Below are 95,590 nucleotides of genomic sequence, written 5' to 3'. Positions count from 1 at the left end.
CGCCGGAGGGCAAGACGATGGGTCATGCGGGGGCGATCGTGTCGGGTTCGGCGGGCACGGCGCAGGCGAAGAAGGAGGCGTTGGAGGCGGCCGGCGTCCGGGTCGGCAAAACCCCCAGCGAAACCGCGCGCCTGGCCCGCGAGCTGTTCTGACCGGCTCGCCCGCCGCAGCCGGGTAGACCGACGCGAGCGGCGCGCCCCCCGCGCCGCAGTCGGGTCGGCCCCGCCACCTGTCGCGGTGGCGGGGCCGACCCGTTCTCCGTCCCCGGGTTCGCGGCCACCGCGCTCTAGCACACGCGCCCTGCGGGCGGGGGTGCGACACGCCCGGCGCAGAGGGGCGCGGATCGGGGCGGGGCTGGCAGCATGGGTCGGGTGAGCGCGCCCGCACGTCCTTCCCCGAACCGCGGCGGCGACCGCCCCCGCCGCGGGTCCTCCGGCACGGGCGGCGGCTCCGGCGGCGCGGGCGGAGGCCTCTTCGCGGTCGAGCAGATCCGCCCCCTCTATATCGCCGGCGGGCTGGCGGCGGCCTCGTCCGCCGCCATCGGGCTCGCCGTGCTGATGACGCTCACCATCGCCGGATGGGTCGCCGCGCCGCATGGCACGTTCGGCGAGGACATCGGCGATGTGCTGGTCACTGCGGTGCAGGCATGGCTGGTCGGTCACCACGTGGGCTTCGCCGTCCCCGGCGGCGACGTGGCGATGCTCCCGCTGGGCCTGGTCGTGCTGCCGGGCCTGCTGCTGTACCGCGCGGGCCGCCGGCTGGCGCGCGCCTGCGAGCTGCCGCGGCTGCGCCACCTGTTCCGGGCGGCCCTGGCCATCGCTGGGCCGTATGCGGCGATCGCGGGCACGCTCGCGCTGATCGGCCAGACCGAGGCGGTCCGCCCCAGCATGGTGCAGGCGCTCATCGCCGGGTTCATGCTCGCCTTCGTCGCAGGCGGCGCGGGCGTGCTGTTCCAACTGCTGCGCGACAAGGGCATCGCCAAGCGCCGCCTGCTGGAGCTGATGCCCGACCGCCCGCGGTCGCTGCTGGTGGGCACGGTCAGCGCCACCGGCGCCCTGCTCGCCACCGGTGCGCTGCTGTTCGTCGTCGGGCTCGCCGCGGGCTTCGGCGATGCGGTCTCCACCACCGGCGATCTGGCGCCCGGCGTGGTCGGCGGCGCGCTGCTGCTGCTCATCCAGTTGCTGTATGTGCCCAACGCCGTCGTGTTCGGGCTGGCCTACGCGGTCGGTCCCGGGTTCGCTGTGGGCGCCGGCACGATCGTCGCGCCCACCGGTGTCTCCGTGGGTGCGCTGCCGGTGTTCCCCATGCTCGCGGCGCTGCCCGACGACGGGCCCGCGCCGGTGCTGTCACTGGCCGCGTTGGCCGTGCCGTTCGCGGCCGGCGGGCTGGGCGGCGTGCTGACTCAACGCAGCGCCCCCGCCGTGGTCAGCGAGTCGGCGCCGCTGTGGGGGTTCGTCTGCGGCGTGACCACGGGGCTGGCGTGCGCCGCCCTGTCGGCGGCGGCGGGCGGGCCTCTGGGCGCCGAGCGGCTGGCGGACGTCGGGCCCTCCGCGTGGCAGGTCGGGCTGATTACGGCGCTGGAGGTCGGGCTTGCGGCGGCCATCACCGCCTGGGTGGCCAACTGGCGCTACTACCGGCGCCACGCCCCCGAGGCAGCGCCTTCCGACGGGACCGAGCCCGCCGCCGCATCCGCGGCCGAACCCGACGGGGAGGACTCGCGCCGCAAGAGCCGGTTCGGCGCGGCCCGCACCGCTGCGCCCCGCCAGGAGCGGGAACAGGACCAAACGGCGGCGCCGCTGCGCCGCGGCGTGCGTAGGGCCCTGTCCGCGCTGCCCCGCCCGCGCCTGCCCCGCCGCCGCGCCGCGGAGGAGGACGACGGCGAGGACTTCTACGGGATCACCTACGAGGCCGGCGGCGGGGACCCCGGCGGCACATCGTCGTCGATCTTGTAGCTATCGCAAACGGAAATCGATCTCCTTCACGACAGCTACAAGATCGGCGGGGTTCGGGGCCTGAGAGTTCAGGTCCCCGCCGGGCGATCAGCCCCCGACCGAGGGCAGTTGCTCCATCGGGACGCCCGTCTTCTCCGAGACCGCCCTGCGGAAGTCCTGGTCGCACTGCTCCTGGGAGCTGTGGGTCAGCGCCCGCGCGGAGCAGGCCGAGTAGGCCTGGTACTGGTCCCAGACCAGCGCGTATCCGATGATCATCAGCCCTGAGAGCGTCACGCCGACCCAGCCCAGGACCATGCTGAGCAGCGCGCCGGGCGCCGCAGCGTTCCTCGCGCGGGCCGCGCGGCGCGCCCGCCGGCCCTGGAAGATGCCCAGCGCGGACAGCACGATGCCGTAAGGCGGCAGGACCAGCCCGGCTGCGGAGAGGAAGAGTCCCCACAGCCCGCCTCGTTCGACGGTGGGTTGCTGCCCGTCGCTGCGCGGCTCGGGCTGGTCATCGGTCACAAAGGCTCCTCGCGGACTGTGCCTGGCGGCGGTCGGTCTCAGACGGGCCGGCGTCGGGCGGCGCCGGTGGGGTGGCGGGCGCGCACCCCGACGGGGTCCCGTGGAGTAGACGCTACCTGGCGAGATAGGCTGACACCGCGGGCGGGGGAGCCGCGCATACGTCGGCTGCCGTCTGCGGAGCGCTGCGCCCGCTCGCTGACGCCCGCACACCCGCAGGCCGGGCGGCCCGCCGCCGTGCGGCGGCTCGGGCAGGCGCACTCCCGCACCGTATCCCCATGAGGAGGAAGCACTCTGTCGGCGCGAGTTGTCGTTCTCATCTCAGGCGCGGGAAGCAACATGGCCGCATTGCTGGAGGCCGCGGCCGCTCCCTCGTACGGCGCCGCGATCGTGGCGGTGGGTGCGGATCGCCGCGGGGCCGAGGGCCTCGGCCGGGCGCGCGAAGCGGGCGTCGACACCTTCACCGTGCCCTTCGCCGACTACGGCGACCGCGGCGAGTGGAACGCGGCGCTCAGCGAGCGGCTGGACGCCTGCCGGCCAGACCTGGTGGTCTCGGCGGGCTTCATGCGCATACTCGGCGCCGAGGTGCTGGAGCGGCACACGGTCGTCAACGTCCACCCCGCGCTGCTGCCTGCGTTCCCCGGCGCCCACGCCGTCCGCGACGCCCTCGCCTACGGCGTCAGGGTCACCGGCGCCACTGTGCACGTCGTCGACTCCGGAGTCGACACCGGTCCGGTGATCGAGCAGGTCGCCGTGCGGGTCGAACCCGGGGACGACGCCGCGTCGCTGCACGAGCGCATCAAGGCGGTCGAGCGGCACATGCTCGTCGACGTCGTCGGCCGCCTGGCGCGCGAAGGCTGGACCGTTTCGGGCCGGCACGTGCGCCTGGGCGGCACCGTCGCGCAGCAGTCACCGTCAACCGACTACGTCGCAGAGGAGAACCGGTGAGCCAGCAGGCCATTCGGCGCGCTTTGATCAGCGTCTACGACAAGACCGGACTGGAAGAGCTGGCCTACGGGCTCGCCGAGGCCGGGGTGGAGATCGTGTCCACCGGCTCCACGGCGGCGCGGCTGGCCGAGGTCGACGTGCCCGTGACAGCGGTCGAGGACGTCACCGGGTTCCCCGAGGTGCTGGACGGCAGGGTCAAGACGCTGCACCCGCGCGTGCACGCCGGGCTGCTGGCCGACCGCGCCAACGCCGCGCACCGCGCGACGCTGGAGGAGCTGGGCATCGGCACCTTCGACCTGCTGGTCTCCAACCTCTACCCGTTCCAGGAGACGGTGTCGGCGGGCGCCTCCCTCGGCGAGTGCATCGAGAAGATCGACATCGGCGGCCCGGCGATGATCCGCGCCGCCGGCAAGAACCACAGCTCCGTTGCGGTGGTCGTCGACCCGTCCCGCTACGACGAGGTCATCGAGGCCGTGCAGGCCGGCGGATTCGACCTGGAGCAGCGCAAGCGGCTGGCCGCGCAGGCGTTCGCGCACACGGCCGCCTACGACGCCGCGGTCTCCAGTTGGTTCGCCACGGCCTACGCGCCCGACGAGGTCGCGGCCGAGACCGGCTGGCCCGACTTCTACGCCTTTGTGGGCTACCGCAGCACCACCCTGCGCTACGGCGAGAACCCGCACCAGCGGGCGGCGCTGTATCGGGGCGAGGGCGCCGGCGGACCGGGGTTGGCGGGCGCAGAGCAGCTGCACGGCAAGGAGATGTCCTACAACAACTACGTCGACGCCGACGCCGCGCTGCGCGCCGCCTACGACTTCGCCGACCCGTGCGCGGCGGTCATCAAGCACGCCAACCCCTGCGGTATCGCGGTGGGCGCCGACATCGCCGAGGCCCACCGCAAGGCGCACGCCTGCGACCCGACCTCGGCGTTCGGCGGGGTCATCGCGACCAACCGGCCGGTGAGCGTGGCGCTGGCCGAGCAGGTGGCCGAGATCTTCACCGAGGTGCTGGTGGCTCCGGAGTACGAGCCCGGCGCGGTGGAGATCCTCACCCGCAAGAAGAACATCCGGCTGCTGGTCGTCACGCCGCCGGACCGGGCCGCCCGTTCCGAGGAGCACCCGATCAGCGGCGGCAGTCTGCGGCAGTTGGCCGACCTGGTCGACGCGCCCGGCGACGACCCCGCCTCCTGGCAGCTGATGGCGGGACCGGCGGCCGACGCGGCGGTGCTGGCCGACCTGGCGTTCGCCTGGCGCGCGGCGCGCGCCGTGAAGTCCAACGCGATCCTGTTGGCGGCCGACCGTGCGACCGTGGGCGTGGGCATGGGCCAGGTCAACCGCGTCGACGCCGCGCGCCTGGCGGTCGAGCGGGCCGGCGACCGGGTGAGCGGCTCGGTGGCGGCCAGCGACGCGTTCTTCCCCTTCCCCGACGGCCTGGAGGTGCTGACGGGAGCGGGCGTGCGGGCGGTCGCCCAGCCGGGCGGCTCCGTGCGCGACGAGGCAGTGGTGGCCGCGGCCGAGGCGGCCGGCATCACGATGTATGCGACCGGGACCCGGCACTTCTACCACTGATCATCGGGCGGGGCGGCGCGAGCCGACGAGCCCGGGGACGTACCCAGGAAGGGACGAGAGGCAGATGAGCGCACAGATTCTCGACGGCAAGGCCACCGCTGCGGCCATCCGGGCGGAGCTGGTGGACCGGGTGGCCGCTCTGCGCGCCAAGGGGGCCGTGCCCGGCCTGGGCACGGTCCTGGTCGGCGACGACCCCGGCAGCCACTCGTATGTCGCCGGCAAGCACCGCGACTGCGCCGAGGTCGGAATCGAGAGCATCCGCCGCGATCTGCCCGCCGAGGCCACCCAGCAGCAGGTCGAAGGCGTGGTCGCCGACCTCAACGCCGACCCCGCCTGCACCGGCTACATCGTGCAGCTGCCGCTGCCGCGCGGGCTGGACGAGAACCGCGTGCTGGGCCAGATCGACCCGGGCAAGGACGCCGACGGCCTCCAGCCGGTCAACCTGGGCAAGCTCGTGCTGATGGAGGGGGCTCCGCTGCCGTGCACCCCGCGCGGCATCGTGGAGCTGCTGAAGCGCTACGGCGTGCCGCTCAAGGGCGCCGAGGTCGTCGTGGTGGGCCGCGGTGTGACCGTGGGCAGGCCGCTGGGGCTGCTGCTGACGCGCCGCAGCGAGAACGCGACGGTGACGCTGTGCCACACCGGAACCCGCGACCTGGCCGAGCACACGCGCCGCGCCGACATCGTCGTCGCCGGTGCGGGCGTTCCCGGGATCATCACCGGCGACATGGTCAAGCCCGGTGCGGCGGTGCTGGACGTGGGGGTCACCCGCACGGAGGAGGGGCTGCGCGGCGACGTGGCCCAGGACGTGCGGGAGGTGGCGGGCTGCGTCTCGCCCAACCCGGGCGGCGTGGGGCCGATGACCCGCGCGATGCTGCTGGTGAACGTGGTGGAGGCCGCCGAGCGCCTGGCGGGTTAGCCGGTCGCAGGCTGTCCATGGGCATGCCGCGCCGCCGGGGCCGGTGGCTCCGGCGGCCCGTTCGAGGGGCCCGTTCGAGGGGCCCGGCGACGGCGGGCCGCAGCGGCGGCCCGTTCGGCGGGCCCCTCGGGATCAGCTGGCCTTGCGTTCGCGGTCGAGGACGGGCATCGGGCGTACCAGGCCCAGTGCGACGACCTCATTGGCCAGACGGGTGCGGCGGTTGGCCCCCTCGGGGACCCGGAACTTCTGGTACAGGCGGAGGAGATGCTGCTTGACGGCAGCTTCTGTCACGACCAGGTCCTCGGCGATCTCGCGGGCGGTCGCGGGGGAGACGAAGGCTTCGTCGGAGAGAGCGGGGCGGCAGAGCGACGTGAGGACGTCGAGCTCCCTCCGGGTGAGTTCGGGTGCGGTTCCCCTACGCACCTCGACATCGGGGTTGAGTTCCTCCCTGGGCAGGCCGCCGATCTTGCAGCGCGCGCTTCCGAAGCTCAGGACATCGCCCTCTTCGAGGACCCTGCGCGCTATTGGACGGCCGTTGACCCGGGTGCCGTTGCGGGAAAGGCCGAGGTCGACCACGTAGACGTAGGGGCCGCGGCGCACCAGCTCGGCGTGCAGTTGCGACACGCTGGGATCGCTGAGGCGGATGTCGGCCCCCTCTCCGCGTCCGACCGTGGTGACCTCGGATTTCAACGGCTGTACGTCCCCGTTCTCCTCGACCCGCATATAGGGCCCGTCCACGGTTGTTCCTCCCAGTGTGGGGCGCGGCCGATGAGGGAGTGCACGGCGGGGCGCGGACGGGTGCCTTGCTGCTTGGCTGTGTCGGCTGGTCGTAGCTGGCTGAGTGGGGTTCATAGGGGGTGGTCCTCGCTCGCCGTGGCACTCATCTCTTCACGGGTTACCCGGGCGCTGTTGGTTCTACGCTCTTACTCGGGAGTTAGACAGCTATCGCGGTAGGTTTACGGCGTTGTCCGGATATCGGGCCGGGAAAAACTCGAAAGAAGAGAGGCCGATTCCGTTGCGCCATGCACGGGGCGGCGGCGGACGTCACTAAACTGTGGGCGTCCTCGGCCGGCGGTGCGGCCGGGCGCGCGGGCGATCGGGCTATAGATGAGCCGGATCCGTGCGAGCCCGCGGCCTCCGGCGCCCACGGCCGGATCGTGCCGGGGCGCCTCCCGGCGCCGGGCGGTCCGGTGAGAAGCGTGCGCTAGCGTGGGGTTGACAGTGAGCCAGAACACGGTGGAGGAAGCGGTAGCTGCCAAATCGCACCAGCCCGACGAGGAGCCCGATCCCGCTCCCGAGGGCCGGGAGTCCGGAGTCGGCGACGAAGCACCCGGCTGGTTGTCGCAGGTGCCGTATTTCCTGGTGCTGTCCACCATGTCCGCAGGGATCGTGATCGTCGCCGCCGCCCACTTCAAGAGGGGCCCCGCGCTGATCGCCGGCGCCCTGATGATGGCCGCGGTGTTCCGCACCCTGCTTCCTCCGGAGAAGCTCGGGATGCTCGCAGTCCGCAGCCGGTGGGTCGACATCATCACCCTGACCGGGCTGGCGGTGCTGTTGATCGTGCTCGCCTGGGTAGCCCCTCAGCTGTCCCAGTAGGCGTCTATTAAGCTTGATATCGAGATACCGCATACGTTCGATCGCCTTGGCCGCCGCCCGCTGACCACCCGGTGGGGTCGTCTCCCGCCCGGATACCGGCCACGGGGCGGCCGGCGGCCTTGCGGCGAGCTCATGAGGCGTGTCGCGGACACACCGGTCCTCCCCGCGGGCGAGCGCGGCCTGGCGCCGCCCCCGCCGCGGCGCGACCGGTGTGCCCGGCGCGGCCTCCAGCCACATGACGGCTAGCCGAAACGAAGGGACAGCCACCCCATGGCCAAGATCAAGGTCGCCAACCCGGTAGTGGAGCTCGACGGCGACGAGATGACCCGCATCATCTGGTCCTTCATCAAGGACCGGCTCATCCTGCCGTACCTGGACATCGACCTGAAGTACTACGACCTGGGCATCGAGGAGCGCGACCGCACCGACGACCAGGTCACCGTCGACGCCGCCAACGCCATCAAGGAGCACGGTGTCGGCGTCAAGTGCGCCACGATCACCCCCGATGAGGACCGCGTCGAGGAGTTCGGCCTCAAGAGGATGTGGCGCTCGCCCAACGGCACGATCCGCAACATCCTCGGCGGCGTCGTCTTCCGCGAGCCCATCGTCTGCGAGAACGTGCCGCGGCTGGTGCCCAGCTGGACCAAGCCGATCATCATCGGCCGCCACGCCCACGGCGACCAGTACAAGGCCAGCGACTTCAAGGTGCCCGGCCCTGGCACGGTCACCATCAGCTACACCCCCGAGGACGGCGGCGAGCCCATCGAGCTCGAGGTCGCGAAGTTCCCCGAGGGCGGCGGCGTGGCGATGGGCATGTACAACTACCGCAAGTCCATCGAGGACTTCGCGCGCGCCAGCTTCAACTACGGGCTGGACCGCGGCTACCCGGTCTACATGTCCACCAAGAACACGATCCTCAAGTCCTACGACGGCATGTTCAAGGACGTGTTCGCCGAGATCTTCGAGAACGAGTTCAAGGACCGCTTCGAGGCCGCCGGCCTGACCTACGAGCACCGGCTGATCGACGATATGGTCGCCGCCGCGCTGAAGTGGGAGGGCGGCTACGTCTGGGCCTGCAAGAACTACGACGGCGACGTGCAGTCCGACACGGTCGCGCAGGGATTCGGTTCGCTGGGCCTGATGACCTCGGTGCTGCGCACCGCCGACGGCCGCACCGTGGAGGCCGAGGCCGCCCACGGCACGGTGACCCGGCACTTCCGCCAGCACCAGGAGGGCAAGCCCACCTCCACCAACCCCATCGCCTCCATCTTCGCCTGGACCCGTGGCCTGGAGCACCGCGGCAAGCTCGACAACACCCCCGCGGTCGTGGAGTTCGCCAACACCCTGGAGCAGGTCGTTGTCTCCACGGTCGAGAGCGGGCAGATGACTAAGGACCTCGCGCTGCTGATCGGCGGCGACCAGGGCTTCCTCACCACAGAGGAGTTCCTCGCCGTGCTCGACGAGAACCTGCAGAAGCGCCTGGCCTGAGTCCCGCTCGGGACCGGCCGCGAGGCCGTCCCGCCCGCCGGGCGGCGGGCGGGACGGCCTTCGTGCGCGCGCCCCCGCCCGGCGGCGCGCGGCGGCGTGATGCGGGAAGGGCCGGGCGGACCGGTCGGCGCGGGCCCGCGATGCGGGTTGGCGAACGGCGGCAGTGGCTCAGGGCTAGCGTTCGGACACCTTCGGTCATCGATACCGGTAATGCGGTATATGCCACTCCGCCGCGATTCGCATGTTTCGCGAATATTGCCCTATCTTAGAGTTGTCTGCTCACGGGATGAATCCGCGGGCAGCCCCCGAAACCATTCGAGGCCGACGTGCCGGCCGTGCGCCCGCTGGGGGGTAGGCGCGCGCGGTGCGGAACGTCAGGGAAAGGGCCCGTCGCCAGGCGACGGGCCCTTTTCTCTGCCTTCCCGCGGCTCCGAGGCGCCTCCTGCGGGGTTTCGGCAGCGCGGGGCGGAACCCGGGCCCCGCCGGTCGCGCGGGGCCCGCAGACTATTCCTGCATGGCGCTCTCCGGAATGGGCTCGCCGGCCTGCATAGCCTCGAACATCTCCGCCGAGCGCGCCTCGTCCCACAGCACGACTGACCCGGCCCCCGCGATCGTGGGCGTCGAGCCGACCGGCACCGCCGTGGTCGCGGGCTTCTCGCGCATGGCCAGCGCCATGCTCGCCAGGTCGATCAGGTGGTCGTCCTCGTCGACGAGGAAGGTGTCGGTGCCCTCGGTCACCAGCGGCACCGACCGGAACGGGTTGAGCAGGGTGCCGGGCGAGGTCGCCTGGGAGACCAGGGCGCTGAAGAACTCCCGCTGGCGCTGGATGCGGTCCAGGTCGGCGCGCGGGGTCGCGCGCGTGCGCACGTAGCCCAGAGCGGTCTTGCCGTCCATCGTCTGGCAGCCGGCCTCGATGTCGAGGTCGGCCTTGGGGTCCTGCATGGCCTCTTCGGGGCACATCTCGACCCCGCCCACGGCGTCGACGATCCCCACGAACCCGGAGAACCCGATCTCGACGTAGTGGTCGATGCGGACGCCGCTGGCCTGCTCGAAGGTCTGCACGAGCCGGGTCGGCCCGCCGCCGAGCGCCTCGGCGAAGGCGGCGTTGATCTTGTTCTCGCCGACACCGGGGATGTTCACGTAGGAGTCGCGCGGCACGCTGACGATGCTCGGCTTACCGGTCTCGGGCACGTAGAGGACCATGATCGTGTCGGTGCGCTTGCCGGCCGCGTCGCCGGTGCCGAACTGCTGCCGCTGCTCGTCGGTGAGGCCGTCGCGGCTGTCGGAGCCCACGATCATGTAGGTCTCACCCGGCTGGTCCTCCAGTTGGCCCTCGAAGCCGAGCGCCTCCACGCGCTGCAGCCGGGAGTCGGCCCAGAAGTAGAACACCGTCGGCAGCACGAGCAGGACCACCAGCAGCATCACCAGGATCGTGCGGCGGCGCCTGCGGCGCTGCTCGCGCCTGCGCCGGGCGCCGCCCGAGCCGTCGTAGCCGCGTCCGCGGCCGGAGCCGCCCGGGGGGCGGCGCGGCGGCTCGTCGCCGATCGGCGGCATCCGCCGCGTCGGTCCGCTGCGTCCGGCCGAGTGCTGCTCGGAACCGCGCGGGCGATAGAGCTTCTCGATCTCGTCGGCACCGCCGTCGGGACTGCGGCGGAACACGCCCGTTCGGTCGGCGTCGCCCCGCCCTCGCCCGTGTCGCCCGTCAACCATGACTCTGGTCGCCCATCTGTGAGTGCACCGTTCGAGGTTGGTCTGTCCCCTTGATGACTTGGGACTCGCCACAGCCTAGCCAGGTTCGGTCCGTGACCGTCCTCGTTCCTTCCGCCGCGGCGTGTGCGCCGGTGCGCCGCCCCCCGCCTCCGCGCCCTGCCGGTGCGCCTGCGGGTCCGCCCGCGGCAGAAGAGCGGGCCTGAAGCGGCGGCCCCGCGGCGTAGCCCTCCCAACGATCCGCCCAGCGGGTTAAGGAGGAGGTCAAGGTGCTCACGCGGCTGGGCCGCCGGAGGCGGCCGGAGCGCCGGCGGGCTCGCGCGGCGGGGCGGAGGCCGGGTGCCGCCTTCCGCCCCGCGGACCCTCGGGGCCGCTCAGCGGAGACGGCGGGCTCCCGGCGACGGGAGGGCCGCGCGCAGGGCCGGAGCCCGGAAGCCGTTCTCGGCGAAGGCGTCGGCGACGGCCTTGCCGACCCGGTCCAGGCGGTCCTCGGGCACCAGGGCGATGGCGCTGCCGCCGAAGCCGCCGCCGGTCATCCGGGCGCCGCGGGCGCCGGCCGCGACGGCGGTCTCCACCGCGAGGTCCAGTTCGGGGGTGGAGATCGCGAACTGGTCGCGCATGGAGATGTGCGAGGCGTTGAAGACCGCGCCCAGGTCGCCCAGGGCGCCTGCGCGCATCAGGCCTACCGCCGCGTTGACCCGGTGGATCTCGGTGACGACGTGGCGCACCCTGTCCTTCAGGACGGGATCGTCGAGCCGCGCCAGAGCCGAATCCACGTCCTCGACGTCGCGCAGCGCGTCGACGCCCAGCTCCCGTGCCGCGCGCGTGCACTGCTCGTAGCGGGCCGCGTAGCCGCCGGTGGTGTCGCTGAGCTTGTGCTCGACCCGGGTGTCGACGATCAGCAGCCGCAGCCCGGCCTTCTCCAGGTCGAAGGGGACCGCCCCGGCCGCGCCGGTGCGGCAGTCCAGGTTGAGGGCGTAGCCCTCGGTGCAGCGCAGCGAAGCGCTCTGGTCCAGGATGCCGGTGGGCGCGCCGACGTAGCCGTTCTCGGCGCGGCGGGCGATGACGGCCATCGCCGGCCGGTCCCCGGCCAGATCTGCGAGCCCGTGCGCGTCGGCGAGTGCGAGCAGCACCGCGCACTCCAGCGCGGCGGAGGAGGACAGCGATGCGCCGACCGGAAGGTCGGAGTCGACCAGGATGCGCGCACCGGCATCGGCGGGCAGATGGCCGGCCTCGCGGGCGGCCCAGAACACGCCGGCGACGTAGGAGCCCCATCCGCCGAGGGGGGCCTCGGGGTCGAGATCGGCGGTGGCGAAGCGGACGTCCTCGTCGGGCCGCTGGGCGCTGCGCACCTCGGCTGTGCCGTCGCCAGTGGGCGCCAGCGCCAGGGTGACCCCCCAGGGCAGCGCGATCGGCAGCACCAGGCCGTCGTTGTAGTCGGTGTGCTCGCCCATCAGGTTGACGCGGCCGGGCGCGCGCCAGACGCCGACGGGCTCGCGGCCGTAGGCCTCGGTGAACGCTGCGGCGACCTCGCCGGTGTCGACGAGGCGCTCGACGTCCCCGCGAGTAGTCGCCGCCTGGGCCGGCCCGCCGCCGGATGCCTGCGACCGGGGCTGTGGGGAGGCCGCCGCGGGCGGGGCCGGGGTCTCGGCCGCGTCCGGCCGGGGGGTGTCTGCGCGCCGGAACGGCGCGAGAAGGCGGTCCAACACGCTTGCTTCTCCTCGCTGGCTGCGCGGGCGCCGCGCCCGGCCGCGTCCGCTGCGTTGATCTGACGGCTCGGCGCCGCCGGGGCGCCGCCGTGCCGGCTCAGCCGGCCGCGGTCTCGGCGGCCCGGGTGCTGGTGTGGAAGTCCCAGGCGTCGGCGACGATGCGGCGCAGCTCGGGCCGCTGCGGGGTCCAGCCCAGGTCGCGCTGCGCGCTCCGGCTGGACGCGACCAGGACGGCCGGGTCGCCGGGGCGGCGATCGGCGGCGACAGCCGGGATCGGGTGCCCGGTGACCTCGCGGCAGACGTCGATGACCTGGCGCACGGTGAAGCCGGTGCCGTTGCCCAGGTTGAAGACGCGGTGCTCGCCCGGCCGGCAGGAGCCGAGCGCGAGCAGGTGGGCCTCGGCGAGGTCGGCGACGTGGATGTAGTCCCGCACGCAGGTGCCGTCGTCGGTGGGATAGTCCTCGCCGTAGACGGAGACGGACTCGCGCAGGCCCAGCGCCACCTGCAGCACGATCGGGATCAGGTGGGTCTCTGGGGTGTGCCGCTCGCCCAAGCCCGCGTAGGCGCCGGCCACGTTGAAGTAGCGCAGGCTCACCGCGCCGATTCCGTGCAGGCGCGCGAACTCGGTCAGGGCGGTGTCGATGGCGGCCTTGGTGGCGCCGTAGGGGTTGCCGGGGCGCACCGCGGCGTCCTCGGGGATCGGCGAGGACTCGGGCTCGCCGTAGACGGCGGCGGTGGAGGAGAAGACGATCCGTCCGGTGCCGTGGACGCGCATGGCGTCCAGCAGGGCCAGCGTGCAGCCGACGTTGCCGTCCCAGTAGCGCTCGGGGTGGGACACCGACTCGGGCACCACCGAGCGCGCGGCGAAGTGCAGGACGGCCTCGATGTCGTCGTCGGCCAGGACCTCGGCGGCGCGTTCGCGGATGCCTCCCTCGACGAAGCGGCAGCCCTCGGGCACGGATTCGCGGTGGCCGGTGGAGAGGTCGTCGAGGACCGACACCTCGTGTCCGGCCTCGATCAGCTGCGCGGCGACGACGCTGCCGATGTAGCCGGCGCCTCCGGTGACCAGGACTCTCAAGGCTGCTCCTTAGCTCTCGGTGGGACGCGCCGCCGCCGTCGCGGGCAGCGCTGCGCGGATGCGCTCGGCGGCGTCCTCGGGGGCGACGTCGTTGATCCACGCCGCCATGCCCGACTCGGACCCCGCGAGGTACTTCAGTTTCCCAGGGGCACGGCGCAGCGTGAACAACTGCAGATGCAGCGCGAACTCGGCGTCGGGGGTGCCATCGGCGCCGACAGGCGCCTGGTGCCAGGCCGAGATGTAGGGCGTGGGCGGGTCGGTGCCCTCGTCGGGCGGGGGGAACAGGCCGTCGAAGGCGCGCAACAGGTGGAGGTAGAGGTGGGCGAGCTCCTCGCGCTGGTCCTCGTCCAGCTGGGCGAGAGTGGGGACGCGCCGCAGGGGGAACACCCGGACCTCGTAGGGCCAGCGGGCCGCTGCGGGCACGAACGCGGTCCAGTGCTCGCCGCCGGCGACGACGCGGGTGCCCGCGCTGCGCTCGCCGGCCACCACGGTGTCGAAAAGGTTGGCGCCGGTGGACTCGCGGTGCTTGCGGGCGGCCTCGCCCATCGCCCGGATGCGCGGGGGCACGAACGGGTAGCCGTAGATCTGGCCGTGGGGGTGCTGAAGGGTCACCCCGATCTCGATCCCGCGGTTCTCGAACGGGTAGACGTGGGCGACGTCGGGGCGGGCGCCGAGCGCCTCGGTCCGGTCGGCCCAGGCCTCGATGACGGTGCGCGCGCGCTCGGGTGAGAGGTCGCCGAAGGACGCCGAGTGATCGGAGGTGAAGCACACGACCTCGCAGCGGCCGGCTCCGGGGCGGACCGAAAGCGCCGGGTCGCCGGCTGCGGCTGCCGGTACGTCGGGCGCCGGCGCCAGGGAGGGGAAGCGGTTCTCGAAGACGACGACGTCGTAATCGTCCGCCGGGATCTCGCTGAGCCGCTCGCCCTGCGTGGGGTCGAGGGGGCACTCGTCGGGCGGCGGCAGGAACGTGCGGTTCTGCCGGTGCGCCGCCAGGGCCACCCACTCGTCGAGCAGCGGGTCGTAGCGCAGCTGGGAGCCGGTCGAGAACGGCGGTAGCGGCCTGCGGTCGGCGACGGCGGCCCGCCCGGTGTCGGGGGACTCGTCGTAGTAGATGATCTCGCGCCCGTCCGCGAGGCGGCCAGTCGATCGAAAAACCTGTCGAGTTCGCACAAGATCAGTCTAGATGATGCGCAGGTCGACGTCGGTGGACCGGTAATGACTTGTTTTGATCGGTTTGGTTTCGGAGTGCCGTGGATGCGGTCACCCTCCGTCGTCCCGTCGGCGGCGAGGGGCGCCCGGGCCCCCGGGCCCCCGGGTGTGCCGCCTTCGCCGCCGGGCAGGAGGTTGGCTACGGTCGGCGTGGCGCGGGCCGATGCGGCGCCCGATCCGGCGGGCCCGGCCGGGCCCGGGTAGGGCCGAAGCGGCAGCGCAGGAGAGGGGGCGGTGCCGATGGCCGCGACGGCGGCGCTGAAGGACCGGGTGCGGCGCTACCGCAACCGCGCCATGGAGGCCTACTGGTCGGTGCGCCGGCGCCACCCCTCCGTGGACCACGCCGTGCGCGCCTACGACCGCTACTCGGGGAGCGAGGGCAACCGGCTGGCGGCATCGGTCACCTTCTACGCCTTCCTTTCGTTCTTCCCGCTGCTGGCGCTCGCCTTCGCCGCAGTGGGCTATGCGGCCGCCGTCGAGCCCGACGCCCGCGACTACCTCGACCAGGCGCTGCGCGAGGCGCTGCCCGGACTTGCCGAAGGGCTGCCGGTGGACCGGATCGCCGAGGCCCGCACCGGCGCGGGCGTCATCGGCCTGCTCGGCCTGCTGTACTCCGGTGTGGGCGCGGTGGACGCGGTGCGCGCGGCCCTGCGCCGGGTGTGGCTGAACGACGTCGGCGACGGACCCAACTTCGCCGTCGCCAAGCTGACCGACGTCGCGGTGATGGCGGTGCTGGGGGTGTGCCTGCTCGGCTCGGTCGCGCTGACCAGCGTCGCCCAGGCGGCAACCCACTGGCTGCTGGAGTTCGTCCGATTGCAGGACTCGCTGGTGGCGGTGGGCACCACCCGCGTGCTGGGGCCGGCGATCGCGGTGGCCGTCGACACGTTCATCTTCCTGATGGTGTTCTCCCGCCTGTCGGGAACGCGGCGCCCCGTGCGGCTGCTGTGGCAGGGGGCACTGCTGGCCGCCGTCGGTTTCGAGATCCTCAAGGCCGTCGCCGCACTTCTGATCAGCGGCACACTGAGCAACCCGATCTACGCGTCCTTCGCCGTGATGGTGGGACTGCTGCTGTGGATCAACCTGGTCATGCGGATGCTGCTGCTGTGCGCCTCCTGGACGGCGACCTGGCTGCCGGTCCCGCCGCCCTACGAGGGGGCGGTCCCTTCGGGACTGCCGATCGGGCTGACCGGCGACGAGCCCGCCCGCACTGCCGTGCGCCAGGACCTGGGGCCGTCGGCGGCCACGCTGCCGGCGCGCCCCACGCCCGCGCAGATGGCGCGCTCGCACAGGCGGGACCGCCTCAGGCGCATCAGCGCGGCGCTACGCCGCCTCGCCCTGCCCGCGGTACTCGCAGCGGGGGTCGCGGGAGTGATCGCCTGGCTGCGGCGCCGCCGCGACTGAGTGACGAGAGGCGGCGAGCGGGCGCCTCCCGCGGCTTCCGGTGATCGGGAGCAACCAATGATCGGCAGGACTTTCGCGACATTTCGTTCTGGAATGCCCGTTTCAGTTTACAATTCGCAAAGCTAATCTGTTATCGAGGTCACGTATCGGTTACTTCGGGGTACTCTTATCCGTTGTTGTGTAGCGTGATCTTGGAGCGCGGAGAACGGCGCGCCCGACGTCGCGGCCTGTGAGTCCGCGCGGTCGGCGCCCCGATCGCCGTATGCGCGCGCTGCGCGAGCGGCCGCCGCGACCGGTCGGCGGGGCGGACGCCCCGACCGCAACCGGCCGGGCCGCGCGCGCACCGGTCCCACCTGCTCCGACCCAGCGCAGTGCCGCCCATCGCCGGTGCGCGCCGCTCATCCGAACGCCACGCCGCCCGAACCGCCGATGAACGGAACCCCGAATGACACGCATTGCCGAAGCGGGCGACACCTCGCCTAGGGTGCGGTCAGCGTCGGTGCCCGAGCCGGCCGGACGACTGTGCGGAGGTTGACCGTGGCCATCGAATTCAACGACTCCCAGCGCGCCACTCTCGGTGTGGAGTGGGAACTCCAGCTCGTCGACGCGCACACCCGCCACCTTCGCCAAGAGGCCCAGCAGGTCCTCGGCGCGCTTCCCGACCTCAGCGAGACACCGGACAGCCCGCTGCGCCACGAGCTGATGCAGTGCACCATCGAAGTCGTCACCGGCGTCTGCGAGACCGTCGAGGAGGCCCGATTCGACCTGGCGGGCAGCATCGAGCGGCTCGGCTCGGTGCTGGAGACGCGCGACGCCGCGCTCATGTGCGCCGGCACCCACCCGCTGGACGACTGGCGCGACCAGACGCTCTCGCCGGTCCAGCGCTACGGCGAGCTCATCGACGAGATGCAGTGGCTCGCCCGCCGGATCCTGACCTTCGGCGTGCACGTCCACGTGGGGGTGCGCTCCCGCGAGAAGGCCGTCCCGATCGTCAACGCGCTGGCCAACTACCTTCCGCACTTCCTGGCGCTGACGGCCTCCAGCCCGTTCTGGAGCGGTCACGACACCGGGCTCGCCTCCAGCCGGTCGATCATCTTCGGCGCGCTGCCCACCGCGGGGCCGCCGCCGCGCCTCGACGACTGGACGGCGTTCGAGGAATATATGGAAACCCTGCTCCGCGCGGGGACCATATCCAGTATCAAGGAAGTCTGGTGGGACGTCCGCCCGCATCCCGATTTCGGCACGATCGAGATCCGGATGTTCGACGGGATTCCCACACTGCGCGAGGTCGGCATGGCCGCCGCGTTGTCCCAGAGCCTCGTCCGGCTGTTCGATCAGCAGCTCGACCGCGGCTACGGGCTTCCCAGTCCGCCCACATGGGTGGTCAACGACAACAAGTGGCGGGCCACCCGCTACGGCCTGGACGCCCGGATCATCACCGACGACCGAGGGCGGACGGCGCCGCTGCGCGACGACCTGTACGAGCTCCTGCGCGATCTCGAACCGGTCGCGGCGCGGCTGGGGTGCGCCGACGACCTCGACGTGGTCTCGGAGATCCTCGACAAGGGCGCGTCCTACGAGCGTCAACGTGCCGTCATCGACCAGGGCGGCACCCTGAACGACGTCGTGGACTCACTGGTGGCGGAGTTTCGCGCCGACGTCTTCCCGACGGCGGCTCCCTCCGCGAACGCGCCGAGCTCGGCCACCGGACAGGCGGCGGGCGGCGGCACCGGCACCGATTATGTGACGAAGAACAGGGGGCCATCCCATGCAGGGGCGTGACCTGCGGGAGCAACTGAACGCATTCCTGGCTCGCCACGAGCGCGAGTTCATCGAGTTCCGGCGCGATCTGCACATGCATCCCGAACTCGCCTTCGCCGAGCACCGCACGACACAGCGGCTCGCCGAGCGGCTGCGCGGCATCGGGCTCACACCCGAGCCCCTCCCGCACACGACCGGGCTCGTCTGCGACATCGGCGCCGGCGACGGCCCCACCGTCGCGCTGCGCGCCGACATCGACGCGCTCCCCCTCACTGACGAGAAGGACGTGCCCTACCGCTCGACGGTTCCCGGCGCGGCCCACGCCTGCGGCCACGACGTGCACACCACCGTCCTGATGGCGGCAGGGCTGTTCCTGGCTCAGCAGGCCCGGGCCGGTGCGCTGCCGGGGCGGGTGCGGCTGCTGTTCCAGCCCGCCGAGGAGCTGCCCGGCGGTGCCCGCGAGGTGATCGAGGCGGGCGGTATCGACGGCGTCGACCGCATCTTCGCGCTGCACTGCGACCCGCGGCTGCTCACCGGCCAGGTCGGGCTGCGCACCGGTGCGATCACCGCCGCCTGCGACCAGGTGATGGTGCGGCTCTCGGGCCCCGGCGGGCACACGGCGCGGCCGCACCTGACCTCCGACTTGGTCTATGCGCTGGGCAAGGTCGTCACCGAGCTGCCCGCCGCCCTCTCGCGCCGGGTCGACCCGCGGGCCGGGTTCAGCCTCGTGTGGGGCCGCGTCAGCGCGGGGTCGGCGCCCAACGCCATCCCCGACGACGGCGTGGTCGAGGGGACCGTGCGCTGCCTGGACGACGACGCCTGGCACAGCGCGCCCGAGCTCATCCGCGAACTGGTCGACTCGGTGGTCGCCGGCTACGGCGCCCGCGCCGAGGTGGACTACCGCCGCGGCGTGCCGCCCACGGTCAACGAGTCCAGCAGCGTGCGGATGCTGCAGGACGCCTGCACCCAGGCACTGGGACCCGAGGCCGTAGCCGATACGCCCCAGAGCCTGGGAGGTGAGGACTTCGCCTGGTACCTGGAGCACGTTCCGGGTGCGCTCGCCCGCCTGGGCACGCACTCCCCGCAGTCCGGCTCGCCGATGGCCGACCTGCACCGCGGCACATTCGACGTGGACGAGCGCGCCATCGGCGTGGGCGTGCAGCTGATGTCGGCCACCGCACTGACGTCGCTGTGGGAGTGCGCCCGCGCCGCCGGCGGCGACCCGGTGCAGGACGCGGCCCTGGCCTGACGCGCGCCCGGCGCGCGGGATCTCCGCGGGCCCTGCCGGCCGCGCTGACCGGCCGCGCGGCGGCGGGGCGTCCGGGCAGGCCGCGACGGGTGGCATCCTGAATCCATGAGCCACCCGTTGACCCTGGACGACATCCGGCGCGCCCCCAAGGTGCTGCTGCACGACCACCTCGACGGCGGACTGCGCCCGGAGACCGTCGTCGAGCTGGCTGAGGCCGCCGGCTACACCGGACTGCCCGCATCCGACGCTGCCGAGCTCGGGGCGTGGTTCCGCGACGCCTCGGACTCCGGCGCACTGGAGCGGTACCTTGAGACGTTCTCGCACACCGTCGCGGTGATGCAGACCCGCGAGGCCCTGGAGCGGGTCGCGGCCGAGTGCGCCGAGGACCTGGCCGCCGACGGCGTCGTCTACGCCGAGGTCCGCTACGCGCCCGAGCTGCACCTGGAGCAGGACCTGACGCTGGACGAGGTCGTCGAGGCCGTGCTGGAGGGATTCCGCAAGGGACAGGAGCGCGCCGCCGCCGCGGGGCGGCCCATCATCGTGGGTACCCTGCTCACGGCGATGCGCCATGCCGCACGGTCCCTGGAGATCGCCGAGCTCGCCGTGCGCTACCGCGACGTGGGCGTGGTCGGCTTCGACATCGCCGGCGCCGAGGCCGGGCACCCGCCGACCCGCCACCTGGACGCCTTCGAGTACATGCGCCGGGAGAACGCCCACTTCACCATCCACGCCGGCGAGGCGTTCGGCCTGCCGTCGATCTGGGAGGCGCTGCAGTGGTGCGGCGCCGACCGGCTGGGCCACGGGGTCCGCATCGTCGACGACGTACAGCGCCCGGACGCCGACGGCGGGGTCGCCATGGGCCGCCTGGCCCAGTACGTCCGCGACCAGCGCGTTCCGCTGGAGATGTGCCCCAGCTCCAACGTCCAGACGGGCGCGGCCCCCTCCATCGCCGAGCACCCGATCGGCCTGCTGCGCGACCTGCGGTTCCGGGTGACGGTCAACACCGACAACCGGCTGCAGAGCGGCACGACCCTGTCGGAGGAGTTCGCCAAACTCTCCGCCGCGTTCGGCTACGGCTGGGACGACCTGCAGTGGTTCACCGTCAATGCGATGAAGTCCGCGTTCCTGCCGTTCGACGAGCGCCTGTCGCTGATCAACGGGCGGATCAAACCCGGCTTCGCCCAGCTGAAGTGGGCCACCGGATGAAGCCGCTGATCTCGCCCGGGGGGCGCGTGCTGGGCTGGGGGTGGGTCGCCGCGGTCGCGCTGCTGCTGTTCGACCTCGCGCTGCGCGGAAGCGGCGCCTCCAGCCTGGTGGCCGGGGCGGTGCTGCTGATCACCGTCGGCGTCGCCTACGTGCTGTGGCTGCGGCCGCGGGTGGTGCCCACCGCCGAGGGCGTGCGGCTGGTCAATCCGCTGCGCGACACCTTCGTGCCCTGGTCGGAGTTCACCTGGGCCGACGTGACCGACGTGCTTCGGGTGCACGCCGGCGAGCGGGTCTTCCGCTCCTGGCCGCTGCGGGAGAACCGGCGCGCCAACGTGCGCGAGAACCTGCGCCGGGCCGGCGACGGGCCGGCGCCGCTCCTGGACACCGGCGCCGACGCCGACCCGCGCTCGATGCGCCCCGTCGACCTGGCGGCGCGGCGGCTGCGCGAGGAGGCCGAGCGCCGCAAGGCCGATCCGGCGAACCGGGTCGCGGCCGCTGCCGACCCTGCAGAGGGCGCCGGGCCGTCGGATCCCGCGGCCCCTGCTGAGGACGCCGCGCCGCACGGGCCGGTCACCGTATGGGCACCCGATGCCCTGGGGGCGCTCGGAGCCCCGGTCTTCCTGCTGGTCGTGGTCCTGCTCCTGGTATAAGCGGCAAGTGGGCCCGCCCGCCGCGTCCGGCCCGGGCACGGCGGCACCGTGGCTTGACCACGCCCCCAAATCCTGGTTAGGTAAGGCATGCCTAATGGTTGGGCGGTGCGGTGGACTACGCGGATCCGCGCCTTCCCACGCCCTGGGCGGCATGGGTCAACCGAATAGGGAAGCGCCGCCGGCACGGATCGCCACCCGTGTCGCTGCGCGGACGGCCGGCCGCGTGGCCGGGCGCCGCGTACCGGCGGCGCGACGCAGCACCGAAGGATGCGGCAAGGGCTCGCCACGGGGTCTGCGGGGACCTCGCCCGCGCCGCAGGACATGTGTGCGCCCGGCGGTCCGCGCGGACGGCCGCCGGGCGCACCGCGTCCGCACGTGCGGGGCGTTCGTGTGAGCGATCGCGCATGCGTTCGCACCGCAGCGCGGGGCGGGTGCTCCGCGCGGGCGCTGCACGCCGCGCGCACGCGGCAGGCGAGCCCGCGGCGCCGGGCCGAAGCGCCTCTCGTGCGCCTGCGGCGGCGTCAGGCCTGCGAGATCGTCTCGTGCAGGAGCTCGCCCAGGCGCTGCGTGCGCCGCTGGATGACCTCCAGCGCCCTGAGCGAGTCGAACGGCTCGAAGACCGCGCCGATGGCGTCGTTGCTGACCACCGACAGCCCGAGCACCTCCGCGCCCATCTCCACGGCCGCGATGGTCTCCAGCGCGAACGAGCGCCCCACCAGGTCGGCGCCAGCCACCCGCAGCATCGCCAGCTCGGCCGGGGTCTGGAACTGCGGACCCAGCAGCGATGCGTAGACGCCTTCGGTCAGCGACGGGGCCACCTCGCGGGCCAGGGTGCGCAGCCGCGGGCTGTAGGCCTCGGTCAGGTCCACGAAGTCCGGACCCGCCAGCGGCGAGGTCGAGGTCAGGTTGATGTGGTCGCGCACGACGATCGGTTGGCCCACCGAGAAGTCGGCGCGCAGCGACCCGGCCGCGCCCGTGAGGACCACGATCGACGCGCCGGCCGCGATGCCCGTGCGGACCGCGTGGACGATCCGCATCGGGTCGTGCTCCTCGTAGAGGTGGGTGCGTCCGCTGAACACCGCGACGCGCTTCTCACCCGCCCATGCGCTGCGCACGGTCGAGCCGTGGCCCGCCGCGGTGGGCGCGACGAACCCCGGCAGATCGGTCACGTCCAGCTCGACGTCGGCGATGCCGAGCGTGTCGGCCGCGCCAGCCCATCCCGAGCCGAGGATGACCACCGCGTCGAAGGAGTCGGCACCGGTGCGGGACTTGAGTTCGTTCGCCGCCTCGACGGCCCGTTCCTTGGCCTGGGCGGTCCCGGTCGTTAGGCGCACTTGCGTGGATTCGCTCACATCTCCGGAGAGTACCCCTGTGTAGTCGACCAGTTTCGGAACGCAACGCAGCGTGTTCCAGATCGCCCGGAACCGGCGCGACCCGCTTGGGCCGCAACCGGGTGATCGCGGGTCCGCGGGGCCCCAAACCGCGTTGATCTTGTAGCTATCGTGAAGGAAAGCGATTTCCATTTGCGATAGCTACAAGATCAACGGTGATTTGAGCTAAGAGCGGGAGGGGGCGCAGGGCCGCGAGCGCAGCTCCTCCGGATAGAACGGGGGAGCCCCCGCCTTCTCGGCGGCGTCGGCGAGCATCGAAAGGTACAGCGCCGACGGCAGCCCGCCCTCGTAGTCGTCGAGCACATGGGTCCAGGCGGCGGCCTCGCCTTCGAGCAGGGTGCTCGCCCGCACCCGCACGCGCGTATAGATGCCGAACCCGGCGCCCGCGCAGGCGTCGACGTGGGCTTCGTCGCATTCGGGGACGTCGTAGAGGGCGACGAAGACGCTCGCCCCGCTCTGCTCGGCGATCGTGGCCAGTGCGCCGCCCCACGGCCCGGACGCGCCCCCGAAGGTCAGCCGCCAGCCGTCCAGCCAGCCGGTGGTCCACAGGGGTGAGCGCCGAGCCCGCACCGCCATCTGATCGGGATCGAGGTTGCAGCCGTAAGCGGCGTAGAGAGCCACGGCGCCATCGTAAGCACGCCCGCTCGCCCCCGTTGCGAATTCCGCCGCCCGGCATGGCGGACAATGGGTAGACGGCAGAGCAGAGACGTTCCGGGCGGCGGCCCACGAGGCAGCGGCGCTTCGACGCGCGCGCCGGCCCAAGGGAGTGAAGCAGACGTGACCAAGGTCGTGATCATCGGTGGCGGCCCGGGGGGCTATGAGGCGGCGCTAGTCGCCGTCCAACTCGGTGCGGACGTGACGATCGTGGACCGCGACGGGATCGGCGGAGCCTGCGTTCTGACCGACTGCGTCCCCTCCAAGACCCTGATCGCGACGTCGGTGCGCTCCACCTATGTCCGGGAGGCCGCGAGGCTGGGGATCGACGTCGCCGAGAGTGACGGCCGGCCCGGGGTGTCGGTGGACCTCGCGACCGTCGACGCCCGTGTGAAGCGCCTGGCCCAGGCGCAGTCCGACGACACCGCCGCGCGCGTGGTCAAGGAGGGCGTCGAGGTGATCCCGGGCGAGGCGCGCCTGGTCGATCCCAAGATCGTCGCCGTGGGCGACCGGCGGATCCGGGCCGACGTGGTCCTGGTGGCTACCGGGGCCCACCCGCGCGAGCTGCCCTCGGCCAAGCCCGACGGCGAGCGCATCCTCACCTGGCGCCACCTCTACGACCTGGACCGGCTGCCGGAGAAGCTGATCGTGGTGGGTTCGGGCGTCACCGGCGCCGAGTTCGCCAACGCCTACCAGGGGCTGGGCTCGGAGGTCACGCTGGTCTCCTCGCGCGAACGCGTGATGCCCACCCAGGACGCCGACGCCGCCGAGGTGTTGGAGGGCGTGTTCCGCCGCCTGGGCATGACCGTGCTGAGCAAGACCCGCGCCGAGTCGGTCGCCAACACCGGCGACGGCGTGCTGGTGACCCTGTCCGACGGCCGCACCGTCGAGGGCAGCCACTGCCTCATGACGGTGGGCATGATCCCCAACACGGCGGACCTCGGGCTTGAGGAGGTCGGCGTCCGGCTGGACGACGGCGGGTTCGTCCAGGTCGACCGGGTCTCGCGCACCTCCACGTCCGGGGTCTACGCCGCCGGCGACTGCACCGGCGTGAACATGCTGGCGTCGGTCGCGGCGATGCAGGGCCGCATCGCGATGTGGCACGCGCTGGGCGAGGCCGTGTCGCCGCTGAAGCTGTCCACCGTGGCCTCGACCGTTTTCACCCACCCCGAACTGGCCTCGGTGGGCGCCACCGAGGGCGACGTACGCAGCGGACGGATCGACGCGCGCGTGGTCAACCTGCCGCTGGACACCAACCCGCGCGCGAAGATGACCAACAGCAAGGACGGGTTCGTCAAGCTGATCTGCCGCCAGCACACGGGGATCGTCATGGGCGGCGTCATCGTCGGTCCGCGCGCCAGCGAGCTGATCCTGGCGGTGTCGGTGGCCGTTCAGCAGCGGCTCACCGTCGACGACCTCGCGCACACCTTCGCGGTCTATCCGTCGCTTTCGGGCAGCGTCACCGAGGCGGCGCGCTCGCTGATGCAGGCCTCCCCCGAGTAGCTCGTCCCCGGCCCGCGGGTACGCTGCCCGATCTGCGTGCGTCCGCGCCCGCGCCCGCGTCTGCGCGGGCGCACTGGCCGCCGTGCCCGACCGGCCGCGATGAACGCGGACCAGGCGGACCGGGCAGGCCGCCCGGACACGGAAACGGCCCCGGCACGCAGCCGGGGCCGTCGTCATGTGAAGGACGCGAGCGCGCTCGCCGGGAGCCTAGAAGTCGAAGCCCCCGAAGTCGCCTCCGCCGAATCCGCCGAAGTCGCCGCCTCCGCCGAAGTCGCCTCCACCCATGTCGCCGCCGCCCATGTCACCCATGCCGGCGCCCATCATGCCTCCGCCCATCATCGACCCCATCATGGAGCCCATCATCATGCCGGTGAACATGCCCATCATCATGTCCATGCCGAAGTAGCCGCCCGCGTAGGGGGCGTAGGCGGGGCCGGCGTCGTAGTAGGGACGGCGGCGGCCGTCGACCTCGACCAGGCGGACGTCGGGGTCGTGCCCGGAGAGCACGGCCTGCGCACATGCGGGGCAGGCCGGGACGGACCGGTTGGTGCCGCCCGGGGGAGCCCACAGGACGTCCTGCTCCGACGGCCCGTGCTGCGGGTTGAAGAAGCAGGGCTGGCGCCGCTCGGGCACCGGCTCGCCGCTCATCCGGGCGCGGGTCGCGACCATGTAGTAGCGGCCGTCCTCAAGCGCGTTGGTGACCTGCTGCACCTGGTCGGGCTCGCGGATGGTGTCGAGCGTGGCCTTGGCGCGGTCGTAGGAGTCCATCGCGCGGCTGTAGTCGGTGCGCGTGTCCTCGTCGACCTTGGAGACGTCGATCTCCAGGCGGGCGATGTCCTCGCCCAGCCGCACGACGTCCTCGTTGGCCATCTGCTTGATCTCGGCCAGCTGCTTGGCCTTCTGCTCGTCGCGGCGCTTCTTGCCGCGGTAGAGGAAGAACCCGCCGCCGGCCACTGCCAGCACCAGCAGGCCCAGCAGCATGGCCCCGAAGACGCCGGAGGCGGCGTCGGCGGACTGCTGGTCCTCGACGGCGTCGGGAACGGCGACCAGAGTGTCGATCTGGCCCTGGTTCTGCGAAAGCAGCTCCTCCTCCAGCGCCTGGTTGTCAGAGGCGCTCAGCTCGGTGGAGTCGACCACCAGCTCCTGTGAGCCGGCCAGCACCGCATAGGTGCCGTCGCCGACCTCCGACTGGATCCCGTCGAGGTAGTTGCCGACGCTCGCCTCGGAGTTCAGCGTGCCCGAAGAGAGGACCACGTAGTACGTGGGGTTCGCCGCGGAGTCGGCGGCGTCGGCCAGCGTGTCCCGTTCGGCCTGGGGCAGCTGGTCGGTCGTGATGTCGGGGTCGATAAAGACGTTGTCGTTCCGCAGCGCATCGACGACCTCGCCGGACGCCGGAACGGTGTCGGCGCTGGCCGGGGCCATCGCCATAGCGGACAACCCTGCTGCGAGCAGGGCGGGTACTACCAAGCGGCGCAACATGATCGTTCCTCTCGCCTCCCTCACTCACTCAAGACGAACAGGGCGGCTGGAAGGTTCCCGCCGGAGCGGCGTGCCGTCTCCAAGACTACGGGCGACCCGCCGCAGCGGCGGGCCGCCCGTACGGTGCGTCTCGGCGGTCCGGTCAGGTGGCGGTGCCCGACCCGCCGACCGGCGCGGCCGGGCGCTCGGCGCCGGTGCCCCCCGGTTCGTCGCCGGCGCCGTCCGCGGCGCCCTCGCGTGCCCCGCCGCCGTCGGCGCTCTCGCCGCCGCCGTCGCCCGCCTCCTCGACGGTGTCGGGGGCGACGAAGCCGCCGAGGCCGCGCGGGGAGTGGAAGCGGGCCACGTCCATCATCCGCTCGCGCTTGGCGACCAGCGCTGGGACGAACGCCTGGCCGGCCACGTTCACCGCGGTGCGGCCCATGTCGAGGATCGGGTCGACCGCCAGCAGCAGGCCGACGCCCTCCAGTGGCAGGCCCACCGTCGACAGCGTGAGAGTGAGCATGACCGTCGCGCCTGTGGTGCCGGCGGTCGCCGCCGAGCCGATCACCGACACGAACACGATGAGCAGGTAGTCGGTCAGGTTCAGCGGGACGCCGTAGAACTGCGAGACGAAGATCGCGGCGATCGCCGGATAGATCGCGGCGCAGCCGTCCATCTTGGTGGTCGCGCCGAAGGGGACGGCGAAGGCCGCGTAGTGTCGCGGCACGCCGAAGTTGGCCTCGGCCACGCGCTCGGTCACCGGCATCGTGCCCATCGAGGAGCGCGAGACGAACCCGAGCTGCACCGCCGGCCACACCCCGGTGAGGAACTTCAGCGGCGAGAGGCCGTGCACGCGCGCGAGCACGGGGTAGACGACCAGCAGCACCAGCGCGAGGCCGACGTAGATCGCCAGCGCGAACCGCCCGAGGGCGCCCACGGTGGTCCAGCCGTAGCTGTAGACCGCGTTGCCCAGCAGGCCGACGGTGCCCAGCGGGGCGAGCCGGATGACCCACCACAGCACCTTCAGCACGACGCTCAGCGCCGAGCGGGTGAAGGCCAGGAACGGTTCTGCGGCCGAACCCACGCGCACCGCTGCGACTCCGAGCGCGATCGCGATGACGATGAGCTGCAGTGCGTTGAAGTCGAGGCTGGTGGTCAGCGCGCCGGCCTCCTCGGAGGTGCCGGCCGTCAGCCCGAGGAAGTTGGCGGGAACCAGGCTCTCCAGGAACGCCAGCCAGGAGCCCTGGGAGCCGGTGTCGGGCGCCTGCGCGGTCCCGGCGTCGACGCCGCTGTTCACGCCGGGCTGGAAGAGCAGCCCCAGTCCGATGCCGATGGCCACCGCGATCAGTGCGGTGGCGGCGAACCACAGCAGGGTCTGTCCGGCGAGCCGCGCGGCGTTGGTGGTGTTGCGCAGGTTGGCGATGGACGAGACGACCGCCAGCAGGATCAGCGGGGGCACGATCGTGGTCAGCAGCGTGACGAACGTGGAGCCGATGGTGTCGAGGGTCAGCGCGAGCCAGTTGGGATCCTCGGCGGTGCCGCCCAGTTGGCGGGCGACCACGCCCAGGGCGACGCCGACGACCAGCGCGGCGAGGACTTGGACGGCGAAGGGTATGCGCCTGAGTGCGGATAGCACGGTGTGACTCCTGGTCGGGACGTGACGGGGCGCCCGGCTGATGGCGGGGGCGCCGCGGGGAGATGAGCGCGGCCGGTCGGCCCGCGCTCCGGGAACGGGGCTCGGAGCGTCAGGCGAGGCGACATGCCTGGGAGGCGACGCGGCACAGGTCGATGTGCCGTCGCACGGTCAGGCCCCAAAGGTTGGTCACGAACGAGCACAATGGCGGCCACCGCTCGGTTATTCCCGACCTGACGCGGATTGTCACGTGGATCACACGGCGGGTGCCGACGCGTTGCGGGTCCGCCATGTCGAGTGTGTCCTAGTTCACACCCGAATGGGGCGGCCGCGGAGGCGCCGGCTGCGTCGCAGGTTCCGAACGCGCCGCGACGGGCGGCGCACCGAGCGGACACCGGCCGCCCGTCGGCGGCCGGACCTGGGAACCGGAGTCCGAATGAGGAGAAGCAGGAACCTGAAGCGCGCGGCGGCCGCCGGGCTGGCGCTCGCCGGAGCGATGACCGCCACGGTGGCCACGGCCGTCCCCGCCTCGGCCGCGGCCTACAACGGCGTGTGCGGGTCGGGCCACGTGGTGGTCAACTCCGACAACGTCGGCAGCAAGGGAACCGTGTACCTCACCTACAACAGCAACACCGGTAAGAACTGCGTCGTCACCATCCGCAACAACCCCGGTGCGCGGCTGGACATGAACGCCTACATCGGCCCCTCGGACAGCCCGTACGGCGAGCAGATCGTCGACAGCGGCGACTACACCACCTACGCGGGTCCGGTGAAGTGGGACCTCGCCGGCCGGTGCGTGGACTGGGGCGGCTACATCGACGGAGCCAGCGGCGGCAAGAAGGGAACCAACTGCGGCTAAGGCAAGCGGCGGCCCGACCCGGGCCGCCGCGGGGCCGCGGGTCCGGCCGCCGGCCGAGCCGCGGCCCCGCGCCGTGCGGAAGGCGCCCGGCCGCGGCGGGCGCCCCGCCGCTTCAGGCGTCCTTGATCTCGCAGACCACGCCGCCGCTGCTCAGCCCGTCGCCCGCCGCGACCGACAGGCCGGTGACCACACCCGACTTGTGCGCGGTGAGCGGCTGCTCCATCTTCATCGCCTCGATCACGACCACCGGATCGCCCTCGGCCACGGCCTGGCCGTCCTCGGCGACCACCTTGACCACGGTGCCCTGCATGGGCGACACGAGGGAGTCGCCGCCCGCCGCGGCCGCCGTGCCCCCGGTGCTGCCGCCGCGCCGCGCCGCGCGCCCGCCGCGCATGCGGCCGCCGGAACCGCCGCCGGAGTCGGCGGCGGCGCCCAGGCCGGCCGGCAGCACGACCTCGATGCGCTTGCCGCCGACCTCGACGGTGACCGGCTCGCGCTCGGCGGGTTCGGCCGACTCGGGCGAGCCCGCATACGGCTCGACGGTGTTGTCGAACTCGGTCTCGATCCAGCGGGTGTGCACCGTGAACGGTGTCCGGGGGTCGGCCGGCGCGAAGGCGGGATCCGCGACGACGGCCAGGTGGAACGGGATGACCGTGGGCATCCCTCCGACCTGGAACTCGGCGAGCGCTCGGCGGGAGCGTTCGAGCGCCTCGGTGCGGGTGGCTCCGGTGACGACCAGCTTGGCGACCATCGAGTCGAAGGCCTGGGGGACGGTGAACCCGGCCTCGCAACCGGTGTCGACCCGCACGCCCGGTCCGCCCGGCAGGTTCAGCGCGGTGATGGTGCCCGGTGCGGGCATGAAGTTGCGCCCGGCGTCTTCGGCGTTGATGCGGAACTCGAAGGAGTGCCCGCGCAGCGCGGGGTCGGCGTAGCCCAGCTCGCCGCCGTCGGCGATGCGCAGCATCTCGCGGACCAGGTCGAGGCCGGCCACCTCCTCGCTCACCGGGTGCTCGACCTGTAGCCGGGTGTTGACCTCCAGGAAGGAGACGGTGCCGTCGGCGCCGACCAGGAACTCGCAGGTGCCCGCGCCGACGTAGCCGGCCTCGGACAGGATCGCCTTGGACGAGGAGTAGAGCAGCCGCTCCTGATCGGCGCTGAGGAAGGGCGCCGGGGCCTCCTCCACAAGCTTCTGGTGGCGGCGCTGCAGCGAGCAGTCGCGGGTGGAGACGACCACCACGTTGCCGTGCGCGTCGGCCAGGCACTGGGTCTCGACGTGGCGGGGGCGGTCCAGGTAGCGCTCGACGAAGCACTCGCCGCGGCCGAAGGCCGAGGTGGCCTCGCGCACCGCCGAGTCGAAGGCCTCGGGGACCTCCTCCAGAGTCCGGGCGACCTTGAGGCCGCGCCCGCCGCCGCCGAAGGCCGCCTTGACCGCGATGGGCAGTCCGTGCTCCTCGGCGAAGGCCACGGCCTCCTCGGGCCCGGCGACGGGGTCGGAGGTTCCGGGGGCCAGGGGAGCGCCGACCTTCTGCGCGATGTGGCGGGCGGCGACCTTGTCGCCCAGCGCCTCGATGGCCGCGGGCGGCGGTCCGATCCAGGTGAGTCCGGCGTCGATGACGGCCTGGGCGAAGCCGGCGTTCTCGGCGAGGAAGCCGTAGCCGGGGTGGACGGCGTCGGCGCCGGTGCGCCGGGCGACGCCGAGGATCCGGTCGATGTCGAGGTAGGTGTCGGCCGGGGTCCGGCCGCCCAGGGAGTGGGCTTCGTCGGCGACCTTGGTGTGCAGGGCGTCGAGATCGGGTTCGGCGTAGACGGCGACACTGGCGATGCCGGCGTCGCGGCAGGCGCGCGCGACGCGGACCGCGATCTCGCCCCGGTTGGCGATCAGAACTTTGCGCACGGTGGAGTCCTCCTGGTCCGGCGTCTGCGAGGCCGCCGGATTGTCACAAGTCTAGGAAGGTGCGGGCTTGCGCGGGATCGCCGCGGCCCGCCTGTGGACGAGCCTGTCAGCGCGGGCCGTAGGCGGCCCGCCAGGCGCCCGGTCCCGGCGCGGGCGAGCGCCCCGGCAGGCGCGAGCGGTCCCGCCAGCCGGACGGCGGCGGCCCGGCGGGCCCGCCGTCCCCCGCCCGGGCTGCGCGTGCGCGCGCGGTCAGCACCGCGACCAGCGCCGCCGCCTCCTCGGGGGTGGGGTCGCCGCGCACCACGCGCAGCAACGGTGCGGACCGTCCGGACGGTACCGGCGCGTCGGTCGTCATGGCCTTCCGTCTCCCTTCTCCGCCCGTCGGCGGAGGCGTTTGTGCGACGTGGCCCCCGCCGCCCGGTCCGCCGGTGCCGCCCGGCGCCGTCGGGCGCCTCACAGCGGGATGTTCCCGTGCTTCTTGGGGGGCAGCTGCTCACGCTTGTTCTCCAGCGACCGCAGGGCCTTGGCCACCGACGTGCGGGTCTCCGAGGGCAGGACGACGCCGTCGACGTAGCCCCGCTCCGCGGCGGAGTAGGGGTTGAGCAGAGTGTCCTCGTAGTCCTGGATCAGCCGTGCGCGCTCGGCCTCGACGTCCTCCGCCGCGGCCAGCGCCCGCCGGTGCAGGATGTTGACCGCGCCCTGGGCGCCCATGACCGCGATCTGGGCGGTGGGCCAGGCCAGATTGACGTCGGCGCCCAGGTGCTTGGAGCCCATGACGTCGTAGGCGCCGCCGAAGGCCTTGCGGGTGATGACCGTGACCAGGGGGACCGTGGCCTCGGCGTAGGCGTAGATGAGCTTGGCGCCGTGTCGGATGATGCCGTTCCACTCCTGGTCGGTGCCGGGCAGGAAGCCCGGGACGTCCACGAAGGTCAGCACCGGGACGTTGAACGCGTCGCACGTGCGCACGAACCGCGCCGCCTTCTCCGAGGCGTCGATGTCCAGGCAGCCGGCCAGGCTCATCGGCTGGTTGGCGACCACGCCCACCGGCCGGCCCTCGACGCGTCCGTAGCCCACCACGATGTTGGTGGCGAACTGGGCGTGCACCTCCAGGAAGGCGCCGTCGTCGAGGACGTGCTCGATCACCCGGTGCATGTCGTAGGGCTGGTTGGCGGAGTCGGGCACGAAGGAGTCGAGCTCCCGGTCGGCCTCGGTGACCTCGGCCTCGCCCGGGGCCTCGGCCAGAGGCGGGTCCTCCAGGTTGTTGGCGGGCAGGTGGGAGAGCAGGTCGCGGACGTAGTCCAGCGCGTCCTGCTCGTCGGAGGCCATGTGGTGGGCCACGCCGGACCTGGCGTTGTGCGAGCGCGCGCCGCCCAGTTCCTCCATTGTCACGTCCTCGCCGGTGACCGTCTTGATGACGTCGGGGCCGGTGATGAACATCTGCGAGGTCTGGTCGACCATCACGACGAAGTCGGTCAGCGCCGGCGAGTACACGTGCCCGCCTGCGGCCGCGCCCATGACCAGTGAGATCTGCGGGATGACGCCGGACGCCCGGGTGTTGCGCTTGAAGATCTCGGCGTAGAGCCCGAGCGCGACCACGCCCTCCTGGATGCGCGCGCCGCCGCCTTCGTTGATGCCGACGACGGGGCAGCCGGTCTTCAGCGCGTGGTCGAGGACCTTGACGATCTTCTCGCCGTAGACCTCGCCCAGTGAGCCGCCGAAGACGGTGACGTCCTGGCTGAACACCGCGACGGGGCGGCCCTCGACGGTGCCGTGGCCGGTGACGACGCCGTCGCCGTAGGGGCGGTTGGCGTCGAGTCCGAAGTTGGTGGAGCGGTGCCGTGCCAGGGCGTCGAACTCGACGAACGACCCGGGGTCGAGCAGCGCGTCGATGCGCTCGCGCGCCGTCATCTTCCCCTTGGCGTGCTGCTTTTCGACGGCTCGTTCGGAGCCGGCGTGCACGGCATCGTAGCGGCGGCGCTGGAGGTCGGCGAGCTTGCCCGCGGTGGTGCGGATGTCGATCTCGGCCGCGGGCAGCGGTTCTGGGGCTTCGGTGGCCATAACGACTCACGATAACTCCGCCGCTGGAGCGTACGGCGACGTCCCCGCGGTTACCGCCGGGTAGGTGGCGTTGCGCACGGCATGATCGGGGACCAACCTGGGAAGGGAGCCGTACCGCGGCGGCGACCGGCCCGAACGCGGCGCTTCGCGCTCCGGCGGCGGGCGGCGGCGCGCGGTCGGCGGCCCCGGTCCGCCGGCGCCGGGCCCGCCGGAGCCGTGTCTCTCGGGGCTGTGTCCGGCGCCGACGCGCACCGTCCCCGCGGCGACGGTCCCCGTTCGGCAATGGTTCAGACCAATCTGGGTAAGGTCGTCCACATGACAGCGGTAAGCGCGGAACGCGACAGTGCTCGCCAGGAGATGCCCGACCAGTTGCGGGGGGACGTCCGACTACTGGGCGAGATGCTCGGCACGGTCATGGCCGAAAGCGGCGGGGAGGACCTGCTCGCCGACGTCGAGCGGCTGCGCCGCGCCGTCATCGGCGCGCGCGACGGCTCGGTCGGCGGAGCGGAGATCACCGACCTGGTGGACTCCTGGCCGCTGGAGCGCGCCAAGCAGGTGGCCCGCGCCTTCACCGTCTACTTCCACCTCGCCAACCTCGCCGAGGAGCACCAGCGCATCCGCGCGCTGCGCGAGCGCGACGACGCCGACAACCCGCCGCGGGAGTCGCTGGCCGCGGCCGTGCGCGCCGTCCGCGAAAGCGCCGGCGAGGACGGCCTGCGCGAGCTGCTCGACAACATGGAGTTCCACCCCGTGCTGACGGCCCACCCCACCGAGGCACGGCGCCGGGCGGTCTCCACCACGATTCTGCGCGTCAGCGGCCAGCTGCAGCGGCTGCACGACGCGCACCCCGGCAGCACGGCCGAGGCCGAGGCGAAGCGGCGCCTGCTGGAGGAGGTCGACCTGCTCTGGCGGACCTCCCAGCTGCGCTACACCAAGCTCGACCCGCTCGACGAGGTGCGCACCGCCCTGGCCGCGTTCGACGAGACCATCTTCCAGGTGGTGCCTGAGATCTACCGCTCGCTGGACGCGGCGGTCGACCCCGCGGGCACCGGCCGCGAGCCCGCCCGCGCCCGCCCGTTCGTGCGCTACGGCAGCTGGATCGGCGGTGACCGCGACGGCAACCCGTTCGTCACCCACGACGTCACGCGCGAGGCCATCTCCATCCAGGCCGACCACGTGCTGCGCGCCCTGGAGAACGCGTGCGGACGCATCGCCCGCACCATGACCGCCTACAGCAACCTCACCCCCGCCAGTCCCGAACTGCGCGACGCGCTGGCGGCGGCCGAGGCCGGCTACCCGCGAATCATGGCCGAGATCACCAAGCGCTCGCCCAACGAGCCGCACCGCCAGGCGCTGCTGTTCGCCACCGAGCGCCTGCGCGCCACCCGCGAACGCGACGCCGACCTCTCCTACCGCGGGCCCGAGGAGTTCCTGGCCGAACTGCGCCGCGTGCAGGGCTCGCTGACCGCCGCCGGTGCGCTCCGCCAGGCCAACGGCGAGCTGCAGCACCTCGTCTGGCAGGCCGAGACGTTCGGCTTCCACCTCGCCGAGCTGGAGATCCGCCAGCACAGCGAGGTGCACGCCCAGGCGCTGCGGGAACTGCGGGACGGCGAGCAGCTCTCGGAGCGCACCCAGGAGGTGCTGGCCACCCTGCGCGTGGTGGGCTGGATCCAGGAGCGCTTCGGCGCGGACGCCTGCCGGCGCTACGTCGTCAGCTTCACGCGCTCCGCCGAGGACATCGCCGCCGTCTACGAGCTGGCCGAGTACGCGCTGCCCAGCGGGCAGACCCCCGTACTCGACGTCGTCCCGCTGTTCGAGACCGGTGCCGACCTGGAGGCCTCGCCGCGCGTGCTCGACGGCATGCTGGCGCTGCCGCAGATGCGCGCCCGCCTGGAGCAGACCGGCCGCCGCATGGAGGTGATGCTGGGCTACAGCGACTCCGCCAAGGACGTCGGCCCGGTGAGCGCGACCCTGCGGCTCTACGACGCCCAGGCGCAGCTGACCTCGTGGGCCGAGCGCAACGACGTGCGGCTGACCATGTTCCACGGCCGCGGGGGATCGCTGGGGCGCGGCGGAGGCCCGGCGAGCCGGGCGCTGCTGGCGCAGGCGCCGGGGTCGGTGGCCGGCCGGTTCAAGGTCACCGAGCAGGGCGAGGTGATCTTCGCCCGCTACGGGCAGCGCGCCATCGCCCACCGCCACATCGAGCAGGTCGGCCACGCCGTGCTGATGGCCAGCACCGAGGACGTGCAGGAGCGCGCCCGCACCGCCGCGGCGAAGTACCGCAAGCTCGCCGACGAGATCGCCCGGGCCGCGCACGACGCCTACCGCTCGCTCATCGACACCGAGGGCTTCGCGGAGTGGTTCTCCCGCGTCAGCCCGCTGGAGGAGCTGGGCGAGCTGCGGCTCGGCTCGCGCCCCGCGCGGCGCAGTGCCGCGCGGGGTCTGGACGACCTGCGTGCGATCCCGTGGGTGTTCGCCTGGACCCAGACCCGGGTCAACCTCCCCGGCTGGTTCGGCCTGGGCACCGGCCTGGCGGCCGCCCCCGACCTGGCCGAGCTGCAGGCGGCCTACAGCGAGTGGCCGCTGTTCTCGTCCCTGCTGGACAACGCCGAGATGAGCCTGGCCAAGACCGACCGCACCATCGCATCGCGCTACCTGGAGCTGGGAGGCCGGCCGGAGCTGGCCGAGCTGGTGCTCGGCGAGTACGACCGCACCCGCGACCTCGTGCTCAAGGTGACCGGGCACGCGAGGCTGCTGGAGAACCGCAGCGTGCTCTCCCGTGCGGTGGACCTGCGCAACCCCTATGTGGACGCGCTGTCCCACCTGCAGCTGCGAGCGCTGTCGGCGCTGCGCGGCGACGAGGCCGAGTCGCTGTCGGAGGAGGACCACCGCCACCTGGAGCGGCTGCTGCTGCTCACGGTCAACGGCGTCGCGGCGGGCCTGCAGAACACCGGCTGAGCATGCTGTCCGACCCCGGCCCTGATCCCCCGCACCACCGTCGGTCTTGCCGCCATCGCAGATGGAGGTCGATCTCCTTCATGATGGCTGCACGATCGGCGGGGCCCGGTCCCTGCGCCGTGTGCGGGCAGGAGGGCGGGGCGGTTGAATGGAGCCCATGAGCACACCGGCCGGATCGGAGCCCGACGAGCCGCGCGGCGCCGAGGCGCACCGCCCTTCGCTGCGCGCCTCCGAGCTCGGCCGGGCGCTGGTCCGCCCCGGCGGGCTGTGGCGCTCGGTCGACGTCCTGGCAGAGGCCCCCTCCACCAACAGCGAGCTGCTGGAGCGCGCCCGGCGCGGTGAGCCCGAAGGCGCGGTGCTGGCCGCCGACCACCAGACGGCCGGGCGCGGGAGGCTCGGCCGCGGGTTCGCCACCCCGCCGCGCGCCGCGCTGACCCTGTCGGTGCTGGTGCGCCCCGCCGTTCCGGCGACCGGGCTGGGCTGGCTGCCGCTGCTGATGGGCGTGGCCGCGGTCCGGGCGCTGCGCTCCGGTCCCGGCGTCCCCGCGGTGCTCAAGTGGCCCAACGACGTCCTCGCCGACGGCAGCGGGCTCAAGCTCGCGGGCATCCTGTCCGAGGCGGTGTTCCCGGACTCCCGTCCCGGCGGGGGCGCGGCGGAGCCGGACAACGGAGCGGGCGTCGTCATCGGCATCGGGATCAACGTCTCCCAGCGCCCCGACGAGCTGCCCGTCGAGACCGCCGCCTCGCTGGCCCTGTGCGGCGCGCCCGGCGCCGACCGCCAGGAGCTGGCGGCGGCGCTGCTGGAGGGGTTCGCCGCGCGCTACACCGCATGGGCGGCGGCCGGCGGGGACGCCGCGGCCGCGGGACTGGCGGAGGAGTACCGCGCATCCTGCAGCACCCTGGGCCGCCGCGTGCGCGCCCACCTGCCGGGCGGGGGCGAGCTGCTGGGCGAGGCCGCGGGCGTCGACGCCGGCGGTCGGCTGGAGGTCCGCGACGCCGCCGGGCAAAGGCACGCGCTCAGCGCCGGCGACATCGTGCACCTGCGCCCCGAGGACGGGTAGCGGACGTGCCGCGGACCTGCAGCGGTGCCGTTCCACGGACCTGCGCCGGCCGCGCGGCGGCGGTCGGGCTGTGCGAGGATCGGAGCGGCGCGCCGCTCCGCGGTCCGGGGCGCGAAGGCGGCACCTGTGCGCGATCGCGCAGGACCTGGAGCTTTCTTGACGCGCACCCGCCGCACGTACTAAACCGACAGTGACACCCGGGTGACCGCGCCTTCCACCCGGCCGCCGCCCTCCATCCGCAGCACCGCCATCACCGGCCTCCAACACGAGAGTCTTCCATGTCGCCGCGTCCCGACCCCACGGAGATCGAAGCCGTCCTGCTCGGTGGCGAGGCGCGCTACACGCGCGCTCAGGCCGTCGAGCTCGCCGGCGCCTCCGGGGACTTCTCCAAGCGCGTGTGGCGGGCGCTGGGCTTTGCCGCGCGCGGCGAGGACGCGGTCGCCTTCACCGACGGTGACGTCGAGGCGCTGCGCATCACCTCCGAGCTCATGAAGAGCGGCATCCTCGACGAGGACGCCTCCATCCGCCTGGCGCGCGCGATGGGCCAGACCATGGCTCGGCTGGCCGAGTGGCAGACCAGCATCCTCTCCACGCTCTCCCACGCGCCCGCGAAGGGCACCGACGAGGAGCCGCACGGCCCGCTGGCGGGCTTCGCGCAGGAACTGATGCCCGACATCGAGAGCCTGCTGCTCTACATCTGGCGCCGCCAGCTCGCCGCGTCGGTGGCGCGGCGGATCGCGTTCCTGCGCAGCAGCGAGGACGCCGCCCCCACCTACTTCCCGCTCGCCGTGGGCTTCGCCGACCTGGTGTCGTTCACGACGCTGAGCCGCGAGCTGGACGAGGTCGAGCTGGCCGAGGTGGTCGAGGGCTTCGAGTCCACCGCGACCGACATCGTCGCCTCGGGCGGCGGTCGCGTGGTCAAGACGCTGGGCGACGAGATCCTCTACGTCGCCAACACCGCTGGTCAGGCCGCCGAGATCGCGCTTCAGCTGGCCGACGGCGTCAAGACGCACATCGAGGTGCCCGACGTGCGGGTGGGGCTCGCCTACGGTCCGGTGCTGGCCCTGCTGGGCGACGTCTTCGGCACGACGGTCAACCGCTCCTCGCGGCTGACCTCCTTCGCCCGGCCGGGCACCGTCCTGATCGACGACGCGCTGGCCGACCTGCTGCGCGACGACTCCTCGCTGCAGGTGGTCGCCGTGCGCCCACGCCACGCCCACGGCCTGGGCCAGCTGCAGCCCTACGCCCTGCGCCGCAGCTTCGAGCCCGCCGGCCCGGCGGCCGGCTGACCCCGCCGCCACCCGCTGCCGTCCCCGGGCTCCGTACCCCCGTCGATCTTGTAGCCATCCTCACTGGAAATCGTTTTCCCTCACGATAGCTACAGATCAACGGGGCAGGGCCTAGCGCCGGCGGAGGCCGTCGAGGGCGGCGGCCACAATGCGCTCGGCGAAGTCACCGGTCAGACCGCCGCTGCGCAGCATCCAGCGGTTCATCAGCGGACCCCAGATCAGGTCGACGGCCACGTCGAGGTCGAGGTCCGCGGGAAGCTCTCCGATCCGCTGCGCGCTGCGCAGCCGATCCTTCTTCAGTGCCCGCATCGGCTCGTCCAACCGCTCGGAGTAGAGCCGCGCCAGTTCGGGGTCGTGGGTGATCTCGGTGTTCAGCGCCCGCATCGGTGCGTCGTAGCGGGGGTCGTTCAGTTCGTCGACCGTCGCCCGCAGCACCGCGACGAGGTCGGCCTCCAGATCGCCGGAGTCGGGCAGTGCGGGTGAGCCGCCGGAGTCCTCGGCCAGCAGCAGGAACGCGTCGAAGAGCACGGCTCCCTTCGACGGCCACCAGCGGTAGATGGTCTGCTTGCCGACTCCCGCGCGGGCCGCGATGCCTTCGATGCTGAGCCTGCCGTAGCCGACCTCGCCGGCCAGGTCGAAGGCGGCCCGCAGGATGGCGCGGCGCGAGGTGTCGCTGCGCCGCGCGGCGTTGGGGGACTCTCCGGTTCCGGGCTTCACGGCGGGAGAATACCACAACATGAGACGAGACGGTCCGTCTTGACATTGATGCGGGCGCCCTCCATTGTGGGCATGCGAGGCGATACGGTTCGTCTCGTTAAACGGGAGGTTGATACCCATGGCCGAATCCGAGAACAGCGCAGGACGCGTCTGGTTCATCACCGGGGCGAGCAGGGGTCTGGGCAGAGCCTTCGCCGAAGCGGCCCTGGAGGCCGGCGACCGCGTGGCCGCCGCGGCTCGCGACACAGCGGCCCTGGAGCGGCTCTCCGCACGCTTCGAGGGGCGGGTGCTCCCACTGACCTTGGACGTGACCGACCGGGCAGCGGTGTTCGCGGCCGTGGAGGCGGCCGCGGACCGGTTCGGCCGCCTGGACATCGTCGTCAACAACGCCGGAACGCTGTCCCTGGGCATGATCGAGGAGTTCTCCGAGGCCGAGGCGCGCCATCAGATGGAGACGAACTTCTTCGGCGCCCTTTGGGTGAGCCAGGCCGCCGTGCGGCGGCTGCGTACCCAGGGGTCCGGCCACATCGTGCAGGTCTCCAGCATCGGCGCCGTCGCCGGACACACGTCGTCGGGGATGTACAGCGCGAGCAAGTTCGCCCTGGAGGGCATGAGCGAGGCACTGGCGATGGAGGCCGCGCCCTTCGGCGTGCGGGTCAGCATCGTCCAGCCCGGCGGGTACTGGACGGAGCTGTATACGCGCATGCGCACGGCCGAACCGCTGGAGGCCTACGCCCCGCTTCGAGAGGAACTGGAACGGCAGTGGTCGCAGGGTGAGCCTGTCGACAGCGAACCCGGCCTCGCCGCCGAGGCCCTGCTCGCGCTCGTCGGCAGCGACGACCCGCCCCTGCGGCTGCTGCTCGGCGGCATGGTCTACGACCTGGCCTTCGACGTCTCCCGCACGCGCATGAACACCTGGGCGCAGTGGGAGGAGGTGAGCCGGGCCGCCGAGCGCCCGGTACCCGCACCCGCGGAGTGAGCGCCCGGCCGCCGGGGACACCCGCCCCCTGCGGTCGAGCGGGCGGTGCGGCAGCGGCTCTGCGGCGACGCCCGCGCCGCCGCTTCAGTCCTGGTCGCCGCGCAGGTAGGACGCCGCGTCGCGGGCCCGTTCCAGCAGGTCCACCGGGTCGCCGCCGGCCACGTTCACGTGCCCGATCTTGCGGCCGCGACGCACCTCCTTGCCGTAGAAGTGCACCTTGACCTCGGGATCCTTGGCCATGACGTGGATGTAGCGGCCGTAGACGCGGGGGTCGTCGCCGCCCAGGACGTTCGCCATGACCGTGTAGGGCGCCGTCGTGCGCGGGGATCCCAGCGGGAGGTCCAGCACCGCGCGCAGGTGCTGCTCGAACTGGGAGGTGCGGGCCCCGTCCATGGTCCAGTGTCCGGAGTTGTGGGGGCGCATCGCCAGCTCGTTGACGACCACGCCGTTCGCGGTCTCGAACAGCTCCACCGCCAGAACGCCGACCACGTCCAGCGCGTGTGCGAGGTCGATCGCCAACTGCTGAGCGGCGGTGGCCTTGTCGTCGTCCAGCCCGGGCGCCGGAGCGATCACCTCGTGGCAGATGCCGTCGCGCTGGACGGTCTCGACCACCGGGTAGACGGCGAGCTGGCCGTAGGGCGACCTGGCCACCTGCACCGCCAACTCGCGGCGGAAGGCGACCTTCTCCTCGGCGAGCAGCCGCACGCCGTTCTGCTCTGCGCGCTCCAGCACTTCGGCCGCCTGCGCGCGGTCGCCGGCGACCCACACGCCCTTGCCGTCGTAGCCGCCGCGCGCGGCCTTGAGGACGACCGGCCACCCGGCCTCGGCTGCGAACGTCTCGACCTGGTCGATCGCCGTCACAGCGCGCCAGCGGGGGCTGGGCACGTCCAGCTCGGCGGCGCGGGTGCGCATGCGCAGCTTGTCCTGGGCGTGCTGGAGGGCCGAGCGGCCCGGCCGCACGACGGCACCGCCGTCCTCCAGTTCGCGCAGGACCGGCTCGGGCACGTGCTCGTGGTCGAAGGTGACCACATCGCAGGACTTGGCGAAGTCCAGCAGGTCGGCTAGTCCGCGGTCGTCGCCGAGGTGCACGTCGCCGCAGACCAGCGCCGCGCTGTCCGCGGGCGAGCCGGCCAGGACGCGGAAGTCCACGCCCAGGGCGATCCCCGCCTGATGGGTCATGCGGGCCAACTGCCCGCCGCCGACCATCCCCACGCTGGGGACGGGTCGATGTCGCTCGCTCACTGTTCCTCAACTCGTCGACGACTTCTACGCTGGTAGTCCGTGAAGGGCGGGGAGTAGGCTGGCAACGCCTCCAGCGGCGCCCTACGGAATTCTAGTGACCACCTGGGCAAAGGAGCGGATCCCCCTGTGCGATCGGTGATCAGGCCCCCGGTCTGGCTGCCGCGGATCGTCCGCGAGCTGGCCAAGTTCGGCACGGTCGGCGGCGTCGCCTACGTGGTCCAGCTGGCCTCGACCAACGCGTTCTGGCTCCTGCTGGATGCTCCTCCGCTGGCCGGCCAGGCGCTGGGCGTGCTGATCGCCACAGTGGTGGCCTTTCTGGGCAACCGGTTCTGGACCTTCGGCCACCGGGCGCGCACCGGCCTGGCGCGCGAGTACGCGCTGTTCTTCGTGTTCAACGCGGTGGGCCTGGGCATCCAGCTGGCGTGCCTGGCGATCTCGGTCTACGGGCTGGGCCTCGACGGTCCGCTCGCGCAGAACATCGCCGGAAACGTGGTCGGCGTGGGAATGGGCTCGCTCTTCCGGTTCTGGACCTACCGCCGGTGGGTCTTCCCGGCGCATGCGGAGTCAGGGCCGCAGCCGGCCGGGAACGCCGACGCCGAAAGCCCCGGGACCGCCGCGTCGGCGCGCGAGGTCGAGCCCTCCTGAGCACCGGCCGCCGGCCCGCCGAACAAGTAAATTCCCGGACCGCGGGAGACAAAGAATTCTTGGTTCCCGTGAAAAATGTTGCGCGATGTCCTCTATGAGGCTGGTGTGTTTCGGCCGACCCGGGTCCTTCCGGCGCGCATGATAGGGAAATACGTGCCATCGCTTTACGATCGGCCCTATGACCTGCGTTTTGCTGGCCGAGGACGATACGTCGATCTCCGAGCCCCTCGCGCGCGCACTCCGCCGCGAAGGTTACTCCGTCGACGTGACCGTCAACGGCAATGAGACCCTCGACCGCGCCCGCGTCGGCGACATCGATCTGATGGTCCTCGACCTCGGCCTGCCCGAAATGGACGGGTTGGAGGTGGCCCGCCGCCTGCGCGCAGAGGGCCATGGCATACCGATTCTCATCCTCACCGCGCGTGCCGACGAGGTCGACACCGTGGTGGGCCTCGACGCGGGCGCCGACGACTACGTCACCAAGCCGTTCCGCCTGGCCGAGCTGCTCGCCCGCGTGCGCGCCCTGCTGCGCAGGGGCGGCGCGGAGGTGCCCGTGGTCCACGGCGTCCGCATCGACAACGACTCCCGCCGGTCCTGGATCGGCGACCGCGAGCTGCAGTTGACCACCAAGGAGTTCGACCTGCTGCGGGTACTGGTGCGCGACGCCGGCAAGGTCGTCACCCGGGAGCAGATCATGCGCGAGGTCTGGGACACCAACTGGTGGGGCTCCACGAAGACCCTGGACATGCATATATCGTGGCTGCGTCGGAAGCTCGGGGACGACGCGAACCAGCCGTCCTACATCACCACCGTGCGGGGTGTCGGCTTCCGCTTTGAACGCGACTAGGCCCGGTCCGATCAGTCCCGCTTCCGGGGCCCCGATGTGGACCCGGAGCCGCGCGTATCGGGCAGCGGGGGTGTGAATGCGCAGGCGGATGCTGTTCTCCACGCTAGTGGTGACCGTGATCGCGGTCCTGCTGCTGGGGCTGCCGCTGGGAGCGCTGACCTACAGCACCATCTACAGCCAGGCCGAGCGCCAAGCCGCGCAGGAGGCCCAGGTCATCTTGGCCGAGGTCGAAGGCGAGCTCGACGACCAGGGCAGGATCGACGTCGACCGCCTGACCGAGGTGCACCCCAGGCGCCACATCGAGGTCCGGCTGAGGGGCGGCCGGGTCTACACCGCCGGCGGCTGGGAGATCGACCCGCGTGCGCCCGACGCCCCGCCGAGCGTGCGCGCCACCGCCTCCTCCGACAGTGGAGTCTCCGTCACCGTCTGGCGTGACACCGACCGCGCGCGCGAAGGCATCGTCAACGCCTGGCTGGGGATCGCGTCGCTGTCACTGCTGGCCATCGGGGTCGCGGTGGGGCTGGCGATGCTCCAGGCGCGCCGGCTCACGCTGCCGCTGGTGGACCTGGCCGCCACTGCAGAGCGGCTGGGTTCGGGCATCGTGACCCCCTGGGGGCACCGCTACGGGATCTCCGAGGCCGATCGTGTCGCCGAGGTCCTCGACCGCAGCGCCGAGCGCATCGCCGGACTCATCGCCACCGAGCGCCACTTCGCCACCGACGCCTCCCACCAGCTGCGCACCCCGCTGACCGCGCTTTCGATGCGGCTGGAGGAGATCATCGCCCAAGCCGACAGCGCCGACACCGTCCGCGAGGAGGGCGAAGCGGCGCTGGCCCAGACCGAGCGGCTGGTCGACACCGTGGAGAACCTGCTCGGCCGGGCGCGCAAGAGCCAGCAGCCTGAGACGGAGGCGATCGACCTCGACGCCGCCCTGGCGCAGTTCGTCTCGGAGTGGGGCCCCATCCTGCGCAAGGAGGGCCGCGACGTCGTCCGCTCCGGCGAGCGCGGCCTCTCGGCCCGGTTCCCCGCCACCGACCTCACCCAGATCATGTCCTGCCTCGTGGACAACGCCCGCCGACACGGCGGCGGCGAGGTGACCGTACGCACCGTCGACGGCGGGGGCTCGGTACGGGTAGAGGTCAGCGACGAGGGGCCGGGTGTTCCCGAGGACATCGCAGGGCGGATCTTCGAGCGGGAGGTCAGCGGCGGCCACGGCACGGGTCTCGGTCTCGCTCTGGCCCGCCACATCGCCGAGGCGGAGGGCGCCCGGATCGAGTTGATCCAGACGACGCCCACCACCTTCGCGCTGTTCCTGCCTCCGGCGCCGGGCGGATCCTCCAACGCGAACCAGAGCCCCGTGTGAGGACGTGCGCGAACGGCTCCTAGAAGCCGCGGTCGATCCACTCCTGCAGGTGCGGGGCCTCGGCGCCGATCGTGGTGGAGTCGCCGTGGCCGGTGAGCACCCGCGTCTGCGGATCGAGCGCCAGCAGGTGGGTGCGGATCGAACCGACGATCGTCGGGAAGTCGGAGAACGACCGGCCGGTCGCGCCCGGGCCTCCCTGGAAGAGGGTGTCGCCGGTGAAGACGGCGCCGATCGCCGGCGCGTGCAGGCACACCGCGCCGGGGCTGTGGCCGGGCGTGTGCAGCACCTCCAGGTCGACGTCGCCGGCGCGGAGCCACTCGCCGTGCAGCAGAGGGGCGTCCGGTTCGCGGTCCGGGTAGACCATCGCCCACAGCTCGGCGTCGTCGGGGTGCACCAGGATCGGCGCGTCGGCCAGGTCGGCGAGCTCGGCGGCGGCGTTGATGTGGTCGTTGTGGGCGTGGGTGCACACTACGGCCATCAGCTCGCGGTCGCCTAGCGCGCGGGCGATCGCCTCGGCGTCGTGCGCCGCGTCGACCACGATGGCCGTGCTCTCGTTGCCGACGATCCACACGTTGTTGTCGACCTCCCACTCGCCTCCGTCGAGGCGGAAGGTCCCCGAGGTGACGAGTCGCTCAACGGAGTTCGGCGGTGTCTGCGACATGGCGGTGGCCTCCGGCCGGCGTCGTCGGATGGTTCTGTGCAGGCTCGCTCGCCGCTCGGCGGACGGGGGCGCGCCGCCGGCGAAGATCCACAGTACCGGCGCCCGGCACCCGCGGTACAGGCCCCGCTCCGCGGGGTTCCGGCGAGCCGGTGTGCGCCCGGCGCCGGACGGCGTCCGCGCTCAGCCGCGCGGAGGGCCGACCGGGGACCCGCCGGCCGCCCCGACGTCCGGCGCCGTGCCGCCCCTGCCCCGTCGGCGCAGCACGTTCCTGCGCACGCGGGCGATGACGAACCAGGCGCACAGGGCGGCGACGGCCACCAGCACCGCGTTGCTGAGCAGGCCGCTCCAGCGCGCGAGAACCGGTGCGATGGCGGGCCCGAATGCGAAGCCCACCCCGATCCAGATGCCGTTCCACACGCCGCTGCCGATGCAGGTATAGGCGCTGAAGCGCAGGAAGCCCATCCGCTCGATCCCGGCGGGGACGGAGACCAGGCTGCGCACCAGCGGTACGCAGCGGCCGACGAGGACGGCGATGCCGCCCCAGCGTGCGAAGAAGCGCTCGGCCTTCTCGAAGTCCTCGAGGTCGAACAGCGGCAGCCGGGCGACCAGCCGGCGGGTGCGGCCGCGTCCCAGCAGCGCGCCCGCGAAGTAGAGGATCCAGGCGCCCACCAGAGCGCCCGCGGTGGCCGACAGGACCGCCAGCCAGATGTTCATCCGCCCGTCGTAGGCGAGGAACCCCGCGCCCGGCAGTACCGCCTCGCTGGGCACCGGCGGGAAGACCGTCTCGATGAGCAGCGCGAGCCCGACCCCGATCTCGCCGATCTCGGTCATCAGCCCCAGCACCCAGCCGATGAAGCCCTCGTACTCGGCTCCGGGCGCAGGCGGCGCCGCGGCGAACGGCAGCGCGGCGGGAGGGGGCGTCGGCATCGACTGCATGCGGGGTCAGCTCCGTCGCAGGAGGCGGGATATCCGGCGGTACTCGCACGGCCGGGCGGAACGGCCGGGCGGAACGGCCGGGCGGGGCCGCCGCCCACTGTCGTGCGAAGTATGCCGCATCGCGGGACCGGCGCGGACCGCCGCCGCCTCGCGGCCGGTGGCCGTAGGATCACTCACGTCGTGCGGCACCGCGAGAGCCGCCGACCGGCCCGTGAGCCGCGCGGCCGTGCCGCCGATCCGTGAAGGAGTGCACAAGTGACCGAGGACGCCCCCGCCGTCGGCATCGTGATGGGCAGCGACTCCGACTGGCCGGTCATGGAGGAGGCGGCCAAAGCGCTCGACGTGTTCGGCATCTCCTACGAGGCCGACGTCGTCTCCGCCCACCGCATGCCGTACGAGATGATCTCCTACGGGAGCGAGGCCGCCGAGCGCGGCCTCAAGGCGCTCATCGCCGGTGCCGGCGGCTCCGCCCACCTGCCCGGCATGCTGGCGGCGGTCACCCCGCTGCCCGTGATCGGCGTTCCCGTGCCGCTGCGCCACCTCGACGGGATGGACTCACTGCTGTCGATCGTGCAGATGCCGGCAGGTGTGCCCGTGGCGACCGTGGCCGTGGGCGCCGCGCGCAACGCGGGGCTGCTGGCGGTGCGCATGCTCGCCGCGCACGATCCGGACCTGCGCGAACGCATGGTCGGGTTCCAAGAGGAGCTGCGCACCCAGGCCAAGGAGAAGGGCGAGCGGCTGCGCCGTCAGACCTCCGGCGGCGCCGCCACCGGGTTCGGCTCCGCGGACTGACGCGCGCCCACCGGGGTGGAGCGACGGGCGGCGGCGGGGCACCGCCGCCGCGGAACGGACCGCGCCCGCGCTCCCGGCGGCCCTGCGCCGGCGGCGTCGCCTGTCAGGCGTCGCCCCAGCGTGCCCACACGTCGGCCGGAACGCGCTCGACGATCTCGGTGAGGGCCTCGATCTTCGACTCGGGGTCGCGCGGCCCGCCGCCGTCGCTGGTGCAGATGAGCACGTCGCGGTCCAGCACCAGGTCGGTGAGCCCGTACCTGCGCAGGTCCTCGCGCAGCGACTCCGACAGCAGCTCGACCGCGAACGCGGAGTCGCGGCTCTCGGCGTAGACGTCCTCGTCGCCTTCGGCGCCGTGGACCCCGCGGATGTAGACGTAGGGCACCGGGACCGGCAGTGCGACGGCGCACACCTCGATGCGCTGCCACGGGGCGCCGGCGGCGCCGTGGTGGACGTAGTCGAAGATCCGGAACGGCCGCCCGCGGCGGCGGCCGGTGATCTCGTGGCGCACCCGCCCCAACGGGCCCGGCGGCAGCGCAGTGCGCGGCCAGCCCTGGATGGCGGCCTGGTGGCCCTCGGCGTAGGACCAGCCGTGGGTGTCGGCGAACGCGCGCCGCTCCTCGGCGCGCGCGGCGTCGACGGGCGGCGGGGCCTCGGAGCGCGCAGCGGAGCGGTCGCCGACGAGCGAGCGCAGGAAGCGCGGGCGTGCCATGTTGGGCTCCCTACCCTAGGGCCGTCGGACGAATCTGCGTCGGTCCGGGCGGTCGGCGGACGGACGGCGCACGCGTGCCCCCGGGTGCGCGGAGGGTGCGCGGCACCGCCGGCCCCACGGGCTCATCCCAGCAGCCTCGGCCACTCGATGGCCGGGCAGCGGTCCATGACCATGGTGCGCCCGGCCGCCCGCACCCGCTCGGCGGCGCCGCTGTCGACCACGCCCAGCTGGAACCACACGGTGGAGATGTCGGGCCGCGCCAGGGCCTCGTCTGCGATGCCCCCGGCGTCATCCGAACGGCGGAAGACGTCGGCCACGTCGACCTCGAAAGGGATGTCGGCGAGGGAGGCGTAGCCCCGCTCGCCGTGAACGGTGGCCGCACCGGGATGCACGGGAACGACCCGCTTGCCGCGCTCCAGCAGGAAGCGGGCGACGCTGTAGGCGGGGCGCTGCGGGTTGTCGCCCAGCCCGACGACGGCCCAGACCCGGGCCTCTTCGAGAACCCGGCGGATCGCGTCCTCGTCGGTGACTGCACTCATGCTCATGCACCCCATGATGCCTTGCCCGCGCTGCACCCTCCGAGCGGCCCGGGCCCCCGGTCCCCGGGGCCCGAACCCCGTTGATCTTGTAGCTATCGTGAAGGAAAACGATTTCCGTTTGCGATAGCTACAAGATCAACGGTGATATCCCGTCAGGGCCGTCCCAGCGCCCGATAGGTCCAGCCGCGGGCCCGCCAGTGCTGCGGGTCCAGCGCGTTGCGGCCGTCGACGATCCGCGGCTCCGCCACCACCTTGGCCAACTCTTCGGGATCGGCGTCGCGGAACTCCGCCCACTCGGTCAGCAGCAGCACCACTTCGGCGTCGCGTACGGCCTCCAGCATGCTGTGCGCGTAGCGCAGGGCGGGGAACTCCTGCTTGGCGCGGTCCAGCGCCTCGGGGTCGTAGACCGTCACGACCCCGCCGAGCTCGGCGATCGCGGAGGCCACGTGCAGTGCGGGCGAGTCGCGGATGTCGTCGGAATTGGGTTTGAACGCCGCGCCCAGCACGCCGACCGTGCGCCCGTCGAAGCTGCCGCCGATGAGTCCGCGGGCGATGTCGACGGTGCGCGCCCGGCGCCGCTGGTTGATCGCGTCCACCTCGCGCAGGAAGGACAGCGCCGGCTCCACGCCCAGTTCGTCGGCGCGGGCCATGAAGGCGCGGATGTCCTTGGGCAGGCAGCCCCCGCCGAAGCCCAGCCCCGGCCCGAGGAACTTGCCGCCGATGCGGTCGTCGTGCGACAGCGCCTCCGCGAGCTTGATGACGTCGGCGCCCGCGGCCTCCGACACCTCGGCCATGGCGTTGATGAAGGAGATCTTGGTCGCCAGGAACGCGTTGGCCGACACCTTCACCAGCTCGGCCGTCGGCAGATCGGTGACCATGAACGGGATGCCCTGGTCGATCTGCGGCGCGCACAGCTCGCGCATCGCCGCCTCGACGACAGGGGAGTCGGTGCCGATGACGATGCGGTTGGGACGCAGCGTGTCCTCGACGCCGAACCCCTCCCGCAGGAACTCCGGGCTCCAGCCCAGGTGCACCTCGGCCCCGGCGGGTATGCGGGCGGCGATGCGCGCGGCCAGCCGGGAGGAGGTGCCCACCGGGACCGTCGACTTGCCGATGATGACCGCCGACCCGGTCAGCCGGGAGGCGAGGGAGTCGACGGCGGCTTCGACGGCGGAGAGGTCGGCCGCGTTGGAGTCGGACCGCTGCGGGGTGCCCACGCACAGGAAGTGGATGTCGGCGAAGGCCGTGGCCTCGTCGTAGTCCGCGGTGAACCGCAGCCGCCCGTTCTCGATGTTGCGCAGGAGGACCTCTTCGAGGCCCGGCTCGTAGAACGGAACCCGGCCCGCCGAGAGGCTGTCGATCTTGGCTTGGTCGACGTCGACGCCCAGCACCTCGTACCCGAGCTCGGCCATGCAGGCGGCATGTGTGGCACCCAGGTACCCGGTGCCGATGACGGAGATCCTGCTGCGCGATTCTGCGACCAATGGTCCGTCCTTCCAAGCTGAGCTGGCGTCGCGGCCTTCGACGCCGACGCGGCTGCCGCCCGCGGCCTTGGCATGCTACCGCCGGGTCGGGAGAGGGTCGGCGCCGGAGCCGACGCGCGCCCGGCCGCCCGGCGTGCCGGGCCGGGCGGCCGCCCGGGGAACGCTCGGGCTTCCCGGATGTGTTGTGGGTGCGCGGGCGCCGCTGCGATGCGCGCGCATCTGCCAAGAGATGTTTCCGGGTTGGTGCCCGGAGCAACGTCGGCCGGCCCGCGGGCTTGCGGACCGCTCGTGCCGACGCCCGGCCGGTGGACCCGCTACCGCCCCGGATCCGATGATGCGGCGGCAGAGTGGCGCAGCTCGGGCGGCCGCTCGACCACAAGATTATCCGTGGGCGAAGACGGTGCCGCCCGCGGCGGACGGCGCCCGCGCGGCGCTGAGGTCCGCCGGGCGGCTCACGGGCCGGTGCCGCGGTCCTCCCAGCGCCGCGGGCGAGGCTCGTTCCAGCCCGTGGCACCCGGTTGGGGCGCCTGCGGGTCCCGCGGGTCGGACACGTGGTAGCGTGGGGGCATGCCGTCGGCGTCCCAGGACATGGTCTGCGTGCTCTCGGCCCCCGTCGGCGGTGTGTCGCCCGATCCGGCGGGCTCGGCGGAGGAGTAGCCGGCGTAGCGGTCCTCGTAGCCGCCGTAGTCGTCGTCGTAGTCCTCGTCCTCACGCACCCGGCGCCGCCAGCGGGAGGGCGGCAGCGCCGAGACGACCAGCATGGCACCGGCCAGGACGAACATCGGGCCCCACGGGAACCACGGCCGGGAACCGGCGCCCTCTACGGTCACAACGTCCTCCAGCGCCGGGACCGGCTGCGGCAGCCCTGCCGTCTCGACCACGCCGGCGGCGACGAGCGCCAGCCCGGGGAGCAGCGCCGCCAGCGGCGACAGCCGCGAGCCGGTGACCAGGCCCAGCAGCAGGCCCACCACGGCCAGTACGCCGACGGGCGCCGCCCAGGAGGGCACCCCCGGCACGGCGGCCAGGTCGTAGTCGACGCCCGCGCCGGCGGTCCAGTGCGGAGCCCAGGCGAGTCCGGCCGCGAGGACGGGGGCGACCAGGACAGCGGCGAACAGCCCGAGGGTGTGGCGCAGGCCGTTGGACATGGACGGGCTCCCTCATTGCGGACGCGCGCGGACATCTCACGCTAACCGCGGGAGCCGCCGCATGCCAGAGGTGTCCCGGGCTCCGGAAACGTCCGCGCCGACGCGCGGCGGGACCGCCCGCGGCGGATCAGCGGCGCTCGTCGCGCTGGAACTCCAGTGTGTCGCTCTGCGGCTCCGGAGCCTTCGCGCGCCAGCGCGGCCGGCCGATGTTGCGGCGCCGCATCGGCGTGGTGGTCTTGTCCGGGTCGCCCTGCTCAGGCATACCGGTCGCGGGCGGCGCGGCGGGGCCCGCGGGCGGCGCGGGCTCGGCCGGGCGCTCGGGTAGGTACTCGGCGCGGGGACCGGGCGCGCTGTCGGCGGGGTCGGCCTGTTGCGGCGCGGCAGGCCCGGCCTCCGCGGCACGGCGGGAGCGCCACCGCGACGGAGCGAGCGAGGAGATGAACAGCAGGGTGCCCAGCGGCAGCGCCAGCAGCAGCACGTCGCCCAGCGGGTGTAGGACCGAGTCGTCGGTGATCCAGCCCGGCAGCGCCGAATCCACCGTTCCCGGCGCCAGCACGGGCCACAGCGCGTAGCTCAGCACCAGGCCGCCGCAGCAGAAGGCGGCCAGCGGCGAGACGCGGGCGCCCGCGAGAAAGCCGCACGCGACCCCGACCGCCATCAGCACGCCCACGGCGGTCATAGTCAGCGGCGCGTCGAATCCGCCGTCCTCGGCCACCGTCGCGGAGACCCGCTGCGCGGACCAGGCGAGCCCGCTCCACAGGGCCGGAGCGAGTGCCACACCGGCCAGCAGGCCGATCAGATGGCGCAGCATCGTGCCTCCAGTGCAGATCGCCGTATACCCCGGCGGAGCCGGGCCCTCCACCGTAGCCCGCCGTGCCTGTAGATCACCCGCCACCGCCCCGAGTGGAGGCGCTGCGCGCCGCGGGACAGCCGCCGTCGACCCGCCGTCGACCCGCCACCGCGGCGGGGGGACGGCGGGGGTCAGCCCTCGCAGACCTTGTCGCGGGCGGTCGACGGGGCGCCGCCGTCGGCCTGCGGCGCCGTACCCGAAGAGGCGGGCTCCGTCGCCTCGGGCGCGTCGACCTCCCGGTAGTTGAAGCCCACGACGACCTCGATCCGGTCGCCGAGCCCGGGGTCCTCCTCCAGCGAGGATCCCGGCACCGCCTCGGCGACCGCTTCGGCTTGGGCTCTGTTGTCCGGTGCGTGCCGCAGCACGGTCTCGGGCACCTCGGAGTCGGACCAGTTGCGCGCGGGCGAGGCCACCCGGAACCCGGCGTCGCTGAACGCCCGGCTGACCTCGGCGCCCAGCCCCGGGATGCCGGTGCCGTTGAAGACTTGGAGGCTGACGTCGGCGGGGCGGGGCTCGTCGCCCTTCCGGTCCCCTCCCGAGGCCGGCCCCGAATCCCCGGACTCCCCGCCGCCGAGCGGCTTGTCGGCGTTGATGCGGGCGAACATCGTCGCGGCGGCCTGCTGATCCCACGTCACCGCCACGTCGCCGTGCGGCGTCCAGAAGTCCGTCCGCTCCACGGGAACCGTGGTGAGCGTGACGTCGTCCAGGCGGACGCTGCGCAGCTGCCCCGCGAGCTCGTTGATGGCGGCGGTGTCCAGGCCCTCGTCGACGGCGACCGAGCTCAGTGCGGTGTCGATGAAGTCGCCGAAGCGCTGCGGGTCGGAGAGGGTGTCGGTGCTCAGCGCCGTCTCCAGCATGGCCGAGATGACCTGCTGCTGCCGGTCGATCCGGTCGAGGTCGCCGCCCGCCGTGTGCCGGGTGCGGGCGAACGCGAGCGCCTCGGTGCCGTCGACCTCGTGCGTGCCCGCCGACATCTCCAGGTGGGCCTTGGGGTCCTCGATCGGCTGCGGCAGGCACACCTCGATGCCCCCGAGAGCGTCGACCATGTCGACGAACCCGGTGAAGTTCACCTCGACGTAGTGGTCGATGCGCACGTGGGTCGCCGACTCGACCGTCTCCACGGCCAGTGCCGGACCGCCCAGGGAGTAGGCCGCGTTGATCTTGTTCTCGCCGTGGCCCGGGACGTCCACCCAGGAGTCGCGCGGAATGCCTACGACGGTGATGTGCTCGCGCTCCGCGTCGAGGTGGACCAGCATCATCGTGTCCGAGCGGCGCCCCTCCGCGCGGCCCACGCCCAGCTCGTTCTTCTCGGAGCGGTCCATGCCGTCGCGCGTGTCGGAGCCGATCACCAGGAAGTTGAGTGCTCCCGTGGCGCCGACGTGGGGGCGGTCGCCGTCGGCCAGCCCGCTGAAGACGTCGAAGCGGTTCAGCTGGCCCGACACCCACCCCGTCAGCGACCACGCCGTCCCCGACGCGAGCAGGACCACCACCGACATGGTCCCGGCGACCAGGAGCGCGATGCGCTTGCGGCGCACACGGCCGCTGGGCGGGGTGAACCCGCGCCGTGGCTCGGGGGGAGTCGGCGCGGAGCGCATGCGGCGGAATTCGCCGCCGCGATCGGCTCGGTTCCCGCTGTGCCGGTCGTCGCCCGCGCGGTTGCTCACAGCACCCTCCGTCCGCTCACCGCTCCGCGGTCCTGCGCGGGCGGACCGGGGCCGGCGGCGCGGCAGGCGGCGGGTCCGGGGCGGCGTGCCCCTCGGCCTGCGCCGTCCCCACCTACCGCGAAGGAGACGCTGCGCATCGCGTGTCCATCGGTTCCGCGCGTGTCCACCGGCCCTCACTTCGCGTCTCTAGGTTGTCACCGAATCCACCGATCGGTCGCCCGATGTCAGCTCTCGGCGTGTTGCCCCCTTCCTGCCGAGCGGACGGCTCCGACGCGTCGGTCTCGCCCGGTTTCGACGCATCCGGCCGTCGCCCGGTTCAGACGCTGCGCGCACCGGGCACGACACTCGGGAGTAGGCGGCGAGAACGGGATCGCCGTGAACGGGCGCGGCCGGAGAGTGCAGTACCGTATCGACTGCGAAGCCGCGAACCGGCCTCGTTCCCAGTACAGCCCGACCGTTGGAATCGCCCGTGACCTGGCCGGCCGTATCCGTCGTCATGCCCGTGCTCAACGAGGAGCGCCACCTGGCGTCCGCAGTTCGCCACGTCCTCACACAGGACTACCCGGGCGAGCTGGAGGTCGTGCTCGCTGTGGGCCCCTCCGCCGACCGCACCCGCGAGGTCGCCGACGGCATCGCGGCCGCGGACGAGCGGGTGAAGGTCGTGGACAACCCCACAGGCCAGACGCCCACGGGGCTCAACGCCGCGATCAAGGCGTCCTCGCACGGCATCGTCGCCCGCATCGACGGGCACTCGATGATGCCGGCCGACTACCTCGCCGTCGCGGTCCGCACCATCGAGGAGACGGGGGCCGACAACGTCGGCGGCATCATGGCCGCCGAAGGCGAGACCCCGTGGGAGAAGGCGGTCGCGGCCGCCATGACCTCGAAGGTGGGCGTCGGCAACGCCCGCTTCCACACCGGCGGCGAAGGCGGTCCGGCCGACACCGTCTACCTGGGCGTCTTCCGCCGTTCGGCACTGGCGCGCGTGGGCGGCTACGACGAGGCGTTCCTGCGCGCGCAGGACTGGGAGATGAACCACCGCATCCGCACCAGCGGCGGGACCGTCTGGTTCGAGCCGCGGATGCGGGTGTCCTACCGCCCGCGCCCGAGCGTGCGCGCCCTCGCCAAGCAGTACTTCAACTACGGCCGCTGGCGGCGCGTGGTCGCCCGCCAGCACAAGGGCACGATCAACCTCAGGTACCTCGCACCGCCGGTCGCGCTCTGCGGAATCGCGGTCGGGCTGGTGGGCGGCGTCGTGTTCTGGCCCGCCTTGCTCCTCCCCGGCGGCTACGCGGCCGCGATCCTCGCCGCCTCGGTTCCGCTCGGCAGCGGACTGCCAGGGCGGTGCCGCCTGAGCATTCCGCTCGCGCTGGCCACCATGCACATGGCCTGGGGCGCGGGATTCATCACCAGCCCGCGACGCCTCGGCGCCGACTCCCGCGTGGCCCGCGCCGGCCGCGAGCAGCACGCCTAGTAGATCGCCGATCGACGTAGCGGACAGCGCCGCCGATCTTGTAGCTATCGTGAAGGAAAACGATTTCCATTTGCGATGGCTACAAGATCAACGGGGTTCGGCCGCTGAGGGGCGGCGCGCGCGTCAGTTCGAGTTCAGCGCCGCGACCACGCCGGGGACGTCGTCGACGACCACTGCGTCCACTCCCGCCGCGGTGAAGCGGGCCGCGTCGACGGGGTCGGGGCACCAGGCGACGACCTCCAGCCCGGCGCGGTGGGCGACGTCGGCGGTATAGGCGACGCTCCGGCGCCCCGGACGTTCGGGATCTCCGGTGAGGCCGAAGGAGCGGGCGTCGATCGCCACCAGTTCGCAGCCCATGCCCGCGGCGCCGGCGACCGCCTGGTCCAGGGGGTTGCGCACGAACGGCATCCACGCCAGCGGGATGTCCGGCGCCCCCGAGCGGACCTCCATCAGCACGGCGGGGTCGAATGAGCAGACGAACACGCGCTCGCGGCCCGCCGCGGCGCGGCGGCGCTCGGCCTCGCGGCGCACCGCGGGCAGCAGCAGCGCTGCGGTGCGCCGCTCGGCCGGGTCGACCGCGTCCTCCATCACCGTCTTGACGTCGACGTCCACCCCTGCCGCGTCGGGGACGGCCGCGAACGCCTCGTCCAGGGTCAGCAGCCCGTGCTGGCGGCACGCGTCCGCGGAGAGGTCCACGATCGGCCGGCCGTCGGCGAGGGCGGCGTCGTGGTGGACGACCAGCACGTCGTCGGCGGTGCGCCGCACGTCGATCTCGATCCACTGGGCCCCGGCACCGACCGCCGCCAGGTAGGACTCCGCGGAGTTCTCCCGGTAGCCCGAGTCGGAGCCGCGTCCGAAGCCCCGGTGGCCGACGACCTCGGGCGCGCTGAACACGCTCACCTGCGGGACTCCTGCCGCCGGCCGCGGCCGCCCCCGGCCGCGTCCGCGCCGGTGCCGCCGCCCCCGGCTGGGCCGTGCCCGCGCAAGCGCAGCAGGGTCTCGGCGATCTCGACGTCGCCGGGGTTGGTGACCTTGATGTTGGCCTCGTCGCCCGCGATGATGCGGACCTCCTCATCGGGCAGGTAGCGCAGCACGACGCCGCAGTCGTCGGTGGCGACCAGCGCGGGGTCGGCCAGCGCCCTCCGGTAGGCGCGGCGCACCACCCCGAGGCGGAACCCCTGCGGAGTCTGCATCCGCCGCAGCGAGGTGCGCGGCGGGACGTCGCGCAGCACCTCGGCGCCTCCCGTGCCGGCGGAGACCTCTACCACGGTGTCGCCGGACGGGACGGCGACCCCCACGGCGCCCGCGCTCGCCAGAGCGCTCACGCACGCGCCGACGACCTCCGGTGTCACCAGCGGCCGGGCGGCGTCGTGCAGCAGCACCAGGTCGTCGTCGCCGCGGTGCTCCAGCGCGCCCAGGGCCGCCACCGACGTCTCGGTCCGGCTCGCGCCGCCCGGCAGGACGGCCGAGACGCCGTCCAGGCGCGCGGCGATCTCCTCGGCCTCGGCCAGGTGCTCGGGCACCATCAGCACGATGACGTCGTCGACCTCGGGCGCGGCGCAGAACGCGGCCGCGGCGTGCTCCAGCACCGGGCGCCCCGCCAGCGGCAGGAGCTGCTTCGGGCGCCCCCCGCCCATGCGCGCGCCGACGCCGCCGGCCAGCACGGCCGCCGTCACGTGGGGGCGCGCACCCGCTGGCGCGCGCGCGGGCGAGGCGGGGTCCACCTGCATCGTCGTCCTCTCTGCCGCGGCCGTCGGCACCGGCTCTGGGCGGGGCTGCGCTGCCTCCCGGCGCCGCAGCCGAGATTAGCCCACCCGCGACCGCGCGAGCGGTGCGCGCCGCGAGGAGGGGCCGCGCCCGCCCCCGGTAGGCTAAAACCCCAGCCGCGCCGCCGAATCGGAGCGGTGCCGCCGGGCGCGCGAAGCGTCCCCCGGCCGCGGGCTGCGGCGGGGGAGCGGGGGAGCGGCGGCGCCAAGCGGCTCCGCCTGTGGCGGCGGGAACGGGCAGGAGGTGCGGTGGCGTCACGCGCGCTCGCCGTCTGGCGGAACCGGCGGGTCGTGGGCCTGTTGGTACGACGCGACCTGAAGGTCAGGTACCAGAACTCGATCCTCGGCTACGCGTGGTCGATGCTGGAGCCCCTGGCGATGGCCGGTGTGTACTTCTTCGTCTTCGGCCTCGTCTTCGACACCGACCGCGGCGTGCCCGGCGGCGGCGACGCGCCGGGCGGCTACCCGCTCTTCCTGATATCGGGGCTGCTTCCGTGGCTGTGGTTCGCCCAGTCGCTCGGCCAGGCGCCTGCCGCGCTCATCAGCCACAGCAAGCTCATCACCACGATGCGCATGCCGCGCGAGATCTTTCCGGTGCAAGCGGTCGCGGCCAAGTTCGTCGACTACCTGCTCACCTGGCCGGTGCTGCTGGTGTTCGTGCTCGCCCTGGGCGGGCGCACCAGCGCCGAGGGCCTGCTGGTGTGGCTGCCGCTGGCCATCGCCGTGCAGCTGGTCCTCTCGCTGGGCATGACACTGCTGCTCGCGACGGTGAACGTGCTCGTGCGCGACGTCGAGCGGTTCGTGCGGATCCTCAACCGGGTGCTGTTCTACGGCTCGGCGATCATCATCCCCTCGGCCCTGGTCCTGGAGTCCGACCGCTTCCCCGCCTGGTTCGTCGCGCTGTTCCAGTTCAACCCGCTGCTGGGCATCTTCAAGATGCACCATGCGGTCTGGTATCCGGCCGACGCACCCGGGCCCCTGGTCCTCTCCACGAGCATCGGCGGAGCGGTCCTCGTCCTGGCCGTCGGGTACGCCACCTTCCGGCGTCTGGAGACGTCGGTGCTGAAGGAGCTGTGATGGGGGAGACGGGACAGACCGTCATCGAGGCCGAGGGTCTGGGCATCCGGTTCTCCGCGAACCGCGGGCGCCGACGCAGCCTGCGCGAGGTGCTGGTCGGCGCCCGGCGCGGCCCCGGGCCCCGCAGCGCTTTCTGGCCGGTGCGCGGCGCCTCCTTCCGCATCCGCCGGGGCGAGTGCGTGGGCATCGTCGGCCGGAACGGGACCGGCAAGTCCACGCTGCTCAAGCTGATCGCCGGCGTCCTCATCCCCGACGAGGGGAGTGTGGAGGTCCACGGCCGGGTGGCGCCGCTGCTGGAGCTGCGGGCCGGGTTCAACGGCCGGCTCACCGGACGGGAGAACATCCATCTCGTCGGCTCGCTGCACGGGATGGGCCCGGGGGACATCCAGGCGCGCTTCGACGAGATCGTGGACTTCGCCGACCTGCGGGGCGGCTCCGTCGACACGCCGGTGCGGCACTACTCCAGCGGCATGAAAGTCCGGCTGGGGTTCGCGCTCGTCACCCGGCTGGACCACCCGATCCTGCTGGTCGACGAGGTGCTCGCCGTCGGCGACGAGGAGTTCCGGGCGAAGTGCTACGCGGCGATCGACGGGATGCTGGCCCAGGGCCGGACGATGGTGCTGGTCTCGCACAGCGAGGCCGACCTGCGCCGCTTCTGCTCCCGCGGCCTCTACCTGAAGGACGGCGGGCTCGCCCTGGACGACGGCATCGACGCCGTGCTGGGCGCCTACCAGGCGGACCGGTGCGCCGACCCGGCCGAGCACGGCGACGCGGAAAAGGGGACCGGGGGCGGCGACCGAGCGGCCTGACCGCCCCCTCCGGCGACGCGCCTGCCGCCCCGCCGGATGGCCCAGCGGCTGCCCGGCGCGATCGGGTGCCTTCCGTGCTCGGCCGGGTCGGCGATCCGGTGCCCGCGGTGTGCCGGTGGTTGCCACGCGTACCCCTTCGGGTACACGGTGAACGCGAGGCCGCGTGGGAGGGGCACTGCCGTGTCAGATGTCGATGCGCGCGCCGGACGCGGAGGCGGCGGGCGCACCGGTCCGCCGGGTCGGAGGGGGCGCGCGGTGCGGGTGAGCCCGTCCGCCATGACGCGGATCGGGCTGGTGCTGGCCGTGACCGCCGGTGTGTGGTTCACCGAGGGCGGAGTGCGCGGCGCCGTGGCCGGGTCCCTGCTGCTGGGCGCGGTGGTGCTCACCGATGTCCTGGCCGGACGGGTGCGCGCCGCGCGCCGCGACCGGCTGGACGTATGGCTGGCGCTGGTCCTGGGCCGACTGCGCGAGTACGCGGTCTACGCCGGACTGGCGATTGGCGGAACGGCCGCCGGAGTCGCCGACGCGTGGGCCTGGGCCGCGGGCGCGCTCATCGCCGTCGCGCTGCGCGACTCCGTTGCCGCCGCGCGGCGGGCCGACGCCGGCGAGCCCGAGTGGACCCCCGAGTCGGGCCTGCCCAGGCCCATCGAGGCGGTCGATCCCAGTCGGGACCTGGAGGACGCTTCGCCCGGGGACACCTCGCTGACCGCCGAGCTTCTGGGGCGTGAGGCGCCCGCCGCCCACGGCACCGACGGCACCGGCGAACCGGACGCCGCGCCCGGCGACGTCGGCGACGGCGGGACCGCTTCCGAGGCCCCCGCGGCGACCGGCGGCGGCGCGGCGCTCTTCGGCATCCGCACCGTGCCCAAGGGCGCACCCTGGCCGGGGTGGGCCGAGGTCCGCTCCGAAGCCCTCGGGGAAGGCGCCCCGGGCTCCGCCGCACCCCCCGGAGCCGCCGAAGGCACGCCGGGCACCGGGGGCGCCGACGAGCGCGACCCGGCCGCCGGCGGCGCCGGCGCGCCCCGCCGCGGTAGCGGGCCGCCCCGCGCGCTCCTCGCCCGGCTCGCCGCCTTCCCGCAAGCCGCACGCTTTGCAGCGGTGGCCCTTACGATAACGATTTGGGACGCACGGGTGACGTTCATCGCACTGATCGCGGGCTGTGCTCTCGCAGCCGCCGCCGATCTCGCCCGCCGCCCGGACGACGACGTCGGGAGGTGACCGTGGGCGTTCCCGCTTCCCCGCCCGGAACCGGCGTCGACCTGCGGTTCCTCCGCGACGACGGCCACCTGAGCACCGCAATGGGCCGGATCGTCGCAGGCGCCCTGCCGCCGCTGCCGCCCACCCTCGCCGGGGCGCTGGTGGCCGGAGTCCTGATGGCGACGGGACTCGACCACCTGGCAGGCATTACCCTGTTCGCACCGGTCGCCGCGCTGCTGCTCTCCGGAGTCGCCTCGGGGCACCCGCACGACGGACGGTTCGACCGGCTGGTCCCGCCCCTCCTGCGCGCGACGGAGTACCTTTGTCTCCTCGCGCTCGGCTACGGGTCCGGCGTAGGCGGCCCGCTGGTGTTCGTACTCTTGGCTGCGGTCGCGCTGCACCACACAGACGCCGTGCACCGCACGCGCACCGGCCTGCGTCCGCCGGCCCGGGTCATGCGGGCGATGCTCGGATGGGACGGGCGGATGCTGGTTCTGGCGGCCGGAGGGGCACTGGGTTGGCTGCCGTTCGCCTACGGTGTGCTGACGGGTTACCTCGCGGTACTGCTCGTGTGGGAGGCCACGACGAGCTGGCTGGCGGCCCCGATCGCGGAAGCGGAGGCTCCGCGCAACGAATCGGGAGGCGTGGACGCCTCCACGACGTAAGGAGGAACACGCCTACATGCTCGGTATGGTTCTTGCCGCAGGAGCCGGGCGCCGACTGCGCCCCTACACCGACACCCTGCCCAAGGCGCTGGTGCCGGTCGATGGTGAGACCACCATCATGGACATCTCGCTGCGCAACCTCGCCGCCGCGGGGCTGAGCGACGTCGTCGTCGTCGTGGGGTACCGCGCCGAGGCTGTCGAGCAGCGCAAGGAGGAGATGGAGCGCCGGCACGGGGTGCGGCTCACTCTGGCCTACAACGACAAGGCCGAGGAGTGGAACAACGCCTACTCCCTGTGGACCGCGCGCGAGTACTTCTCCGAAGGCGTCCTCCTCGTCAACGGCGACACCGTTCACCCGGTGAGCGTGGAAGAGACGCTACTGGCCGCACGCGGACCGGAGCTGCTCCTCGCGGTGGACAGCGCCAAAACACTGGCCGACGAGGAGATGAAGGTGACTCTGGACGAGTCCGGTCATCTCCGCCGCATCACCAAGCTCATGGACCCGGCCGAGGCCGCCGGCGAGTACATCGGCGCGACCCTCATCGAGGGGTCGCTTTCGGACCGGCTTGCCGACGCGCTGCAGGCAACCTGGGAGCGCGACCCCCAGCTGTACTACGAGGACGGCTTCCAGGAGCTGGTCGACCGCGGCGGCAAGGTCGCCGTCGCGCCGATCGGCCAGGTCGACTGGGTCGAGGTCGACGACCACGACGACCTGAACCGCGCTCGGGAGATCGCATGCCGCTACTAGCCCGCATGGTCAACGCGCCGCTGGCGATCGACGTGCGCCAGGGCGCCATCGCGTCGCTGGGCACGTTGCTGGCCGACCGCCGCATCGCCAACGAGGGCCGCATCGCCGTGGCCGTCGGACCGGGCCAGGGCTCCCAGATCGCCGGCGAGCTGGACCTGCCGCACTGCGAGGTCTTCAAGGTCGAGGGCGGCAGCGTCGACGTGGCCACCGAACTGGGCAAGAAGCTGCGTTCGGGCGCCTACGAGGCGGTCGCCGGGATCGGCGGCGGCAAGACGATCGACGTCACCAAGTTCGCCGCCTCCATGGCCGGCATCCCCATGGTCGCCGTGGCCACCAACCTGTCCCATGACGGAATCGCCTCGCCGGTCAGCTCCCTGGAGCACGAGAGCGGCAAGGGCTCCTACGGCGTCACGATGCCGGTCGCGGTCGTGGTCGACGTCGACTACGTGCGAGCCGCGCCTCAGCGCCTGGTGCGCTCCGGGATCGGCGACGTCGTCAGCAACCTGTCGGCGATCGCCGACTGGGAGCTGGCGGGCCGCGAGCAGGGCGAGCCCGTCGACGGCATGGCCGTGACCTTCGCCCGCACCGCCGCCGAGGCCATCGTCAACAGGCGCGACACCGTCGACTCGCAGGACTTCTTGACCGCACTGGCCGAGGCGCTGGTGCTGTCCGGCATGGCGATGTCGGTCGCGGGCTCCAGCCGCCCCGCCAGCGGCGCCTGCCACGAGGTGCTGCACGCCATCGACCAGCTCTACCCGGGCACCAGTAACCACGGCGAGCTGGCCGGAATAGGCGCCCTCTACGCCTACTTCCTGCGCAGCCGGTACCAGGGGTTCGGCGAGGAGCGGATGAAGGACATCCGGGCCTGCCTCGAACGCCACGGCCTGCCCGCCCTGCCCGGCGACGTCGGCCTGGACGAGGAGCAGTTCGCGCGCGCGGTGGCCCACGCCCCCGCCACCCGGCCGGGACGGTACACGGTCCTGGAGCACCTGGCCCTTACGGACGACGACATCAGGCGGAGCGTTGCGGAATATGTCCAAGCCATCGATCGATGAGGTGCGTTCGGGCGGCCAGCCTGAGGGGATCAAGGAGCGGCTGAACGAGGAGCACTGGGCGGGTCGGCTCTACATGCGCGACCTGTCGCCCTATTTCAGCGTCGTCTTCATCCGCCTGGGCGTTCCCCCCAACCCCATCACGTACCTGATGATGGCCACCGGGGTGCTCGGCGGCGTCGTCCTGGCGCTGGGCGGGTTCTGGTCGGCGCTGGCGGCGGTCGTGCTGATCCAGCTCTACCTGCTGCTGGACTGCTCCGACGGCGAGGTCGCCCGCTACACGGGCCGCACGAGCGTCGCGGGGATCTTCCTGGACCGCATCGGCCACTACCTCGCCGAGGTCGCCCTGCTCATCGGCCTCGGTGTCCGCGCCCAGGGCGGGCTCGACGCCGGCGGCTGGGTGATCGGCGGCATGGCGGCCGCCCTCGGCGCCGCCCTGATCAAGGCCGAGACCGACAACGTGGTCGTGGCGCGGGCGAAGGCCGGGCTTTCGGAGAAGGTCTCCGACGAGGCGCTCCAGCCCCGCTCGCCGCGGCTGGGCATGGCCCGCAAGGCGGCGGCCGCGCTGCGTTTCCACCGCGTCATCCAGGCCGTCGAGCTCTCGCTTCTGGCGCTCGGCACGGCAGTGATCGACCTGGTGCGCGGCGACCTGATGGCTACCCGGGTGCTGGTGGTCGTCTGCGTGGCGGTGGCCGCTCTGCAGACGCTGCTGCACATGGTCAGCGTGCTGGCGTCGCGGCGGCTGGAGTAGCTCCGCCCGCCGCCTCCGCAGCCCGGAGGGGACGACGGCCCTCGCGGTGTCCTCCCTTCGGGCGCTCCGCGGAAGGGGCGCCCGGCGTTCGGGGCCTTTCGGTCCCTGCCGACGCACGCGGCGGGGCCGCGGGTCCGGCCGGGGCCGATTCTCCACCGATCGCCCGCGTGCCGCGTGCCATATGCGGGCGCGCCGTCGGCCGTGACCCTTATCCTCTTGTTAGCCGTTTCATGCAACGGTCATTCAGTGTCAACCACGCGTCCAGGTTCACGAACGGTTCCCATGCCCAGTCCAGGTCTGCCGAGCGGCCCTGACCCGGCCGCCGCCGAGTCTGCGGCCCCGCCCGCCTCCGCGTCGCAGCACGCCGCCGACGGCGATGCCGCGCTGTCCCGTACCGTTGACGGATCGGATCCGGCGGGGCACGGAGGGGAGCAGCGGTTGAAGATCTCCTGCGTCATCCTGACGATGGGGACCCGGCCTGCCGAACTGCGCCGCGCGGTCACCAGCGTGCTGGAGCAGGAAGGCGCGGATCTGGAGCTGATCGTGGTCAGCAACGGCTCCGAGCTGCCCGCGCTGCCCGAGGACGTCAAGACCGTGCGGCTTTCCGAGAACATCGGGATCCCCGAGGGCCGCAACCACGGGGTCAAGGCCGCTGACGGCGACATCGTGCTCTTCCTCGACGACGACGGCTGGTACCGCTCGCGCGACCTCGCGCGCCATGTGAGCCGCCGGTTCGCGGCCGACCCCGGCCTGGGCATCGTCACCTTCCGCATCGTCGACCCGGACGGCGGTCCCGACCAGCGCCGCTACGTGCCGCGCCTGCGCGCCGGCGACCCGCTGCGCTCCAGCCGCGTCACCACGTTCCTGGGCGGGGCCGCGGCCGTCCGGCGCGCCGCCTTCGACGCCGCAGGCGGTCTGCCCGGCGGTTTCTTCTACGCACACGAGGAGAGCGACCTGGCCTGGCGCGTCCTCGACGCCGGCTACCACATCGAGTACGACGCCGAGGCGGTCATGTACCACCCCTCGACCCACCCCAGTCGGCACGAGGACTTCTACCGGCTCAACGCGCGCAACCGGGTCTGGCTTGTGCGTCGGAACCTGCCCTGGCCGCTGGCGCTGTCGCACCTGGGCGTGTGGATCGGCATCACGGTGCTGCGAGTGCGGTCGCTACCGGAATTGCGGGCCTGGTTCCGCGGGTTCGGCGAGGGCTGGCGCGCCGACTGCGGTCGGCGCAGGCCGATGCGATGGTCGACGGCTTGGCGCATGACCCTGGCCGGACGTCCGCCGGTCATCTGAGGGCCACCGGGGCCGATCGGCGGGGGAGCCGCGGAGCGGCCGGGAGCCTTCAGCGGCCACCGGGCGGTGTCACAGCGGCATCCGCCTGGCGGTCCGTGACCTTGCCGGCTCCGGTTCGGGGACGCTCGTCGGCGCGGGCGGTGCCGCGGGCGCGCTCCCCGGGGGCTCGGCGCGCCCGGGTGCGCTGCGGCCCTGCCGCGGAAGCCGGGGCGGTGCGTCGGCCCACTCCTCAAGCTGCCGGACGAACGGCTCGGCCTGCTCCGGCCAGTGGAACGAGGAGCGGGCGACCGCGTGCCCGGTGGCCGCCAGGCGTTCGCGCAGCGCCTGATCGGAGCGCAGCCCCAGCACCGCATCGACCGCCGCGGCCGGGTCGCCGAACGGCACGATCGCGCCGCATTCGCCCTCGGGGCGGCCGGTGACCAGCGAGACCGCCGCAGGGTTGGGCGTGCTGACGACCGGCAGGCCGTGGGCCATGTACTCGACCACCTTGGTCGGCAGCGAGCTTCGGTAGTTCGGGGTGTCCTGCAGCAGGCAGACACCGGCCAGCGCGCCGGAGACCATGCGCAGGGCCTGGTCGTTGGGTACGAAGCCGTACCACTCCACGGCCTCTTCGCGCTGGGCGTCGCGCAGCAGCGGCCGGATGCCCGGGTCGGCGGCGCCGATGACCTCCACCCGCACACCGTGCGGGCGCAGCATCCGGCCCATCTCGATGAGCTCGTGGGCGCCGCGAGCGGCGGAGAGGTGGCCGAGGTAGACGACCCGGTCGGTGCCGGGTCTGCGTTCGGGCCGATCGGGGACGTAGGTGGTGTTGGGCACGACCGGGTGCGGCAGGGCGAAGCGGTCCCGGTAGCCCTCCTCGGCCAGCAGCAGGTGCATCCGCTGCTCGGCGCGGCGCTCGAAGCCCCGCACCACCGGACCCAGCGGGCGCCGCAGCGGCCGGGGCAGCCACGGTTTGGTCAGCAGCGCCGCCGCCGCGTCCTCGTGGACGTCCCACACGGTGGCGGGGCGGTTGCGCGGCAGCGCCAGGAGCAGTTCAGGGTCGTGGAAGAGCAGGACGTCGGCCTGCGGGGCGTGGTGGGTCAGGGCGGCGCGCGCCGCCCGAAGCGACGCCAGGCGGCGCTTCCCGGTCGCGCGCGGTACGTCGACCGGCGTCAGCTCCCGCCACGGTGTGACGCCGCGGTCGGCGAAGGGTGCGATGTAGGTGACCCGGTGCCCGGCATCGAGCAGGGCGCGGATCTGGCGGTGCAGGATGCGCGCGTCCTCGGGATGGTGCACCACGGTGGCCACGAGTGCGTGCATGTGCGAGATCACCACTTCCGAACGCCGTTTCCTGGGCGCTTCCCCCGTTGGAGCTCTGCCGCTCCGTATCCGACGTTACGGAGACGGGGAAACAGCAGGTGAAAACCGGGGTTACGCCAGGAGGTTGAGCGGATGAAGGCCTGGCGGCGACCCTCCCGTCCGCTACTGCGCTCCGCGGGTACAGGGCGAGCGCCGCGGGGAACCGGAGCCGCGCGCGTATCTATAGGACCACCGCGCCTTCGCGCGCGATGGGCGCGGTGGTGTGGCCGTCCTCGTGCACCGCGCCGGCGGGCAGCCGCCGCAGCACGCCGCGGGTGTCGAGGAGCAGCCGTGCGTGCTCGGTGAGCAGTTTGGGCGTGTAGGCGCTGTGGTCGGTGAGCAGGATCGTCAGGTCGGCCTCGGCCATGGCCTGCTCCAGGTCGGTCGCGCGCGGGAGCGTGTGCCCGTTGAGGCTCCACTCCTCGACGTGCGGGTCGTGGTAGGTGAGCGTGGCGCCCTTCTCGGCGAGCTTGCGCGCGACCGGGCGGGCCGGCGACTCGCGCTGGTCGGCGATGTCGGGCTTGTAGGTGACGCCCAGGAGCAGCACCCGCGAGCGCGACAGCGCCAGACCGGAGTCGTTGAGCAGCTCCAGGGCGCGCTGCAGCACGTAGCTCGGCATGCGGGCGTTGATCTCCTGGGCGAGCTCGACGAACCGGAACGGGTAGCCCAGGGTCTTGACCTTGTAGGAGAGGTAGTTCGGGTCGATCGGGATGCAGTGCCCGCCTACGCCGGGGCCGGGGTAGAACGCCTGGAACCCGAACGGCTTGGTCGCGGCGCAGGCGATGGAGTCCCACAGGTCCACGCCCAGCTCCTGGCAGAAGATGGCCATCTCGTTCACGAGGGCGATGTTGACGTGGCGGTAGGTGTTCTCCAGCAGCTTGGCCATCTCGGCCTCACGCGTGCCGCGCGCCTGGACCACGGTGTCGACGAAGCGGCGGTACAGCGCGGCCGCGGCCTCGCCGCAGCGCTCGGTCATCCCCCCGACGACCTTGGGTGTGTTGGCCACGCCGAAGGTGGCGTTGCCCGGGTCGATGCGCTCGGGCGAGAACGCCAGGTGGAAGTCGGAACCGGCGACCAGGCCGGACTCCTCCAGCAGCGGCCGGAGGACCTCCTCGGTCGTGCCCGGGTAGGTCGTGGACTCCAGGACCACCAGGGTCCCGGGTGCGAGGTGCGCCGCGATGGCGCGTCCGGCGGCGGCGACGGCGCCGAGGTCGGGGCCGCCCTCCTCGGACAGGGGTGTGGGAACGCAGATGACGACGCTGCGGGTGTCGGCGATCACCGACGCGTCGGTGGTGGCGGTGAATCCGCCCTCGACCATCTCGGCGATGTCGGCCGAGTCGAGGTCGTCGACGTGCGAGCGGCCGGCGTTGAGGCCGGCGGCCACGGCCGGGCTGGCTTCGAGCCCGGTCACGGTGAGCCCGGCCCGCGTGGCCTGGTGGGCCAGCGGCAGGCCGACGTAGCCCAAGCCGATGACGACCAGATCCGATGTTGGGGTTGCGACGTCCACGGGGGTCACCCTCGCCTTCGTTCTTTTATTGGGGAATCCCGAGGTGCCGTGCACGGCCATTCCGGTGACGAGGACGCTCGAGTACGGCTGCGCGTTGACTCGATCGGTGAGGTGGCCTATTTCGGTCAGTCTTCGCCGATTTCCCCTGCGGCTTCCCGAATTGGTGTAGGGCGCGCATCGGTTGTCCGGCTCCGTACCTGTTCAGCTACCCATCCGCACTGACGTGCACCTCTCCTGGCACCGACTTTAGAGCAGCGCCACCGGAGCGCCCCGTCGAAACTCCTACATGTTCGGAGGATTTAACCCGCAGGCCACCCTGGATTTCTGGGTTTGCCGTTGAATCGGCAAAATGCCGGTGAACTGGGAGAACGTCGCCTCTCCAGTGGTCTGCGTCGTTCGCGCAGCGGCGCCCGCGCGCACGCCGGTGCTCGGCGCGGCGCGGCGCGGAGCGCGGGCGCCGGGCCCGCGGCACCGGTATCCGGGGTCAGTCCCGAAGCGACGCGTAGGCCTCGATGTAGCGGTGCGCGGCGGCCTTCCAGGTGCGGTCGCGGCCCACGCGCTCGCGCGCGGCGCGGCCGTAGCCGGCGCGCGTCGCGGGGTCGGCCGCAAGCTTCTCCAGGCAGTCGGCGAGCTCGGCCGGGTCCTGCGGCGGGACCAGCTCGCCGGTCGCGCCCGGCTCGACGATCTCGCGCAGTGCCTGCAGGTCGGAGGCCACCACCGGAAGGCCGCCGGCCATCGCCTCGACCGGTTTCAGCGGCGTCACCAGGCGGCCGACGCGCTCGTCGCGCCGCGGCACCGCGAACACGTCCAGAGCCGCGTGGTGGCGGCGGACCTCGTCGGCCGGCACCCGTCCGGGGAAGCGGGCCGCCGCGCCCAGACCCGCGGCCGCGGCGCGTTCACGAAGCGCGCCCAGCTCCGGGCCGTCGCCCACGATCAGCGCGTGGGCGGCCACACCGCGGCGGCGCAGCTCGGCCACTGCGTCGATCAGCGTGTCGAGCCCCTCGTAGCTGTAGCAGCTGGTGGTCGTGCCCACCACGAACCCGTCCTCGCCCGCGCCCAGTTCGCGGCGGAGGGCGGCGCCGTCGGGCAGCGGTTCCAGGAACGCCTCGTCGACGGCGTTGGGCACCACGATCACCTTCGCCGGATCGACGCCGCGCCCGGTGATCTCGGTCCGCATGGTCTCGCCCAGCGTCACGACCAGGTCGGCCTCCTGCATGCAGGCGGTCTCGCGGGCGCGCTCGGCGGTGTAGAACGCGTCCTCGGTGCTGCGCGAGGTGTCGCGCGAGAGCCAGGACTCCTCCAGGAACCCGCGAACCTCGTAGACCACCGGCAGTGAGAGGCGCCGACCCAGCTCCAGGGCGAGCCGGGCGTTGCCGTGGTTGCTGGCCGCGTGCAGCACGCCCGGTCGCAGCCGCCGCACCAGGGGCAGCGCCAGCCGCAGCCCCGCGCGCAACTCGGCGGTCCGGTCGGCGGGCGCCAGCCAGGGCAGCAGCCGGTGGTAGCGCACGCCGTCGAGGTCCACCCGGCGGCGCGTGTCGGCGATGCCCTTGGTCAGCGGGTAGCCCGCCCGCGTGGCCACGTGGGGTTCGAGCCCGGCGGCGAGCTGGCCTCGGGCGATGCGGTGGGTCCGCTGGGTGTATCCGGCGTTCGTGTGCGGCAGAGCGTTCGTGACCAGGTGCAGGACCCGCCGGGAATCGTCGGATTCCTGATCGTTCACTGTGTCGTGGTGTGGCGTTCCCCGCCTCGGCGCTACGGTGAGGTCGTGCCACCGGCCCGAGGGCTCTGCGGGGACGGCGCGGCCCGTCGTCAGCGCCAGCCGGTGCGCCAGCCCGGCGCGGATCCGGTCCTCGGGAAGCATCGCGATGAGCTCCTCGGCGACGCCGGGCTGCTCGACCGCCAACGCGAACGCGGTGAGACGGGCGATGCGACGGTTGGAGGCTCCATGGGTGGCGCTGCGCAGGGCGTCGAGCGACTCCGCTCGGCTTCCGGCGTCCCACAGGGCGTAGGCGCGGGGGAGCGCTCCGGCGCGGCCCAGAGCGGCGCGCGCCGGCCTCCGTGCGCGTCCGGGCAGCAGCCGCAGCCCGAGCAGCGGCAGCCGAGCTGGTTCGGTCCTCAAGTGTCGCCAGGTCAGGCTCGCGGTGAAGGTGGCCGCTTTCAGGAAATTGCGCACGGTGGGGTATCCAACCATGTCGAAGTGATCCTCCGGTGACACCTGAGCGTCCAACTGTCGCGGGTCGGGGGATCGGAAACGAAGGGAACACGATGTCGTCAGCACCGGCCGCCCGTTCCAGCAGCGACCGAGCCGACCGAGCCGGAGCCGATGGCGGGGCGGCTCCCGGGCGCGCGGGCGAGTCCGCACTCGCGTCCCCGTCCTACGACGGAGGATCCAGCGCCGCCGAGATCGTGCACATCGTCGGCGCGCGGCCGAACTTCGTCAAGGCGGCTCCGGTCGTGTCGGCGCTGGCGGCGCGGGGCCTGCGCCAGTCGGTGGTGCACACCGGCCAGCACTACGACGACCGCATGTCGGCGGTCTTCTTCCGCGAGCTCGGACTGCCCCGCCCCGACGTCGACCTCGGCGTGGGCTCGGGCACGCACGCCCAGCAGACCGCGGCGCTGATGACCGGCCTGGAGGAAGAGTTCACCTCCCGTTCACCGGGCCTGGTCGTCGTCTACGGCGACGTCAACTCCACGCTGGCCGCCGGACTCGTCGCGGCCAAGCTGCACATCCCCGTCGCCCATGTCGAGGCCGGGCTGCGCTCGTTCGACTGGTCGATGCCCGAGGAGGTCAACCGCCGCGTCACCGACCAGTTGGCCGACTTGTGCTTCGCCACCAGCCCCGAGGCGGTCGGCCACCTCGCCGCCGAGGGCGTGGCCGTCGACCGGATCCACCTGGTCGGCAACCCCATGATCGACACGCTGCTGGGCAGCCTCGACCGGTTCGACACCCAGGCCTTGCGCGAGCGCCTGGACCTGCCCGCGTCCTACGTCGCCGCCACCCTCCACCGCCCCGCCAACGTCGACGACCCCGAGGTCGTCGCGCGCCTGGTGGCCCGCCTGCACGAGGTCGCCGACCAGATCGACGTCGTCATGCCCGTGCACCCGCGCGGCCGCGCGGCACTGACTGCCGCCGGCCTGGACGGCCACCCGCGCATGCACCTGCTGGAGCCGCTGGGCTACGTCGACTTCGTCACCCTGGTGCGCGCCTCCGCCGCTGTGGTCACGGACTCCGGCGGTGTCCAGGAGGAGACCACCATCCTGCGCGTGCCGTGCCTGACCCTGCGGCCCAACACCGAGCGGCCGATCACCATCACCCACGGCAGCAACCGACTGGTCACCGACTCCGAGCTTCCCGGCCTGGTCTCCAAGATCCTGGCCGGCGAAGGGCTCGGCACGGCGGCGGTCGCCGACGTTCCGCCGCTGTGGGACGGCCGCGCCGGTGAGCGCATTGCGGCGATCCTGGCCGACTGGGCCGCCGCCCCCGCGGCGCGTGCGGACCGCGGTGCGTGAGGCCGTGCTCGATGCTCGACCGGATCCGCAACCTCCCAAGGCAGGAAGTGTCCCGTGAAACGGCGTGAACTGAGCCATACCGAACAGCTGCGCCAAGCCCTCTCCGAGCGTGAGGCCCAGCTCCAGGAGGCCAAGGCGCGGCTGGCGGCGCTGGAAGGCTCCACATCGCTGCAGGTGGGCCGCGCCCTGACCGCGGCGGCCAAACGGCCCGCGCGCGGACTGGTCCGGCTGCCGCGCGACCTCTTCCGGCTCTGGCGCAAGGCGGGCCGCACCGGCCCGGCCACCGGCCGCGGGCGCAAGGCCCAGCCGGTTCGGTCCTTCGACGCCGAGCGCGAGGAGGCCCGGCTGCTCTCCGGCCGCGTGGGCGTGCGCGACAGCCGGCTGGTCGTGGCGGGCGCCCTGTCGCCCGAGGTGCGCGCGGCGCTGGAGCCCTACGTCCTGGTCGTTCCGCTGCGGCCGCAGGACGCCCAGGCGGCGTTCGAGTCCGTCGACGTCGACATCGTGTGCGTATCGGCCTCGGCCACCGCGCCCGGCTCGCTGTGGGCCCACGTCGGCGACCCCGCTGTCGGCGACCGCACGCGGGTGCTGAACTGGGTGGTCGAGTCCGCCGAGGCGCGCGGCGTGCCCACCGTGCTCATCGCCGATGCGCCCGCACCGCCCGGACTGGCGGCACTGGGGTTCGACCACGTGCACCGCGGCGACACCGGCGTCCCCCTGCACCGCTTCAACCCCGTCGCCGCCGAACCGGAGCGCGCCCCCGACCCCGCCTACGCGCCTTCGCCCGCCCCGGCGGGCGCAGTGGCCGACCGGCTCGTCGCGCGGTTGGCCGAGGACGGACTGCGCCGCCTGTCCGGAGGCTGGCAGGAGCTGCCCGACGGGCTGCGCGCGTCCTCCGGCGTCGTCGTCGACGACTCCTCGCTGGCCGACCGGGCCCTGGTGTGCGGGACCCGCGCCCTGCTGCTGGGCGGCGTCCGGCGCGGCGACGCCCAGGGCGGCGATCGCGACTCCGCGGTGCGCAAGGTCGCCGCCGACGCCGCCGCCCTGCGCTCCACCGCCGCGGCCGACGAGCTCGACCGGCTGCGGGAGGCCGGTCCCCTCACCTCCGAAGAGCTGCGTCTGGTACTGCGCTCGGTGTTCCTCACCGACGCCACCCCGGTCCGCCTCGCCGAGATATTCGGCCATCTGGGGTTCGCGCCCGGATCGGGCAGCCCCGCGCTGCCGCTGCACGACCGCAAGGCCGCGCTGCTGGCCATGCCCGGCGACGACGCCGACAGCCTCGCCCTGGCCGGCGACGTACTGAGCCAGTCCCACGCCCCCGCCGAGGTCGTCGTGCCCGCGAGCGTGGCGCACCTGGCCGGGATCGAGCGGATGCGCACGCACGGCGTTCCGCTGCGCGAGGCCGAGGGCGAGGTCCCCGACGGCGCACCCCAGCCCGAGGACTGGGCGCGCCTGGCCCGGGCGGCCTCGGTGCCGTGGGCGGTCCTGTGGAGCGCCCCGCGCGGCGATCACTACCTCGCCGACCTGCTCTGCGCAGCCGAGTGCTCCGGCGCCGACGCCGTCGGTCCGGCGGTGCCCTCCTGGCGGGCGGCGCAGCAGTCGCCCGGGGACTCGGCGGACGCGGTCGGCCATGCGGCGGCCGAGCAGGAGTATGTTTTCGTCAGCGCGATCGTGCCGGAACTCGCTCGCCGGGAGCTCGTCGGCCGCGCGCTGCAGCCGGGTGTCTGGAACAGGCACGGCGCACGGCTGCTCGCCCTCGCGCCGCTGAGCGGCACCGAGGCGGGCGCCGCCGACCGCGCCCGCACCACGCCCAGCGCCGGCTGATGCCGGCCCGCCATCCGTCCCCCAAGCACACCGCCGTCAGCGCAATCCGAACATGTCGGCCGCCGACCCGGCTCCGGGCGGGCCGAGCAGGCCGGGACGGCGCCCGCACGGGCGCGGCCCGGAGTATCGGAACGAAGGGAAGCACGTGACCAACCATCCTCGCGAACGCGAGCGAGCGAGCGGAGTCGGCGACGCTCAGGGGCCCCGGGCCGACCGCACCGGCGGCGCGGCGAGCGAGCGGCCGAGGAGGCTGCGGGCGCTCGTCTACGGCGACGTCGACCTCAACATCATCGACGGTTCGGCGATCTGGGCGCAGTCGATGACCCAGGGCCTGGCCGCGGCCGGGTGCGAGGCCACGCTGCTGCTCAAGGCGCCGGTGACCACCGACCGGCTGGTGGCGCCGCTGTCGGGCGCGCCCGGGGTGACCGTGCGGCGGACCCACGAGGAAGGGCTGGCGCCTGAGGCGGGGCAGCGCGGTCTGACACCCGAGCAGGCCGTCGAGCTGATAGCGCGCCTGGACTCCGAGGACCGCTTCGACCTCGTCGTGGTGCGCGGCCGTCGGCTGGCGATCGCCGCGTCGCAGAGCGAGCAGCTCGCCGGCAGGCTGTGGACCTACCTGACCGACGTGCCCCAGACCGTCGCCGAGATGAACGCCACCGCGGTCTCGGAGATCTCCGACGTCGCCGTCGCGTCGCGGTTCCTGCTCTGCCAGACCGAGGAGCTGCGCGGCTTCCTGGAGTCCGCGGTGCCCGCCGCCTGCGGCAAGAGCGTGCTCTTCCCGCCGGTGGTGGTCACCCCCGACGACGCGGTGGGCGACGGCGCGCCGCACAGCACGCTCAAGCTCGTCTACACCGGCAAGTTCGCGCCGCGCTGGAACACCCTGGAGATGGCGCAGCTGCCGGCGGCCCTTGCCGAGCGCGGCGTGCCCGCCGAGCTGCACATGATCGGCGACAAGGTGCACCGCGACTCCGCGGAGTGGGCGCGCGACATGAGCAGGGCGCTGGAGAGCACCGAGGGCCTGGTCTGGCACGGCGGGAAGCCCCGCGCCGACGCGCTGCGGCTCTCGGCGCAGTGCGACGTCGGCCTGTCCTGGCGCGATCCCGAGATGGACGCCAGCCTGGAGCTGTCCACCAAGGTCCTCGAGCTGGGGGCGCTGGGGCTGCCGGTCGTGGTCAACCGCACCCCCATGCACGAGCGGCTACTGGGCGCCGACTACCCGCTCTATGCGGGCGAGACCATCGACTCGGTGGCCGACACGCTGACCCTGGCGGCCGAGGCCGACATCTACCGCGAGGCCGCCGAGCGCTGCCGCGCGGCCGCCGCCGACTTCACCCTGGAGCGCGCCGCCGAGCGGCTGAGCGGCTACCTGGAGCTCGCGTGCCCGCCGGCGCCCTTCGGCACGTCGCCGGAGCGTCCGCTCAAGGTGGTCATCGCCGGCCACGATCTGAAGTTCTTCACCCGGCTGGCCGACTACCTGACGTCGCTTCCCGGGCTGGACGTGCGCATCGACGAGTGGGAGTCGCTGCGCAACCACGACCAGTACCGCAGCCGGGAGCTGGCGGCCTGGGCCGACGTGGTCATCTGCGAGTGGTGCGGCCCCAACGCGCTCTTCTACTCCGAGCACAAGCGCACCGACCAGCGACTGGTCGTCCGCCTGCACCGCTTCGAGCTCTACGCGGAGTGGCCCCGCAAGATCGACATCGACAAGGTCGACGCCGTGGTCTGCGTCAGCCCGTACTACGCCTCGCTGACCCGCGAGCTGGCCGACTGGCCGGCCGACAAGGTGGTCGTTCTGCCCAACTGGGTCGACGTCGACCAGCTCGACCGGCCCAAACTGCCCGGCGCGGAGTTCACACTCGGCATGGTCGGCATCGCGCCCAGCCGCAAGCGGCTCGACCGCGGTGTGGAGGTTCTCGGCGAGCTCCGCCGGCGCGATCCCCGCTTCACGCTCGCAGTCAAGACCAAGCAGCCGTGGGACTACTGGTGGGTGTGGAACCGCCCGGAGGAGCGCGAGTACTACGAGCGCACCTACCGCACCGTCCAGCGCGACCCGCTTCTGGCCGAGGGCGTGGTGTTCGATCCGTTCGGCCCCGATGTGGCCACCTGGCTGCGCCGCGTCGGGTTCATGCTCTCCACCAGCGACGACGAGAGCTTCCACCTGGCGCCTGCCGAGTGCGCGGCCTCCGGCGGCATCCCCGCGGTGCTGACCTGGCCGGGCGCCGACACCATTTATTCCGGGCGCTGGCTGCACGACAGCCCCGCGGAGATGGCGGAGGCCATCCACGCCGTCGTCTCCGAGGACCGCTTCGACGCCGCGCGCAGCGCCGCCAAGGCCGAGATCACCGAGAACTACGCGCTGCGGCGGGTGTGCGACATGTGGACCGACCTGATCGTCCACGGCAAGGTGCCGGCGAGCCGGGACGCGGCGAGGGTCGTCACAGCCTGAGTGCGCCCCGTGCGCCCCGTGCGGCCCGGCGGGACGGACGCCGGGCCGCACGGGTGCGCGCGGCAGGGAACCGGGAACGGCGGCGGGGCCGGAGTCGAGGAAGGTTCTCCGACTCCGGCCCCGCCGCCGTTGTCACGCCCGGGCGCGCCCGGGCCCCGTTGCGCCTATCCGCACTTCTGCTTGGCCTCTGCGGCGGTGGTGCCGTCGACCCCGCCGGGCCCGGACGAGGAGCTGCCCGCGTTACTGGTGAAGCCCTCCCAGTCCTGGGCGAGCACGAGCTGGACCGTGTCGCCGAGGTTGGGGCTCTCCGCCACGGTGGCGTTGACCGCCTCGTCGGCGAGGGCCTGGGCATGCGCCTTCTTGCCGGGACCGTAGTAGATCGTGGTCTGGGCGGGGATCTCCAGCGGGTTCCCGGTGTTGGCCACCTGGAAGCCCTCGGTGGTCAGCCACTGGCCCACCTGGTCGGCCAGGCCCGGTGTGCCCTTTCCGTTGAGCACCTCCACCGAGATCTCGGAGGGTGCGACCTTCTCCTTCTTGTCACCGCCGCCGCTTCCGCCGCCCTCGCCCCCGCCGTCCTTGCCGCTTCCGCCGTCGTCGCCGCTGATGCTCTCGTCCTTGGCGATGGTCTCGAAGAGCTGGGAGGCCTTGGGCTCGCTCAGGGCCAGGCGGTTCTCGTCGTCGGGGGCCTGGCCGTTGGGGGCGGTGACGAAGTTGATGTTGCCGAGGTCGACCTCACGCATCGCGACGGCAAGGTCGCTCATCACGTCCAGGGTGAGCTCGTCGTCGGTGGTCATGGTCTCGGTCACCGAGCCGAGGAACGAGGTCAGGTTGCTCGGGCTGCTCAGTACCTTGCCGCCCATGACCTGGTTGAGCATCGCACCGAGGAACTCCTGCTGGCGCTTGATGCGGTCGGTGTCTGTGCCGTCGCCCTGGGCGTAGCGCGAGCGCATGTACCCCAGGGCCTCCTCGCCCTCGAGAACCTGCTCGCCCGCTTCCAGGTGGAGCTTGGCCTTGTCGTCGTCGATCGGTTCGGGAATGCACATCCGCACCCCGCCGACGGAGTTGACGATGCCCTTGAAGCCGGTGAAGTCGACACTCACGAAGTGGTCGATGTGGATGCCGGTGATGTGCTCAACGGCCTTCCACTGGCACTGGATGCCGCCGAGGGACATCGGGGTGTTGATCATTGCGCGCTGGGCCGACATGCCGGGCTTGTCGCCGTTGGGTTCGCACGCCGGCAGGTCGACCAGCAGGTCCCGCGGCAGGTTGACCAGAGTCGCGCGCCCCTTGTTGGGGGAGATGTGGGCGATGATCAGCGAGTCGGGACGCTCGCCCTCGGCCTCGCCGTACTTCGCGTTCTCACCGGTGCGGACGTCCGAACCGATGACCATGATGTTCAGCGCTCCCTCGACCCGGCTGGGCCGGTCGCCGAACGCGTCGGTGTCGATGTTCTGCTGGTCGATATTGCCATAGATGTCGTAGTAGGCGGCATAGGCGGTGAGGCTGGTCCCGATCACCGCAGCAGTCGTCAGGACCGCGAGCCAGCCGCCGATGGAGAGGCTCTTCCGTGCCGCGCGCCCCTTCGCGGAGCCTCGGGACGAGCGTTTTCCGGGCATATCGCACCAAGTGTGGGGAGGGGTCAGGTCAGGTCAGCGGTTTGAGGGATCCGGCGAGAGCGGGGGTGCCGGGCCGAGCGCCGGCTGTCGCCGTGACACGTTCCATGTCCAACCGCGGTTGCAGATTAGCCGAATCGCCGGCGGGGAGCACGACGAGCGGTACCGCACCCGCGATCGGGCCGAGGAGCAGCGGCAGCCGCGATCCCAGCGCAGTGAGGGAGTCCCGGCCGGAGGTGATGATGGCCACGCGGTCGGTGGAAGCCAGGCCCCACGCGGCCGACCGCAGCCGCGCGGACGCGGCCAGTTCGGCCCCCGAGGAGGCCCCGGCGGCGACCTCCGCCCCCAGCAGGTCGGTGCCGCCGGCGGCGTCGCCGGGCACCTCGAACGCCGGTGCGGCGGGGTCGATCGCGGCGGCCGCGAACCGGTCGCCGTAGCCGCGCACCTCGACGCCGTAGTCGGCGGCGGCCGGCGGGCACTCCGCGAGCGGCGCGCCGAGCGGGTGCAGCGACGTGCCGACCACCTCGCGCGCCCCCGTGTCGAGCGCGGCCGGAAGCCGGTCGGGATCGGCCACCGCTATCTCGCAGTCGGGCACCGTTCCCGGTGCCCCCGCCACGGCCGTCGTGCCGGTCGAGAAGCAGGCCAGCAGCCACACCAGGCTCTGCCAGTGCAGCGGAAGCGCCAGCCCGACGCGGTCGCCCGGTTCGGCGCCGAGCCCGTCGACGAGCATGTTCGCCGTCTTGGCCACCCAGTTGTCGAACGTGGCGTAGGACAGCTCGACCCGGCCCCCGGTCGCCTCGTCGTAGACGGTGGCGAAGGGGCGGGCGGGGTCCGCCGCGACAGCGGACCGCCACAGGTCCAGGGGGGTTTCCGAGGCCACGGGCCGTCCTCGTTTCTCGGGTGCGACGGTCTCGCCGGAGGGCGGGCGGCCGTCGCCCCGCCGCCCGCAGGATGCCCGCGGGCGCACGCGAGCGCGCGGCGCCGGACCACATGTTACTCACGGGGAAACACCCGTCGCACCGACAGGGCACACAGGCCGAGGCCACCCGGGTCCGCGGCGGAGCGCGGCGGGCGGTCCACGGCACGGCCCACCTGCCGGAGCTGAGAAGGTGCCCTCATGGGATCGACCTCCGCGCGCGTGTTCGCCCGCGTAACAGCGGCACCGGCCGTCGTCCTGTCGGCGTGGCTCCTCGTCGCGTTCCCGCTTCTCGTGGCCGGGGTACTCTCTCCGGTCACCGGTGCGCTGCTGGGCATCCCGGCGGTGGCGGCGGGCCTGCTCGGGGTGTTCCGGCTCGTGCCCGAGCTGCCTGCGGGCGTGGGGCGCGGACCGGCGGGCCTGCCGTGGTGGCCGTTCGTGCTGACGGCGGGGATCGCGGCCGCCTTCGCCGCGGTGCAGCTGGGCTACCACTCCGAGATCCTGGTGATCCGGCGCGACCCCGCCTCCTACGCGCAGTTCACCCACTGGATCGCCGAGCACGGGGCGCTGCCGATCCCGCAGCGGCAGGACCTGGTCGCCGGAGGCGACCACGCGCTGGTCTACGGCAGCCTGGCCTACTACGAGGTGGGCGACGTCGTGTGGCCGCAGTTCCTCGCGGGCGCGCCGCTGGTCTACACGGTGGGCCACTGGCTGGGCGGAATCCCCGGGATGCTGCTGGCACCGCCGCTGATCGGCGGGCTGGGCGTGCTGACGTTCGGCGGGCTCGCCGCGCGGCTCGTCGGCCCCCGCTGGGCACCCTCCGCGGCTCTGGTGCTGGCGGTGTGCCAGACCCAGCAGTGGGTCAGCCGGTCCACCTACAGCGAGCCGGTCGCCCAGGTGCTGCTGCTGGGCGCGCTCGTACTGGCCCACGACGCGTTGACACGCCGCGTCGGGCCGCGCGTCTGGACCCGCTGGCACACCCTGGCTGCGGCCGCAGGGGTGGTGTTCGGGCTGGGCCTGGTGGTGCGCATCACCGCGCTGCGCGACCTGCTGCCGCTGGTGGCCTTCGCGGGCCTGCTGCTGGTGGCCCGGCGCGGCCAGGCCCTGCCGCTGCTGGGCGGCCTGGCGGTGGGTGTCGGCTACGGCGCCGTGGCCGGATACGGGCTCTCCCGCCCCTACCTGGACCATCTGTCGGCCTCACTCGTGCCGCTGCTGTGGATCAGCGGCGCCGTGGTGGTCGGCGTCGCGGCCGCGGTGGCGCTGCTGTGGCGGCGGGGGCTCCCGCGCGGCGACCGGCCGCAGTGGGTGCCCGCGGCGGCCGCCGTGGCCGTGGTCGCGGTGATGGCGGCCCTGGCGCTGCGCCCGCTGTTCTACACCGACCTCGGGCACGGCGACGAGGCCACCGCCTCCTACATCGGCCAGGTCCAGGAGGCCGAGGGCCTGCCCTTCGCCCCCGATCGCACCTACTACGAGATGAGCCTGTACTGGGTGGGCTGGTACGTGGGGCTGAGTACGGTGCTGCTGGCCGTCTTCGGCGCGGCGCTGGTCGTGCGGCGGGTCATGCAGCACCGGGCGCCGCAGTGGGTGCTGCCGGCGATGGTGCTGTCGTGGACCGTTGTCACCACGCTGCTGCGCCCGGCCATCACCCCCGACCACCCGTGGGCGAGCAGGCGGCTGATCGTGCTGGTGCTGCCGGCGTTCATCCTCTTCGCCGTGTGGTTCGTCGCCTGGCTGACGCACCGGCTCTACACCGAGCCCGGTGTGGACCGGACATGGGTGCGCCGCTCGACGGCCGCGGCGGCGGCAGCAGTCGGCGTCGCCGTGATGCTGGTGCCCACAGCTCTCACCGCTGCGGGGGTGATGACCTACCGATCCGATGTGGGAAGCGTCGCGGCCGTGCGCAAGCTGTGCCGCGCCATACCCGCCGATGCCAGCGTGGTCATGGTCGACGGCGTCTACGGGGGCCACATGCAGCTCGTGCGCGGCATGTGCGGGGTGCCCACGGCCGGACTGTCCTCGGCCCAGCCCCAGCGCGACGTCGCGCGTATCATCGCCGGGATCGAGAAGCGCGGCCGCACACCTGTACTCGCGGCGTCGAAGCCGCGCGCGATCCTGCCCTACGTGGAGCCGGACACACCCCTGCGCCACCCGTTCGCCCTCCACGCGGAGCAGGATCTCAGCACCCTGATGGAACCGCCCGCGGGTTCGTGGGTCTTCGACGACGACGTGTGGATCGCCGTCGTGGGCTGACCGGGCCGCCCCGGCCGCGGAGCTATCCTGATTCCCACCGTGAGCGAGATGTCGTTGAACGAAGAACCGGGCGCGCCCGAGCCGGAGCCCCACGTCACGATCGTGCTGCCCTGCTTCAACGAGCAGGAGCACGTCGTCAAGGAGGTCGAGCGCGTCTGCGCCGCGATGGACGCCTCCCGCCACTCCTATGAGCTGCTGGCGGTCGACGACGCCTCAACCGACGACACGCTCGCACTGCTGCGCGAGGCCGAACCGCTGTTCCCGCGCCTGCGGGTGCTCGCCTTCGGGCACAACGGGGGCGCGGGCACCGTGCGGCGCATCGGCACCCAGCGCGCGCGGGGGCGGATCGTCGTGTGGACCGACGCCGACATGACCTACCCGAACGAGCGCATCCCCGAGCTCGTAGACCTGCTCGCCGCCAACCCCGACATCGACCAGGTGGTCGGCGCGCGTACGCAGGAGTCGGGAACGCACCGCCTCCTGCGCGTCCCCATGAAGTGGCTGATCCGCAAACTCGCCGAACGGCTGACCAACACCCGCATCCCCGACCTCAACTCCGGGCTGCGCGCGTTCCGCCGCGAGGTGTCGCTGCCCTACCTGCGCCTGCTGCCGCCCGGGTTCTCCTGTGTGACGACGATCACTCTCGCGTTCCTGTCCAACCAGCACCTCGTGCACTACGTCCCGATCGACTACGCCAAGCGCTCGGGCACCTCCAAGTTCCACTTCGTCCGCGACGCCTACCGCTACCTGCTGCAGGTGCTGCGGATGGTCATGTACTTCAACCCGCTCAAGGTGCTGATGCCGCTGGCGCTGTGGCTGCTGGGCATCGGCTCCGCCAAGTTCGTCTTCGACCAGGTCCGCGATCCGCTCTACATCCCCAATAACACCATCATGCTGCTGACCAGCGGCCTGATCGTGGCGGCGATGGCGCTGCTGGCCGACCTGATCGTGCGCTCGCGCGACGGGGTCTGAGCCGGCCGTGCGGATCAGCCTGGTCGGGCCCGCCCACCCCTACAAGGGCGGCGGCGCGCGGCACACCACCGAGCTGGCCCACCGGCTGGCCGCGCGCGGGCACGAGGTCGTCGTCGAGTCCTGGCGGGCCCAGTACCCCGCGCTGCTCTACCCGGGCCGCCAGACCGTCTCCGCGCCCGAGGGCGAACCGTTCGGCGCCACCCGGCGCGAGCTCGCCTGGAACCGGCCGCTGGGCTGGTGGCGGGCGGGCCGCCGCATGGGCGCCCGATCCGACCTGGTCGTCGTCACCGTGCTGATCCCCGCGCAGGCCGTGCCGTACCTGGGGATCCTCGCCGGGATCGGTACCCGGGCACAGACCCTGGCACTGTGCCACAACGTGCTGCCGCACGAGCGCCGCAGGGGCGACACCGCACTGATGCGTACGCTGCTGCGCCGTGTCGGCGCGGTCCTGGCGCACTCGCCCGAGCAGGCGTGCCTGGCCCGCGGCCTGGCCGCGCCGAACGCCGACGTGCGCTGGGCGCCGCTGCCGCCGCACCTGCCCGGAGCGCCGGGCGACCGCTCGGCGGCCGCGCTCAGCGGTCTGCGGCGCAATCTGCTGTTCTTCGGCATCGTGCGGCACTACAAGGGGGTCGATGTGCTGCTGCGCGCGTTCGCCCGCGGTGCGCCGGCCGACGTCGGCCTCACGGTCGCCGGGGAATTCTGGGGCGGCTCGCGGCGGCTGCAGGACCTTGCGGCCGATCTGGGCGTCGCCGACCGCGTCGACTTCCGCGAGGGCTACGTTCCGGCCGATGAGCTGCCCGGTCTGTTCGCCGGCGCCGACGCGCTGGTGCTGCCCTACCGCTCGGCCACGGCCACCCAGAACGTCTACCTGGCCCACGAGCACGGCCTGCCGGTGATCGCCACCCGCGCTGGCGCTCTGCCGGACCAGGTCGCCGACGGGGTCGACGGGCTGCTCTGCGAGCCCGGCGACGCCGAGGACCTCGCCGAAGCGCTGCGCCGGTTCTACGCCCCCGGGACCGCCGAGAGCCTGCGCGCCGCCGTGCGCCCGGCCGACGCGGGACCGCACTGGGACGTCTACGTCGAGGAGCTCCTGGCCTGAGGGCCGGGCCCGCCGGACCGGGAGCGGCGGGCCCTCACCGCAAACGGCGGCATGTGGGAGGCTGCAGGCCCACCGGTCGCTCATCTAGGGTGTGGGCCATGACGTTCGACGGGTTCGAGACATTGGCCATCCACGCAGGCCAGGAGGCCGACACCGAGACCGGCGCGGTCGTGGTCCCCATCTACCAGACGAGCACCTATGCCCAGGACGGCGTCGGCGGGCTGCGCGGCGGCTACGAGTACTCCCGCACCGCCAACCCCACGCGCGGTGCGCTGGAGGAGTGCCTGGCGGCGCTGGAGTCGGGCATCCGCGGGCTGGCCTTCGCCTCGGGGATGGCGGCGGAGGACACTCTGCTGCGCACCGTGGCCAAGCCCGGCGACCACGTGATCATCCCCTCCGACGCCTATGGCGGCACGTTCCGGCTGTTCTCCAAGGTGCTGGAGCGCTGGGGCGTGGAGTGGGAGGCGGTGCCCCAGTCCGACACCGAGGCGGTCCGGCGCGCGGTGCGGCCCGAGACCGTGGCGATCTGGGCGGAGACCCCCACCAACCCGCTGCTGACCATCAGCGACGTCGAGGCGCTCGCCGGGGTGGCCCACGAGGGCGGCGCTCTGCTCGTCGTGGACAACACCTTCGCCTCGCCCTACCTCCAGCGGCCGCTCACGCTGGGCGCCGACGTGGTCGTGCACTCCACCACCAAGTACCTGGGAGGCCACTCCGACGTGGTGGGCGGCGCACTCGTGGTCTCCGACCCCGAGCTCGGCCACCGGCTGGCCTTCCACCAGAACACGATGGGCGCGGTCGCCGGCCCCTTCGACGCGTGGCTGACGCTGCGCGGCGCCAAGACGCTGGGAGTGCGGATGGACCGGCACTGCGCCAACGCCGAGCGCGTCGTCGAGTCGCTGCGCAACCACGCGGCGGTCAGCGAGGTCTACTACCCGGGTCTGCCCGAGCACCCCGGGCACAAGACCGCTGAGCGGCAGATGCGCGCCTTCGGCGGGATGGTCTCCTTCCGTGTGCGAGGGGGCGAGGAGGCGGCGCTGAAGGTCTGCGAGCGCGCGCGGGTGTTCACGCTGGGGGAGTCCCTGGGCGGCGTGGAGTCGCTGATCGAGCACCCGGGCCGGATGACCCACGCCTCCGCGGCCGGTTCGCCCCTGGAGGTCCCCGCCGACCTGGTGCGCCTGTCCGTCGGCATCGAGTCGGCCGACGACCTGGTGGCCGACCTGGCCAGCGCGCTGGAGCACTAGGGCCTGCTGCCGTCATAGATCGCGGCCTCAGCACCGTTGATCTTGTAGCTATCGTGAAGGAAAACGATTTCCAGTGACGATAGCTACAAGATCGACGGAAGTTCGGGGGCGCGCGGGCGGTGTGCGCACCGCCGCCCGCCCGCCCCGCGGCGGAGCGCCGCGGAGTCTAGCCCGCCACGACAGCGGAGTAGGCGGCCAGCCTGGCGTCGAATCCGTCGCCGTAGTCGCGGAAGGACCGGTACCGCGGGCGCTCGGAGACGCCGGCGCCGCGTCCGGCCAGCACGCCGCGCACTGCGGCGGCGACCTCGCCGGGGTCGGGCAGCAGGCCGCCCGGCAGGTACCGCGTGTCCTGCAGCGGGGCCCAGCCCTCGTCGTCCATCGGACCGTAGCGCCAGCCGCTCTCCTCGTCCCAGACGAAGCGCAGCCGGCCGCCGTCGCACCCGCGCACGATCACGGTGGCGTCCCGGGGGTCCATCGGATCGTTCCAATGGTCGAGCACCGCGACTCCTCCTGCCGCCAGCCGCAGGGCGACGGCGTCGACATAGGGCTCGGGAAGCCTGACCCACGGGGGGGAGTACGGGGTTGGGAGAGGGCCGTTGTCGATCACGGCGCGGTCCTGCCTATCTAGGTGGATTTGTGCGGAACAACGGATATCCGGATACCGGTGCGCGAGCCCCGGTGGAGCCGGGGTGCTCCCGTGTCGCTTGCGGTGTGCGGCGCGGTCGCCCGATCGGGTCTCGCTGGTGGAAAGCTACGGGTTCGGCGAGGTCTGCGAGTGGATTGCCGCCGGGCGTGTCGCGCCCGTCGGGCCCCTCGGCCGGGCGGTGCGGTGCGGCGCCGGGTGCGGTGCCGTCACCACCGAGAACACGCGACCGCGCGCCCGGGATGGCCGGGCACGCGATCCGCCCGCCTCCCGGCGGACTTCGCTCTTCGGGTATCACGGTAGGTCAGACCAGGGCGCTCTCCCGGCCGAAGGCGGAGCCGTCCTCTTTTCCATCTCCGCCTTCGGCCTCGCTCCCGGTGTCCTCGTCCGGTACCGAGCCGTCGCGCACGAACCGCAGACCGGAGAAGGTGCGGCCGGCACCCGAGAAGGCCCGGTCGGCACCGCGGCCGTTGCGCAGGGCGCGGTAGTGGCCTCGATCGCTGCGCTTGATCCCGATGGTCGCGGCGACCAGCATTCCGAGCAGGACGCTGAAGAACGCGACCAGGATCAGCACGATCATCCCGATTATCAGGGGCATCATGTTTCCCCTCCTCTCGTCGCGCGCGGGCGCCCGTCCAGCGTCCGCGCTCCGGGCGGGTGGCCCGGGAGAGGAATGAACCCAATCCAGCGGACTGACCGATCAATCTGGTTCAGACGTCTTTGTCTCCTGTTCGGCTTCATTAGATTCATTCCTACAACTACAACCATGCGCCGCCATGGATGATGAGTCAAGGCTTCTGGGTAGAATCATTAGAACCAATTGGTGAACCTCGGGAGAGGCGATGGAGCCCCGGCATATCGAGATCGCTCAAGACCTCATGGAGGAGATCGACCAGGGGCGCTATGCTCCGGGCGACTCCATCCCCACCGAGGACCAGCTCATCGACACCTACCGCACGTCGCGCAACACGGTGCGGCGCGCGCTCCAGGAGCTGTCCAACCGCGGGCGCATCAACACCAAGCAGGGCAGTGGAAGCACGGTGCGGGAGTACCGCCCCACCATCCACCTCGCCTCGCCGTTCGAGGGCCAGTCCGACGACGAGCGCTACGACAACTACGTCGCGCGCGTTCGCCGCGAGCAGGGCGTCGAACCGCGCGAGGAGCTGATGGTCGGTCGCGAGGCGGCCACCGGCGTCCTCGCCCGCCTGCTCCACCTCGACCCCTCGGAGGAGCGGGGCTTCGTCGTGATCCGCCGCTGCGACCGCTTCGTCGGCCCGCGGCTGTGGGAGCGCCAGGAGTCCTACTACCCCGACCACATCGCCGAGGGCACCGACCTGGACCGCCCCGCCAACATCCCCGAGGGCACCAAGAAGCTGCTGGCCGAGCTCGGGTATCCGCAGACCGGCTCCTGGGACGTCGTCGGCGCCAAGATGCCCTCGCTCAAGGAGTCCGCCCGGTTCGCACTGGGGCCCGGCGTCCCGCTGCTGGTCCACGAGCGGGTCGCCTACTCCGACACAACACCGATTCGGTTCACCCGCACCTTCCTGCCGGCCGACCGGCACCAGCTGCTCTACGCCGAGGGCGCGATCGCGCCCGAGCTGCTGCAGATGGCCACCGACGTGAACGTCTACGACCGCTGACCCCGCCTGCCGCCGTCCTGACCTACGCCTCCTGCCGCCTCCACGCGCTTCTCGACCTCTCGGCGCTTTCCGAGGAATTCCCACTTCAGAAAGGGTGAGGAACGACAATCGACCGCTAACCGCACAATCGGCGGTGAGTCGACCCGCTCAGCGGTGGCCGCATCCGGCCCCCGGCACGCCGGGCGCCACAGGCGGCGCCGGTAAGGGAATAGTGCGGGCAAGGGTCGGTCATGCCTCGGCGTAAAAGGGTATAGCTCTAGGCGATTGCTGCCCATTTGCGAGAGGTGTACCGGTGAACGAGGAATCCCCCGGCTTCCACTATCCGGCCAGTCGGGAGCGGGTACGCGACGCTTCCGGCGACCACGACGCGTTCGACCAGTTCGTCGTGGACTCCGGCCGGCGGCCGAGCAAGGAACTCCAGGTCGAGCGCACGGACCAGCCTCCTCCGTCCGTCGCTTCCCGGTTGGGGACATCCGCAGCACTCGTCAGGCGCGCCGTACGGGCCGTCGACGGGCGCACCGTCGCACTGGAGACCTCCTACTACCCGCTCGACCTGGCGGCCGGAACCGAGTTGGAGGGCCCCGAGGACATCGCCGCGGGCACGATCCGCGTGCTGGCCGCCTACGGCCACGCGCAGACCGGGTACCGCGACGAGGTCGCCGCGCACTCCGCCTCCGTTGACGAGGCGGAGGACCTGGGCGTGGCGGCCGGCACCCCGTCCCTGCGCACCCTGCGCACCGTGTGGTCCCGGGAGCGGGTGCTGCGGGTGACCGAGACGGTGACTCCGATGGGCGCCGACATGGTGCTGCACTTCGAGACCGGCGCGCCCGCACCCGCCTCCGCCGGGGGTTGAGCGGCGCCCGCCGGTGCGCCACCGGCCGTCCGCTGCCGCCCGCCGCTCCCGCGCCCCTCGTCAGCCCGCGCGGCGCCGGCGCGAGAGGAAGTCGCGGACGACGTAGCCGCCCAGCCGGTCGGCGTCCGGCCGGACGACGCGGCCGCCGTTGCGGCGGGCGACCTCGTCCACGAAGCGCTCCAGCCGCGGGTCGTCGGCCAGCAGGAACACGTTCAGGCTCGCCCCCCTGCGGGTCATGCGATCGACCTCGGCCAGGGTGGCCGCGGTGGTCTCGGGCGAAGGCGGCCAGGCGAACGCCGCCGAACCGTCGCGCTGCAGGTGCGCGGTGGGCTCGCCGTCGGTCACCACGAGCACGATCGGCTCGAAGTCGGAGTGGCGGTCGAGGTGCCGGCCGGCGAGCAGCAGTGCGTGCTGGAGGTTGGTGCCCTGGACGGGCTCCCAGGAGAGCTCGGCCAACCCGCTGGGCGGGAGTTCGCGCGCGTAGTCGCTGAACCCGATCACCTGCACCGCGTCCTGCGGGAACCGGGTGGTCACCAGTGAGTGCAGCGCCATGGCGGTCTGCTTCGCGCCGCCCCACAGGTCGCGCAGCGCCATCGAGTAGGACAGGTCGACCAGCAGGCAGACCGCGGCGGCGTCGCGGCGCTCGGTCTCGGCGACCTCGAAGTCGTCGGGATGCATCCGCACCGGGCCGCCGGGGCGGGAGCCGCCGCGGGCGATCGCGTTGCGCAGGGTGCGCACGACGTCCAGCGGCTCGTCGTCGCCGAACTCCCACGGCCGCGTGGCGCCGGTGGCCTCGCCCGAGTGCCCGGCGGCGTCGTCGGCGTGCCCGCCGGGGCGCGCCGCCTCGGAGTCGGCGAACACCTCGCGCAGCGCGGTCTCGCCGAGGCGGCGCACGGCCTTGGGCGTCAGCCGCAGCCGGTTGCGCGAGCCCTCGACATAGCCCTGCTCGCGCAGTTCGCGCTCCACCGCCCGGAGCCGGTCGAGGTCGTCGACCGCCCGGCGGCCCAGCGCGCGCCGCACCGCCTCCTCGTCGACGTCGTCCAGCCCGGCGCCGGCGTAACCCTGGTTGAGCGCGGTGTCCAGCTCGGCGAGGTCGGCGAGCTCCTGCACGGCGGTGGTGGCGTCGCCCATCCCCAGGCCCTGCTCGCCCTCCATCCGCTCGCCGCCGCTCCAGTCGAGGTCGGGGCGGCGGGAGCGCAGCGCACCCGAGAGGCGCTCCAGGGCCCGGCTCATGCCTGACTGCGCTTCGGCGTCGTCCATCAGCCCCTGCAGCTCGGCCCGCTGCTCGGGGGTCAGCGACGCCATCATGCGCTGAGCGGCGGCGGCGCGGCGCGCCAGGGAGTCGACGAGCTCCTCCAGGTTCTGCGGCGCGGGCTCCTCGGGGAACATGTCGCCGTAGGAGTCCATGAAGCGGTCGAAGTCGGCCTGGGTGTGCTCGCCGCGGTCGTCGGCCTCCAGCATGTCGTTGAGCGCGTCGACCATCTCGCGCACCCGCTGCATGTCCTCGGGCCCGCTGTCGGCCAGGGCGTCCTTCATCCCCTGGAAGCGGGTGTCGAGCACCTCGCGGCGCAGCAGGTCGCGCAGTTCCTCGAAGCTCTGCGCGGCGGCCTGGGAACGCCAGCGGTAGTCCGACAGCCGCCGCACCGCCGCCGCGGTGTCCTGGGGCAGCGAGTCCAGCTCGGCTTCACGCAGCCGCGCGTCGTCGGACGGGTCGGGAAACAGCGCGGCGCGCTCCTGGCCGAGCGCGCGGTCCAGTAGCGCGCGGGCCTCTTCCAGGGTGCCGTCGAGCCTGCCGCGCGAGCGGACCTGCTCGCGGCGCCGGCGCACGTCGCGCAGCATGTCGTCCAGCCCGCGGACATCCTGGGTGCCCCGCCGCAGCAGGTCGCGCAGCGCCCGCATCGGGTCGGCGCCGCCCATGATGCCGCGGCCCATCTCGTCGACCGCGGCCCGCACGTCGTAGGGCGGGGCGAGAGGGTCGGGTCCGTCGTCGTATTCGCCGTAGCGGAAGCGGTTCACCTGGGGTCTCCCCTCCGGCGGCAGGTCGGGCGGTTCAGGTCCGGTAGACGGTGCGGTCGCGGACCGCGTCCTTGGACAGCCGCCGGTTCAGGTACAGCCCTTCCAGCGCGAACTCCACGGCGGCGGCCGCGAACCCCGGGGTCTCGCCGGTCCCCTCATCGGGAGAGAGGCGGGCGATGAGGTCGGCGAGCCCGGGCAGCGTGCCCACGCCGCGCAGCAGTTCGGCCCCGCTGACCAGCTCACCGGACTCGACGGTGCCGCCGTCGGCGAACAGGTCGGTGAGTGCGGCCAGGTCGGCGCCGCCCAGCGTGCGGCGGAAGGACTCGGCGGTGGCCCGCCGCAGGAGGTGCGCCAGCACCTCGCTCTCGCGCCCCTCCTCGCCGACCTCGAACTCGACCTTGCCCTGCAGCGTCTCGACGATCGGCGGAAGGTCGCAGACCCGCGCCACCGGGAGTTCCTCGCCGGTCAGGGCGCCGCGGCGGCGCGCGGAGGCGGCCACGGTCTCGATGCCGGCGATCGCGAAGCGCGCCGAGACGCCGGAGCGGTCGTCCACGGACGAGGAGTCGCGGACCAGGCGGGTGAACCGGGAGACGATCTCGACCAGGTGGTCGGGCACCACGACGCCCGGCGCGAGGTCGGCTTCCTGGCGCACCAGGGAAGTCTCCTCCTCCAGGCCGAGCGGGTAGTGGGTGCGCACCTCCGCGCCGAAGCGGTCCTTGAGCGGCGTGATGATGCGGCCCCGGTTGGTGTAGTCCTCCGGGTTGGCGCTGGCCACCAGCAGCACGTCCAGCGGAAGGCGCAGCGCGTATCCGCGGATCTGGATGTCGCGCTCCTCCAGCACGTTCAGCAGCGCCACCTGGATGCGTGCGGCGAGGTCCGGCAGCTCGTTCAGGCTGAACACGCCGCGGTTGGAGCGCGGGACGAGCCCGTAGTGCACGGTCTCGGGGTCGCCGAGGCTGCGGCCCTCGGCCAGCTTGATCGGATCGATGTCGCCGATCAGGTCGCCCACGGCGGTGTCGGGCGTGGCGAGCTTCTCGCCGTAGCGGTCGCCGCGGTGCCACCACGCCACGGGCAGCTCCTCGCCCTCCTCGGCTGCCAGCGCGCGGCAGCGCGTGCAGACCGGGGCGTAGGGGTGGTCGTTGACGGGGCACCCCTCGACGACGGGCGTCCACTCGTCCAGCAGCGTCGATATGGTGCGGATCAGCCGGGTCTTGCCCTGGCCGCGCTCGCCCAGGAGGACGAGGTCGTGGCCGGCCAGCAGGGCGCGCTCAACCCGGGGGAGCACGGTCTCGTCGAATCCGACGATTCCGGGGAAGCGCTGCTCGCCCGCGCGCATGCGCGCGATCAGGTTGTCGCGCACCTCGTGCTTGACCGGGCGGTGCACGTGTCCGGTGGCGCGCAGGGCGCCGAGCGTCGCAGGCAGGCGGGGTGGAGCGTCTCCACCCTGGGAGGCGGCGGACAGGTGGTCGGGGGCGGTGTGGCCGTTGGTCGAGGCAGACACGGGGTCGAGTCTATGCACCGGCGCCGATTCCGCCAGTGCGCGTGCATCCCGCGGTCGCGGGAATCGGCGGACGCCTCCGGTGGATTCCTGCGAATGTCGAGGAAAGTCGGGGAAGCCGTCGAATCCGCCCGGCGCCGGAGGGGTTTGATCGCGTGCGGCTGGGAGTATGGTCCGGTTGGAGGAGTCGGGTCGATGAGCGGGGTGGCGATCGATGACCAGGTTCGGTGACGCGTTGGCGACGGGCGCCGACCTTGTGAGCGCCGCCGAGCGGGCGGTGCTGGAGGCGACGCGCGCACTCGACGCCCCGGCCGACCTGATCTGCTTCTTCGTCAGCGGCGCCGACCCCGAGGAGGTCACGCTGGCGGGCACGCGCGTGATGGCGCTTGCCGGCGACGCGGTCACGCTCGGATGCAGCGCCACGGGCGTGGTCGGTGGCGGACGCGGAGTCGAGGAGCAGGGCGCGGTGAGCGTGTGGGCCGCCCACCTGCCCGCCGTGACGCTGAGCCCCTTTCGGCTCGACGTGATCCCCGAGGGCGACCATCTGGCCGTGGTGGGCATGCACGAGCCCGATTCCGACGACCGCGCCGCACTGCTGCTGGTCAACCCCTACGAGTTCCCGGCGCAGTCGTTCGTCGAGCGCTCCACCGACGCCCTGGGCGGGTTGCCGCTGGTCGGCGGGCTCGCCGACGGCATGCGCGGACAGGAGTCGGTGCGGCTGTTCGCCGGCGGCGAGGTCGTCGACGCGGGGGCGATCGGCCTGATGCTGGGTGGCGCCGGTGTCGCGGGCACGATGGTCAGCCAGGGGTGCCGGCCGATCGGCCGGGCCATGGCCGTCACCAAGTCCGAGGGCAACCTCATTCTGGAGCTGGCCGGCGACTCCGCCTACGAACGCCTGGAGGGCCTGGTCAACTCGCTGCCTGAGGAGGAGCAGGAGTTGGCCGCCAACGGCCTGCACATCGGCATCGCCATGGACGAGTACGCCGACAGCCACGAGCGCGGCGACTTCCTGGTGCGCTCGGTCGTGGGCGCCGATCCGGAGTCGGGCTCGCTGACCATCGGGGACATGATCGAGGTCGGCCAGACCGTGCGCTTCCAGGTCCGCGACTACGACAGCGCGGCCTCCGACCTGGTGGAGCGCCTCCAGGCCTTCAACGACGAACTCGAAGGGCGGGCCTCCGCGGCGCTGCTGTTCTCGTGCAACAGCCGCGGCGCGTCGATGTTCCCGACCTCCGACCACGACGTGCGGCTGGTGCAGCAGAACCTGGGGATCGAGAGCGTGGGCGGCTTCTTCGCGGCGGGCGAGATCGGCCCGGTCGCCGGGCGCAACCACGTGCACAGCCTCACGGCCTGCGTGCTGGCGTTCGAGAGCTGACCCCGCCGGTCCCGGCCGCGGACCGCGGCGGTCGCGAATCCCGGCGCATCAGCCGCGCACCACCACCGTTCCGGCGGCGCGGTCGTGCAGCGTCCGCGCCGACTCGGAGTCGGCGAGGGCCGACAGGCAGTCGATCAGCGTGAACAGCCCACCCAGGCACGGGACGGCCTGCGGCAGGCCGAAGATCGCGGCGCGGCCGGCGGACTGGCCCTGGCGCAGCGGGCCGCCGTCGCGGCGGACGACGCGGATGCCCAGCGCGGCCTTACCCAGCGTGCGCCCGTGCGCGGCGTTGCACAGCCAGTCGTGCAGGAACATCACCGGCCCGGTGCCGAAGAAGAACAGCATGGCCCATGCGTCGAAGTACCGGTCGGCCAGCTCCCCGCCGCGCAGCGAGGCCTCGGCGAGGAACGAGACCAGGATGAAGAAGAGGACCACCGCCATGCCGATGACCGTGTAGTCGATCACGCGGGCGGAGAGCCGTCGGCCGAACGAGGCCGCGGGGCGGGTGCCGCTGTGCGGCGGCATGTCGCGGTAGGGCGCCGGCCCGGGTGCGCCGGGCGGGGCGCCGTGCCAGTACGGAGAAGGGGTCACGCGGGATATGGTGCCACCGCTCGAACGGCCCGGCGACCGGAAGGCGTCCCGGCCGCCCGCCGGCCGCCCGCCGGGCGGCCCTGCGTGCGCGCTCCGCGGCCCCGTCCGCCGGTCGCCGGCGGTCCCAGGTCTCGGGGGCGCCAGCAACCCGCTCGCGGGGCGGTCGGGAACCCGGCGGGCGCGTTCACCGGAGAGCAGCCGAGGCGCCGTGAACTCGGACGGCGGTATCGGACGGAATCAATCGGTCCGAACCGCACGTCTGAAAACGGTCCCAAACGCGGAAGGGGCGGCCCTCGGGCCGCCCCTTCCGCGCGTTCCGCCTGCTGATCGCGCCGTTAGGACGACTCCGCGCCGTAAGGGACGGCGTCGATGATCTCCACCGAGGCGCTTCGTCCGTTCGGCAGCGTGTAGCTGACCGTCTTGCCGATCTTCTTGCCGTTGATGGCGCTGCCCAGCGGCGACTTCGGGGAGTAGACGTCGATCGGCGCGCCGCTTTCCTCCCGGGAGGCGAGGAGGAAGGTGACCTCTTCGTCATCGCCTTCGAACTTGATGGTGACGGTCATACCGGGGCCGACCGTGCCCGCCTTCTGCGGTGCCCCGCCCACCCGCGCATTGCGCAGGATGTTCTGAATCTGGGCGATGCGGGCCTCGATCTTGCCCTGCTCCTCCTTGGCGGCGTGGTAGCCGCCGTTCTCGCGGAGGTCACCCTCTTCGCGGGCGGCTTCGATCTTGTCGGCGATCTCGATGCGACCAGTGCCCGTAAGGTGCTCCAGCTCCGCGTTGAGCCGGTCATACGCCTCCTGAGTCAGCCAGGTGACGTTGTCATCGCGGGTCTCGGTCACGGGAACTCCCTTGGTGCTAACTAGTGACTGCGGCCGTAGCGGCCGTAGCTGAACTTACGAGATTATCACCGCGCCATTCGGACAACGGGGCGATAAACGCTGGTCCGCGCGGTGCGAGTGGAGGACGGGACGGTGTCGGGACGCGGCCGTGTCCCGACGTCGAGTAGCAGGGGCGGAACTACCTTGTGGAACTCTGTTCCCTGCACGAGCCCACTTCTACCGCCGAAGCCTCACGAATCGTCTCGACGGTCGCAGTGACGTCGCGGATCCCCGACTCGACGTCCACGCTCTTCTGGCCGACCACGACGTGCTGCGCGTCACGCGCGGTGATCACGCATTCGGCGGGGGCGTCGCTGTTGACCTGGAAGCTCACGCTCGCCTCGTCCGCCGACTCGACCTTCCAGGCCACCACCTGGACGGATACGCCGCTACCGGAGCCGCCGTAGCTCATCAGCGCGTATCCCCACCCGATCGTGAAGACCGCGGCGGCCAGCACCCCGACCACGAAGAAGACCGGGGTGTTGCCCAGGCGGCGCCGCGTCCAGGACGCGGCGGACTCGGTGGCGCCGGTCGCGGTGCCGGCGGGGCGGTCGGGCATGCGGGAATCTCCGAACGTGGGATCTACGTTGTCTAAGATAGCCCCGATCCGGGTCGCCCCTGTTCCACCCCTGCCCCGCATGTCCGCGAGGCCGGAGGCGCGGGTCGAACCCGCGGGGCGGAAGCCTTTCCCGCCCGTCCATTCGTCTCACGCGACTACCCAAGGGGACCGTTCCGTTGTCCGAGCGTTTGCGGCTGATGGCCGTTCATGCCCATCCCGATGACGAGTCCAGCAAAGGCGCGGCCACCATGGTCCGCTATGTGCACGAGGGCGCCGACGTGCTCGTCGTCACCATGACCGGCGGTGAGGCCGGATCCATCCTCAATCCCGCGATGGACCGCCCGGAGATCCGCGACGACATCGCCGAGGTCCGGCGCAAGGAGATGGCCGAAGCCCGCGAGATCCTCGGCGTCCACCAGGAGTTCGCCGGGTTCGTCGACTCCGGCCTGCCCGAGGGCGACCCCCTGCCCCCGCTGCCCGACGGGTGCTTCGCCCTCCAGTCGCTGGAGGCCGCATCCGAGCCGCTCGTCCGCTCCATCCGCTCCTTCCGCCCCCACGTCGTGCTGACCTACGACGAGAAGGGCGGCTATCCCCACCCCGACCACATCATGACCCACAAGGTCTCGGTCGAGGCGTTCGACGCCGCGGGCGACCCTGAGCGCTACCCCGGCACCGGGGAGCCCTGGCAGCCGCTCAAGCTCTACTACCACGTGTCCTTCCCCCGCGGCCGCTTCGAGCGCGTGGCGGCGCTGCTGCATGAGCGCGGCCTGGAGAACCCCTTCGCCGAGTGGCTCGAGCGCATGAAGGAGCGCAACTTCCCCGAGTGGGAGATCACCACGCAGGTGCGCTGCGACGAGTTCTTCGAGACCCGCGACCGCGCGCTCATCGCGCACGCCACCCAGATCGACCCGGACGGCTTCTGGTTCGCGGTGCCCATGGACGTGCAGCGTGAGTCCTGGCCGTACGAGGACTACCACCTCGCCCGGTCGCTGGTCGACACCGATGTCCCGGAGAACGACCTCTTCGCGGGCGTCCGCGAGTCGGTGAGAGCATGAGGGGCATGAACGCCCTGGCAACACTGGCCTCCGACGGGCCCGCCGCCGACACCGTCACGCCCGGCGTACTCGGGTTCATCGCCGTGGCGGCCATCGGCGTCGCCCTCTTCTTCCTGATGAAGTCGATGCGCAACCGACTGGCCGCGATCCAGGTCGAGCGCGGCGAGCCGGCCTCCGCCGAGGACTCCGCCGGTGCCGGCACCGCCGAGACGGCGGGGCCCGAGGCCGACCCCGGCACCGCCGGCTCGACGGACGCGGCGTCCCCGTCGTCCTGAGCTCCTCCGCCGCCCGGCCCGGCCGGGCGGCGCAGGGCCGCGGCACGCGCGGCTCTCGGGGATCGACCGCGTCGGCGGGGCGCGGACGCCGCCCCGCGCCCGGCCCGCCGCGCCGTGCGCGGTCCGACCGGAGCGAGGTGGCATCCGCGGCGGCCGCGCGGGCAGAGTGGGGGTATGCCGAACCGTCTCGCCGAAGCGACCAGCCCCTACCTGCTCCAGCACGCCGGCAACCCGGTCGACTGGCACCCCTGGGGTGAGGAGGCGTTCGCCGAGGCCCGGCGCCGCGAGGTGCCGGTACTGCTGTCAGTGGGCTACTCCGCCTGCCACTGGTGCCACGTCATGGCACACGAGTCCTTCGAGGACCCGACCACCGCGCAGATGATGAACACCGGGTTCGTCAACATCAAGGTCGACCGCGAGGAGCGCCCCGACGTCGACGCCGTCCACATGGAGGCCACCCAGGCCATGACCGGCCAGGGCGGCTGGCCCATGACCGTGTTCCTCACTCCCGAGGGCGCCCCCTTCTACTGCGGCACCTACTTTCCCCGCGAGCAGTTCCAGCGGCTGCTGACGGGGGTCCAGCGCGCCTGGTCCGAGGAGCGCGACGGTGTCGTGGAGCAGGGCCGGCGCGTCGTCGACGCGCTGAGCGGGAGCCGCTCTTTCGGCCGCGGCAACGCCCCCGGCCCCGACGTGCTCGACGAAGCGGTCGACGCGCTCTCCCGCGAGTACGACGACGCCAACGGCGGCTTCGGGGGCGCGCCCAAGTTCCCGCCGTCCATGCTGCTGTCCTTCCTGCTGGCCCAGCACGCGCGCACCGGCGCCGAACGCGGCCGCATGATGGCCGAGCACACCGCCGAGGCGATGGCCCGCGGCGGCGTCTACGACCAACTCGGCGGCGGGTTCGCCCGCTACTCCGTCGACTCCCGCTGGGTCGTTCCGCACTTCGAGAAGATGCTCTACGACAACGCGCTGCTGGTGCGCGCCTACACCCGGCTGTGGCGTGCCAGCGGCGACCCGCTGGCCAAGCGGGTGGCGCTGGAGACCGCTGACTGGATGGTCGCCGACCTGCGGACCGACGAGGGCGGCTTCGCCTCGGCCCTGGACGCCGACACCGAGGGCGAGGAGGGGCGCTACTACGTGTGGACGCCCGGCGAGCTGCACAGCGCTCTGGGTGAGGACGACGGCGCTTGGGCGGCCGATCTGTTCGGCGTGACGCATGAGGGCACCTTCGAGCACGGCTACTCGGTGCTGCGCCTGCCCGAGGACCCCGCCGACTCCGCACGCTACGAGCGGGTGCGCGCCTCGCTGCTGAGTGCGCGCGCGAAACGGGTCCGGCCGGACCGCGACGACAAGGTGGTGGCCGCCTGGAACGGGTTGGCCGTCGCGGGCCTGGCCGAGGCCGGCGCCCTGTTCGACCGGCCCGACCTGGTCGAGCGCGCCCGTGAGACCGCCGACCTGATCACCCGGGTGCACGTCAGCGGCGACCGCTTGGCGCGCACGTCCCGCGACGGCCGGGCGGGCACGAGCGCGGGCGTGCTGGAGGACTACGCCGACGTCGCCGAAGGGCTGCTGGCGCTGCACGCCGTAACCGGTGAGCCGGAGCGGGTGGAGCTGGCCGGCCGTCTGCTCGGCACGGTCCTGGACCGCTTCGGCGACGGCGAGGGCGGCTTCTTCGACACGGCCGACGACAGCGAGGCGCTGTTCAACCGACCGCAGGACCCCACCGACGCCTCCACGCCCTCCGGACGGTTCGCCGCCGCGGGAGCACTGCTGTGGTACGCGGGGCTGACCGGGTCGGCGCGCCACCGCCAGGCCGCCGACGAGGCGCTCGCGGTCGCGGTCCCCCTGGCCGGCAAGGCGCCGCGCGCGGCGGGCTGGGGGCTCGCGGTCGCCGAGACCCTGCTGTCGGGTCCGCTGGAGATCGCCGTCGTGGGACCCGAGGACGACCCCGCGACCGCGGAGCTGCACCGCACCGCCTTGCTGGAGGCGCCCTTCGGCACGGCGGTCACCCGGGGCCGGCCCGGCGGCGCGTCCGCGGTCCCGCTGCTGGAGGACCGCGGGCTGGTCGACGGCGAGCCGGCGGCCTACGTCTGCCAGGGCTTCAGCTGCCGGCTTCCGGTCACCTCGGCCGAGGGGCTGCGCGAGCAGATCGCGCAGACGCGCGCCTGAGACGCCGGTTGCGCGCCGCGGATGCGGGCTCACCGGATCGGCACATCACCGTCGATCTTGTAGCCATCGCAAATGGAAATCGATTTCCATCACGATAGCTACAAGATCTATTGGTTCATCATGGGGAGTGCCCGCGGCGGTTTCGACGGGAACCACCGCGGGCCGGGGCGGCGGAGTGACTCATACAAGATCTGTCCGCGTGACATCGCGTTGACCTGTCCACC

At 72.9% G+C, this 95,590-nt stretch carries 81 protein-coding genes and 1 pseudogene; 44 read left to right on the top strand and 38 right to left on the bottom strand.

The annotated features are described in order from the left end of the window. A pseudogene (locus RM446_RS21055) lies at positions 1–152 on the top strand (succinate--CoA ligase subunit alpha); the annotation flags it as partial. A 210-nt stretch (positions 153–362) separates the two neighbouring features. Then, positions 363–1,952, top strand: coding sequence for a cell division protein PerM (locus tag RM446_RS21050; protein ID WP_449657180.1), 1,590 nt, complete (start codon positions 363–365; stop codon positions 1,950–1,952). 87 nt (positions 1,953–2,039) lie between these two features. On the opposite strand, the gene RM446_RS21045 is transcribed toward RM446_RS21050, so the two are convergent. Beyond that, complete coding sequence (locus RM446_RS21045; RefSeq protein WP_311547108.1) at positions 2,040–2,453, bottom strand: DUF4190 domain-containing protein; 414 nt, start codon at positions 2,451–2,453, stop codon at positions 2,040–2,042. A 291-nt stretch (positions 2,454–2,744) separates the two neighbouring features. On the opposite strand from RM446_RS21045, the gene purN reads away from it, so the two are divergent. The 3 genes from purN (at position 2,745) to RM446_RS21030 (ending at position 5,879) form a co-directional block, all read left to right on the top strand. Beyond that, positions 2,745–3,398, top strand: a complete 654-nt coding sequence (gene purN / locus RM446_RS21040) for a phosphoribosylglycinamide formyltransferase (RefSeq protein WP_311547118.1) — start codon at positions 2,745–2,747, stop codon at positions 3,396–3,398. Continuing rightward, entirely contained in the window at positions 3,395–4,963 is a 1,569-nt protein-coding gene (gene purH / locus RM446_RS21035; protein ID WP_311547107.1) for a bifunctional phosphoribosylaminoimidazolecarboxamide formyltransferase/IMP cyclohydrolase, read from the top strand. Before purN ends, purH begins: the two co-directional genes overlap by 4 nt. 64 nt (positions 4,964–5,027) lie before the next feature. After that, positions 5,028–5,879: a bifunctional methylenetetrahydrofolate dehydrogenase/methenyltetrahydrofolate cyclohydrolase gene (locus RM446_RS21030; protein ID WP_311547106.1), complete on the top strand. Its 852-nt coding sequence runs from the start codon at positions 5,028–5,030 to the stop codon at positions 5,877–5,879. A gap of 132 nt (positions 5,880–6,011) precedes the next feature. Here the strand turns inward: RM446_RS21030 and RM446_RS21025 are convergent, their stop codons facing one another. Beyond that, positions 6,012–6,617 carry an FHA domain-containing protein gene (locus tag RM446_RS21025; protein WP_311547105.1) on the bottom strand — a complete coding sequence of 202 codons (606 nt, stop codon included), beginning with the start codon at positions 6,615–6,617 and terminating at the stop codon, positions 6,012–6,014. Between the two features lie 483 nt (positions 6,618–7,100). On the opposite strand from RM446_RS21025, the gene RM446_RS21020 reads away from it, so the two are divergent. Continuing rightward, complete coding sequence (locus RM446_RS21020) at positions 7,101–7,475, top strand: DUF3017 domain-containing protein (protein ID WP_311547104.1); 375 nt, start codon at positions 7,101–7,103, stop codon at positions 7,473–7,475. A gap of 270 nt (positions 7,476–7,745) precedes the next feature. Further along, on the top strand, positions 7,746–8,963 hold the full coding sequence (locus RM446_RS21015; RefSeq protein WP_311547103.1) for an NADP-dependent isocitrate dehydrogenase: 1,218 nt from the start codon (positions 7,746–7,748) through the stop codon (positions 8,961–8,963). A 504-nt stretch (positions 8,964–9,467) separates the two neighbouring features. On the opposite strand, the gene RM446_RS21010 is transcribed toward RM446_RS21015, so the two are convergent. The 4 genes from RM446_RS21010 to galT all read right to left on the bottom strand — a co-directional run bounded on the left by RM446_RS21010 (position 9,468) and on the right by galT (position 14,627). Then, entirely contained in the window at positions 9,468–10,673 is a 1,206-nt protein-coding gene (locus RM446_RS21010; protein WP_311547102.1) for an LCP family protein, read from the bottom strand. A gap of 371 nt (positions 10,674–11,044) precedes the next feature. Beyond that, positions 11,045–12,379: a galactokinase gene (gene galK / locus RM446_RS21005; RefSeq protein WP_311547101.1), complete on the bottom strand. Its 1,335-nt coding sequence runs from the start codon at positions 12,377–12,379 to the stop codon at positions 11,045–11,047. 97 nt (positions 12,380–12,476) lie between these two features. After that, entirely contained in the window at positions 12,477–13,457 is a 981-nt protein-coding gene (gene galE / locus RM446_RS21000; protein ID WP_311547100.1) for a UDP-glucose 4-epimerase GalE, read from the bottom strand. 9 nt (positions 13,458–13,466) lie between these two features. Next, on the bottom strand, positions 13,467–14,627 hold the full coding sequence (gene galT / locus RM446_RS20995) for a galactose-1-phosphate uridylyltransferase (RefSeq protein WP_311547099.1): 1,161 nt from the start codon (positions 14,625–14,627) through the stop codon (positions 13,467–13,469). Between the two features lie 279 nt (positions 14,628–14,906). Here galT and RM446_RS20990 point away from each other — a divergent pair, with 279 nt between their 5' ends. From RM446_RS20990 to RM446_RS20970, 5 genes are all read left to right on the top strand, one after another. Next, positions 14,907–16,067 carry a YihY/virulence factor BrkB family protein gene (locus RM446_RS20990; protein WP_311547117.1) on the top strand — a complete coding sequence of 387 codons (1,161 nt, stop codon included), beginning with the start codon at positions 14,907–14,909 and terminating at the stop codon, positions 16,065–16,067. Between the two features lie 537 nt (positions 16,068–16,604). Continuing rightward, positions 16,605–17,849: a glutamate--cysteine ligase gene (locus tag RM446_RS20985; RefSeq protein ID WP_311547098.1), complete on the top strand. Its 1,245-nt coding sequence runs from the start codon at positions 16,605–16,607 to the stop codon at positions 17,847–17,849. After that, positions 17,836–19,077, top strand: coding sequence for a M20 family metallopeptidase (locus tag RM446_RS20980; protein ID WP_311547097.1), 1,242 nt, complete (start codon positions 17,836–17,838; stop codon positions 19,075–19,077). The genes RM446_RS20985 and RM446_RS20980 overlap by 14 nt, the downstream gene beginning before the upstream one ends. A 105-nt stretch (positions 19,078–19,182) precedes the next feature. After that, positions 19,183–20,283 (top strand): adenosine deaminase, encoded by a 1,101-nt coding sequence (locus tag RM446_RS20975; RefSeq protein WP_311547096.1) that lies wholly within the window; start codon positions 19,183–19,185, stop codon positions 20,281–20,283. Then, positions 20,280–20,933 (top strand): PH domain-containing protein, encoded by a 654-nt coding sequence (locus tag RM446_RS20970; RefSeq protein ID WP_311547095.1) that lies wholly within the window; start codon positions 20,280–20,282, stop codon positions 20,931–20,933. Before RM446_RS20975 ends, RM446_RS20970 begins: the two co-directional genes overlap by 4 nt. A gap of 521 nt (positions 20,934–21,454) precedes the next feature. Here the strand turns inward: RM446_RS20970 and RM446_RS20965 are convergent. Together RM446_RS20965 and RM446_RS20960 are read right to left on the bottom strand one after the other, a co-directional pair. After that, a complete protein-coding gene (locus tag RM446_RS20965; protein ID WP_311547094.1) occupies positions 21,455–22,285 on the bottom strand; it encodes a purine-nucleoside phosphorylase in 831 nt (276 codons plus the stop codon). A 204-nt stretch (positions 22,286–22,489) separates the two neighbouring features. Further along, a complete protein-coding gene (locus RM446_RS20960; protein WP_311547093.1) occupies positions 22,490–22,945 on the bottom strand; it encodes a gamma-glutamylcyclotransferase in 456 nt (151 codons plus the stop codon). A 156-nt stretch (positions 22,946–23,101) separates the two neighbouring features. Here RM446_RS20960 and RM446_RS20955 point away from each other — a divergent pair, with 156 nt between their 5' ends. Continuing rightward, on the top strand, positions 23,102–24,481 hold the full coding sequence (locus RM446_RS20955; protein WP_311547092.1) for an NAD(P)H-quinone dehydrogenase: 1,380 nt from the start codon (positions 23,102–23,104) through the stop codon (positions 24,479–24,481). Between the two features lie 207 nt (positions 24,482–24,688). Here RM446_RS20955 and RM446_RS20950 read toward each other — a convergent pair whose 3' ends face one another. The 3 genes from RM446_RS20950 to RM446_RS24865 form a co-directional block, all read right to left on the bottom strand. Then, positions 24,689–25,909 carry a chemotaxis protein CheA gene (locus RM446_RS20950; protein ID WP_311547091.1) on the bottom strand — a complete coding sequence of 407 codons (1,221 nt, stop codon included), beginning with the start codon at positions 25,907–25,909 and terminating at the stop codon, positions 24,689–24,691. A 193-nt stretch (positions 25,910–26,102) separates the two neighbouring features. Continuing rightward, on the bottom strand, positions 26,103–27,575 hold the full coding sequence (locus RM446_RS20945) for a dicarboxylate/amino acid:cation symporter (RefSeq protein ID WP_311547090.1): 1,473 nt from the start codon (positions 27,573–27,575) through the stop codon (positions 26,103–26,105). Positions 27,576–27,684: 109 nt separating this feature from the next. Then, positions 27,685–27,864, bottom strand: coding sequence for a putative leader peptide (locus RM446_RS24865; RefSeq protein ID WP_398695610.1), 180 nt, complete (start codon positions 27,862–27,864; stop codon positions 27,685–27,687). Between the two features lie 144 nt (positions 27,865–28,008). Here RM446_RS24865 and RM446_RS20940 point away from each other — a divergent pair, with 144 nt between their 5' ends. Continuing rightward, positions 28,009–28,431 carry a spore-associated protein A gene (locus RM446_RS20940; protein WP_311547089.1) on the top strand — a complete coding sequence of 141 codons (423 nt, stop codon included), beginning with the start codon at positions 28,009–28,011 and terminating at the stop codon, positions 28,429–28,431. 112 nt (positions 28,432–28,543) lie between these two features. Here RM446_RS20940 and RM446_RS20935 read toward each other — a convergent pair whose 3' ends face one another. From RM446_RS20935 to RM446_RS20925, 3 genes are all read right to left on the bottom strand, one after another. Next, positions 28,544–30,325, bottom strand: a complete 1,782-nt coding sequence (locus RM446_RS20935; RefSeq protein WP_311547088.1) for an acetyl/propionyl/methylcrotonyl-CoA carboxylase subunit alpha — start codon at positions 30,323–30,325, stop codon at positions 28,544–28,546. Positions 30,326–30,431: 106 nt separating this feature from the next. Next, positions 30,432–30,680, bottom strand: coding sequence for an acyl-CoA carboxylase epsilon subunit (locus RM446_RS20930; RefSeq protein ID WP_311547087.1), 249 nt, complete (start codon positions 30,678–30,680; stop codon positions 30,432–30,434). Positions 30,681–30,778: 98 nt separating this feature from the next. Continuing rightward, the gene (locus tag RM446_RS20925) at positions 30,779–32,383 is read right to left on the bottom strand and encodes an acyl-CoA carboxylase subunit beta (RefSeq protein WP_311547086.1); all 1,605 of its coding nucleotides are present in this window, start codon (positions 32,381–32,383) and stop codon (positions 30,779–30,781) included. A gap of 357 nt (positions 32,384–32,740) precedes the next feature. Between RM446_RS20925 and RM446_RS20920 the strand changes: the two genes are divergently transcribed. From RM446_RS20920 to RM446_RS20910, 3 genes are all read left to right on the top strand, one after another. Further along, positions 32,741–35,341: a phosphoenolpyruvate carboxylase gene (locus tag RM446_RS20920; RefSeq protein WP_311547116.1), complete on the top strand. Its 2,601-nt coding sequence runs from the start codon at positions 32,741–32,743 to the stop codon at positions 35,339–35,341. Positions 35,342–35,498: 157 nt separating this feature from the next. Continuing rightward, the gene (locus RM446_RS20915; protein ID WP_311547085.1) at positions 35,499–36,401 is read left to right on the top strand and encodes a biotin--[acetyl-CoA-carboxylase] ligase; all 903 of its coding nucleotides are present in this window, start codon (positions 35,499–35,501) and stop codon (positions 36,399–36,401) included. Between the two features lie 278 nt (positions 36,402–36,679). Then, positions 36,680–37,690 (top strand): adenylate/guanylate cyclase domain-containing protein, encoded by a 1,011-nt coding sequence (locus tag RM446_RS20910; RefSeq protein WP_311547084.1) that lies wholly within the window; start codon positions 36,680–36,682, stop codon positions 37,688–37,690. 111 nt (positions 37,691–37,801) lie between these two features. Here RM446_RS20910 and RM446_RS20905 read toward each other — a convergent pair whose 3' ends face one another. Beyond that, the gene (locus RM446_RS20905) at positions 37,802–38,407 is read right to left on the bottom strand and encodes a TetR/AcrR family transcriptional regulator (protein WP_311547083.1); all 606 of its coding nucleotides are present in this window, start codon (positions 38,405–38,407) and stop codon (positions 37,802–37,804) included. 118 nt (positions 38,408–38,525) lie between these two features. On the opposite strand from RM446_RS20905, the gene RM446_RS20900 reads away from it, so the two are divergent. Then, complete coding sequence (locus RM446_RS20900; protein ID WP_311547082.1) at positions 38,526–39,386, top strand: SDR family NAD(P)-dependent oxidoreductase; 861 nt, start codon at positions 38,526–38,528, stop codon at positions 39,384–39,386. Positions 39,387–39,470: 84 nt separating this feature from the next. Here RM446_RS20900 and RM446_RS20895 read toward each other — a convergent pair whose 3' ends face one another. Continuing rightward, positions 39,471–40,628, bottom strand: coding sequence for a 5-(carboxyamino)imidazole ribonucleotide synthase (locus RM446_RS20895; protein WP_311547081.1), 1,158 nt, complete (start codon positions 40,626–40,628; stop codon positions 39,471–39,473). Between the two features lie 126 nt (positions 40,629–40,754). Here RM446_RS20895 and RM446_RS20890 point away from each other — a divergent pair, with 126 nt between their 5' ends. The 3 genes from RM446_RS20890 to RM446_RS20880 all read left to right on the top strand — a co-directional run bounded on the left by RM446_RS20890 (position 40,755) and on the right by RM446_RS20880 (position 43,483). Next, positions 40,755–41,273, top strand: a complete 519-nt coding sequence (locus RM446_RS20890) for a GtrA family protein (protein ID WP_311547080.1) — start codon at positions 40,755–40,757, stop codon at positions 41,271–41,273. Positions 41,274–41,451: 178 nt separating this feature from the next. Next, positions 41,452–42,120 carry a response regulator transcription factor gene (locus RM446_RS20885; protein WP_311547079.1) on the top strand — a complete coding sequence of 223 codons (669 nt, stop codon included), beginning with the start codon at positions 41,452–41,454 and terminating at the stop codon, positions 42,118–42,120. A gap of 76 nt (positions 42,121–42,196) precedes the next feature. Next, positions 42,197–43,483 carry an ATP-binding protein gene (locus tag RM446_RS20880; protein WP_311547078.1) on the top strand — a complete coding sequence of 429 codons (1,287 nt, stop codon included), beginning with the start codon at positions 42,197–42,199 and terminating at the stop codon, positions 43,481–43,483. Between the two features lie 19 nt (positions 43,484–43,502). On the opposite strand, the gene RM446_RS20875 is transcribed toward RM446_RS20880, so the two are convergent. Both RM446_RS20875 and RM446_RS20870 read right to left on the bottom strand, forming a co-directional pair. Next, positions 43,503–44,144, bottom strand: coding sequence for an MBL fold metallo-hydrolase (locus RM446_RS20875; protein WP_311547077.1), 642 nt, complete (start codon positions 44,142–44,144; stop codon positions 43,503–43,505). Positions 44,145–44,324: 180 nt separating this feature from the next. Continuing rightward, entirely contained in the window at positions 44,325–45,080 is a 756-nt protein-coding gene (locus RM446_RS20870; protein WP_311547076.1) for a DedA family protein, read from the bottom strand. Between the two features lie 255 nt (positions 45,081–45,335). Here RM446_RS20870 and purE point away from each other — a divergent pair, with 255 nt between their 5' ends. Then, a complete protein-coding gene (purE, locus tag RM446_RS20865; protein ID WP_311547075.1) occupies positions 45,336–45,872 on the top strand; it encodes a 5-(carboxyamino)imidazole ribonucleotide mutase in 537 nt (178 codons plus the stop codon). Positions 45,873–45,975: 103 nt separating this feature from the next. Here the strand turns inward: purE and RM446_RS20860 are convergent, their stop codons facing one another. From RM446_RS20860 to RM446_RS20835, 6 genes are all read right to left on the bottom strand, one after another. After that, entirely contained in the window at positions 45,976–46,581 is a 606-nt protein-coding gene (locus tag RM446_RS20860) for a type III secretion system chaperone family protein (protein ID WP_311547074.1), read from the bottom strand. 122 nt (positions 46,582–46,703) lie between these two features. Then, positions 46,704–47,120, bottom strand: coding sequence for a CoA-binding protein (locus RM446_RS20855; RefSeq protein ID WP_311547115.1), 417 nt, complete (start codon positions 47,118–47,120; stop codon positions 46,704–46,706). A 152-nt stretch (positions 47,121–47,272) separates the two neighbouring features. Next, on the bottom strand, positions 47,273–48,604 hold the full coding sequence (locus tag RM446_RS20850) for a UDP-glucose dehydrogenase family protein (protein WP_311547073.1): 1,332 nt from the start codon (positions 48,602–48,604) through the stop codon (positions 47,273–47,275). 452 nt (positions 48,605–49,056) lie between these two features. Beyond that, a complete protein-coding gene (locus RM446_RS20845; RefSeq protein ID WP_311547072.1) occupies positions 49,057–49,749 on the bottom strand; it encodes a hypothetical protein in 693 nt (230 codons plus the stop codon). 127 nt (positions 49,750–49,876) lie between these two features. Then, entirely contained in the window at positions 49,877–50,560 is a 684-nt protein-coding gene (locus RM446_RS20840) for a hypothetical protein (protein ID WP_311547071.1), read from the bottom strand. Positions 50,561–50,730: 170 nt separating this feature from the next. Next, positions 50,731–52,194, bottom strand: a complete 1,464-nt coding sequence (locus tag RM446_RS20835) for an LCP family protein (protein WP_311547114.1) — start codon at positions 52,192–52,194, stop codon at positions 50,731–50,733. 538 nt (positions 52,195–52,732) lie between these two features. Between RM446_RS20835 and RM446_RS20830 the strand changes: the two genes are divergently transcribed. Then, positions 52,733–53,737: a glycosyltransferase family 2 protein gene (locus RM446_RS20830; RefSeq protein ID WP_311547070.1), complete on the top strand. Its 1,005-nt coding sequence runs from the start codon at positions 52,733–52,735 to the stop codon at positions 53,735–53,737. Positions 53,738–53,860: 123 nt separating this feature from the next. Here the strand turns inward: RM446_RS20830 and RM446_RS20825 are convergent, their stop codons facing one another. Both RM446_RS20825 and RM446_RS20820 read right to left on the bottom strand, forming a co-directional pair. Then, positions 53,861–54,637: a glycerophosphodiester phosphodiesterase gene (locus tag RM446_RS20825; protein WP_311547068.1), complete on the bottom strand. Its 777-nt coding sequence runs from the start codon at positions 54,635–54,637 to the stop codon at positions 53,861–53,863. Continuing rightward, complete coding sequence (locus RM446_RS20820; protein ID WP_311547066.1) at positions 54,634–55,467, bottom strand: IspD/TarI family cytidylyltransferase; 834 nt, start codon at positions 55,465–55,467, stop codon at positions 54,634–54,636. The genes RM446_RS20825 and RM446_RS20820 overlap by 4 nt, the downstream gene beginning before the upstream one ends. 285 nt (positions 55,468–55,752) lie before the next feature. Here RM446_RS20820 and RM446_RS20815 point away from each other — a divergent pair, with 285 nt between their 5' ends. The 8 genes from RM446_RS20815 to RM446_RS20780 all read left to right on the top strand — a co-directional run bounded on the left by RM446_RS20815 (position 55,753) and on the right by RM446_RS20780 (position 63,098). Next, complete coding sequence (locus RM446_RS20815; protein ID WP_311547065.1) at positions 55,753–56,580, top strand: ABC transporter permease; 828 nt, start codon at positions 55,753–55,755, stop codon at positions 56,578–56,580. Beyond that, positions 56,580–57,389, top strand: a complete 810-nt coding sequence (locus RM446_RS20810; RefSeq protein ID WP_311547064.1) for an ABC transporter ATP-binding protein — start codon at positions 56,580–56,582, stop codon at positions 57,387–57,389. The genes RM446_RS20815 and RM446_RS20810 overlap by 1 nt, the downstream gene beginning before the upstream one ends. A 276-nt stretch (positions 57,390–57,665) precedes the next feature. Next, positions 57,666–58,607, top strand: a complete 942-nt coding sequence (locus RM446_RS20805) for a hypothetical protein (RefSeq protein ID WP_311547063.1) — start codon at positions 57,666–57,668, stop codon at positions 58,605–58,607. 2 nt (positions 58,608–58,609) lie between these two features. After that, positions 58,610–59,251, top strand: a complete 642-nt coding sequence (locus RM446_RS20800; protein WP_311547062.1) for a DUF5941 domain-containing protein — start codon at positions 58,610–58,612, stop codon at positions 59,249–59,251. Between the two features lie 16 nt (positions 59,252–59,267). Beyond that, entirely contained in the window at positions 59,268–59,999 is a 732-nt protein-coding gene (locus RM446_RS20795) for a phosphocholine cytidylyltransferase family protein (RefSeq protein WP_311547061.1), read from the top strand. 5 nt (positions 60,000–60,004) lie between these two features. Further along, positions 60,005–61,054 carry an iron-containing alcohol dehydrogenase family protein gene (locus RM446_RS20790; RefSeq protein ID WP_311547113.1) on the top strand — a complete coding sequence of 350 codons (1,050 nt, stop codon included), beginning with the start codon at positions 60,005–60,007 and terminating at the stop codon, positions 61,052–61,054. Continuing rightward, complete coding sequence (locus tag RM446_RS20785) at positions 61,032–61,802, top strand: CDP-alcohol phosphatidyltransferase family protein (RefSeq protein ID WP_311547060.1); 771 nt, start codon at positions 61,032–61,034, stop codon at positions 61,800–61,802. The genes RM446_RS20790 and RM446_RS20785 overlap by 23 nt, the downstream gene beginning before the upstream one ends. Before the next feature lie 465 nt (positions 61,803–62,267). Continuing rightward, on the top strand, positions 62,268–63,098 hold the full coding sequence (locus tag RM446_RS20780; protein WP_398695624.1) for a glycosyltransferase family 2 protein: 831 nt from the start codon (positions 62,268–62,270) through the stop codon (positions 63,096–63,098). Between the two features lie 69 nt (positions 63,099–63,167). On the opposite strand, the gene RM446_RS20775 is transcribed toward RM446_RS20780, so the two are convergent. The 3 genes from RM446_RS20775 to RM446_RS20765 all read right to left on the bottom strand — a co-directional run bounded on the left by RM446_RS20775 (position 63,168) and on the right by RM446_RS20765 (position 68,131). Continuing rightward, positions 63,168–64,397, bottom strand: a complete 1,230-nt coding sequence (locus tag RM446_RS20775; protein WP_311547059.1) for a glycosyltransferase family 4 protein — start codon at positions 64,395–64,397, stop codon at positions 63,168–63,170. A 220-nt stretch (positions 64,398–64,617) separates the two neighbouring features. Beyond that, entirely contained in the window at positions 64,618–65,943 is a 1,326-nt protein-coding gene (locus RM446_RS20770) for a nucleotide sugar dehydrogenase (RefSeq protein ID WP_311547058.1), read from the bottom strand. A 484-nt stretch (positions 65,944–66,427) separates the two neighbouring features. Further along, a complete protein-coding gene (locus RM446_RS20765; protein ID WP_311547057.1) occupies positions 66,428–68,131 on the bottom strand; it encodes a glycosyltransferase family 4 protein in 1,704 nt (567 codons plus the stop codon). A 215-nt stretch (positions 68,132–68,346) separates the two neighbouring features. Here RM446_RS20765 and wecB point away from each other — a divergent pair, with 215 nt between their 5' ends. The 3 genes from wecB to RM446_RS20750 all read left to right on the top strand — a co-directional run bounded on the left by wecB (position 68,347) and on the right by RM446_RS20750 (position 73,717). Next, entirely contained in the window at positions 68,347–69,450 is a 1,104-nt protein-coding gene (wecB, locus tag RM446_RS20760; protein WP_311547111.1) for a non-hydrolyzing UDP-N-acetylglucosamine 2-epimerase, read from the top strand. A gap of 54 nt (positions 69,451–69,504) precedes the next feature. Continuing rightward, on the top strand, positions 69,505–71,271 hold the full coding sequence (locus tag RM446_RS20755; RefSeq protein WP_311547055.1) for a hypothetical protein: 1,767 nt from the start codon (positions 69,505–69,507) through the stop codon (positions 71,269–71,271). A 319-nt stretch (positions 71,272–71,590) separates the two neighbouring features. Continuing rightward, the gene (locus RM446_RS20750) at positions 71,591–73,717 is read left to right on the top strand and encodes a glycosyltransferase (RefSeq protein ID WP_311547110.1); all 2,127 of its coding nucleotides are present in this window, start codon (positions 71,591–71,593) and stop codon (positions 73,715–73,717) included. Between the two features lie 164 nt (positions 73,718–73,881). Here the strand turns inward: RM446_RS20750 and RM446_RS20745 are convergent, their stop codons facing one another. Both RM446_RS20745 and RM446_RS20740 read right to left on the bottom strand, forming a co-directional pair. Further along, a complete protein-coding gene (locus tag RM446_RS20745; protein ID WP_311547054.1) occupies positions 73,882–75,333 on the bottom strand; it encodes an LCP family protein in 1,452 nt (483 codons plus the stop codon). Positions 75,334–75,361: 28 nt separating this feature from the next. Further along, positions 75,362–76,210, bottom strand: coding sequence for a TIGR03089 family protein (locus RM446_RS20740; protein ID WP_311547053.1), 849 nt, complete (start codon positions 76,208–76,210; stop codon positions 75,362–75,364). Positions 76,211–76,447: 237 nt separating this feature from the next. On the opposite strand from RM446_RS20740, the gene RM446_RS20735 reads away from it, so the two are divergent. The 4 genes from RM446_RS20735 to RM446_RS20720 all read left to right on the top strand — a co-directional run bounded on the left by RM446_RS20735 (position 76,448) and on the right by RM446_RS20720 (position 81,811). After that, on the top strand, positions 76,448–78,496 hold the full coding sequence (locus RM446_RS20735; protein ID WP_311547052.1) for a hypothetical protein: 2,049 nt from the start codon (positions 76,448–76,450) through the stop codon (positions 78,494–78,496). 48 nt (positions 78,497–78,544) lie between these two features. Then, complete coding sequence (locus RM446_RS20730; RefSeq protein ID WP_311547051.1) at positions 78,545–79,468, top strand: glycosyltransferase family 2 protein; 924 nt, start codon at positions 78,545–78,547, stop codon at positions 79,466–79,468. Between the two features lie 7 nt (positions 79,469–79,475). Continuing rightward, positions 79,476–80,567, top strand: coding sequence for a glycosyltransferase family 4 protein (locus tag RM446_RS20725; protein WP_311547050.1), 1,092 nt, complete (start codon positions 79,476–79,478; stop codon positions 80,565–80,567). A gap of 98 nt (positions 80,568–80,665) precedes the next feature. Then, complete coding sequence (locus RM446_RS20720; RefSeq protein ID WP_311547049.1) at positions 80,666–81,811, top strand: cystathionine gamma-synthase; 1,146 nt, start codon at positions 80,666–80,668, stop codon at positions 81,809–81,811. 166 nt (positions 81,812–81,977) lie between these two features. On the opposite strand, the gene RM446_RS20715 is transcribed toward RM446_RS20720, so the two are convergent. Together RM446_RS20715 and RM446_RS20710 are read right to left on the bottom strand one after the other, a co-directional pair. Further along, positions 81,978–82,418 carry a DUF6292 family protein gene (locus tag RM446_RS20715; protein WP_311547048.1) on the bottom strand — a complete coding sequence of 147 codons (441 nt, stop codon included), beginning with the start codon at positions 82,416–82,418 and terminating at the stop codon, positions 81,978–81,980. 340 nt (positions 82,419–82,758) lie between these two features. Beyond that, on the bottom strand, positions 82,759–83,055 hold the full coding sequence (locus tag RM446_RS20710; RefSeq protein WP_311547047.1) for a hypothetical protein: 297 nt from the start codon (positions 83,053–83,055) through the stop codon (positions 82,759–82,761). Between the two features lie 241 nt (positions 83,056–83,296). Here RM446_RS20710 and RM446_RS20705 point away from each other — a divergent pair, with 241 nt between their 5' ends. After that, entirely contained in the window at positions 83,297–84,094 is a 798-nt protein-coding gene (locus RM446_RS20705; RefSeq protein WP_311547046.1) for a GntR family transcriptional regulator, read from the top strand. A 292-nt stretch (positions 84,095–84,386) separates the two neighbouring features. Beyond that, entirely contained in the window at positions 84,387–84,947 is a 561-nt protein-coding gene (locus tag RM446_RS20700) for a UTRA domain-containing protein (protein WP_311547045.1), read from the top strand. Positions 84,948–85,007: 60 nt separating this feature from the next. Here the strand turns inward: RM446_RS20700 and RM446_RS20695 are convergent, their stop codons facing one another. After that, complete coding sequence (locus RM446_RS20695; RefSeq protein ID WP_311547044.1) at positions 85,008–86,963, bottom strand: vWA domain-containing protein; 1,956 nt, start codon at positions 86,961–86,963, stop codon at positions 85,008–85,010. A gap of 34 nt (positions 86,964–86,997) precedes the next feature. Continuing rightward, a complete protein-coding gene (locus tag RM446_RS20690; RefSeq protein ID WP_311547109.1) occupies positions 86,998–88,425 on the bottom strand; it encodes a sigma 54-interacting transcriptional regulator in 1,428 nt (475 codons plus the stop codon). A 250-nt stretch (positions 88,426–88,675) separates the two neighbouring features. Between RM446_RS20690 and RM446_RS20685 the strand changes: the two genes are divergently transcribed. Further along, positions 88,676–89,836, top strand: a complete 1,161-nt coding sequence (locus RM446_RS20685; protein WP_311547043.1) for an FIST signal transduction protein — start codon at positions 88,676–88,678, stop codon at positions 89,834–89,836. Between the two features lie 48 nt (positions 89,837–89,884). On the opposite strand, the gene RM446_RS20680 is transcribed toward RM446_RS20685, so the two are convergent. From RM446_RS20680 to RM446_RS20670, 3 genes are all read right to left on the bottom strand, one after another. Further along, entirely contained in the window at positions 89,885–90,427 is a 543-nt protein-coding gene (locus RM446_RS20680; RefSeq protein WP_311547042.1) for an RDD family protein, read from the bottom strand. Between the two features lie 335 nt (positions 90,428–90,762). Further along, a complete protein-coding gene (gene greA, locus RM446_RS20675) occupies positions 90,763–91,269 on the bottom strand; it encodes a transcription elongation factor GreA (protein ID WP_311547041.1) in 507 nt (168 codons plus the stop codon). A gap of 178 nt (positions 91,270–91,447) precedes the next feature. Next, positions 91,448–91,867, bottom strand: a complete 420-nt coding sequence (locus tag RM446_RS20670) for a DUF4307 domain-containing protein (RefSeq protein WP_311547040.1) — start codon at positions 91,865–91,867, stop codon at positions 91,448–91,450. Positions 91,868–92,043: 176 nt separating this feature from the next. Between RM446_RS20670 and mca the strand changes: the two genes are divergently transcribed. The 3 genes from mca to RM446_RS20655 all read left to right on the top strand — a co-directional run bounded on the left by mca (position 92,044) and on the right by RM446_RS20655 (position 95,366). Beyond that, positions 92,044–92,922 (top strand): mycothiol conjugate amidase Mca, encoded by an 879-nt coding sequence (mca, locus tag RM446_RS20665; RefSeq protein ID WP_311547039.1) that lies wholly within the window; start codon positions 92,044–92,046, stop codon positions 92,920–92,922. A gap of 5 nt (positions 92,923–92,927) precedes the next feature. Further along, positions 92,928–93,197, top strand: a complete 270-nt coding sequence (locus RM446_RS20660) for a hypothetical protein (RefSeq protein ID WP_311547038.1) — start codon at positions 92,928–92,930, stop codon at positions 93,195–93,197. A 174-nt stretch (positions 93,198–93,371) separates the two neighbouring features. Continuing rightward, positions 93,372–95,366, top strand: a complete 1,995-nt coding sequence (locus RM446_RS20655; RefSeq protein WP_311547037.1) for a thioredoxin domain-containing protein — start codon at positions 93,372–93,374, stop codon at positions 95,364–95,366. Positions 95,367–95,590 lie beyond the last annotated feature (224 nt).

The organism is Streptomonospora wellingtoniae (assembly GCF_031845375.1).
GTDB classification, from domain to species: domain Bacteria; phylum Actinomycetota; class Actinomycetes; order Streptosporangiales; family Streptosporangiaceae; genus Streptomonospora; species Streptomonospora wellingtoniae.
Note: the sequence above shows the minus strand (reverse complement) of the source record. Positions and strands in the feature narration are given on the sequence as shown.

Coding starts and splice junctions, on each gene's coding strand:
- RM446_RS20910 (WP_311547084.1), top strand. CDS start 36,680: ATGTCGCCGCGTCCCGACCCCACGGAGATCGAAGCCGTCCTGCTCGGT.
- RM446_RS20810 (WP_311547064.1), top strand. CDS start 56,580: ATGGGGGAGACGGGACAGACCGTCATCGAGGCCGAGGGTCTGGGCATC.
- RM446_RS20720 (WP_311547049.1), top strand. CDS start 80,666: ATGACGTTCGACGGGTTCGAGACATTGGCCATCCACGCAGGCCAGGAG.
- RM446_RS20685 (WP_311547043.1), top strand. CDS start 88,676: ATGACCAGGTTCGGTGACGCGTTGGCGACGGGCGCCGACCTTGTGAGC.
- RM446_RS20705 (WP_311547046.1), top strand. CDS start 83,297: ATGGAGCCCCGGCATATCGAGATCGCTCAAGACCTCATGGAGGAGATC.
- RM446_RS20845 (WP_311547072.1), bottom strand. CDS start 49,749: ATGTCCAACGGCCTGCGCCACACCCTCGGGCTGTTCGCCGCTGTCCTG.
- RM446_RS20835 (WP_311547114.1), bottom strand. CDS start 52,194: ATGCGCTCCGCGCCGACTCCCCCCGAGCCACGGCGCGGGTTCACCCCG.
- RM446_RS20750 (WP_311547110.1), top strand. CDS start 71,591: ATGACCCAGGGCCTGGCCGCGGCCGGGTGCGAGGCCACGCTGCTGCTC.
- RM446_RS20875 (WP_311547077.1), bottom strand. CDS start 44,144: ATGTCGCAGACACCGCCGAACTCCGTTGAGCGACTCGTCACCTCGGGG.
- RM446_RS20915 (WP_311547085.1), top strand. CDS start 35,499: ATGAGCACACCGGCCGGATCGGAGCCCGACGAGCCGCGCGGCGCCGAG.
- RM446_RS21010 (WP_311547102.1), bottom strand. CDS start 10,673: ATGGTTGACGGGCGACACGGGCGAGGGCGGGGCGACGCCGACCGAACG.
- RM446_RS20775 (WP_311547059.1), bottom strand. CDS start 64,397: ATGCACGCACTCGTGGCCACCGTGGTGCACCATCCCGAGGACGCGCGC.
- RM446_RS20780 (WP_398695624.1), top strand. CDS start 62,268: ATGGGGACCCGGCCTGCCGAACTGCGCCGCGCGGTCACCAGCGTGCTG.
- RM446_RS20710 (WP_311547047.1), bottom strand. CDS start 83,055: ATGATGCCCCTGATAATCGGGATGATCGTGCTGATCCTGGTCGCGTTC.
- RM446_RS20980 (WP_311547097.1), top strand. CDS start 17,836: ATGCAGGGGCGTGACCTGCGGGAGCAACTGAACGCATTCCTGGCTCGC.
- RM446_RS20975 (WP_311547096.1), top strand. CDS start 19,183: ATGAGCCACCCGTTGACCCTGGACGACATCCGGCGCGCCCCCAAGGTG.
- RM446_RS20870 (WP_311547076.1), bottom strand. CDS start 45,080: ATGCAGTCGATGCCGACGCCCCCTCCCGCCGCGCTGCCGTTCGCCGCG.
- RM446_RS20790 (WP_311547113.1), top strand. CDS start 60,005: ATGGTCAACGCGCCGCTGGCGATCGACGTGCGCCAGGGCGCCATCGCG.
- RM446_RS20950 (WP_311547091.1), bottom strand. CDS start 25,909: ATGGCGATGGCCCCGGCCAGCGCCGACACCGTTCCGGCGTCCGGCGAG.
- RM446_RS20785 (WP_311547060.1), top strand. CDS start 61,032: ATGTCCAAGCCATCGATCGATGAGGTGCGTTCGGGCGGCCAGCCTGAG.
- RM446_RS20655 (WP_311547037.1), top strand. CDS start 93,372: ATGCCGAACCGTCTCGCCGAAGCGACCAGCCCCTACCTGCTCCAGCAC.
- RM446_RS20765 (WP_311547057.1), bottom strand. CDS start 68,131: ATGGTTGGATACCCCACCGTGCGCAATTTCCTGAAAGCGGCCACCTTC.
- RM446_RS20670 (WP_311547040.1), bottom strand. CDS start 91,867: ATGCCCGACCGCCCCGCCGGCACCGCGACCGGCGCCACCGAGTCCGCC.
- RM446_RS21030 (WP_311547106.1), top strand. CDS start 5,028: ATGAGCGCACAGATTCTCGACGGCAAGGCCACCGCTGCGGCCATCCGG.
- RM446_RS20805 (WP_311547063.1), top strand. CDS start 57,666: ATGACGCGGATCGGGCTGGTGCTGGCCGTGACCGCCGGTGTGTGGTTC.
- RM446_RS20745 (WP_311547054.1), bottom strand. CDS start 75,333: ATGCCCGGAAAACGCTCGTCCCGAGGCTCCGCGAAGGGGCGCGCGGCA.
- RM446_RS20970 (WP_311547095.1), top strand. CDS start 20,280: ATGAAGCCGCTGATCTCGCCCGGGGGGCGCGTGCTGGGCTGGGGGTGG.
- RM446_RS20795 (WP_311547061.1), top strand. CDS start 59,268: ATGCTCGGTATGGTTCTTGCCGCAGGAGCCGGGCGCCGACTGCGCCCC.
- RM446_RS20820 (WP_311547066.1), bottom strand. CDS start 55,467: ATGCAGGTGGACCCCGCCTCGCCCGCGCGCGCGCCAGCGGGTGCGCGC.
- RM446_RS20925 (WP_311547086.1), bottom strand. CDS start 32,383: ATGGCCACCGAAGCCCCAGAACCGCTGCCCGCGGCCGAGATCGACATC.
- RM446_RS20900 (WP_311547082.1), top strand. CDS start 38,526: ATGGCCGAATCCGAGAACAGCGCAGGACGCGTCTGGTTCATCACCGGG.
- RM446_RS20930 (WP_311547087.1), bottom strand. CDS start 30,680: ATGACGACCGACGCGCCGGTACCGTCCGGACGGTCCGCACCGTTGCTG.
- RM446_RS20855 (WP_311547115.1), bottom strand. CDS start 47,120: ATGAGTGCAGTCACCGACGAGGACGCGATCCGCCGGGTTCTCGAAGAG.
- RM446_RS20880 (WP_311547078.1), top strand. CDS start 42,197: ATGCGCAGGCGGATGCTGTTCTCCACGCTAGTGGTGACCGTGATCGCG.
- RM446_RS20885 (WP_311547079.1), top strand. CDS start 41,452: ATGACCTGCGTTTTGCTGGCCGAGGACGATACGTCGATCTCCGAGCCC.
- RM446_RS24865 (WP_398695610.1), bottom strand. CDS start 27,864: ATGGCGGACCCGCAACGCGTCGGCACCCGCCGTGTGATCCACGTGACA.
- RM446_RS20840 (WP_311547071.1), bottom strand. CDS start 50,560: ATGCTGCGCCATCTGATCGGCCTGCTGGCCGGTGTGGCACTCGCTCCG.
- RM446_RS20735 (WP_311547052.1), top strand. CDS start 76,448: ATGGGATCGACCTCCGCGCGCGTGTTCGCCCGCGTAACAGCGGCACCG.
- RM446_RS20990 (WP_311547117.1), top strand. CDS start 14,907: ATGGCCGCGACGGCGGCGCTGAAGGACCGGGTGCGGCGCTACCGCAAC.
- RM446_RS20940 (WP_311547089.1), top strand. CDS start 28,009: ATGAGGAGAAGCAGGAACCTGAAGCGCGCGGCGGCCGCCGGGCTGGCG.
- RM446_RS21050 (WP_449657180.1), top strand. CDS start 363: ATGGGTCGGGTGAGCGCGCCCGCACGTCCTTCCCCGAACCGCGGCGGC.
- RM446_RS20860 (WP_311547074.1), bottom strand. CDS start 46,581: ATGGCACGCCCGCGCTTCCTGCGCTCGCTCGTCGGCGACCGCTCCGCT.
- RM446_RS20920 (WP_311547116.1), top strand. CDS start 32,741: ATGCCCGACCAGTTGCGGGGGGACGTCCGACTACTGGGCGAGATGCTC.
- RM446_RS20730 (WP_311547051.1), top strand. CDS start 78,545: ATGTCGTTGAACGAAGAACCGGGCGCGCCCGAGCCGGAGCCCCACGTC.
- RM446_RS20660 (WP_311547038.1), top strand. CDS start 92,928: ATGAACGCCCTGGCAACACTGGCCTCCGACGGGCCCGCCGCCGACACC.
- RM446_RS21015 (WP_311547103.1), top strand. CDS start 7,746: ATGGCCAAGATCAAGGTCGCCAACCCGGTAGTGGAGCTCGACGGCGAC.